We start from the raw sequence: 113,069 nt of genomic DNA on the forward strand, positions 1-113,069 counted from the left end.
ATGCGCCGGTACATATCGAGGCCACACGCCGACTCCGGCTCGGTGCAGTCCGAAGGTATTCAAGCAGGCTCTCTGAAGGCAGTTGGCAATCGTTGTCGCCTCCCACGATGAGCGTGTCGTACGTCGAGTCCCGGAGTCGATCCGTGTTGACCGAAAAGCTCTGAGACGTCATCACGGGACCACCCTCTTCCGACACCAGGCGGAACTGATACGCGAGCTCTCCGCGTAAGCGATTGGCATATTCAAAAACGGCCCCAACGGCGAGTCCCAGCGCCTGGAAATTTGGAAAGACGACGAGCCCGACCGTATGCATGACCACTCCGTAAGCATTGACGCATTTCGTTGAATATAGCCGAAAAAGGATAATTCGATGCCGATAAAACGGCCTTCTAGTGTCCTGATTCATTGTATCTATGTCATTGAGGATATCGAAGGTGGAAGCCAGAATTAGTCGCAAGCCTGACACCCGTCAGGTACTCCATCTTCAAGACAATGACCATGACTACTACCAACTCATCCCCCAAAGGCGCGGCTCTGATCACCGGCGCGTCCGCCGGTATCGGCGCCATTTATGCCGACCGTCTCGCCAAGCGCGGTTATGACCTCATTCTGGTCGCCCGCAACGCCGCGCGCCTCAGTGCACTGGCCAACCGCCTGACCATCGAGACCGGACGATCGGTCAGCACCATCGCCGCCGACCTCAACAACAAAGCGGACCTCGCGAAGATCGAGGGCGTCCTGCGTGAGGACAAGAACATCACCATGCTGGTGAACAACGCCGGCGTTGGCTCCGTCGCTTCCGTGCTCGCCGACAACGTCGAGGACATGGATGCGATGATCAGCCTGAACATCACTGCCCTCACCCGCCTGACCTATGCCATCGCGCCGGTATTCGCGGCCAGGGGCTCCGGCACGATCATCAACATCAGTTCGGTCGTGGGTATCGCGGTCGAGATGCTCAATGGCGTCTACAGCGCTTCCAAATCCTACGTGCTCAGCTTTGGCCACACGCTTCAGCGTGATCTGGCGGACAAGGGCGTACGCATCCAGACCGTGCTGCCCGCGGCAACGGCCACCGAGTTCTGGGACGTAGCGGGCTACGCGAAACAGAAAGAAGCCGCCAGCACCATGACCGCCGACGACCTCGTGGATGCCGCACTGGCCGGTCTCGATCAAGGCGAACTCGTCACCATCCCGACGCTGCAGGACGACACGGACTGGGCAACGTGGGAGGCGAGCCGCCGGCTGCTGGCACCAAAGTTTGCCAATGCCAAGGCCGGTCCCCGCTATGCGGTCAAAGCTGATGTAGTCTGAACCCACACTGAAACCACTGCGCGGAGGCGATATGCCGTATCTACAACTCGACGTAAACGAACACTACTCGACTGACCAGAAACGGCTTCTCGCCGCGCGCATGAGCGAATCGTACGCGTCCATGATGTCGGTGGATATCCGGCGAATCTCGGTTGCCATTCGCGAGCTTGGCGAAGGCGGCGTATGGCGCATACCCGAAGTCGGTCAGGAACCGACTCCGGTTGCACTCATGATGCTCGACATTCGGAAAGGCCGGCCGCCGGAGCTTCGTATGGAAGTTGCCAAGGCGCTGTGCGCGCACTGCATCGAGATTCTTGGCCTGCGAGAGGACCGTCTCAACGTCGAGTTCACCCAGCATTCCGGCGACGAGATGTATCACCCCACGCTGGGTGGATATAGCCCGGACTGGCAGCCCGGCGAGCAGTAGACATTGACCGAGGGCGCCCCCCGTGCGCCCTCGCCTCTCACGCGCTCTTCAACGCTTCGACGATTTTGACAGTGTTTTTGAGCTCCCCCAGACCCGTGGCGGAGACGCGTACCACGTCGCCATCCTGCAAGAACCGCGGCGGCGAAAAGCCGATGCCGACGCCGACCGGCGTGCCGGTGGCGATAATGTCTCCCGGCAGCAAGGTCATCACGGCGGACAGCGTCTCGATTAGCTTGGGCACGCTAAAAATAAGATCCGTCAATGGCGCATCCTGTCGCATCTCATCGTTCACCCATGTCCGCAGCCTGATGGCGTCGATCGGCACCTGATCGATCGTCGCTATCCACGGGCCCAGGGGACAGAATGTGTCCAGCGATTTGCCGAGAAACCACTGACCGTGATTGCGTTGCAGATCGCGTGCGGTGACGTCGTTCAGCGCCACGAAACCGAAGACTTGGTCGAGCGCCGATTCTTGCCTGACGTTACGGCACTCCCGGCCAATGACGACGCCGACTTCGCCTTCGTAATCCACGGATGACGTGAGCGCCTCGCTATACACGATCGGGTCGGTGGGACCTGCCAGTGAAGTCGTTGCTTTCGTAAAAAACTGCGGCGCGGATGGAACGGATGCGCCGCCGCTCGTCGCGTTGAAGCCGCTTGCGTCAAACTCTCGCGCATGGTCGACATAGTTCTTTCCGACGGCAAAGACATTGCGAACCAACTCGGAAAATGGGGAAAGAAACGTGATGTCATCGAACCGCACACGCTTCGTCGCGGCGCTCAGCAACTCCGCTTCGCCCATGCGGCGCTCGATGATGGTACGTACGGGATTGAGGTCGTGAGTGAGCAAGCCGTCGATCAGGAGCACTTCGCCCTTATCTGCCTCGACCAGAGCGAGCCTGACGCGCCCCTGGTAAATGACACGCGCTAACTTCACTGGCTTACTCCTTGGGCGCGTACTGCATCTCGCCATTGCCGAACGACCAGTCTTCACGGGCTACGTCGACCAGGCTGATCCAGACATCTTCTTTCCGTATTCCAGTCTTCGCGGCGATGCCTTCCGCTACCGCTTTATAGAACGCCTTTTTCACGTCGATACTGCGGCCGGCGTTCCACGTGACCTGAATAAACACAATGCCCGGCGTGTAAGTGACACCGAGATAGCCATCCGCGGGATAGATCAGTTCGTCCTCTGCATGACGCGTGACGATCTGAAACTTGTCGTTGGCGGGGACGTTTGCGACGCCGGTCATGGCGTCATAGACCACATTGCTGATGGCGCGTACGTTTTCAGCAGAGGCGGTCTTGGCGAGATTGATGCGAACGAGTGGCATGGTGGTTTCAACGCGGATGAATGACCGCTACGCGGCCGGACGATGAAACAGTACGCGCCACCCTATGATTCCTCAAGCGAATGTTTCTCATCTTTAGTATGCTAGCTACGCATACTTTCGATCCCGCTTCCGTTGAAATCCATATGCTTGAAGAACTCAAGGCATTCGTCGCCGTCGTCGATCACACTTCGCTCACTAAAGCAGCGGAAAGGCTTTACCTAACCCAGTCGGCAGTCTCGCGTCGTGTCCAGCAGTTGGAGGAAATGCTTGGAACGACCTTGCTCGACAGATCAACCCGACCGCCAAGCGTTACCGCGGTCGGGCGACGCGTCTACCAATCGGGGGCGACGATTATTCGTGATCTCGACCGTCTCTTGAGCATCCCCAAGGATGACGAGGAGCCGAGTGGTACGTTCCGAATCGGCTTGCCGCAGGTCATTGCGGACGTCGCATTATTCGAGATCGCGTTGCGCCTGAAAACGAGCTTTCCTCGACTTGCGCTCCGGTGTCGCGCCGAATGGAGCACGACCCTGCAACAGGCCGTGTCGAACGGTGATCTCGACGCGGCGATACTGATGCTGCCGACAGGCAGTGTGCCCATTGGCGGCATGGAGGCTAAGCATATCGCCAGGTTCGACGTCCTGATCGTACAGAGCAGAGAAAAACCCCTCGTGCCGAGCCAGGCGAGCATCGCCGAGCTTGCTGAACACGAGTGGGTCTTGAATCCGCAAGGCTGCGGCTATCGAGCCTTGCTTCAACAAGCCATGGAAGCCGTCGGCAAGCAGATGAACCTCGGGATCGACGTGCATGGCACCGCGACACAACTTCGTCTGGTAGCGGCGGGAATGGGGTTAGGCCTGGCGCCTCGAAGCCTGCTGGCGGCCAGCAGCCATTTGTCAGAGCTATCGGTGGTGGATGTCAGCGACTTTTCGCTTGTGTTCGACCTGTGGCTGGCCCACGCAAAAACGCTCGGCAATCTCACCAAAGCCCTCGATGTTCTTCACGATGCGCTCATAGACCCCGTGCAGCCAGCATAGAGCGCATCGCCCCCCATCTGATCAGACCGGCAGTCCCTTGGCGCGCAGCGTCGCATCGAATCGCTCGGGGTCGGCGGTGCCCGTGCGATTGGTCTCGCGGATCTTGGCCTCGCGCTCGAGGTGCGCATGCGTGCGGCGTAGTACGTCTTCGGCCTCCGCTGCGGGCACCGCGATCACGCCATCGGCATCGCCGATGATCAGGTCACCCGGCAGGACCGCCATGCCGGCACAGGAAATCGGTATGTTGATCTCGCCGGGACCGTCCTTGCTTGGGCCACGATGCGTGTGGCCACGCGCGAAAATCGGCATGCCCTCCTCGGCCCATTCGAGCAGGTCGCGCACGGCACCGTCGATGACCAGACCGCCAAGCTGCTTCGCGATGCAGGTGGTGCGCATCAGCCCGCCCACCAGCGCCTGCGTCACGTCAGCGCCGCCGTCGATCACGAGCACATCGCCGGGCTGCACCATCATCAGCGCCTTGTGGATCATCAGGTTGTCACCGGGGCGCACGCGTACGGTAACAGCCGGGCCACACAGCACAGTATCGAGACGCGCGTGGTACTGGCGGAGTCCGTAGGTGCCGACGTTGCGGCTCATCGCGTCGCCGATGGCGGCAACGGGCATGGTGCGGAATGCGTCGACGATGTCGGCAGCGGGACCATCGGCGCGCGGATTGATGCGGTAACCCGCAGGCCACTGAACGGATTGGGTAGTCATGGCAGTTATCTCAACACTTCACAAGCCGCGCGCAGTCGCGCAATACCTGCCTCGAGCTTCTCCATCGAGGTGGCGAACGAAATCCGGAAGAATGGCGACACACCATAGGCGCCGCCCTGCAGCACCGCGAGGTTCTGCGCCTCGAGCAAATACATTACGAAGTCTTCGTCGGTTTCGATCCGCTGCCCCGTGGGCGTGACCTTGCCGATGACTTCCGCGCACGACGGAAACACGTAGAACGCGCCTTCCGGCGAATGGCAGCGGATACCCGGAATGCGGTTGAGCTGACTCACCACGGCGTCGCGACGCGTCTGGAAGATGCGCGTGCGTTCGGCGATAAAGTCCTGCGGGCCGCTGAGCGCTTCCAGCGCCGCAGCCTGGCTGATCGAGGACGGATTGGACGTGCTCTGCGACTGCAGCTTCACCATCGCCTTCACCAGCGCGGCCGGCGCGCCGCCGTAGCCGATGCGCCAGCCGGTCATCGCATACGCCTTGGAGACTCCATTGATGGTCAGCGTGCGTTCCTTGAGCGCGGGTTCCACCTGCGCGATCGTGGCGAACTTGCGGCCGTCGTACAGGATGTGCTCATAGATATCGTCGGTCATCACCCACACGTGCGGATGCCGCATCAGCACCTCTGCCAGCGCCTTCAGTTCATCGTGCGAATAGGCGGCGCCGCTCGGATTGTTCGGCGCGTTAAGCACAAGCCAGCGCGTGCGCGGCGTGATTGCGCGCTCGAGGTCTTCCGGCGCGAGCTTGAAACCGTTCCCGGGCAGGCAGTCGACGAACACAGGCTTGCCTTCGGCCAGTAGCACGATATCCGGATACGACACCCAGTACGGCGTCGGCACGATGACTTCGTCACCCTCTTCCACCGTGCACATGAAAGCGTTGAAGATAATCTGCTTGCCGCCGGTGCCAACGATCAGTTCGTTGGGCGCATAGTCGAGCTGGTTGTCGCGACGAAACTTCTCGGCGATGGCCGCGCGCAATTCAGGCGTGCCACCCACGTCGGTGTACTTGGTCTGCGATCTGGACATCGCCCGCGCGGCCGCTTCGCAGATATGCGCGGGCGTGTCGAAGTCCGGCTCCCCGGAGGTCAGGCCGATGATGTCGCGGCCGGCGGCGCGCAGTTCACGTGCGCGTTGCCCTGCCATGGAACTCGGCGACGGCTTGATGCGGTTCAGGCGTGCTGCAATGAGGCTCATGATGGTCGTCAGGGGTGAGATGTCAGGTAGGTTCGCTGAATTTGCGGTGGCGGCGCAGGTAGGGCACGAGGCCGCCGGCTTCGCGGATGGTCAGCACGATGTCCGGCACGGGCTCGCACGGAATCACGCGGCGCTCGTCGGCACCGACGCGCAACTCCGCGCTCGCGCCGAGCAGGTGGAGCGCCACGGTCTCGCCTTCGCGCACGCTTTCGCACAGGTCTTCGGTCGGGGCGGTGATCAGCAGCAGGCCGTTGTTGACCGCATTGCGCCAGTACGTACGCGCGAAGCTTCTGGCCACCACCACGCGAATGCCGGCGGCCAGCACCGTGGTGACGGCCACTTCCATCGCCGAGCCGCAGCCGAAGTTGTGGCCTGCGACAAGGATGTCGCCGTCCTGCACGGAACCGGCGAAGCCGGGGTCGAGATCCTCGAGCAGGTAGCGGCGCAGCACATCGGGGTCGAGACTGTCTTTCTTGCGGCTCGACGAGATGATGTAGTCGGTATTGATGTCATCGCCGAGCAGACGCGCGCGCCCAGGAATGACCGTGAGGCTGCCGGCGGACGAGGACAGGGAAGAATCCATGATTACTGTTTGGTCTCGCGCGGATCGGTCAAGCGGCCAGTGACGGCCGCGGTGGCGCATGCGCGGGGCGAGGCAAGATAGATCTGCGCCTGGCGATTGCCCATGCGGCCCTTGAAATTGCGATTGGCGGTGGACAGCACGCGTTCTCCGTCGGCCGGCACGCTGCCGCAGGTACCGCAGCATGAGCCGCAACCAGGGGGCTGCAGTTCGGCACCGAGCGTTTGGAATTCGGCGAGCATGCCGGACTCCTCGAGCTCGGCCTGGATGGCCGCGGAGGCCGGCGTGACGATCAGCCGCACACCCGCTGCCACGCCCCCGCCCTGCCGCAGCACGTCGAGCGCCTCGCGGTAGTCCTTGGTACGACCACCGGTGCAGGTGCCGAGGTACACCATGTCGATCTTCGTGTTGCCGGCAGCGTTGATATCGACGACGTTGTCCACGCGATGCGGCAGCGCTACCTGCGGCGCGATGGCGTCGAGGTTGAACGTCAGCGTCCGCACGTAGACCGCATCGGCATCGGCCGCCGCGGGCTCGAACGGTGCATCGGTGCGCGTGGCAAGCCATGCGCCAGTGCAGGTGTCATACGGGAACAGGCCCGCCTTGGCACCCATCTCCACCGACATGTTGGCCAGCACGATGCGATCGTCCATATCCAGCGTGGCCACACCGGGACCGGCGAACTCCAGCGCCAGATAGTTGGCACCCCCCGCGCCGAGCCGGCGCGCCATCGTCAACGCGAGATCCTTGGCCGATGCGTACGGCGGCAGCTTGCCCATCAGCACCACGCGGATCGTTCCCGGCACCTTGAGCCAGATCTGGCCGCATTGCAGGATGCCCGCGAAATCAGACGAACCGATGCCCGAGCCGAACGCGTTGAGCGCGCCATACGACACCGCATGCGAATCGGCGCCCAGCGCAAGCTGGCCCGGCAACACGCGGCCGCGTTCGAGCATCAGCTGGTGGCCGATGCCCTCCCCGACCTCATATACGCATACGCCGTGCGCCTGCGCATAGTCGCGCGCCCGGGCCTGAAGAGCCAGTGCGCGCGCGCCTGAGACTGGGCCGTAATGATCGAGCGCGAAGACGAGGCGGTCGGCATGTGCCGGCGCCGGCAGTGTGCCGTCCTCCTGCATGTCGCGGAAATAGTCGAGCGCCATCGGGATGGACCCGTCGGTACCCATTGCCGCATCGGGTTCGCAGATCGCGAGGTCGCCGGCGTACACGGTCTTGCCGGCGGCGCGCGAGAGCAGCTTCTCGGCGAGGGTCTGGCCACGCATCGAGCCAGGCTGTAAAGCAATAGACATGGGGTGCTCAGCTTGCTCAGTTCAGCTTGATATCGGCGGTCTTGATGACCGCGCCCCACTTGTCATGCTCCACCTGAATCAGCTTCGCAAAGTCTTCCGGCGTGCCGCCCACCGGCTCCACTCCCAGCTGCACGAGCTTGGACTTGACGTCGTCGGACTTGAGGATCTGATCGATGGCGCGATTGAGCTTCATCACAATCGGACGGGGCGTGCCCGCCGGTGCCACCACGCCACTCCACGAGAGCGACTCGTAACCTTTGACGCCCGCTTCGTCGAGCGTCGGGACGTTCGGCAGGCCCGGAATGCGCTTGCGGCTGGTTACCGCCAGCGCGCGCAGCTTGCCTTGCTGGACAAAGCCGATCGACGACGGCGCGTTGTCGAACAGCATCGACACATTGCCGCCGAGCAGATCGGTCAGCGCGGCGGAGCTGCCCTTGTATGGCACATGCAGCAGGTTCAGGCTGGTCATCGACTTGAACAGCTCACCGGAAAGATGCGTCGAGCTGCCGGGGCCCGACGAGGCGAAGCTCAGCGAGCCCGGCTTGCTCTTGGCAAGCGAGACCAGCGACGCAACGTCCTTTACCGGCAGGCCCGGCGCGACCACGAGAATGTTGGCGTTCTCCGTGGCATAGGCCACCGGCACGAAATCCTTCTGCGCGTTGTAGTTGAGCTTGCCGTACAGATGGTCGTTGATCGACAGGATGCCGGTGGCGCCCATCAGCAGCGTATAGCCGTCCGCCGGCGACTTGGCCACCAGCTCGGCGCCGATGTTGCCGCTGGCGCCGGCACGGTTGTCCACCACGAACGGTTGCTTGAACTGGGCCTGCAGCTTTTCGGCGAGGATACGCGCCACCACGTCGGTGGAGCCGCCTGCCGCAAACGGCACGACGATGCGTACCGCCTTGTCGGGATAGGTATCCTCGGGGCCGGCATGCGCGAGGATCGGCAGCGTGGCAAGGAGAACTGCGGCAACACCAGTGAGCGTCTTCATGGGGGTCCTGGACAAGCGGTTGGAATGATTCGGCTTCGCCACGCAGGTATGGGCAGACAGTGGCTGTGGAGCACAGTCTAGAGACGGCCATTTGTCTGGACAAACGAATTTTTCCGACCCACTATTACGAAATTCCGATAAATCCAGACCGGGCACTCCCCCTGCCCCGCTCCGCCGATGCGTCACAACGTCACCCTCAAGCAACTGCGCTGCTTTCTTGCCGTGGCCGAGACCGGCTCGTTCACGGTGGCGGCCGGCCGTCTGTGCATGACCCAATCCGCGCTGACGGCCACCATCCAGCAGATGGAAGAAGCGGTCGGCCTCAGGATGTTCGACCGCACCACGCGTCGCGTGATGCTGACCGACCACGCCGGGCGCTTTATGGCGGAGGCCGAACGCGTGGTGAATGGCTTCGATAGTGCGGTGTCGGATCTGCTGGCGCTGGCTCAGGGTGAGCGCGGCCATATCCGCATCGGGGCGGCCTCGTCGGTCATCAGCCAGTTTCTGGTGCCGGCGCTGCCCCACTTCCGCGAGGCCTATCCCGAAATCACGATCTCGCTGCGCAATCCGGCGGCGCAGCAAACGGAGCGGCTGGTGCTGGAGGGTGAGGTCGACTTCGCCATCGACAGCAAGTACCGCGGTCACGAGGATCTCGACTACACACCGCTGGTGCGCGACTGCTATGGCGTGGTGTGTCATCGCGACTCGCCGGTGGCGGCGCTGGACCGTCCGGTGACGTGGGCCGATCTGACCCGTAGTCACGATGCGCCCACCCATGCCCGCTATGTCGGCTTCTCCGCCGACACGGGCATCGGGCAGTTTCTGCGTACCAACGCCGCGCACTGGCCCGTGCTCGGCGGCGAGCATGACGAAGTGGAGAGCACCACGTATCTGTTCGCGATGCTCGCACGGGGCAACTATTACTCCGTGCTGCCCGCATTGGCCTACGAGCGCAACGAGTTCGCCAGCCTGACCTTTCGCGAACTGCACGAGCCCCGGCTATCACGCGAGCTGTGCGTGATCACGCGGCCATTGCGCTCCCTGTCCCCAAGTGCGCAGCGGCTCCTCGGCATCCTGCGCGCCACGCTGGCCGCGCAGGCGATGCCAAGCGGCGTGTCGCTGCTTGTGGCGGATGAGTGATCACGCTTTATCCGCCAACGCCTTCACCAGCCCGTCGAACACCACTCGCACGCGCTTCGGTACCGGGCCGCGTTGCGGGCGGTAGACGCACAGGTCCCACGGCTCCGGCGCAAACGCCTGCAACACCGGCACCAGCTCGCCAGCGGCAATATGCGTGTCCGCCAGAAAGCCGGCGATCTGACCGAAGGCCAGCCCTGATAACACCGCATCGCGCTCGGCTTCGGAGTCGTTACTGGTAAAGGCGGGCCGCGTCGGCGTGAAGTGCTGACCGCCCTTGAACAACCAGGGCCACGCGCGCCCGGTCGTCACGTCATGCATGATCGTCGTGGGCAGCGACTCCAGATCACGCACTTGCCCGGGCATTCCCACTCTGTCGATCAATGCCGGCGTGCCCACCACGTGGAACGCGTACTTCGCCACCTTGCGTGCGACAAAGCGGCTGTCTCGCAGCAGGCCGAAACGCACGCCGATATCGATGCGCTCGTCGATGACATGCGCGGGCACATCGCTCAGGTTCAGATCTATGCGTAGCCCTGGATGCTGCATGGCGATATCGGCCAGCACCGGCAGCATGCCAATGCGGCCCAACGCCTTGGGCGCGGTCAGGTGCACGACCCCTTCGAATTCAGAGCTTTGCCGGCTACCTTGCGGCGCGAACAGCGTATCGACCTGTCGCAGACTATCCCCGGCCCGACTGGCCAGTTGCTCTCCGAACTCGGTGATGCGGATCTTGCGGGTATTGCGGTGGAACAGCATTTCGCCCTGAAGGCGCTCCAGTTCCTGAATCGCGCGCGTCACCGCCTGCGGCGAAATGCCGAGCTGAATCGCGGCCTGCTTGAAGCTGCCGGTTTCCGCCGCGGCCACGAAGATACGGAGCATTTCGAGTCGATTGAGCATGATGAGATCGATTCCATTTTCTGGAATTATGAAATCTCAACGTTTCCATTTCAAGAAATAGTCGCGCCGCCAATACTAGGCTCCATCGCAACGATGATTCTCGAAGGAGCTGAACATGAGCAACAACATCGCAGGAAAAGTGGTCGTTATCACCGGCGCCAGCAGCGGCCTTGGCGAAGCCACCGCGCGGCATCTGTCCGCGCTCGGCGCGACCGTCGTGCTTGCCGCTCGCCGTGTGGAACGGCTGGCGAGCATCGCCGAGGAAATCCGCGCGGCCGGCGGCAAGGTCGAGGTGGTGCCGACCGATGTCACGAACCAGGCCGATGTGCGCAAGCTGATCGACACCTCCGTGCAGTCCTTCGGCAAGGTCGATGTGCTGATCAACAATGCCGGCCTGATGTCGATTGCCCCGCTGAGCGAGACTAAGGTCGACGAATGGGATCGCATGATCGACATCAATATCAAGGGCGTGCTGTACGGCATCGCCGCGGCGCTACCCGTGTTCCAGAAGCAGGGCCACGGCCACTTCATCAATATCGCCTCGGTGGCCGGCGTCAAGGTCTTCAGCCCGGGTGGCACGGTCTACAGCGGCACCAAGTTCGCGGTGCGCGCGATTTCCGAAGGCCTGCGGCATGAAGTGGGCGCATCGATTCGCACGACCACGATCGAACCCGGCGCGGTGGACTCCGAACTCCAGCATGGCAGCTCCCATGAGGAGAGCGCGAGCTTCGTGAAGGACTTCTACAAGCTCGCGATCCCGTCGGCCACCGTGGCCCGCGCCATTGCCTTTGCCATCGAGCAACCGGCCGATGTCGATATCAACGAGATCGTGCTGCGCCCGACCGCGCAAGAGTTCTAAGCGGGGTTTGCGGCCCCGGGGGAGCTCGCCTTCCCGGGGGCCGGCGTGCAATTGCTAAATCCCGCCCTGCGTCGCTTAACCCCACCGCCCACGTCGGAGCCATTCTGGCTCCTGATGAGGTGAACAGGCAGGCAACGTGAAGAATCCCAATGGGGGGTCATCTCCCGAGCGCTTCGTACGCGCGCGACTCGAACGTCTGATTGGCGCGGTCGAAGTGCTTGGCCTGGTGGTCATCGGACTGGCCACCATCCTGGCGATGTCGCAGGAAGGATGGAAGATCATTGGGCAGGGCGAGGTGTCGATCACCGACCTGCTGCTGATGTTCCTCTATCTGGAGGTGCTTGCCATGGTCGGCAGATACCTCAGGCTCGGCGAATTGCCCGTGCGCTTTCCGCTGTATATCGCGATGGTGTCATTGGCCCGGGATCTGATCCTTCGCTTCAACGAAGCCACCGAATATCACGTGCTGGCACTCTGTGCAGGCATCCTGATGCTGGCATGTGGCGTACTGGTCCTGCGATACAGCCAGACGCGCTTTCCGCTTGCGGACGACAAGGACGCCGGAAGCGCGGACCAGAGCGGGCCTTAGCCAACGCATAAAGCCGCGCCTCCGTCATTTATCGATCGACAAATAAGATCGCCATCAGGTTAACTACTGCCCCGCCGGGGCTTGGCGTTTTTGTTGCACGCCACTATATTTATCACGCGATCACTAATCGATTGATAAATTAAGGAGGCAACCATGGCGATCACCCGACTGGCCCACTATTCGATCCGCACGACCGACCTCGAGCGGTCATGCGCGTTCTACGAGCGCGTGCTTGGATTCCGGCGCGGCTACCGGCCGCCGTTCAATTTTCCCGGCGCGTGGCTCTACCTCGGGGAGGATGAAACAGACTTCGGCACGGTCCACATCATTGGCGTGGACGCCAATGACAGCACGGGATTGGCTGAGTACCTCGGCGACCGTGGCATGCCCGCGTCCGGCACCGGCACGCTCGACCACATTGCGTTCCTCGCCACGGGCGTGGAGAGCATGTGGGCACGCCTGCGGGCGGAAGGCGTCGCGTGGCGCGATCGGACGGTGCCGAGCCTTGGCCTGCATCAGGTCTTTATCGAAGACCCGTCGGGCGTGACGATCGAACTGAATTACCCTGCCGCCGAAGTAGCGGGGCTCACGCCGCCGAATGTCGCTGGAGCCGCAGCATGACCACGACCACCCGACCCACCACTCCCGGTCGCGCAATCGTCGTCGGCGGCTCGCTCGGCGGTCTGTTTGCCGCCAATATGCTGGCGCGCGACGGCTGGGACGTCGAAGTCTTCGAGCGCACGCCCGAGGCCCTGACCGGCCGGGGTGCCGGCATCGTGACCCATCCCGAACTGTTCGAGGCGCTCGCCGCGGCGGGCATCACCGTCGATGACAGCATCGGCGTACAGGTGGATGCGCGCGTCACGCTGTCGCGCGACGGCGCCCTGCTCTCGTCGCGCCAGCTGCCACAAACGCTGACCGCGTGGGGCAAGATGTATGACGTGCTGCGCCGTGGCTACCACGGCGGCTATCGTACCGGCGCCGTGGTTGCACGCGTTGATAGCGATGCCGCGCGCGCCACGGTGACGCTGCAGGACGGCACCCAGCACCACGCCGACATGGTGATCGCCGCCGACGGCTTTCGCTCATGCGTGCGTGCGCAGCTGCTACCCGAGGTCGGGCTTCAATATGCGGGGTATATCGCCTGGCGCGGCCTGGTTGAAGAAGCCCGGCTCTCACCACGCACGCATGCCGATATTTTCGACAAATTCGCGTTCTGCCTGCCGCCGCGCGAGCAGATTCTTGGCTATCCGGTCGCGGGCGAAGGCAACAGCGTCGTGCCGGGCCAAAGACGCTATAACTTCGTGTGGTACCGCGCCACGCGCGAGGCAGACCAATTGCCCGATCTGCTGACCGATGCCACGGGCATTCATTGGGCGCACGGCATTCCGCCGGGCCTGATCCGCCGTGACGTACTCGCCGATATGGAGGACGCGGCCACCGCGTTGCTCGCGCCGCAGTTTGCCGAGGTGGTCGCATGCGCCGCGCAGCCGCTGTTTCAGCCTATCTACGACCTTGCCGTGCCGCGCATGGCCTTTGGCCGCGTGGCGCTGCTCGGCGATGCCGCGTTTGTCGCGCGTCCGCATTGCGGCATGGGCGTGACCAAGGCCGCCGGCGACGCGCTGGCGCTCGTTCATGCCCTGCGCGAAGCCGGCACCGTCGCCGACGGGCTTGCCGTCTATGACGCGGCGCGCGTCCCAAGCGGCCACGCGATCGTCGAACATGCGCGCCATCTTGGCGCCTATATGCAGGCGCAGCTCAAGAGCGATACCGACCGCGAGATGGCGGAGCGCTATCGCACGCCAGAAGCCGTGATGCGCGAGACCGCGATCTCGCGCCGCTTCTGACCCGCCCAGCTTTTGATCCACGTTACATGGACGGAGACAAACCATGACCCATACCGCCCCCACGCTATCGGCGCACGCGTCGCATGCGCGCGATGCCGCGCCGCTCCCGCTGACGCCGCACCCGATGCTCGGCCAGCCCGCGTTCGAACGCCTGCATCGCGCGCGACGCCGCTTCTCGTGGGCACTCACGGCCGCGATGCTGACGATCTACTTCGGCTACATCCTCACCCTCGCCTTCCGTCCCGCGTGGCTGGCGATTCCGGTCGCGCCCGGCCATCCCACCACGATCGGCATCCCGATCGGCTTTGGCATGTTCGTCATCACGTTCGCGCTCGTGGCGCTCTACGTGCACCGCACCAATACCGTATACGACCGCGAGATCGCGGCCATTCGCGCAGGAGCGCAATCATGAACCGCTTCGTCAGACTCGCCGCCGTGCTCGCAGCCGGCGCCGCCGTACCCACGTTCGCGCTCGCCGCCAATGCGCCCGTGGGCCAGGGTCTCAATGGCATCGCCATCGGCATGTTTCTGGTGTTCGTGATCGCCACGCTCGGCATCACGCGCTGGGCCGCGCGTCGCAATCACAGCGTGGCCGATCACTACGCGGCCGGCGGCAAGATCACGGCGATGCAGAACGGCTGGGCGATTGCTGGCGACTATATGTCGGCCGCCTCCCTGCTTGGCATCTCCGCGCTGGTGTTCACCAGCGGCTACGATGGCCTGATCTACTCGATCGGCTTTCTGGCGAGTTGGCCAATCATCCTGTTCCTGATTGCCGAACCGTTACGCAACCTCGGGCGCTACACGCTTGCGGATGTGCTGTCATACCGGTTGCGTCAACGCCCGATCCGCGCGTTCTCCGCCTCCAGTTCGATCGTGATCGTGCTGCTATACCTGGTCTCTCAAATGGTGGGCGCGGGCAAGCTGGTCGAGTTGCTGTTCGGCTTCAGCTACACGTCCGCGGTACTGATCGTCGGCGTGCTGATGGTGGTGTACGTGTTCTTTGGCGGCATGCTCGCCACCACGTGGATCCAGATCATCAAGGCGGTAATGCTGCTGGCCGGCGCCGCGTTTATGGCGTTTATGGTGCTGAGCCGCTTCGGCTTCAGCCTGGACAACCTGTTCTCGCAAGCCATCGCCGCGCATGCCAGGGCGGACGCGATCATGCGGCCCGGTGGTTTGGTCTCCGACCCGGTCTCGGCTGTCTCTCTCGGCCTCGCGCTGATCTTCGGTACCGCCGGCCTGCCCCATATCCTGATGCGCTTCTTTACGGTGCGCGACGTCAAGGCCGCACGCAAGAGCGTGCTGTACGCCACCGGCATCGTCGGCACCGGCTATGCGCTGATTATCGTGATCGGCTTCGGCACGATCGCGCTGGTCGCCAACGATCCGCTGTATCACGATGGGGCGGGCAAGGTGATTGGCGGCGTGAACATGGTCGCAGTGCATCTTGCGCATGCGGTGGGCGGCAATGTGTTCCTCGGCTTTATCTGCGCGGTCGCGTTTTCGACGATCCTCGCCGTGGTCGCGGGACTGACGCTGGCCGGTGCCTCGGCGGTGTCGCACGATCTGTATGCCACCGTGCTGCGCGGCGGTCAGGCGAGCGATCGCGATGAGATGCGGGTATCCCGCATGACCACGCTGGTGCTCGGCGTGCTGTCGATCCTGCTGGGCATCCTGTTCGAAAAGCAGACCATTGCGTTTATCGTGAGCCTGACGTTCTCGATCGCGGCCAGCTCCAATTTCCCGGTGCTGTTGCTGTCGATCTACTGGCGTGGCCTGACGACGCGCGGCGCCGTGGCCGGCGGCACGCTGGGACTGGTCACGGCCGTGGTGCTGACCGTGCTGAGCCCGACCGTCTGGGTGCAGGTGCTGGGCCACGCTTCGGCCATCTATCCGTACGAATATCCGGCGCTGTTCTCGATGGCGGTCGCGTTCATCGGCATCTACGTGTTCTCGGTCACGGATCGCTCGGCGCGTGGCGCATGGGAGCGCCAGGCATTCCAGAACCAGCGCGTGGATTGCGAACTCGGCAAGCTCGTGACCCCGGGCAATGAGGGACTGTAGAATCCGGTCATTCGCTTCCCATCGCCAGAGGTCATACCCCATGGAGTCCAGCAACACGTCCGCCAGCGATGATGGCACCGCCAAGACCACGCGGCGGTTGCTTCCCGAGGAGCGCGAGCAGCAGATCGTGGAAAAGGCGATCGAGCATTTCACGCGCAACGGGTTTGCGGGCAGCACCCGCGAGCTCGCCCGCCAGATCGGCGTGACGCAGCCGCTGCTGTATCGCTACTTCGAGAGCAAGGAGGCGCTGATCGAGCGCGTCTACAACGAGGTGTTCCAGTGGCGTCCGGTGTGGGAGCGGCAGATTGCGGACCGCTCGGTGCCGTTGACCGAGCGGCTCCATGCGTTCTACGTGGACTATTCCACGGTGATCCTGCGCGAGGAATGGATCCGCCTGTTTATCTTCGCGGGGCTGACGCACGAGGGGATCAACAACAAGTATCTGAGCAAGCTGCGCAACAAGGTGTTCCTGCCGGTGCTGGCGGAGGTGCGCGAAGCCTACGATATCGGCGCGCCGCGCAACACTGCGGAGACCGATGCCGAGATCGAGATGATCTGGAGCCTGCACGCCGCCATCTTCTATATCGGCGTACGCAAATGGATCTACGGGCTCAAGGTGCCCACCGATCTGGATGCCGTGATTCGCCAGAAGGTGGACATGTTCCTGCACGGCGCGCCGGCCGCGATGCGCAAGCTGCGCGACAGCGGGAAATAACTCGATGGACAAGCTGCTCGCGCTGAAGATGTTTGTCGAGACCGTCGACGCGAAGGGCTTCTCCGCGGCCGCGCGCCGTCTGCAGCTGGCCACGTCATCGGTCACGCGCGCGCTCGACGGGCTCGAGGACTCGCTCGGGGCGGTGCTGCTCAATCGATCGACGCGTCAGGTCACCGTGACCGAGGCCGGCGCCGCTTATTACCAGCATGCGCGCGATATCCTGGAAGCGGTGGAGGAAGCCGACGCGATGATCGCCGATCGCGGCGACTTGCCCGTGGGTCAGTTGCGCGTGTCGCTGCCGGTGTCGTTTGGCCGCTCCTGCATTGCGCCGCATCTGGGCCCCTGGCTAGCCCTGCATCCGCAACTCGAACTCGAGGTCACGCTGACCGACGATATCGTCGATCTGCTCGCCGAGCGCATCGACGTGTCGGTGCGGTTGGGCAGCGCGGGCGCGTATGACAACGTGGTGGCGCGCGAGATCGGCCGTTTCCGCCGCCGCGTGGTGGCCACGCCCGGCTATCTGGCGCGCCACGGCACGCCGGCGGTGCCGATGGACCTGATCGATCATCGGTGCCTGCGCTTCAGTTACGGGCACCGCGATCAGGTCTGGACCTTCCGACGCAGTGAGGACGACGTGCAAACGGTGCCGATCGGCGGCCATCTGCGCAGCAACAACGCCGACATCCTGCTTGAAGTGCTTCGCGCGGACGGCGGTATTGCGTTGTTACCGGACTGGATTGTCGACGCGGAAATCGCCAGCGGTCGGGTGACGGCATTGTTCGACGACTGGGACACCAACCCGGACCAGACCGTGGCGACCGTTTCCGCGCTGTATCTGCCGAATCAGCGCGGCTCGCGCCGTGTGGCGGCGTTTCTCGCGTTCTTGCAGTCACTGCCGGCGCTTGCCCCGGGTTAGCGCATTGCTCCCCACGCAACGCTGATTTGTCCGGCTTTGCGATTCCCGACGCACAACCTTGCGTCTATGCTGCGGACATACTGTTTTCAGCCCAGCCCCATGTCAACTACCTCCACTACCTCCGGCCACGCCACGGCCTCCGCGGGTATGTCCGCCCCGATGGTCGCGCTGTTCGCGCTCTGCGCGGGCGTGCTCGTCGCCAACCTGTATTACGCGCAGCCGATCATCGAAGCGATCGCGCCGGCCGTCGGCCTCTCGGTGCCCAGCGCGAGCTTTATCGTCTCGCTCACACAGATCGGCTACGCGATCGGCCTGTTCTTTCTGGTGCCGCTTGCCGACCTGCTCGAAAACCGTCGGCTGTTGATGATCAGCGGTATTGCCACCGCAGCCAGCCTGGTGGGCGCGGCAATGTCCGCACATCCAGGCCCATTCCTGCTTGTGTCACTGCTGCTCGGCCTGAGTTCGGTGAGCGTGCAGATCCTGATTCCGCTCGCCGCGCACCTGACGCCGGAAGCGCAGCGCGGCCGTACAGTCGGCACGATCATGGGTGGGCTGCTCACGGGCATTCTGCTGGCGCGTCCGTTGTCGAGCGTGCTGGCGCAATACTTCGGCTGGCGTGCCGTGTTCCTGATCGCTGCGGTCATGACGCTCGTCACGGTGGCGATCATCGTGCTCGCACTGCCGCGCCGCGTACCGGACCATCGCGCGAGCTACTTCCAGCTGATTGCCTCGCTGTGGCACTTGTTCACGCGTTACTCGGTGCTACGCCAACGCGCGTTGTATCAGGCGCTGCTGTTCGCGGCGTTCAGCCTGTTCTGGACTGCCGTGCCGCTGGAATTGATCGCGCACTATGGGCTCTCGCAATCGCAGATCGGCATCTTTGCGCTGGTCGGCGCGCTCGGCGCGGTGGCCGCCCCAATCGCGGGCCGGCTGGCCGATGCGGGGCATACGCGCATCGCCTCGTACGTGGCGATGACGCTCGCCATCGTGAGCTTCCTGCCCGGTCTGGCCGATGGCGCCGTAGGGCTCTACGCGTTGGCACTGACCGGCATCGTGCTCGACTTCGCGGTGCAGATGAATATGGTGCTCGGCCAGCGCGCAATCTACGCGCTCGATCCAGCCAGCCGCGGCCGGCTCAATGCGCTGTACATGACCGCAATCTTCGCCGGTGGCGCCTTCGGTTCAGCGGTGGCCAGCGCGCTCTATGCACGCGCCGGCTGGCACGGGATTGTGGCGACGGGCGGCGGGTTGGCGCTGCTGTGCCTGTTGGCGTTAGTGTCGCGACGCAACTAGCGCGGCGCTATTGCTGTGACATGGCCGCGACGACCTCCTTGGTGCTGACGACCGCATGCGCCAGAAAGGCGTAGTTGACCATCGCGGCTTTGTAGCCGTCGCCCCAGACCGGGTGTCGCGGGCCCGCGGTGGCGTCGGCAACGACCGACACCTCGAACCCTTGCTCGACCAGGTCACGCAGATGGGACTCGACACACATGTTGGCGAGCATTCCGCCAAGCACAATCTTCTGTACGTTGCGTTTGCGAAGCTGCAGCGTCAGGTCGTTCGTCTGTGGACCGAAGACTTTGTGCGGACTCACGACCACCGTCTCGCCGTCATTGATATACGGTTTGAACTCCTCGAGCCAGTCCGCGCCGGATTTCTCGAACCGACTCAGGTCCAGTGCGCCAGCGCGCGAAAACGTGCTGCTGGCGAACTCGGCTGCCTCCAGCGGACCATTGAACTTCCACTTGCTGTCGGTCGGATAGAAGTAATGTGGTGAGATGAAGACCCCGAACTTAGCCGCTTTCGCCGCCTTGAAGATCTCGAGCATGTTTTCGACGGTGCGGTTCTCCGTCACGCTCGCGCCCACAGCGTCCCAGTTCTTCCCCAACGGGCTGAGCACATCGACCTGTGGGTCGATGAATACCACCGCCGTCGTTGCAGGGTCGTATTTCATGATTCAACCTCCTTTTAGAGAATGCACGTCGGCCGCGCGAGCCGGCGATTGCCTGCTGAAGCTGACGAGTTTCATCACCAATGGAAGATAGACGGCGGGGTCGGTCAGCGCCAGATTCTCAGAGAAAGCCGAAATCAAGTGGCCGATCGATCGAAGATGACGACCATCGCGTACGCATACAGGGCTACCGCCACAAACAGCGCCATCCGTACCGCGAAAGCCGTCCAGACATCCTTGCCCAGAACGCTGTCTTCCACGGACTGGCCCAGCAGGATGATGAGCGTCACCATGGTGTTGAGCCAGAACGCCGGGGACTGCCTCCCGACGTGCAGGCCATAGAGCTTGCGCCCGGTCCACAGGCCGAACAGCAGCATCCAGAGGCAGTACATCCACAGGTTGACGAACGCGCCGAGCGCGCACCAGAACAGCATGGCCATGACGCCGCCGAGCAATGTGGAGCCGATCAACTCGCGCGCGGCACTGCGCGCCGTGGTGGTGCAGCTTTGCCGGCCAATGCTGACGGCCTTCATCATCACCGGCAGATAGCCCATGGGATCGGTGAGCGTCAGCAGGAAGGCTGGCATCACCACCAGCGTGGCGCGCAGCGCGAGCCGCGCGGCATCGGTTTTCCGCAGCACGGGCGGAGGCGGCGGAGCAGGCGCGGTCATCGGATCCGGAAAGAGCCAGTGGCAGACCGCCAGCACCGGCATCGCCACCAGCAGGCCCTGTACCAGCGCCGAGATGACCAGTGCGCCGAGCGAGAAATCCACGGTGCTGGCCGCGGAGATCATGGTCAGGCCGGCTGCGAGGAATGTCGCGACGAGGTTGTTGCCGCCAAGCATGGCGCGCCGAAACGCGAGGAAGAGGCATAGCCCCACGATCGCGACACCGCTCAGCGCGAAATAGTGAAGCACGGGCCCAAGCAACAGCCCGATCCCCGTCGTCACCGCTACGACCATGGTCAGGCCGAGCCCCTCCTTGAACGACAGGGGACGGTTGCGCATGACCAGTAGAAACGCCGCAAGTACCGGCGCCATCATCGGAATGGGAAGCGCCATGCCATAGCTAACCGCCACGGACAGCGCCGTGCCAGCTCCCATGCGCAGCGCACGCTGGGGCCGGGGATCGCTCGCGGCAAGGGCCCGCTGTTCAGTAGGCATAGGAGAGCCAACTCATCAGCCAGAGGAACACACGCCCCGCGACATTCAGCGGATTGCCCTCTGATGGAAATGCCATGATTTCCGCCTGCCCGCCAACGCGAATACCTCTTAGCGATGCGAGCTCGCCCGGCGTGAATTCGATGGTGACCGGAAACCGCTGCGCGGGACGCAGCCAGTCCCGGCTGTTCTGCACCGTTGGCAGGCTTCCAGCGGGCGTCGGGGTGCCGACGCTCACGCCGTAGCCCACGCTGCGCACCCTGCCTTCGAAAATCGAGCCGGGAAGCGCGTCCAACACGATCCCCACCGGCGTGCCCGGTCCGACGCGGCCGAGATTGTTCTCCGTCATATCGGCGCTGATCCACACATCGTGGATGGCAATCAACGTCATCACCGGATGACCTGCAGCGGCAAATTGGCCGACATCGATACGCAGATCGGTCACCAGTCCATCCGAGCTAGCGCGTATCGCCGTGTTCGCAAGATCGAGCTCGGCCTTTTCTACCGCTGCCGCGGCGCTACGCAGCTTGGCGTTGTCTTCCTCACCGCCGCCCTGCGTCTCTTTGGCGCGTTCTACCTCGGCCTCCGCGGCGACGACCTGACTGCGCGCCTGCTCGCTGTTGGCCCGTGCCACTTCCAGCCGGCGCAGGGACACCGTACCCTCATCCTCCCGATACAACCGTTCGAGTCGATCCTTGTCCTGATCGGCCTTCAGTGCATTGGCACGCGCCGCGCGCAGCGATGCGCGCGCGGAAGCAATGCCGGCAGTACTGGCGCCGAGCGAGCGCCGCGCGGACTCCAAATCCGCGCGGGCGCGATCGAGTGCAATGCGGTAGTGGCCGGGGTCGACCTCGAACAGCAACGCGCCTTTCTTGACATCCTGATTGTTGCGGACCACCACTCGCGTGACGCGCCCCGACACTTCCGCGGCCACCGGCACGACGAACGCCTGCACCCTCGCCTGCTGGGTATAAGGCGTGAACCGATCCGCGAGCAGATACCAGAGCAGGCTGACGACGATCACTAACAACGTCCAGCGGATGCCCTTTTTCGACGGGTCCGCGGCCAGGGGCGGCGGAGGCACCGGGGGTACCTTAGGCGGCGGATCGGGCGGGCTCGGCGCCTGCTGCGGAGCATCACTCATCGCGATCCCCCTTTGCCGGACGAGTTTGCTCGTCGAGCAGGTTGCCCCAGTTGGTACGCTGCTCCATCTGGCGGCGCGTGGCCGTATCGACGAGCGGCCGATCGCTGTACCACCCACCGCCAAGCGCTTTGTAGAGCGCGATGAGGTTGCTGACTGCATTGCTACGGTTGACCAGATAGGCGTCCTGTTGCGCAAACAATGCCCGCTGGGCATCGAGCACACGCTGGAAGTCGGTGAACCCCTCGCGATACAAGGTGCTCGCGAGCGTGAACGAACGCGCCGCGCTGGCTTGTGCATCGCGCAGGATGACTTCGCGCTCGAGCGCCTTGACGAGCCCGGTGGCGGCATCATCCGCTTCGCGCGCCGCCTGACGGACGGCATCCTCGTACGACACGATCAATTGCTGCAGCCGGGCATCCTCGACGCGCACCGCATTGCGGATGCGGCCATGGTCGAAGACATTCCATCGCAAGCTGGGCCCGCCGAGCATGATGAAACTGTTTGGCGTGCCGGCAAACGACGTCGCCGACCATCCGATGCTGCCGAGCAAACTCAACGATGGGTAGAGATCGGCCATCGCCACGCCGATGCGGGCGGACTGTGCCGCCACCTGAAGTTCGGCCGCGCGGATGTCGGGCCGGCGCAGCAGCAGGTTGGCCGGCACGTCTTGCAGCACGACGCGATCGATCAGCGGGATCACGCCTTCCGTGCCGGGCGGATCCAGATCGTATGGCGCCGCGGGCGAAGGCGGACGCCCCGTCAACGTCGCGATGGCATTGCGCGCCCGGACGATTTGCGCTTCGATTTCGGGAATGCTGCTGGCCGTGCCGAGATACTGCGTGCGCGCCTGCTGCACGTCGAGCTCGTCCGTCTCTCCCCCCTTGAATAGACGCTCGGTAATCTCGTAGCTGCGTCGCTGCAGTTTGGCGTTGTCGCGGGCAATGCGGAGCCTGGCCTCGGCCGTACGCATTGCAAAATAGGTATCGGCTACCTGCGCGCGCACCAGCACCATGGCGTCGTCATGATTGGCCACCGCTGCGAAGTAGGCGGCATCGGCGGATTCGATAGCGCGACTGAAGCGGCCCCAGAAGTCGAGTTCCCAACCGATATCGAAGCCGGCACTGTATTGCCAGAACTGGCTGTTCTCCGGGTTGCGGCCGCCGGCCTGCCTGCGGTCCACGCGCAGGGCGTCGGCACTGACCTGCTGCAACTGCGGATAGCGCCCGCTTTGCGCGATACCGAGTTGCGCGCGGGCTTCCATCACGCGCAAGCCGGCGATCTTCAGACTGGCGTTATGGGCATCGGCATCGGCAATCAGCCGCTCGAGCGTCGGATCGGCGAAGACCTTCCACCACTGCGCCGCGCGCTCGGCGTCGCCCTGCCCGTCCACTCGCGCGCTCAACTGTTCGATGGCCGGGCTGTTCCAGTGTTCGACCCAGTCCTCGTGCGAGGCGTGAAAGTCCGGCCCCAGTCGCGCGCACGCGCTCAGGCAAAGGCTACCTGCCGCCAGCACGCGCCTTGCGCCGGCCGCGATGCGCATCGACCGTGCCTCCTCGCGTCAGGGTTGGAGAGACTGCGAATCGGTCAGGGGTGGAGGGTCTCTCACCCACGCCCAGAACAACTGATAGCCCACTGCCAGCATCACCGGACCAATGAACAACCCAATGATGCCGCCGGACACCATGCCGCCCAGGGCACCAATCAGGATGACCGGCATCGGTACCTCGACGCCCCGCCCTAGCATGATGGGCTTCAGCACGTTGTCGGCCAGTCCGGCGATAAACGTGTAGATGGCGAAGATAACCGTGGCAGTGCCAGCGCCCTCGGTGGCGAACACATAGATGATGACTGGGACCGTGATGATCGTGGCCGGCAATTGCATGATGCCGAGCAGCAGCACGATCAGCGCCAGAATGCCGCCCGCCGGAACGCCCTTGATAACGAAGCCGATACCCACAAGCAGCATCTGGATAAACGCGATGCCCACCACACCGATGGCCACCGCGCGCACGGTGGATGTGCATAAGGCCGTGATACGCGGGCCCTTCTCCGGGCCGGCAATACGAGACAGGATGTCTATCGCACTGCGATGGCCAAGCTCGCCATAAGCCATCACGATACCCGCGATGATCAGCGCGAACAGAAACATCAGCAGGCCCTTGGTCACCATGGCTGCCGCCGCCAGCAAGGTGAGACCCGTCGACTTGATCTCGGGCCCGAATCGTTGCAGGAGACTGGTGATGTCAGTGGCCGCCTGCAGCCAGATGTCGTACAGCGGCTTGCCAATCAGCGGCCATCCCGCCACCGCTTCCGGTGGAGTCGGAAGGTGGAGCTGCCCGCCCTTGACAATGGCCGCCGCCTCTTCGACCGAGTGGATGATGGCGGCGCCCATCAGATAAGTTGGCACCACGATGAGGGCGAGCGCCACGATGACCATCAGCGTCGCGGCGCGGCCATCCTTGCCACCCATTCGATTGCGCAGCCCGACGTGGAGCGGGTAAAGGCTGATGGCAAGAATCACCGACCAGATCATGAGATCGAGGAAGGGATTGAAAACACGGAAGCAAAAATACACAAGGGCCGCAATGAGGCCCGCGCGGATCAACACGTCAAGCATTCCGCGTGACAAAGCTTTTCCTGACGTCGGCGTGGTCAGCATCCCAACCTCCCTCTATGCTGAATACATTATCGATCCGGCATCTCTTTAAAGTGGCGTCCGGCGTCGAAAGCGAAATCTTTCATCACAGAATCGATAATGCTTAATGTCATGAGACGACTGCTTTCCGCTGCCTGGCCGATCGTTGCATCGCTGCTTCTGCTCGGCGGTTGTGCCAGCCGGCCCGTCAATCCGCCCATTCTCCACGCCGATCCCGGGGCCGGATACCGATACTTGACGCGTCCACAGTATTCCGCGGAGAACGAGAACCTCGTGGTCCTGGCTTTCTCCGGTGGCGGCACGCGTGCCGCCACTTTCTCTTATGGCGTTCTCGAATTTCTGCGTAATACCGAAGTTGTTGGCCCAAAGGGCAACAAGTCCCGGTTGCTGGACCATGTCGGGGTGATCACGGGCGTTTCGGGAGGAAGCTTCACCGCACTCGCGTACGGACTGTACGGAGATCGGCTGTTCGACGACTATGAACAGCGATTTCTCAAGCGCAATGTCCAAGGGGCGATTACATCGCGCACGCTGAATCCGGCTTACTGGCCGTCACTGTGGTCGAGTGGGTGGGGCCGCTCTGAGCTTGCGGCGGATCTTTACGACGAGATCCTGTTTGAGGGCGCGACATTCGGCGATTTGAACCGCGGCAATGGCCCATTCATCGTTGCCGCGGCGACGGACATCACCACCGGGGCACGTTTGCCGTTCACGCAGGCGACGTTTGACCTGCTCTGCTCGGACCTCAGCGCCGTGCGCCTGTCCCGCGCCGCAGCCGCATCGTCCGCCGTGCCGGTGGTGCTGACGCCGATCACCCTCAACAACTACGGTGGCACGTGTGGCTACGCCGTGCCTGACTGGATCAAACCGTTTATCGGTAGCGGCGATCCGCCTCGTCCCGCCGCGCGCGTGACGCGTCATCTCAGAGAAGAGGCCGAGCTCGCCGATGGCGTCGACCGACCCTATATTCACACTGTTGACGGCGGGATTTCTGACAATCTGGGCATGCGCAGCGTGCTCGATGCGCTGGAATTGATGGAAGCGCTTCATCTCGCCAACATGCCCTCACCCCTTGACCGGCTCAAAAGAATTGTCGTGTTTGTCGTCAATTCACTGTCGGTGCCGAAAACGGCGTGGGACAAGTCGGAAGCCCCGCCGGGAACCCTGGAGATCCTCGTCAAGGCGACGGGCGTGCCCATCGACCATTACTCGTATGAGGCAACGGAACTGCTGAAGGACATGCAGGCACGGTGGCAATCCATGGCCCGCGTACGGGCTTCGAACGCCTTTTCCGCGAACAAGGACGCCGACGTGGCGACGATGCTGCGCACGCCGGATGCCACGATCTACGCCATCGACGTTTCCTTCGATCAATTGACCGACAAGGAAGAGCTGGCTTACCTGAACGAGCTGCCGACGTCGTTCTCTCTGCCTCCGGAGGCGGTCGACCGCCTGCGCGCCGCAGCCGGGAAGATCGTGCTGAGCTCGCCCGAGTTCCAACGACTTCTGAAAGACGTGGGCGCTCGGATCGTCTCCGACCCGACCGTGACGGAAGAGCGCGCCAAATAGCGCTACGCCGCCCCCCTTTCGACACGCCGTGCGGCAAGATCAGTGCGGGGTCGAGGCATTCCACTTCGCGGGGATGCGAGTGGCCGGGCCGCGCGGGACATCGAACGTCGTCGTGGCGCGATGGCGCACTGCCTCGTACGCGACGCCCTTGAACTCACCCGTTGCCTTTTCCAGCTTCACGACATGCAGGATGTACTGGCCGCGCCAGGGCAATTCGAAATGCACCTTGCCGTCCTTGTCCGCGCTGGCCTCACGGGTCCATGCATTGGCGGCGATGATGCGAACGTCGACGCCCGTGAGGGGCGCACCGCGAAAGACCACCTGAAACTCGCCAGCCTTGCCGGTGGGCAAGATGTCGAGGGTCATGGCTTCCGCGGCGCTGATCGGCACGCTACCGATCAGACGCGCATAGAACATCGGCTTGACGATGCCGAGGCCCGACTTGGTCCAATCCTTGACTTCGTAGCCGGTCTCCGTCGCGATCACGTCGCCGCCGCGCGGCAGCCCTCCCAACGCGAAGCCGCCGGCTTCGCGCCTGGGCTGCACCGTCATCGCCTCGCCCGTTGTCGTTTTGACCCGAATCTCGGGCCCCGGCATCTCATCGAGCCGGCCCGGCGAGCGTTCCCGCAACAGCTCCTCGTATTCGCCGAAATAGAGATGGCCGCCAGATTTGTCCTGCTCCAGCCAGAGATAATGCGCCTGAGCAACAGACGGGGCGACGCTCACGACGAGCGACAGTACGAGCGCCTTCAGAAAAGAATGGGATGTCATGAGGATCCTCAGTTGAAGCGATAACGCGCGGTCACCATGGCGCTACGCTTGTCGCCAGGCAGCGCGCCGGAGAACGTCGGCGAGATGTAGTAGGTCTTGTCGGTCAAGTTGCGCAGGTTGAGCGTGACGTCGAATTTCTTCTGCCGATAATAGATCGCGGCGTCCAGCACCACGTAGGAAGGCACCTGGTACAGATTCAGGGTATCGGCGTAGCTGTCGCCCTTGTACGTCAGGCCCATGCCGACGCCCCATCCATGCAGGCTCTGCTGCTGGAAGTCGTAGGTGGTCCAGATGCGGCCGCCCGTGCGGGACACGCCAGCCGGGCGGGTGCCCGCAATGCTGCGATTGTTCACACCCATGATCGCGTTCGAGGCGAGCGCGTTCGACTCGACTTCCACGTTCTGCAGCACGAAGTTGGCCAGGATCGTCCAGCCCGGAAGCGGCAGCGCCGACAGTTCGAACTCCACCCCGCGGCTCTTGTCGCGGCCATCGGGCGTCGGGCTCAGGGCGCCCGGCAGCGTGATGTAGTAGTTCTTGCGTTCGGTCTCGAACAGCGACACGTTCGTGTTCAGCTTGCCTTCGAAGAAGTCGGCCTTGACGCCAATCTCCTTCTGCAGCGCGCTTTCCGGATCGGCGGACAGCGCCGACGGCTCGGTCGAGACGTTGATGAACTTGCTGCTCGACACACCCGCATAGAACGACAGCGACCGCGTCGGCTGCCAGACGCCGCCCAGCGAGCCGGACGTCAGGTTCGGGGAATTGCCGATCGAGCGAAACGCGCCCCCCTGCGTGCCCACGTCGCTGAACTTGACGTGATCGGTCCGCACGGCGCCGCGGAGCTTGAAGTGTTCGCCAAAGGCCAGCTGATCCTGCAGGTAGACGCCAAAATCCTCCTGCTTCAGTACCCGATTGAACCCTTGCGCGGGCACCGAGGGAATACCGGCCAGGGTCGTCTCCGGCACGACCGGCGCGTTGATATTGAGGATATTCGGCAGGTTATAGCCGGTACGGGCCGTATTGATATGCGTGTCCGAATATTCGAGGCCGAACAGCACGGTGTGGTCGACGGGTCCGGTCCGCGTCTTCCAGACCAGTTCGTTCTGAGCGAGGATGAAGTGCCCGTCGTCCGACTGCGTGCGTGCATTCCGGCCAGTCATCTGGTTCGCCGCATTGCCGCCATTGCCGCCGGCGTTGCGGGTCATGTCGAGCGAGCGCTCGTCATAGATAAACGCCGTGCGCATGGTCAGCGACGGGTCGATGCGCCAGTCGTGGCTGACGGTAACCCGGTCGATCAACTGACGTGTGTCGTTGAACGGGCTGTAGTAGCGGGCATCGCGCGGGGCGCCGGCGATCTTGCCCTGATTGTTGAAAATGATGCCGTAGTTGTCGGGGACGATATTGATGTCCCGATGGTCGTACTTGATCGTCAGCGACTTGTTGGTGTCATACGCCCAGTTGAACGACGGCGAGACCTCTCGGATATCGCGACCCAGCCCGCGGTAGCCGTCGCTCTTCTCGTAGTCGGCAATCAGGCGCGCGTTGACCTCGGACGTAACCGGCCCGCCCACATCGACGTAGGTACCCCAGGTGCCAAAGCTGCCACCGAACGCGCCCACCTCGGCGCTGAACTTGGACAGCGGCGGCTTGGTGGCGATATTGACCGTACCGCCGGGCTGACCCGAACCATAGAGCGCCGAGCCGGGGCCCTTGAGGACCTCGATGCGATCGACGTCGTACATGGTTCGGTAATAGCCATTCTGGCTCGGGCCGTCGGGATAGCCATCCCGCAGAAAGCGCATGGCCAGGCCACGGATCGTGTAGTTGTTGGCAAAGCCATAGCCGCCGGCCAGCTGCGGCTGCACGCCTGCCGAGTTCTGCAGCGCGTAATTCATGTCGATCGCACCCTGCTCCCGCAGGATCTCTTCCGGAATCACGGTGACCGCGGCGGGAATATCCCGCAGCGGGGTGTCCGTCTTCGTGCCGGTGGTTACCACTTCATTCGGATTGCCGGGCAGCGATTTCGCGCCAGACACCGTCACGGCCGGCAGCGCTTGCTCCGATGAATTCGACTGCGCCAGGCCCACCGACGGCATACCTGCAATGATGGAGGAAATCAGGGTGGCAATAATGCGCGGACGAGGGGCGTGAACTGGGCAAGCGGAAGAGGACATGAGTTAAGCCGGTCAGTGAGTCTGAAACCTGAAAACTAATAGGAATCATTCTCGCTAACAATCGGCAAAACTGGATGTCGGGACATTTGCCGGAGCGAAATCAGGCCTATGTCCTGGAAAGTCCTGTGAACTTTTACAACACAGGACATTTGCCACCCAGATGGTGACCATCCTCTCTGAAGGCCCGCCAGGCCTTGGTTTCCGGCTACCGGGACATCTGTCCCGGATGCTCAGCGAACCGCCGGCGCCCCCACCAACAAATCCTCGAGAAAATAGGCTGCCAACTGGTGACGGCCCTCGAGTTTTGCCTTGGCATAAACATTTGTTGCATGCTGACGCACGGTTTTTGACCCGCTTTCGCGCAACCGGGCTATCTCGTCAAGAGATAATCCTTTCACGAGCATCAGCGCGACGTCCTTTTCTGAGGGTGTTAGCTTCCACGCATCGAATTGCTTCTGCATCGATAGCAGAAAGTCCCGGGTCGTCTGCCGCGCATCGTCATTCCGCTCCTGCGACGCGCGCTCGGTGACTTTGGCCGATGACGCGAGCTCATCGAACTCGCGTGCCGCACGACGGCGATCGCGAATGACGAGATAGAGAACGGCCAGAAATGCGACGGTCGCCGCAGCTTCCGTCAACACATGGTACGTCGCGCCATTGGCCACGAGTTGATAGAGATCCCACGCCTGATAGGCGGGAAAAATGGTCAGCAGCAATGGGAGTCTGGCAGTCATAGTGGCGTCATCTTCGTTCGGGTGGGAATGTAACTCATTCTCACTGCGAGGAAAAGACGGCCTGCCTCGATCGCTGCTAACGTCCCAAGCCGCTCACCCCTCCCACTTCGAACTGAGGATGACGCGGCAAAGGTCAACGCGCTCGAACGTGGGGTCCTTGAATGCGAGGAAATCGTCGTTGAAGGTGCCGAAGGTGCTGGCGGGCCGGTGCGCCATGCCTTCGTAGAACGTGTCGATCATGCGCGTGCCGAATGTCCTGCCGCGCGGATAGGCCGATATCACTGCCTCGCGCTGCGCCTGAGTGAAGTCGTCGAAGCCCCGGCCCGCCACGTCCATGCCCGCGCCGCTCTGCACCAGCGCGATCTCGGGGTGCATATGCTCGGGAATGCCAGGGGTCGTGTGTAGCGCGATGGCCAGCCACACACGGTCGACCTCGGCTTCGGCGATGCCGTGGCTGCGCAGGAAATCGCGCGCCGCATTGGCGCCGTCAACCTCAAAGCGGAGCTGGCTGTCCTTGTACTGCGGCGTCAGACCGAGATCGTGAAACATCGCGGCGATGTACAGCAACTCCGGGTCGAACCGCAGGCCGCGGCGCTTGCCCGACATCGCGGCCCAGAGGTATACGCGCACCGAATGCGCGAACAGCATATCGCTTTCGGTATCCCGAATCAGCTCAGTGGCGGCACGCGCAAGCGCGCTCTTGGGAATCGCGTTGGTGACCATGATGACTTCAGGCTAGACACGGGTCGTCCAGCCTAGCACTGACGCCTGGCCTTGCGTTGCGCGATAGCGCGGCAGAATCGGACACATGGCGCAGTTACGGCCGGAATCAGGTTACCTGCAGGTGACGGGCGAGATGATCGATCAATACGCGCACCTTCGATGGCAAGAAACGATTGGGCGGATACAGCAACCAGACCGCCCCATATAGGCATGCGCCTCGAACTCCCAGTCGCCAAGCACCTGAACCAGATCGCCATCGCGCAACGCTTCGGCCACGGCAAAATCGGGCAGACTCGCAATGCCGATAGCATGCCGCGCGGCATCCAGACGCGCGCTCACATCGTTGGCGATATAGCGCCCTCGCACGTCGAGCGATTGCGTCTCCGCGCCACGCCTGAAATTCCAGCGGTTATCGTCAACCGTCTCTCCGAGATACAGGCATTGATGACGCACCAGATCGCGTGGTTCGGCCGGCATGCCGTGCGTGGCGAGATACGCGGGCGACGCGCATAGCAGCCACCGTGCGTTACCCAGTGGTCTAGCCGCGAGCCCCAGTGGCGGCGATCGCGTCAATCGGATCACGAGGTCGACGTCGTCGCGCAGCGGATCCATCTCGCGGTCCGCGAAGATCAGTTGCACGTCGATCTCCGGCCAATCGCGCAGAAACTCAGCGACCAGGGGATGTATCACCGACCGCGCGTACGAGATCGGCGCGCTGAGGCTGACCCGGCCCTGCGGCTGCGTGACCAGATTCCCGGCGATATCGACCGCGCCGGACGCCGCGCCCACCATGTCGCGGCAATGACGATAGACCTGCGCGCCCGAATCGGTGAGTCGGACACTGCGGGTGGAACGTTCCAGTAATCGCGTGCCTAGCGCCTGCTCCAGACGCTTGATCTGCCGGCTGATCGTCGACGGCGTGCTGCCAAGCTGCCGCGCCGCTTCGGAAAAATTGCCCGCATCGACCACGCGCGAGAACACGGCCATATCCGGCAATAACGCAAAAAGCGTAGTGGAGTTCATTGAGAGGCACCCGTATGGCCGTTATTTGTGCATCCGCGACATAAAAGCTGTGCGGCGCGACCGCATTATAGTTTTCAACGCAATGAGCGACCATACGGCTCAATCGAACCCGCGGGAAGCTCACGTGCCAAAACCCACTCACTTGCTCTGGATATCCGATCTGATGCTGCTCGCCGTGGCGATGGTCTGGGGCACCAGTTATGGGGTGGTCAAGATCGCCCTGGAGTTCTATCCCGTACTCGGACTGCTGGCACTGCGCTTTGGCCTGACGTTTATCGTGCTGTCACCCGCATTGCGCGGACTACGTGGCGTCAGCCCCGGCGCACTGGCGGGCGCGTTGGGCTCGAGTGTGCTGCTGCTTGGCATCTTTCTCGCCGAGACCTTCGGCGTCGCGCAGACGCATGCCTCGCATGCCGCGTTCCTTATCAGCCTGTGCATCGTGCTGACACCGCTGGTCGAATGGGTGCTGTTGCGCAGAAGGCCGCTGCCGCTCGAATGGCTGGCCGTGGCGTTGTCGCTGGCGGGTGCCATCATGGTGACCGGAGGCGCGTTCTCACTGACGGGCGGCGACGCGCTGATCCTGCTGGCCGCGCTGTTGCGCGCGCTGATGGTCTGCGTGACCAAACGCGTGATGCGCGATAACAAGCTCACAGCGTTGTCGATCACCGCGATTCAGGCAGGCACGGTCGCGCTCGGCAGCCTTATCGTCGCGCTGCTGATCGCGCCATCATCGTGGTCCGCGCTCCCATCGCTCCCGTCGTTCTCCGCGCACGGCACCTTCTGGTTGAGCGTCGGTTATCTGGTGCTGGCCTGCACGCTGTTTGCATTCTTTGCGCAGAATTTTGCGGTCAAGCGCAGCAGTCCGACGCGCGTGGCGCTGCTGATGGGGAGCGAGCCAGCGTTCGGCGCGCTGTTCGCGTACGCATGGCTGGGCGAGCAACTGTCGATCTGGGCATGGTTAGGCGGTGGCCTGATGGTGTTCGCATCGTTGCTCGCCACCGTCCCGTGGGCGATGCTCAGTGCGCGAGTGCCGCGCCGGCGCCCGGCGTGACCATCTCGGGCAATTCTGCAACGGCTTGTTGCACGATTGCCTATAGGGCCGTAGGACGACGACGGATATCTGTTTCGATCAGGCTGGGAAATCATGAACGGGTGAACGCTGCACCCGTCAGGAGATCCCAATTGATGTTCCATCGCTTTCTTGTCGGCTCCCTGACTTCCGAGGATGTCGAAGCCGTCCATCTGATTCGAGCACTGCCAACGGACTGGGCAATTCTGGTGCGGATCGAGGCCGGCATTCGTACGTTGCGCGAGACGCGCCGGGACATTCCGCCCTATCTGCTGATCCACGATCGCGCGTGGCAGCAGGCGGCGACGCAGCCCGAACTACTGATCAAGGGCGCGAAGAAGTTCTCCTACGATTCGCTAGCCGAGTTTCTCGATCAGCATCTGCACGGCACGTTCCACGAGCATGCGCTGCGCGTGTTGGCAACCGCATGGGGCGCCACCATCGCGGCGCCGCGCATGCCGAGCACGGCGCCACGCGAGCGCAAGCCCAGGAATACCCGCCGACGCGCTTCCGCCGCGGCGGCCGCATCGGCCCCGTCGACGATCACTCCGGCGGCGGCCTAGCCCACGTTCCCGCCGCGAAGTCGATCCCGGTCAAGATCGTCAGGTCTGCACGTACTCCGCCAGATACCGCGCGGTCTGACTTGCCTTGACCTTGACGATCTTCGCCGGCGGGCCGCAGGCGACAATCTTGCCGCCCGCGTCGCCGGCGCCGGGGCCCATGTCGATAATCCAGTCGGCCTGCGCGGCCACGCGCATATCGTGCTCCACCACCACGACCGTGTTGCCCTGCTCCACCAGCCCTTGCAGTTGCACCAGCAATCGGTCGACATCTGAAGGGTGTAGCCCATTGGTCGGCTCGTCGAGCACGTATAGCGTGTCGCCACGGTGCGCGCGTTGCAGCTCGGTGGCGAGCTTGATGCGCTGGGCCTCGCCGCCAGAGAGCTCCGTCGCCGGTTGACCGAGCCGCAGATACCCCAGACCGATATCGCGCAGCACGGTCAGCGACTTCATTGCTTGCGCCTCCCCGGCAAACACATCACACGCGGCATCGACCGTCAGGTCGAGCACCTCGGCAATATTCCGGCCCTGCCATTGCACCTCGAGCGTCTGCGGCTTGTAACGTGTGCCATGGCACGTCGAACATGGCGCATAGACGCTCGGCAGAAATAACAGCTCAACGCTGACAAAGCCCTCGCCTTCGCAGGTCGGGCAGCGCCCCTGCGCCACGTTGAACGAGAAGCGGCCGGGCGTATAGCGCCGCTTGCGCGCCGCGGGCGTATCGGCGAATAGCTTGCGCACGACATCGAACAGCCCGGTATAGGTCGCGAGGTTGGAGCGCGGGGTACGCCCGATCGGCTTCTGATCGACGCGCACCAGACGACGAATGGCGTCCATGCCGCCCGCGATATGGCCATGGGTGGGGGTCTCCGATGCGGGCAGTAGCCCATCGCCGGCGCCCTGCTCATCCTCATCGGCGTCTTCGATTGCCTTGCCAAGATGACGCGCCACCAGTTCGGGCAGCGCCTGGCTGATCAGGCTCGATTTACCGGAACCCGAGAGCCCCGTGACCGCAGTGAAGCAGCCGAGCGGAATCGCCGCGTCGAGCGCGTGCAGGTTATTGCGCGTGACGCCGGTCAACTTGAGCCATGACTGCGCCGCGCGCGGTGCTCGCATGGGCGGCGCTACCTCTGCATCGAACAGATAGCGCGCCGTGCTCGATGCCGCGACGTTGGCCAGCCCCTCGGGCGGACCGCTATACAGCACGCATCCGCCGCCCTCGCCCGCAGCCGGCCCGACGTCGACGATCCAGTCCGCGCTGCGCACGGTCTGCATATCGTGCTCGACCACGAACAGCGAATTGCCGCTGGTCTTGAGCCGCTGCAACGCGCGCAGCAACGCCTCGCCATCGGCCGGGTGCAGGCCCGCCGAGGGCTCGTCGAGTACATACACCACGCCGAACAACTGCGACGACAGTTGCGTCGCCAGCCGCAGGCGCTGCAACTCGCCCGACGACAGCGTCGGCGTGCTGCGGTCGAGCGACAGATAGCCGAGCCCGAGATCGGTCAGCGCGGACAGCCGTTCGAGCAACTCCGCCGCAATGCGCTGCGCGGCCAGACGTCGCTCCTGCTTCTCGTCAACTTTTCCGGCGGCGCTCTGGCCAGCCGCCACCGGCCCCATGATTTCCGCAACGCGGGCCAGCGGCAAATGCGCAAACTCGGCGATATCCAGCCCGGCAAACTTGACCGTCAACGCCGCTTTATTGAGCCGCTTGCCGTGGCACAACGGGCAATCGCTGCCAGCCATGTACCGCGCCACACGCTTTTTCATCAACGCGCTTTGCGTATTGGCGAAGGTCTGCAACACATAGCGGCGCGCGCCGGTGAAGGTGCCCTGATAGCTCGGCTCCATCTTCTGCTTGAGCGCGGCGCGCACTTCCTTGGCCGTAAAGCCCGCATAGACCGGTACGGTTGGCTGCTCGTCGGTAAAAAGTATCCAGTCGCGATCCTTCTTTGGCAGATCACGCCAGGGCTTGTCGATGTCGTAGCCGAGCGTCACCAGGATGTCGCGCAGGTTCTGGCCATGCCATGCCGGCGGCCATGCGGCGACGGCGCGGTCCCGGATCGACAGCGAGTCGTCAGGCACCATCGACTGTTCGGTCACGTCGTAGACGCGGCCCAGGCCATGGCATTGCGGGCAGGCACCTTGCGGCGTGTTCGGGGAGAAATCCTCCGCGTACAGCATCGGCTGCTTTGCGGGATAGGTGCCGGCACGCGAATACAGCATGCGGATCAGGTTGGAGAGCGTGGTGATGCTGCCGACGGTGGAACGCGCATTGGGCGTGCCGCGTTGCTGCTGCAAGGCCACAGCGGGCGGCAGACCTTCGATGGCATCGACATCGGGCACGCCAACCTGATCGATCAGGCGGCGCGCGTAGGGCGCGACGGATTCGAAGTAGCGCCGCTGCGCTTCCGCGTACAACGTGCCAAACGCCAGCGACGACTTGCCCGAACCCGAAACGCCGGTGAACACCACCAGCGCATCGCGCGGGATATCGACGTCGACGTTCTTGAGATTGTGCTCGCGCGCACCGCGTACGCGTACCAACGAAGATTTGCTCATGATTCGGCCTTGGCCTTGCGGGCCTCGATCATCCCCCGGATATTCAGGGCCGCCAACGCAAACTGAAGTGTCACTAGCGCATATGCGGCCGTATGGATCCCCCACATGACCCACATTAGGTTACTTGCAATAAATACCCAGAATCCGATCTTGCGGCGCCGCGGGCTGCGCGAACCCACCAGCCAGGTGGCCAGCACGGTTACGGCCATCGCGGGCCACTGCATTGCATCGAGCCAGTTCACCGCGTCTCCCGTCGCATGTAGAGGAAGTTCAGAGCAATCTCCGTTCCAAGGCTTCCGTTATGTCACCGCTTTCAGCGATACTTCCGCTTTCGCATGAAGAGTACACGCCGGGCAGCAGATGGAAGACAGTGGTTCGAGCTTGCAGCATTCCGGACACATGCCGGCGGACGTCACGCAGACGATCATCAGCCGGGCGCTGCCCTACGCGCCGATTGGTATCTCGCGCGTCCGCAGCACGCGCCGCAATTCGGGACGGACCGACCCCTACGAGCGCGAGCCTTCGTACCTCGTGGTCCTGCAACTGCGCCCGTTCGGCGAGCAGAACCTGTGGGTCGGCGGCCGCACCGCGCCGCATGTTCCCTTTGATCGCGGCTCGCTGGCGATCTACGATCTGGAACGCAACTGGGTGGCCGACCTGATTGGCGAGTACGACTGCATGCAGTTCTACATCCCGCATTCCGCGCTCGACGAGACCGCGAACGATCTGGGCATCCGCACCGTGCAGCGCCTGCACTGCCCGCCCCACCTGGCCGTGCCCGATCCGATGGTTCACCATCTGAGCCAGGCTTTGCTTCCCGCACTCGCGCATCCGGAACAGGCGTCGACCCTGTTCGTCGACCATATGGCGCTGGCATTGCGCGCGCACCTGGTGCAGTCGTATGGCGGCGTCCAAGTCCCCGCGCGGCGCGTTCAGCAAGGGTTGGCGCCATGGCAGGAGCGGCGCGCGAAGGAACTGATCCTGACCCACCTCGATGGCGAGATCTCGCTCGAGACGCTCGCGCGCGAATGCCAGTTGTCGCGCGCGCATTTTGCCAAAGCCTTCCGCGTCTCGATGGGCATGCCACCGCATCGCTGGATGGTGCTGCAGCGGGTGGAACTGGCCAAGCGTTATCTCGTCGGGGGCGCCATGGCGCTCGGGGCTATCGCGCTGGCATGCGGATTTGCCGACCAGAGTCACTTCGCCCGGACGTTTGGACGCGTGGTCGGCATTGCGCCTTCAATCTGGCGGCGACTTAATCACTAAAAAGTCAAAGACAAATAAAGTCGCAAAAACCCTAATTGTTTGAACGGCCCTGTCACGTTGTAACCACGCCCGGCGTTACCGAAACGCCACTAAATATGCCGTTCTCGGCCCATCCCGGCCCGTTTTGTGGACCTTAGCGCATAACACAACGGCGCGATTTGTGATATTTCCACCAGCATTTTTGCCACAGTAACAACATTTTCGGGATTGGCCCGGTGTCGTTTGAGTAAAATGGCGCGCCAAGTTCCCACGAATATCCCTTGTCCCGCCGTTACCCCCCTGCCAATACGCCAACGACGCTGCGTTTTGCCGTGCGCGCATGGTCGGCATGGGCCGGCGGTCTCGATAGCCAGGAAGCGTGGCGCGCGTGGAGCAAAGCTCCGTATTTGCCCCCCGCCGCGCCCCCGGTACCGCCGCTTGCCGAGATGGCCGCGATGCTGCGCAGACGCCTGCCGCCGCTTGGGCGCGTGGCACTCGCACCCGTGTATGCCTGCGAGCGCGACCATGCATCCTCGGCAACCATGCCGGCGGTGTTCAGCTCCCGGCATGGCGATACCGCGCGACTGGTAACGATGCTCGCCGATCTGGCTGCCAGCGAACCGCTATCGCCGACGGCGTTCGGGCTCTCTGTGCACAATGCCATTGGCGCGGTACGTGCGATCGACCTGAGCCATCGCGCGAACCTGCAGGCGTTGTCGGCAGGCCGGGACACGGTGGAGACGGCAGTCCTCGAGGCCTGCAGCCTGCTGGCCGAGGGCGCGCCCGAAGTGCTGCTGGTTTACTACGAGGCGCCGCTGGCCGCGCCATATGCATCGTTCGTGGACGAGCCGGAAGCGATGTACAGTTGGTGCTGGCGCCTCGCCCTGCCCGGCGAGGACGAGCCTTGTTATACGCTGACGCTGGCAGACGAAGACGCCGTGGCGGCAGCCAATAATGTGGCGGAGCTCCCCCATGGGCTCGATGTGCTCCGGTTCGTGCTAACCGGAGAGGAGTCGTTGACCTATCGCGGCGAAGTTGCCGCGTGGCATTGGAAATACCATGGTTGAGCATTGGATGCCGATTGAACGGGCGTGGCGGGTATGTGCCACGGGCCTGTGTTTCTCCGGGTTCGGTCTGGGTGGACTCGTACTGCGGATGCTCGTATTTCCCACGCTCGCACTGCTGCCCTGGCGTGCCGAACAGCGCGCTCGCATCTGCAAGGATGTCGTGCATCACGCGTTCCGGCTGTTCGTCTGGCTGATGTGCGCGTCCGGCGTCATTCGCTACGAAGTGCGCCACGCCGAGCGGCTGCGGCGCAAGGGCCTGCTGATCGTGGCGAACCATCCGTCGCTGGTCGACGTGATACTCATCATCTCCCTGACCCGCCGGGCAGACTGCGTGGTCAAGGCCACGCTGGCGCGCAACCCGTTCACGCGGGGTCCGGTCCGCGCCACCGGCTATGTGTTGAACGACTCCGGCATGGCCATGATGCAGGGCTGCATCGATTCGCTGCGCGCGGGCAACAACCTCGTGATCTTTCCCGAGGGCACGCGCACGCCGGCCAACGGACAGATCAAACTCCAGCGCGGCGCCGCGAATATCGCGGTGCGCGGTGGCTTTGCGCTGACGCCGGTGGTGATCCGCTGCGAAACGCCTTTCCTGCAGAAGGGCGACAAGTGGTATCGCGTACCGCTGCGCCGGCCCCGTTTCGTGATCGATGTGCAGGAAGATCTCGATCCGCTTCAGTTTGTCAGTGCCGGTGCCGATGATGCGATGGCAGTGCGCGCCGTCACGCACGGACTGACAGAATATTTTTCCCGGGAGGTGCGCCATGCAGGCGCTTGAGCAAGAAATCAAGGAACTGATCGTGACATCGCTGGCGCTCGAAGAGGTGGCGCCGGCGGACATCGACACCGATGCCCCGCTGTTTATCGAAGGGCTCGGACTCGATTCGATCGATGCGCTGGAACTGGGACTGGCCCTGCAGAAGCGGTTTGGCGTGACGATGAGCGGCGACAAGGAAGAGGTTCGCGCGCGCTTTGCCAGCGTGGCAGCGCTGGCATCCTTTGTGGCGGCACAACGCGCCGCGGGCGGCGCCGGTAGCGACTCGGTTAGCGACATTCGGGCGGCCTGACCCCGTCCGGCACCATCGATATTATTCAGCTGGCAGGCATGGCCATGACTCACGACGAAATCTTCGCGCGGATCTCCGCTGTTTTGCAGGACTCCTTCGAGATCGACGCAGACCGTATCCGACCCGATGCGCGCCTGTATGAGGACCTCGACATCGACAGCATCGACGCAGTGGACCTGCTGGTGAAGCTGAAGCCGATGCTCGACAAGCCCCTGAAGCCCGAGCAGTTCAAGTCCGTGCGCACCATCCAGGACGTGGTGGAAGCGCTGGCGCTGCTGATCGACTCCGATTCCTCCGCGACGGCCTGATGTCGTGGCGCAAGTTCGGCCTGGTGGCGCTGACGCTGTGCTACCCGGTGGTCGTCTATGTGGGACTGCAGTACTGGCCACCGCGCATCGTGGCCCTGTTTCTGATCGCCCTGCTGGTGCTGCGACTGGCTGCCGGCAAGCAGGCGGGTGCGCGCGCGATGGCGCTGGTCGCCGCAGCCGTGGCGGCCGTGGTGATGGCATCGGGCGATGCGATGCCCCTCAAGCTCTATCCCGTCTTTATCAATGCGCTGATGCTGGGGCTATTCGGCTGGAGCCTGCGCTATCCGCCGACCGTGGTCGAACGCATCGCGCGCATGCGCGAGCCCGATCTGCCTCCCGCCGGCGTGGCCTATACCCGCAAGGTCACGATCGCATGGTGCGTGTTCTTCTGCTGCAACGGCGCCGTGGCGCTGGGCACGGCACTATTTGCCGATGACGCGACGTGGGCCCTCTATAACGGTGCGATCGCCTACGTGCTGATCGGTACGATGTTCGCCGCCGAATGGCTGGTGCGCCGACGTGTGATGGCAGGACATCGCCATGTCTGAGCGAAACGCCGACTGGTATGGCGTGCGCGGCGCGATGGCCGGACTCGCGCGCCGGGCAGCCCACGACGATGCGGAGGCAAGCGCCCTGCTCGCCCGCGCCGCGGCATGGCGCACGGCGTTTGCGGCGGCGCCGGGCCAACGTTGGGCGATCTATGTCGAATCGCCGCGCGAGTTTGCCGCGGCACTGTTTGGCGCCTGGCATGCCGGCAAGCATGTCGTATTGCCCGGCGATCTGCGCACCGATACGCTGGACGCGCTACGCGCGCATACCGACGGCTGGGCCGGAGAGATGACCGGCGGCCTTGTACCGGCCGCCACCGCGCCGGACCCCGACGCGCCGTGGCCGCAGTTGCCCGCCAATGCGCGCATTACCTTGTTTACCTCGGGCTCCACCGGTGCGCCGACGGCGATCGACAAGCGTCTGTCGCAACTCGATGCCGAGACCGCGACGTTGCAGGCGGCATTCGGCGCCCGTGTGGCCGCCGATGTAGTCGCCAATACGCGGTTGCTCACGACGGTCTCGCATCAGCATATCTACGGCCTGCTGTTCTGCGTGTTGTGGCCGCTCGCCGCCGGCCGCTCATTGCCAGCCGGCCGGCTCGCCTTCAATGAAGAACTCGTGTCCGGTTGCGCGGGGCTGCCTGCCGCGTCGGCCGTGCTGATCACGAGCCCCGCGCATCTGCGTCGCCTGCCGGAAGGGCTGGACTGGACCGCAGTGCGTCAGGCACTGAGCGCGGTATTCTCGTCGGGCGGCCCGCTGCCGCCCGCGGCTGCCGACGACGCGCTGCGTCAGCTCGGGCAGTCGCCGATCGAAGTCTTTGGTAGTTCGGAAACCGGCGGCATTGCCTGGCGTCAGCGCGCGTCCGATGGCGAGCGCTGGACACCGCTGCCGGGCGTGACGTGGCGCATCGAGGACCGCTTTCTCGCGGTGCGCTCGCCGCATCTGCCCGATGACGACTGGTATGTGTGCGCCGATCTGGCCCACGCGGATGCGCAGCATGGATTCGTGCTGCAGGGACGCGCCGATCGCGTTGCCAAGATCGAAGAGAAGCGCGTCTCGCTGACCGCGATCGAACAGGCGCTAACGGCATTGCCGTGGGTACTCGAGGCACGGGTGCTGCTGGTGGATCTGGATATCGGTACGCGCGTCGCCGCGGCGCTTGTACTGTCCGAAGCGGGCAACGCGCGGCTTGCCGAAAGCGGGCGCGCTGCGTTTGTCGCGGCGCTCAAGGCGTCGTTGACGGGTAGCGTCGATCCGCTCGCACTGCCGCGCCGCTGGCATCTGGCGCAGGACGCCTTGCCCGTCAACGCGCAGGGCAAGACCACCGAGGCGGCATTGCGCGACCTGTTCCGCCAGACCGTGCCGCGCGCGGTATGGATCGAACGCGGTGAAGGTGGTGAAAAACACAGCGCCGCCGCGATGCTCGATATTCACGAGCATCTCGCCATCTTCGACGGTCATTTTCCCGGTACGCCGATCGTGCCCGGTGTGGCTCAGATCGACTGGGTCATGACGCTGGCACCGCAAGCGCTCCCGATACCGCCGCGCGCGGCGTTCCTGCGTCTGGATGTGCTGAAGTTCCAGGGCATCATCCGCCCGGGCATGCAGGTGCGCATGGATCTCGAATGGCTCGTGGAGAAGCACGCGCTGTCGTTCCGACTGACTTCCGCGGCAGGCCCGCATGCCAGTGGCCGCATTGCGTTTCGGAGCGAGGCATGACTGATATGGCCGAGACCTTCCGCCCCGTGGTGCTGGTGCCGGTGTTCGACCACGAACGCGCCATCGGCGCCATGGTCGACGCCATCCTGAAGCATCCGTTCCCTTGCCTGCTGGTCGATGACGGCAGCAGCGCCACGTGCGCACAGGTGCTGCGCGACCTCGCCGCGCGCGCCGATGGCCGCGTGACACTGCTGCGCCTGCCGCACAACCAGGGCAAGGGTGGCGCCGTGATGGCGGGTTTCGATGCCGCCTGGCAGGCGGGCTACACGCATGCCCTGCAGATCGATGCGGACGGCCAGCACGACGCCGGCTGTATTCCCGCGTTTCTCGAGATGGCACGGCGCAGTCCGGCCGCGATCATCTGCGGCGTGCCGCAATACGATGCTTCGGTGCCGCGCGCGCGGCTGATCGGACGCTATCTGACGCATGTCTGGGTGTGGGTGCATACGCTGTCCTTCGCGATTCGCGATTCGATGTGCGGGCTGCGGGTATATCCGCTTGCTGCGGTGGTCCCGGTCACGCGTGCCACACATATCGGCCGGCGCATGGAGTTCGACACCGAGGTGCTGGTCCATCTGGTCTGGCGTGGTGTGCCGGTACTGAACCTGCCGACGCCGGTCACGTATCCAAGCGACGGTGTGTCGCACTTCCACATGTGGCGCGACAACGTGCGCATCTCGTGGATGCACACACGCCTGTTCTTCGGCATGCTCAGACGACTGCCGACGCTGCTCGGCCGTCGCCTGGCCTGATGTCGACCGCGCAGAAGATCAACGCCATGCGTGCATCCGCTACCCACCCCGCGCCACGCCACTGGAGCCGCATTGGCGAGTCCACGTGCGCCTGGGGCATCTGGTGCCTGTACGCGATACATCGCCTGCTGGGCCGCGCGGCGTTCCGCGTGGTGCTATGGCCCGTGGTCGCCTATTACTGGCTGGCACGCCCCGCGGCACGGCACGCTTCGCTCGATTACCTGCGTCGTCTGCATCGGGCTACGGACAGCACGGGCCATGCGCCCGGCGCAAGGCATACGCTGCGGCATCTCTACGCGTTTGCCGAGACGCTGCTCGACAAGTTGCTGGCCCTCAGCGGCCACTATGCGTTCGACAACGTCACGCGCGAAGGTGTCGACGCGCTGCATCGCCAGCTCGATAGCGGTCGCGGCGGCATTATCGTCACGGCCCATATGGGCTGCCTCGAACTGTGCCGCGTGCTGGCTCATCAGCGCGCGGGGCTGCGCCTGACCGTACTCGTCCACACCGCGCATGCCGAGCGATTCAACCGGCTGATGTCGCGGCTCGATCCGGACGCCGCGCTGCAGCTCTATCAGATCGACGATATTTCCCCCGCCACCGCGCAGGAGCTGGCCGATCGCATCAATGCCGGCGAGTTCGTCGCGATTGCCGGCGATCGGGTGCCGGTGCATGGTGGCCGCACGGTCAGCGTGCCGTTTCTCGGCGCGCCGGCACGTTTCCCGGTGGGACCGTATGTACTGGCCGCGCTGCTGGACTGCCCGCTGTTCGCGATGGGCTGCATTCGTCAGCGCAACGGCCATCTGCTGCGCTTTACCGAACTCGCGCGCGAGGTGAAGCTGCCGCGCGCGCAACGCAACGAAGCGTTGACCGCGTACGCGGGCGCCTTTGCCGCATGGCTCGAAGGCCTGCTGCCGCAATCGCCCTACGACTGGTTCAACTTTTACGACTTCTGGGCCGATCCGGACGCCAACGCTGCAATGACTCGCCATGTCCCAGACGCTTAGCCACGAAATCACCCTGACCCCAGCCTTCCACGACCTCGATCCCATGAACGTGGTGTGGCACGGCAACTACGCGCGCTACGTCGAGCTCGCACGCACCGCGCTGCTGCAAAAGTACGACTACGACTATCCGGCCATGCGCGATTCGGGCTATGCGTGGCCGGTGGTCGACCTGCGCCTGCGCTATGTGCGGCCGGTGGTCTACGGTCAGACCGTGAGCGTGCGCGCCACCATCGTCGAGTGGGAGCATCGGCTCAAGATCGACTATCTGCTGCGCGATGCCACGACCGGCGAGCGGTTGACCAAGGGGTATTCGGTACAGGTGGCCGTGGATATGCAGACGGGCGAGATGTGCTACGAATGCCCGCCGGTGTTGTGGGAACGGCTGGGAGTCAAACCATGACGCGCCGGTCATTCCTGCTGTCCTCGGTTTCCCTCATCGCGCTTGTCGGCATCGGCGCATCGCGCCTTGCGCTGGCGGCGGACAAGAGGGCGGAAAAGCGGACGGACAAAGGTTCGGACAAAGGTTCGGACACGCTGCACGAGATTGCCGCGCGCCTCTCCGACGCGCCCGTCATCCGTGGCCGCTTCGAGCAGCGACGCCAACTGGCCGGCTTTGCCACGCCACTGATCTCGCGCGGCGAATTTCTGCTGGCGCGAGAGCACGGCCTGGCGTGGACGACCAGGGAGCCCGTTGCTTCGAGCCTCGTGGTCACGCCCACGCAACTGGTGGTGCGCGGCGCCGATGGTCAGGTACAGCAACGCATGGGCGCCGACGGCCAGCCCGCAATGCGCATCCTCGGCGAGTCGATGGTGGCGCTGCTGCGCGGCGACTTCTCGTCGCTGCTGCCCCGTTTTTCGGTGGATGCGCGCATGACCGGCAAGGACGGCTGGGCGCTGACGTTGACGCCCACCGACGCCGGCATCCGGCGTGCCTTTGCGCGTATCGATCTGTCGGGCGATCGTTTTGTCCGCAGTATCCGCATGGATGAGGCCGGCGGCGATGTCACGCAGATCCGCTTGATCGACCCGTCGACGTCGCCGCAGTTGTCCGCGGCGGAGGCGCAGCGTTTTGAGTAAGCCGGACCGCCTGTCCCCGCTCGCGCGCGTGCTGGCCATGATCTGGCTGGTGCTCGTGCTGCTGCTCGCCTGGCATCAGGCGGGCTTCTGGCGTGGCAATCGTATCGACACCGACATCATGGCGCTGCTGCCATCGAGCGAACGGACCGCCACGGCCGACCGCGTGCTGCGCCAGCTGGCCGAGGATGTCTCGCGCGAGGTGATGGTGCTGGTCGGTGCGCCGGACTGGCAGGCGGCAAGTACCGCGGCGGATGGAATACAGGCGGTGACGGCCCGGCATCCCGAGTTGCTGAAGCCCGTGGACAAGATCGGCGCGTTCGACTTCGATGCGGCACTGGCGTTCTATCGTCCGTGGCGCGGCAGCATGCTGACCGATGCGCAACGCGCGCAACTGACCCACGCCGACCCCGCCGCGCTCGCGCAACAGGCGCTGGCACGCCTCTATCAAATCTCCTCCGGCTCGGCACTCACCGGCTGGAGCACCGATCCGCTCGGCCTCTGGCAGGACTGGTGGCTCGCGCGCGCGGACGTGACGCGCGTGCGCGAACGCGATGGCCTGGCGTCGTTCTCCGCCGACGGCATGCAGTGGATCCTGCTGACGTATCACATCGGCAAGCCGGCCTTCTCGGTCAGCGGCGATACCGACTACAGCGATCTGCTTACCGCGGCCGAGGCCAGCGCGCGTCGCGCCAATGACAAGGTGCGCGTGGTATCGGCAGGCATTCCGCTCCATGCCGAAGCCGCCGCCGCGCGCGCGAGTGTCGAGATCAATGTGATCGGCCTTGGCTCGCTCGCTGCCGTGTTGCTGCTCGTGTGGCTGGCGTTTCGTTCGCTGCGCCCGATCGTGCTGGTGGCACTGTCGCTGGCCATCGGCACCGCGGCGGCGATCTCCGTCACCGCAGTCGTCTTCGATCGCGTGCACCTGATCACGCTCGTGTTCGGCGCCAGTCTGGTGGGCGTGGCCGAGGACTATGGCATCCACTATTTCGTGACCCGGCAGGCGGACAGCACACGCTCGCCGGCGCATACCATGCGTTTTCTGTTGCCCGGCATGGCGCTGGCATTGTCTACCAGCGTGGTGGCGTATCTGGCGTTGGGCGTGGCACCGTTCCCCGGCCTGCGGCAGATGGCACTGTTCTCCGCGGTGGGACTCGCCGCCGCCTTCCTCACCGTGGTGCTGTGGTTTCCGTTGCTCGACCGCGGCAGCCTGCGTCCGACCCGCATGTCGGCATGGCTGGCACGTGGCCTCGCGCGCTGGCCGCGCGCGCGTCTCGATCGGCCATCGGTGCTGGTCGCGGCGGGGCTGGCCGTGTTTATCGTCGGTGGCTTGCTGCAGGTGCGCGTGGTCGACGATGTGCGCCAGTTGCAGAACTCACCCGCGCCGCTCGTGGAAGCGCAACGCACGGCCGGTCGTTTGCTCGGTAGCCCGAGCCCGACGCAGTTCCTGCTGGTGCGCGGCGACACCCCCGATCAGGTCCTCGCGCGCGAGGAAACGGCCAAGGCCGCGTTGAAGGGATTGATCGCGCAAGGCCGGCTCGATGGCGTGATCGCGCTCTCCGAATGGGTGCCGTCCGCCGCGCGGCAGCGCGCGGATGCGACGCTGACCGCGGGGCTCGAAGATCAGGTGCGCGAGCGGGTGGCCAAGGCCCTGCATGCGACGCGCGCGCCGGTGCCAGTCGGCAACGCCAGCACCGACCACGTCCTGACGTTGTCGACCTGGCTGGCGCAGCCGGTGTCCGCGGCACTGCGGCACCTCTGGCTTGGCCGTGAAGGCGGCCAGTCGGGCCCTTATGCCAGTGTCGTGCTACTGCGTGGCCTCGCCGATCCCGCTGCCGCGCGCGCGGTGCATGCCGCGGTCGCATCGTCCCCGGGCGTCGAATGGGTCGATCGTGTGGAGGATCTCACCGGCCTCCTCCACCACTATCGCGTGCTTATGAGCTGGCTGTTGCTCGCGGGCGCGGTCGCTGTGGCCGCGTTGTTGGCGTGGCGCTATGGCGTCGCATCGTGGCGTGCCCTGGTGCCGACGCTGCTGGCGGGCCTGTGCAGCGTGGCGCTGCTCGGCTGGCTGCATGTGCCGGTGCAACTGTTCCCCGTGCTGGCACTGGCGTTGCTGCTGGGCGTGGGCGTCGACTATGGCATCTTCCTGCTCGAGCATCCCGGCGATGGGGTGTCGTGGAGTGCGATCGTGCTGGGCGCCGCCAGTACCTTGCTTGCGTTTGGCCTGCTGGCGTTGTCCTCCACGCCTGCGCTGCACGCGTTCGGCATCACGATGCTGGCTGGTGTCGGCGCGGTGTGGGTGCTGTCACCGTGGTTTCGTCCATGATGCGCCGCACGCTTTCCGCTCTCGTCATCGCCACAGTCCTCATCGCGGGATGTGCTGCCCCCGCAAAGCGGTCAGAGATGCCCACCACCGCGCACGATACGGTGCTTCTGCGCCTGCCGCCCGCGTCGCTACAGCGAACGCTATCGCTACAGCAATCGATTGAAGTCGACTATGGTGTGGGTGGACGCCGCGAGCATCGCGAACTGCAGGTGCTGCTGGAGGCCGATGCCGCGCATACGCGCCTTGCCGCCATCGGCGGTGGGCAGGTGCTGGCCCGTCTGGACTGGGACGGCAACGATCTGAAGATCACGCGTGCGCCGTGGGCGCCCGATGTGGTGCAACCCGAGCGCATCCTCAGCGATCTGCAGTTGTCGCTGTGGCCGGCCGAGGCGATTCGCCAGGCCTTGCCGCAGGGCTGGCGTCTTGACGATGCGCCCACCAAAAGGCGCCTGCGTCAGGGCGACGAGGTTGTCATGGAAATCCGTTATCCCGACCCTGCTACCACTTTGATCGAGCAACGCCGCGACGGTTATCGCCTGACCATTCGTACGTTGCCCGCTGCCACTACCGGAGCTGGCGACCAATGACCGCATTCCTCAATACCGTTGGCATGACGTGCGCGCTGGGACGCGGGCACGACGCCGTGCGCGCCGCACTGTGGGAAGCCGGTGCCCCCAACGCCGGCGAGGTCACGGACCACTACAGCCCCGGGCGCGACCTTCTGCTCGGCACGGTGCGTGACCTGCCCGAAGACCCCGCGCTCTCGGCAACGCTTCCCGCGCCGCATCGGAGTCGCAATAACCTCGTGCTGCTGGACGCCCTCGCGCAGATTCGCGCCGACGTGGACGCCGCGATCGCCCGTGTGGGTCCCGCGCGCGTGGCGGTGATCATCGGCACCAGTACCTCCGGTATCCACGAGGGCGAACTCGCGATCCGGCATCTGTCGCGCGATGGCGCCCTGCCTCCTTCCTATCACTACGGCCAGCAGGAGCTCGGATCACCGGCACTGTTGCTCGCGCAGGTGCTTGGCACGCGCGGCCCGGCTTATGCCATCTCTACCGCCTGCTCGTCGGGTGCGAAGGCGATGGCAGCGGGTGCCCGGCTTCTGCGCCATGGCCTGGCCGATGTGGTGCTGGCCGGCGGCGTCGATACGTTGTGCGCATTCACCGTGGCGGGCTTCTCGTCGCTCGCGTCAGTCAGCGTCGCGCGCTGCAATCCGCTCTCGGCGAATCGCAATGGCATCAATCTCGGAGAAGGTGCGGCGCTGTTTCTGATGTCGCGCGAAGAAGGCCCGGTGCGCCTTGCCGGCTGGGGGGAATCGACGGATGCCCACCATATGTCCGCGCCCGATCCACGCGGCGAAGGGGCGCGGCTTGCGATGCAGCAGGCCATCGCCACCGCGGGCATCGATGCGCGTGCGCTCGATTACGTGAATCTGCACGGCACCGCCACGCCCGCCAACGACGTTATGGAAGCGCACGCGGTGGCGGACCTGCTCGGCACCGACGTGCCGGTGAGCTCGACCAAACCGCTGACCGGCCACACGCTGGCCGCGGCAGGCGCGATCGAGGCGGCATTGATGTGGCTGACGCTCGCGGACAATCCACAAGGACAATTGCCACCGCACTGGTGGGATGGCGTGGCCGATCCCGCGCTGCCCTCGTTGCATATCGCGGGCCCCGGCAGCGCGCTCGGCCGCGCGCCGAAACTGGTGCTGAGCAACTCGTTCGCATTCGGCGGCAGCAACTGCGCGCTGGTGTTGGGGGCCGCATGACCATGACCTTCGATACGCTGCCGCCGGTGGCGGAAGTCGTACCGCATGGCGGCGCCATGCTGCTGCTGGACGCGTTGGTGCACGCCGATGACGACCATTGCGTCGCCCGCGCGACCGTGCGCGCCACCCAGCTGTTTGTCGACGCGGCGGGCATGCCGGCCTGGGTTGGCATCGAGTACATGGCGCAGACCATCGCGGCATGGGCGGGCGTGCGCAACCGCCGTGACGGTCAGCCACCCGCGGTTGGCTTCCTGCTCGGCTCGCGGCGCTATGAATGCGACCTGTCGCATTTCCCGCTCGACGCGGCTTTGATAATCAGTGTGCGCCCCGAGATGATCGGCGACAACGGGCTCGGCCAGTTCGCCTGCCGCATCGAACTGGACGGCCGCGAAGTGGCGCGCGCCAACGTTTCCGTTTTTCAGCCTGCGGATGCGCAGGTCTATCTGCAAGGACAAGAGGTATGAGCAATCCCACGGTTCTGGTCACGGGATCGTCGCGCGGTATCGGCCGCGCCATCGCCTTGCGCCTGGCGCGCGAAGGCTACGACATGGCGATTCATTGCCGCTCGCGCCGCGACGAAGCCGAGTCGGTGGCCGATGCGGCGCGTGCCTGCGGCCGCCGCGCGCGCGTGTTGTGCTTCGATGTGTCCAAACGCGAGGAAGCGGCCCGCGCGCTGGCAGCCGATATCGAGGCGCATGGCGCCTACTACGGCGTGGTGTGCAATGCCGGCATCGCGCGCGATGCCGCATTCCCCGCGATGACCGGCGAGGAATGGGACGAGGTGGTCCACACCAACCTCGATGCATTCTATAACGTGCTCAATCCCGTGGTCATGCCGATGGTCCAGCGTCGCCAACCGGGCCGCATCGTCACGCTGTCATCGGTGTCCGGGCTCGTCGGCAATCGTGGCCAGACCAATTACAGCGCGGCCAAGGCCGGCATCATCGGTGCCACCAAGGCGCTGGCCATCGAACTGGCCAAGCGCGACATCACCGTGAACTGCGTCGCACCGGGACTGATCGACACCGACATGGTCGAGGCCCACGTGCGCGAGGAAGCGTTGCGGATGATTCCCGCGCGGCGTCTGGGCACGCCCGACGAAGTCGCCGCCACCGTGGCGTTTCTGCTGTCGCGCGACGCGGGCTACATCACGCGTCAGGTGATCTCGGTCAACGGGGGGATGTTCGGATGAAGCGCGTCGTCGTAACAGGTGCCGGCGCCATCTCCGCGCTGGGCAATGACTGGGCTACGGTACGCGCGTCGCTGGCGGCGGGCCGCAATACCGTCGTGCATATGGCCGAGTGGGATGACATCAAAGGCTTGAACACCCGCCTTGGCGCACCGGTGCCACCGCTGGTGCTGCCGCCGCACTTCACGCGCAAGGTCATGCGCGGCATGGGCAAGGTGGCGCTGATGTCCGTGCTGGCCAGCGAGGTGGCGTTGCAGGATGCCGGGCTTACCGGCGATCCGCTGGTATCGGGTGGCAAGCTTGGCATCGCATACGGATCCTCGGCGGGCTCGCCCGAGGCCGTGGCGGATTTCGGTCGCATGCGTAGCGAGCGCACCACCGAGGACATCAGCGCGACCACGTATATCCGCATGATGCCGCACACCACGGCGGTCAATATCGGTGTGTTCTTCGGCATTACGGGCCGCATCGTGACGACGTCGAGCGCCTGCACTTCCGGCAGTCAGGGCATTGGTTATGCGTACGAAGCCATTCGCAGTGGCCGCCAGGTGGCGATGCTCGCGGGTGGCGCCGAAGAACTCGATGCTACCGAGGCGGCCGTGTTCGATACGCTGTTCGCGACCAGCACCCGCAACGATGCCCCGCAGACCACGCCGCGCCCGTTCGACAGCGAGCGTGATGGCCTCGTGCTTGGCGAGGGCGCGGGTACGCTGATACTGGAAGAACTCGAGCATGCGCGTGCGCGTGGCGCGCGCATCCTCGCGGAGATTGTCGGCTTTGGCACCAACAGCGATGGCGCTCACGTGACGCAGCCCAAGGCCGAGACCATGGCCGTGGCCATGCGGCTGGCGCTCGAGGATGCCGCGCTCGCACCCGAGCAGATTGGCTATATCAATGCGCACGGCACCGCCACCGATCACGGCGATATCGCCGAGTCCCATGCCACGCATGCGGTGTTCGGCGATAGCGTGCCGATCAGCTCGCTCAAGAGCTATATCGGCCATACGCTCGGCGCTTGCGGTGCGCTCGAGGCGTGGATGACCATCGAGATGATGCGCGATCGATGGTTCGCGCCCAACCTCAACCTGAGCACGCCGGACCCGCGTTGCGCGGCGCTCGACTACATCGTGGATGCGCCACGAGAGCTGGACGTGGACTACATGATGAGCAACAACTTCGCGTTCGGCGGCATCAACACCTCGCTGATCTTCCGGCGCTGGCACGACGGTGAGCCTGCATGAACACTGCCGGCGCGCGCGCGTGGATACGCCATGGTTGGGTGACGGAGGTCGCCGCGCTGGCGGCGCCCTGCGCCACGTGGATGTCCGATAGCGAGCGCGCACGGCTGGACGCGCTGCCGCTGCCCGCGCGCCGCGCGCAGTTCGTCGCCGGACGCTGGCTGGCGCGCGCGCTATTGGCAGAGGCCATGGGCGGGCAGTGGCATGACTGGAGCCTGAGCGCGGAAGCGGATGCGCCGCCGGTGGTGTCGGGTCCGGTACCGGCCGCGCTGTCGATCTCGCACAGCACCGATCGGGTGGCCTGTGCGGTGGGCACGGTGGCGTTGGGTCTCGATATCGAAGCCTGCCGGCCGCGCAAGGGACTCGATGCGTTGATCGCCGCCGTCACGACGGATGACGAGCGTCGTACCCTCGCCTCGCATCTCGATACGGACGCGCTGACGTGCTTTACGCATGCGTGGACGCTCAAGGAAGCCAGTATCAAGCGCGATGGTGGTGGCCTGTTCCAGACCATGCTGGGCGGCAGCGTGCGGATTGAAGCAGCAACGTCGATGCACGACGCCAACGCCTGCACGTGGCAGCTCGACGATCATGTGCTCGCCCTTTGCATCGACGCGCCCGATGCGCTCTCTCTCAATGGGTTACCGCTGCCACGCTACTGGAAGCTGGTGCCTGCAACGCTTTCCTGCTGACGTATGTCTGATATTCATCGCCCTGCCCCCCACCCGGCCCCCGCCACGCCACTCATGCCGGTCATTTTCGACGGCACGCCGCTGACGATAGAAGCCGTGGTCGCGCTGGCGCGACGCGATGCAACCGCGGTGCTGTCCGACGCGCCCGCGTTTCAGGCGCGCATCACGCGCGGCATGGCCTTCCTCGATCAGTTGCTCGAGGAGGACGGACGCATCTATGGTGTGACCACCGGCTATGGCGACTCATGCGAGATCACGGTGCCGGTGGAGCGCGCATGGGAATTGCCGGTCCATCTGTATACGTTCCACGGCGTGGGACTCGGGCGGTTGCTCGATGCCGATGAAACGCGCGCGGTGCTGGCCGCGCGGCTGGCGTCGCTCTGTCAGGGCTACTCCGCCGTCAGCCCGGCCCTGCTCGCGCAGCTGACCGCTTTCCTCGAGCACGATGTGCTGCCTTGCATTCCGGCCGAAGGGTCGGTCGGCGCCAGCGGCGATCTGACGCCGTTGTCCTATGTGGCCGCCGCGCTGTGTGGCGAGCGCGATGTGGTCTATGGCGGGCGACGTCAGCCAGCCGCCGAGGCGCTCGCCGCAATCGGACGCGCGCCGCTACGGCTGCGCCCGAAAGAAGCACTGGCCATCATGAACGGCACCGCCGTGATGACCGGACTCGCATGCCTGGCCTGGACGCGCGCGGCCAATCTTGCGCGCCTGGCGGCAACGCTGACGGCGGGTGCTGTAGCGGCGGTCGATGGCAACCCGTATCACTATGACGAAGCGCTGTTCCGCGCCAAGCCGCATCCGGGGCAACTGCGCGCCGCCGAGCGGATTCGTCAGCTGCTCGGCGATTCGCGCGCACCGCGACATGCGAGCCGCCTGCAGGATCGCTACTCGCTGCGCTGCGCGCCGCATGTGATTGGCGTACTGGAAGACGCGCTCGACTGGTCGCGCGGCTGGATCGAAACCGAACTCAACAGTGCCAACGACAACCCACTGGTCGATCCGGACGAGAGCCGCCTGCTGCATGGCGGGCATTTCTACGGCGGCCATATCGCGCTGGCCATGGATGCATTGAAGACCGCGGTGGCAAGCGTGGCGGACCTGCTGGACCGTCAGCTCGCGACGCTGGTCGATACGCGCTACAACAACGGGCTGCCGGCCAATCTGTCAGGTGCGACGGGTAGCGAAGCGCCATTGAATCATGGCCTGAAGGCGTTGCAGATCGGCGCCTCGGCATGGACCGCCGAAGCGCTGAAGCAAACCATGCCGGCTACCGCGTTCTCGCGCTCGACGGAATGCCACAACCAGGACAAGGTGAGCATGGGGACGATCGCCAGCCGCGATTGCCTGCGTGTGCTGGAACTGTCGGAACAGGTGGCGGTGGCGATGCTGGTGGCGGTGCGTCAGGGCATTGCCTTGCGCCAGCGCACGGGTCACGTCGTGCCCCAGCCGTTGCAACCGTTCTTCGCCCGGCTCGAGGACGCCATGCCGCTGCTGACGCGCGATCGCGCGCTCGAGCCCGAACTGCGCACGCTGCTGGCGCAGGTGCGTGAGGGTCAGTGGTAGCGATCAGGGCACGTTAGAAAGCCGGCAGGATCGCGCCCTTGAACTGCTTGTCGAGGAAGTCCTTCACTTCCTGCGACTGGTACGCGGCCACCAGCGGCTTGACCCACGGCTTGTCCTTGTCCTGCGCGCGCACGGCAATCAGGTTGGCGTACGGGCCGCGCAGGTCTTCGATCGCGATCGCGTCACGGGTCGGCGACAGGTTGGCCTTCACCGCGTAGTCGGTATTGATCGACGCGGCCGCGAGATCGCCGAGCGAACGCGGCAGGATCGCGGAGTCGAGCTCGACGAACTTGAGCTTCTTCGGATTCGTGGCGATATCCAGCGGCGTGGCGTTCTTGCCCGCTGCGGTCTTGAGCGTGATGAGGCCCTTGGCCTGCAGCAGACGCAGCGCGCGATTGCCATTCGACGGATCGTTCTGGATACCGATCTTGGCGCCTTCCGGCAGATCATTGAGCGACTTGTACCTGGTCGAGTAGAACCCCATCGGCGCCACATAGGTCAGGCCGACGTTGACGATCTTGTAGCGACGCGCCTCGATCTGGCTGTCGAGGAACGGCTGATGCTGGAAGCCATTGGCATCGAGGTCGCCCGCGTCGAGCGCGGCGTTCGGCTGCGCGTAGTCGTTGAATTCGACGATGCGGATGTCCAACCCGTTGCGCTTGGCCACCGTGCGCACGACCTCCCAGATCTGGGCGTCCGGCCCGCTCATCGTGCCGAGACGGATGACCTGATCGGCGGCGAATGCCTGGGCGGTGGTCAGCGCCGCCAGCGCGGTAACAGCGGTGGCGGTGAACAGTTGGAACAACTTACGGCGATGCATGATGGCTCCTGTAGGGCATGTTAGTCCGTGGCCTTCGCGCGGGTGGCGCGAGGCGTCACGGATGGTAAGGACACAGCCGCCAACAGGGAATGAATAAGATCGGCTATCGATATGCGCCAGCCATCGGAAGGACTGTCTAATCCACCGCAGCGGTACGCGCGTCGCGTCGCAGTGCCTGCGGTGACAGGCCGAAGCTGCGCTGAAAGGCCTCGCGCAGGTGACGCCGATCGCGGAAGCCCGTCTCGCGGGCGATGACTTCGAGCGAATGCCGGCCGCGCTCCACCAGATTGCGCGCGGTCTCCAGGCGGATACGTTCGATCGCCTTCGACGGCGACTCGCCGGTCTCCGACTGGAACACACGCTGGAACTGCCGGGTACTCAGATGCGCGGCATGCGCGAGGTCCGCGATGCGCAGCGGGCTGGACAGGTTCTGCCGCACGAACTCGAGCGCGGTCTGCACCTTGTCCGATCTCGGCGCGAGCTTCAGCATTTCCGTGTGTTGCGATTGCCCGCCTGTCCGGCGGTGATGCATCACCAGAACATGGGCGACGCGACTGGCGACCTCGGGCCCCAGGTCCTTCTCGACCATGCCGAGCGCGAGGTCCATCGCGGCGGTCAGGCCAGCAGAGGTCCAGATCGAACCATCGACGATATAGATCCGATCGGCATCCACCTTAGCGAGCGGACAGCGCTGCTTGAGCGCATCGGCGAATGCCCAGTGAGTGGTGACGCGACGGTTATCGAGCAATCCTGCGTCGCCAAGCGCGAATGCGCCTGTGCACAGGCCAACGACGCGACGCGCTCGTGCCGACGCATCATGAATAAAGGCAACTTCGTCCGCGTTGGTGGACCGGCCAGTGGGATCGACCACGCCGCTGATCATCCACGTGTCGGCGTCGTCCACGCTGGCTGGCAGCGACGACACGGACGCGCCCACCGACGAGCGCACTTCGCCGCCCACGATCGAATAGTTGGTGACCTGATAGATCTGTTCGCGCGCGACCACATTGGCAAACTCGAACACTGTCTGCGTGCCCAGGGCCATGACCTGAAAGCCCTGCGTAAGCAAATAACCAATCCGATGCATCGTCCTTCACCGCGCGCTTCATGTCCGAGAAGCGGATTATAAATGTCGCTTTGAATCTCTGCTTTTCATCGATCATGAAACCTCGACATGCCCACAAGGCGTGCAGCGTCAGTTTTCTTGTTGAGGTAGTTACCGATGACAGATCCGATCGATCTTGCCCCTTTTTCCCTTCGCGCGAGGCACCACGAATGAGCAACCGAACTACCTATCGCGCCGCTGTCGTGATCGCCCCCGGCAAACTGAAGATCGTCGAGCGCCCGCTGCCGGAGCCTGCGGATGGACAGGTACGCATTCGTGTGGAAGCCTGTGGTGTCTGCCACTCCGACAGTGCCACGGTCGAGCAGCCGGTACCTGCTGGCGCGCCGCAGCGCGTGCCGGGGCACGAGGTCGTGGGCCGCATCGAGGCCGTCGGCCACGGTGTGGAGGGCTGGCAAATCGGGCAGCGCGTGGGTGTGGGCTTTCTGGCTGGCGAGGATCGCACGTGTCCATCATGCCGTCAGGGCGATATCGTGAACTGCCAGAACCCGGTCATCACCGGCATGACCACCGACGGCGGTTACGCCGAGGTCATGCTGGCAGAAGCGCGCGGGCTGGTGCGTGTGCCGGAGGACTTCGACGCCGCGGAAGCAGCGCCGCTGCTGTGCGCGGGATTGACGACGTTCAACGCGCTACGCAATGCCGGAGCGCGTGCCGGCGATCTCGTGGCGGTGCAGGGTCTTGGCGGCCTCGGTCATCTGGCGGTGCAGTTCGCCAACCGGATGGGCTTTCGTACCGCCGCCATCGCACGCGGTAGCGACAAGGCCGACTTTGCACGGCAACTGGGTGCGCATCACTACATCGATGCCGACGCTGGCAGCGTGGCGCAGGCGCTGCAAGACCTCGGCGGGGCCAAGGTGGTGCTCGGCACCGCGCCGAGCGGCAAAGGCATGTCGGAAGCAGTGCGCGGTCTGGGCGCGCGCGGCAAGCTCGTGGTGATTGCGGTCCCCGGCGATCCGATTTCGTTTCAGGCCACCGACCTCGTGTTCGGCGCACGCTCGGTGACGGGCACACTGACCGGCACCGTGTACGACAACGAGCAGACCCTTGCATTTGCGCGCCTGCAGGACGTACGGCCACTGGTCGAGACATTCGCACTCGAGGAAGCGCAAACCGCATACGACCGCATGATGCGCGCGGACGTGCGCTTTCGCGCCGTACTCGTGATGAACCCGGTCCAATCCTGACGGCATGCCTCGCGCGGGCTCGTAACGAGGCCCGCCAATGCCGTGCGCCAGCGTTCCGCGCACGCACGGCCACTGAAAGTCCATATGTCGGTTAGTGCCGAAGACCTTGTCGCAGAAATTTTCTCGCCCTCGCCCACGTCCATCGCGGAACTTGGCCTGTCGCTCGTGCATGACACCACCGCCCCCTTGACGTCACTCTCGTTGCTGGCCGCAGCCGGCCAGCGCTGGCTCGATGGCAACCCGCCGGCGATTGGCGAGGCCAAGCAATGCCTTGCCGAGATCGCCGCGCACACACGCGCGCTCGGCGAACTGATGCGCACGCTGGCCCGTCTGGCCATGTCGCCTGTACCGCCAACGCAGTTCGATCTGGGCGCGCTACTGGCAGACGTTGTAGGCGAACTGAAGTCGGCACCTGGTCAAGCCTGCGCCCCGCTCTGGCTGGACCTGCCCGACGACCCCATAGAGATCCGCGGCAATGCCTGGCAGTTGCGGCAGGTGTTGTTGCACGGCATGCGCCAGATCGTGCCCAACCTGTTCAGGCAGGACGCCGGCGACGCCGTGCATATCCGGCTTGCCGCCACGGACATGCACGCGATCATCGAGGTTCGCACCGTCGCCCGACGGGGCATCCGCCAGTACGCGGCATCGGCGAAAACCTCGCCCGGTGCGCTCGATATCGCCGTGCTGGACACGGTGATGCGCATCCATGGCGCATCCCTGTGCCGCGGCGAGCCGGGCACCGATCAGGCGCTGCTGACATTTACGTGGAATCGCGGCGCCACCGACGTGGCCGCATCCGTCGCTGCCACCTCGTCCGACCTTGCTCACAATGCACCATCCTCCGGAGGACATCCATGAAAGCCATTGTCTATACACAAGCTGGCCTGCCGATCGGTGATCCGCAGTCGTTGCATGAGATCGACGTGCCTGTGCCGCAGCCTGGGCTGCGCGACCTGCTCGTCAGAATCGACGCCATTGCGGTGAACCCGGTCGACAGCAAGCTGCGGCTGGGCGTGGCGCCCACCGGACCGCGCATTCTCGGTTGGGATGCGGTGGGTATCGTGGAAGCCGTAGGAGCGAACGTGGAATTCTTCCAGGTCGGCGATCCGGTCTGGTATGCAGGCGATATCACGCGCCCTGGCTGCTATGCCGAGTATGGCGTGGTCGACGAGCGCATCGCCGGCCGGCCTCCGAAGTCCTTGCCCGCTGCGAGCGCGGCCGCCCTGCCGCTGACGGCGATCACGGCCTGGGAGTTGCTGTTCGATCGTCTGAGAGTGCCCGAGCACGGCGGACAGGGACAGAGCCTGCTCATCATTGGCGCGGCCGGCGGCGTTGGCTCGATTCTCGTGCAGCTGGCCCGCAAGCTGACGGGACTCACCGTCATCGGCACGGCGTCCCGCGCCGATACGCAGGCGTGGGTGCAATCGCTTGGCGCGCATCACGTCATCGACCATGGCAAGCCGTTGAAGGCACAGCTGACTGAAGCCGGTCTCAATCAAGTGGATCATGTCATCAGCCTGAACCATACCGAGACCTACTTCGAGCAGATCGTCGACCTGCTCAAGCCGCAGGGCCAGCTCGCGTTGATCGATGATCCGGCCCGCCTCGACGCGATGCCATTGAAGCGCAAGTCGATCTCGTTGCACTGGGAGTTCATGTTCACCCGGTCGATGTACCAGGCCAGCGACATGCGCGCCCAGCACGATCTGCTCGATCGCGTGGCCGCGCTGGTCGACGAAGGGATTCTGGTATCGACATCGCGCCAGAATCTGGGGGCGATCAGCGCGGAGAACCTGCGGCACGCGCACGCACTGATCGAAAGCAACAAGACGCTTGGCAAGATCGTGCTGGAAGGCTTCCGGCACTAATCCACGTGGATATTCGCCTGCTTCACGATCTCGCCGTACATGCGCAGATCGGCCTCCACCTGCTTGCGGAACTCGGCGGGCGTATTGCCGGAGGGCACGATGCCCAGCGTGGCCAGACGTTCGCGCGTCTCGGGTTCGCTGACCACGGCATTGAGCGCTTTCTGTAGCTTGTCGATGATCGGGGCGGGAGTCCTGGCCGGCGCGAACAGCCCCGTCCATGAGTTGACCTCGATATTGGCGAGACCGGACTCGTTCATCGTCGGCACGTCCGGCACCGACGGTACGCGCGCGGCCGACGAGACCGCGATGCCCGTGGCCTTGCCGTTTTTGACGAACTGATGCGCACCGGCCACGGCCGTATAGAGCACCGGAAGATTGCCGCCGACGAGGTCGCCCATCGCCTGCCCGCCGCCCTTGTACGGCACGTGCGTCATCTTGATGCCGGTCTTCGCCTTGAGCAGTTCGCCCGCGAGGTGCGGCGTGCTGCCGGTGCCCGCGCTGCCATACGACAGGCCGTCGGGTAGCGTCTTGGAATAGGCGACCAGATCGCGCAGGTTCTTCGCGGGCACGTTCGGGTTGGCGACAAGGATCAGCGCCGCGTCACCGATCTTGCTGATCGGCGCGAAATCCTTGAGCGTGTCGAACGGTACCTTCGCATAGACATGCGGATTGATCACCATGGTGCCGTCGAAGCCGAGCAGCAGCGTGTAGCCATCGGGCTCCGACTGCGCCACCTGCTGCGTGCCGATGTTGCCCGACGCGCCCGGCTTGTTCTCGACCACGACCGACTGGCCGAGGCGTTGCCCCATCCGGTCCGCCACCGCGCGCGCGCTCGTGTCGGCGACCCCACCTGGCGCGAACGGTACGATCAGCCGGATCGGCCGCGTGGGATAGCTCTGCGCGTGCGCGGGCACGCTCGTCGCGAAAGCGGCCGCGAGTGTCGTCAATGCCGCCATTGCCATCATCATCTGACGTCGTTGCATCATGTCTCCCCTTTATTGTTGTAGGCGTACCTTATTCCGGCTGAATGCCGCCGCGCTGGGCCACTGCCGCCCACTTGCGCGTTTCCGCCGTCAGAAACTGGCCGAACTGCGCCGGCGGCGTGAGCACCACGCTCGCGCCCTGATCCTGCATCTGCTTGGCCACCGCCGGGTCCGACGTCACACGGCGCAGATCCGCGTTGATCTGGCTGACGACCTGCGGCGAGAGGCCGGCCGGCCCGAACAGGCCATACCAGTTCAGCGATTCCACGCCGCCAAGCCCGGCTTCCTTGAACGTCATCGCATCGGGGAAGATCGACATGCGCTCGTCCGCCGCCACACCGATCACGCGCAGATTGCCGCCCACCACGTGCGGCATCGCGGTCAGCACGCTGGTAAAGCCCATATCGAGATGGCCACCAATGACGTCGACCATGATCTGGGAGCCACCCTTGTACGGCACCGACACGGTCTGCAACTGACCGATCTGGCGGAACAGCTCGCCGGTCAGGCGCGTCTGCCCTTCCGAATAGCCAACGCCGAGCGGTTGCTTGCGCGCTGCCTGCACGAGGTCTGACAGCGTCTTGTACGGACTCTTCTTCGACACCACGAGCACCATCGGCGAGATGGCCAGCCGCGTAATCGGCGTGAAGGCGGCGTTGGTGTCGTACGGCATGCTCTTCATCAGCACGGGATTGATCGCGTGCGAGCCCACCACCATCATCAGCGTGTAGCCATCGGCGGAGGACTTGGCGACGTGGCTGGTGCCGATCACGCCGTTGGCGCCGGGCCGGTTTTCCACGACCACCGACTGCCCCCATAGCTCGGACAGCTTCTGCGCGACCAGGCGACTGACGATATCGGTGCCGCCACCGGGGGCGTACGGCACGATCAGCGTCACCGGTTTGTCCGGCCATTTGCCGGGCGCGGCGTGTGCAGGCAAGGCGCCGCCGAGCAACGCCAGCGACAATACGAAAAGGGCAATACGAATCCAACTGCGATGCAGCATGTCTGTCTCCGACGTTTTGTATTTGTGTTGGGGTGATTCAGGTACCGCTGGGGTTCAGGTTGCGCGTTATGCCGCCTCCCGCTTGCGTTCCGCTTCCTTCGCGTAGTGTCGGCGCAGCCAGGCAATCGACCTGCCGCCGAGCTGACGTCCGAGTACCGATTCGGCAAACGCCACCGCGTCGAGCAGGCCGGCGAGATCGATGCCGGTGGCAAAGCCGCTGCGCTCGGCCATCAGCACCAGATCCTCGGTAGCAAGATTGCCGGCCGCGCCCGGCGCAAACGGGCAGCCGCCGATGCCGCCGACGCTCGCATCGAAATGCCGCACGCCCGCTTCCAGTGCGGCCCATGCGTTCGCGGCGCCGAGGCCGCGCGTATCGTGGAAATGCACGGCCAGCAGATCCGCGCCCAGCAGCGCCACCAGTTCGTGCATCCGTGTCTTGACCTCGCCGGGTGCCGCGGCACCAATGGTGTCGGCAATCACGATCCGGTCGGCACCGGCATCACGCATACGCGCGGACAGCCGCAGCACGGGCTCGAGCGGCACCTTGCCCTCGAACGGACATTCGAACGCCACGGCCACATACGCGCGCGTGCGTAGCCCCAGGCGACGCGCCTCGAGCAACGTGCGTTCGCTGACGGCGGTGGCCTCGTCGAGGTCCATATTGATATTGCGTTCGTTCATCGTGCGCGTGGCGGACAGCACCACGGCAATCTCCCGCGCGCCCGCTGCATGCGCGCGCTCGAGCCCCTTGAGGTTGGGCACCAGCGCCGAGGTCTGCAACGTGGGCAGCGCCGCGTTCACGCGCTGCACGAGATCGGCCGCGTCGGCCATTTGCGGCACGGCCTTGGGCGAAACAAAGCTGGTGACCTCGACGCTCGGCACACCGGCCGTGGCGAGGCGACGCACGAGCTCGAGCTTGTCGTCGGTGGAAACGTTGACGGCCTGATTCTGCAGACCATCTCGTGGCGAAACATCGGTAATGACGATGCGATCCATGTCGTCCCCTCAGCCGATGGCGCCGTCGGCACGCAGTGCGGCGACCTGACTTGCGTCGTAGCCGAGCAGATCGCGCAGCACGTTATCGGTATGCTCGCCCAGCGACGGCGGACACGTATAGGCCGGCTCTTCGACCGCCGACAGCTTGACCGGATTGCCCGGCATGCCAATGGTCTCGCCGGTCTTCAGCGTGACCTCGCGCACCATGTCGCGCGCGCGCACCTGACGATCGTTGAGCGCCTGCGCAAAGTCGTTGACGGGGCTGCACGGAATGCGCGCCTGACGCAGTTTGTCCAGCCAATAGGCGGATGTTTCCTGCTGCATTTCTTCGGCAATGATGCCGTCGATATGCGCCTTGTCGGCATAGCGGCCCGGCTGCCGCGCGTACTCGGGGCGACGCAGATCCGGATGCTCGAGCACGCTCAGGAAGCGCTCGAAGAACGCATCGCCGATGCACGCGATGACGATATAGCCGTCGCGCGTCGGGTACGTGTTGTACGGCACGTGCACGAAATGGCTGTTGCCGATGCGGTCCGGCACATGGCCCGACATCAGATGCATCGTCGCCATGTAGTTCAGCATCGAAATCTGCGCGTCGAGCATCGAGATATCGACGTGCTGGCCGCGGCCGGTCTGCTCGCGCGCGGTCAGCGCGGCCAGCACGCCGATCGCACCGAAAATGCCGCCGCCCAGATCGCCGATCGGAATGCCGCTTCGCACGGGCGAGCCGTCGCCCATGCCGGTAATCGACATGCCGCCGCCCATGGCCTGCACCACCTGGTCGAACGCGGGATGTTGCGTGTCGGGGCCGGTCTGGCCAAAGCCCGTTACCGAGCACGTGATGATGCGGGGATTGATCTCCGACAGCGTGGCGTAGTCGATACCGAGCCGCGTGGTCACGCCCGCGCTGAAGTTGTCGAACACGACGTCGGCGCGGCGCACCAGATCGAGGAAGACCGCGCGGCCCGCCTCGCTTTTCAGATCCACGCAGACGCTTTCCTTGTTGCGGTTCAGCGTGAGGAAGTACGCGCCCATGCCATCGCGCGCGTAGTCGTTGCTGTCCGCGAGCAGCTTGCGCGTGCCCTCGCCCGCGCCCGGCGGCTCGACCTTGATGGTGCGTGCGCCCAGATCGGCAAGCAGCATGGTTCCGTAGGGGCCGGACAGCATATGGGTCAGGTCCAGTACGGTGATGTGTTCGAGCGCCTGCATCGTCTTCTCCATGTTTGGTCGAGGGCTATAACGCAACCGGCGTGCCATGGCGAAGATCGTTGATTTATAAGGATTTATTTACAACATTGCAGTCATGCTGTGTTGCATGCAACGTTTCATGAAACAATGGCGCAACATCTCTGCGACGCTTCCGCGACATCCAACGCGCCATGACCACCGCCCTTGCCGACCGCCCATTCCGGCCTCGCCTCTGCTTTATCAGCTACCGGCATCTGAGCAATTTCGCGATGAGCGTGCTCGACGAGTACGCGGACCGCGCCGATATCGAGGTGGTCAACGGGTCGTTCGATGCGGCGCTTACGTTCGCGCGCGAACGCATCCGGCTCGGCACGGCCGACGCGTTCATCAGCGCGGGCGCCAATGCCACGATCCTGCGCGGCGCGTTGCGCGTGCCGGTGGCCACGATCAAGCTGAGCGGGTTCGATCTGCTGCTGGCACTGATGAACGCCCGACGCGTCTCCAGTCGCGTGGGCGTGGTGATGTACGGCGCGCCGATTCCGGAGCTCGATGCGATCAAGGACCTGCTCAAGATCGAGGTGGCGCAATACGCGTATCGCACGCCCGACGAGGCGCGGCACTGCTTCGCGCTGCTGGCGCGCGATCGCTACGAGGTGGTGGTGGGGTCGAGCCTGGTGCTCGAGTTCGCCGAGCAGTACGGCATGCAGGGGCATCTGGCGTATTCGCTGGCGGCGGTGCGCCAGGGCATCGAAGATGCGATCGAACTCGCGCGCGCGGCGCGGTTGGAGGCCAGCCGCTATGAACAGCTGAATGGCGTGGTGCATAACCTGCAGGAAGCAGTGCTGGCGGTCGATCGCGAGCATCGAATCGTTGCGCTCAATCCGCCGATGGAAAAGCTGCTGGGGCGGCCACAGGCGCAGTTGCTGCGGCAGTCGCTCGAGACCATCGAACCGGCGCTGTCGCTCGCGCATACGCTCGAGACCGGCGCGCAGGATCGCGCGGCGGTGTTGCGGCTGGCGCAGCGTGACTGGATCGTCAACCGCACGCCGATCCGCGAGCATGGACAGATCGTCGGCGCGGCCATCACGCTCTACGATGCGCGCACGATTCACGATGCCGATGCCAGTCTGCGTAGCCAGCAGCGACATCGCCAGCCCACCGCGCGCCACAACTTCGACAGCCTGATCGGCCGCAGCGAGCCGTTTCGGCGCGCATGCGCCACCGCGCAGCGATTCGCGCGCACGGATATGACGATCCTGCTGTCCGGCGAGAGCGGCGTGGGCAAGGAGTTGTTTGCGCAGGCCATTCACAACGCGAGCGCGCGCGCCGCGCGGCCGTTTGTGGCCCTCAATTGCGCGGCGTTTCCCGAATCGTTGCTCGAGAGCGAGCTGTTTGGCTACGACGAAGGGGCGTTCACGGGCTCGCGGCGCGGCGGCAAGCGCGGGCTGTTCGAGGCTGCCCATACGGGCACGTTGTTTCTCGACGAGATCGGCGACATGCCGGTGTCTTTGCAGACGCGGCTGTTACGCGTGTTGCAGGAACGCGAGATCGTGCGGCTGGGCGGTGCGCTGCCGATTCCGGTCAACGTGCGCGTGATCGCCGCCACCCATCAGCCGTTACGCGCGCTGATCGCCAGCAAGCAATTTCGGCAGGATCTGTATTACCGCATCAATACGCTTCACTTGCCCCTGCCCGCGCTGCGCGAGCGGCCGGAGGACATCGCACCGCTGGCCGAGGCGTTATTGCGGCGCAGCCTCGGGCGGCTCGGCTCGAATCTCGATGCGACGCGCCTGCTTGCGCGCGTATTGCCGCGACTGGAGGCGTTTCCGTGGCCGGGTAATGTGCGCGAGCTCGAGAATATCTGCGACCGCATGGCGGTGTTCTTCTCGCAATGGCGGCATGAGGACGAGGTCGACTTTGCCGAGCTGCGGCACGATTGCGCGGAACTGTATGAGCAAGCCGATGCGCCTGGGCGTGCGCGCACCGAGGTGACGGCGAGCCTGACGCAGGCTCCGATACAACGCGAACATGCACGCGATGTGCTCGACGCCTGCGGCGGCAACCGGCAGGAAGCCGCGCGGCAACTCGGCATCAGCCGCGCCACGCTCTGGCGCTGGCTGCGCGACGACGCCGCCGCGCAACCCTGACCCATCATTACGTGCTTACTGCACCGTGATGCCGACCGACTTCACCAGCTTCTCGATATTCACGCTGTCGTTGCGAATCAGCGTGGCAAACTCCGGCGCATCGGCGTAGTTCACTTCGGTGCCGCTCTCGGTCAGGCGCCGGCGCAGCTCGGGGTCGGCCAGGCTGGTCGCGAGCGCGGTACGAAGCTTCTGCTGAACGTCCTTCGGCGTGGCCTTGAGCACCGTTACGCCGTACCACGGGTACATCTCGAAGCCCGGATATCCCTGCTCGGCGATGGTCGCCAGCGACGGCATCGCCGACGAGCGTTTCGGCGTAGTCACGCCCAGCGCGCGGAACTTGCCACTCTTGATATGCGGCAGGCTCGAGACGATGGTGTCGAAGTACGCATCGACGCTGCCAGCCATCAGCGCGGGAATTGCTTCGGCGGCGCCCTTGAACGGCACGTGGACCATATCGATGCCGGCGGTCTGCTTGAACATCTCGCCGGCCAGATGCGACGTGGTGCCCTGCCCGAACGACGCGTAATTGACCTTGCCCGGATGCGCCTTGGCATAGGCGACAAACTCGGCGAGCGAGTTCACCGGCATCGAACTGTTGACGACGAGCACCAGCGACTGCACACCCACCTCGCCGATCGGCTCGAAATTATCGGGGTTGTACGGCAGCTTGGAGTAGAGGAATCGATTGCTGACCAGCGTGCTGTTGGAACCGAGCAGCACCGTATAACCATCGGCCGGCGCATTCGCGGCGGTCTGCGCGCCAATGATGCCGCCCGCACCAGGACGGTTCTCGATCAGCACCGAGGTCTTGAGCTCCAATGCCATGCGCTCGCCCAGAAAGCGGGCAATGCTGTCGGTACCGCCACCGGCCGGAAACGGCACCACAATCCTCACCGGCCGCGTCGGCCATTTCTCGGGCGCCTGCGCATGCGCGAGCGAGAACAACGAAAGAAGCACTGCACCCACTGCGGAAAGCTGTCTGAGTGTTCGGTTCATTCCACGCACCATAGAGTAGTCGGCGCCAGTCAGTCAGCAACTTGCATGCCATGAAAGATGGACGTGGTTTCCCCGTTAAGGGGCGTTGCATCAACCTTCTCAAGATTTCTCATCGATTCTGATACTTCTCAAAAGTCGTGAGAAGTCCTGAGACAAACCTACTCTCCCACCGACGCCTGTGGCCCGATATGCCTGCCGAAATCGCGCTCCAGCTCTGAGCGCTTCTGCATGCCGCGACTCACCAGCGCGCCCAGACGCTTGCGGCCATCCTCTGACATCACGCCTTTGCGGAACGCGTCAAGCGCAGGTGGGAAGACGCTGTCGTGCGGAAGCGTGACGTCATTGACGAGCGACTTGGCTGCGGCCAGCGCGGTCTTGTCGAAGCTGGCGACGCGCTCGGCGAAGCGTTGCACGAACGCGTCCAGCTCGGCGTCGGGGACGGCGCGGTTGATATAGCCGTAGCGCTCGGCCAGATCGGCATCGAAGTCATCGCCGCCCAGCACAACCTCCAGCGTGCGGCCGCGGCCCATGAGTTCCGCCATGCGGACCATGGGGTTGCCGCCCGGTGGCGCCGAAATGCCGATTTCCGGCTGGCCGAGAATCGCTTTCTCGCGGCTGGCAAAGCGCATGTCGCAGGCCAGCACGAACTCGCTGCCGGCCCCGCGCGCGCGCCCGCGGATGGCGGCGATGGTCACCACCGGCACACGGCTCAGGCGGGCCAGCACGTCGATCCACGGCGCCATGCCGGTCCGCGTCGGCAGCAACCGTGCCGCGCGGGCCGGGTCGCCGAGCACGTCAAAATGCGCGAAAAAGTACTCGGGGTCGGCGCTGTCGAACACGATCGTGCGCACATCGGCGTCACTCTCGAGTTCGGTAACCAGATCGCTCAACTCCGCGATAGTGTCGTAGTCGATCAGGTTGATCGGCGGATTGTCGAAGGTCGCCGTCCACAACGCGGGGCTGTGCTTCGTGATCTTGACTTGCGAATCGCTCATGGCAGGCGTCTCCTTGTTGGCCGGGTAGCTCTATGTATATGCCCAATCCGAAGCGCGCGCTTCCCGAACGAAGCGTCCTTGCGCACGCGCACTGTCACGGGTCTACGCTGCGAGAGCGTCCAAGGCATCGTGCGGCGGACGTCGTGGCGGCCATGGCGCGCCGCTCCCGAACAGCGAGGCCCGCGCATGCCCTTCGGTATCCATCATCCCGTCAGTACATTCTCGCCGGTGGAGGATCTTGGCGATCAGATCGCGCGCCGTCTGCCGGGGCCGCTGAGGGGGGTGGCGCGCAAGCTCGTGCGGAGCTATGCCAACGAGGTCTACAACAGTGCCGGCATCTCGATCGCGAAGCCGGTGCACGTGGTGCAGGTACCCCCGCCGCCGCAGGGCCGGCGGCTGCGCAAGCCGCCGCCGCAGATGACGGGCCAGCGCTTCCATCCCTATGCGCAGGGCATGGCCGCATTCCAGCCATATCAGTCCCCCGCGCCACAACCCCGGCAGAACCCGTGGCAGACGCGCCGCGAGGAGACCTACGATCCGCCGCCGGCCTATGTCAGCGATCCCGCGCGCGACCCCGCACACCACCCGCAGCCGCAATTCGCACCGCCGCCGGGACCGCCGCCACATTGGACGCCACCGACGGCGCCGATGTCGACTTTCCAGCGACCGCCGGCCCCTTCGTACGACACGCGTCCGTGGCATCACCAACCGCCGCCTGTCAACGATCCGATCGGTGCCGAGCTACATGCGCAGCTAAACCGGATCGAAGGCGAATACCACGCGACGATGCGCGAGATCGAGGAAGAGCGGCAGTTCAACCAGGCGCTGGCGAACAGCATGACGGAGGACTACGCTCCCACCGACATGCGAGGCATCGATCCGGCGCTGATCCACGACGAACAGCGCACCATCGCATCCACGCTCAAGGTCTTGCGGGACATCCCGTTTGCCGCGCCAGATGTCCCGCCGTGGCACACCCTTCCTCCGGAAATCAGTAGCGTGTACAAGGACGAACGGGCCTACCTGCTGGAGGCATCGGCTGGCGCGACGCGCACCGACCGGATCCACACCGTCCTGACCGCCGAGGGCATGGCGCTGGTGCCGAACTCCGGCACGACGCAAATGGGCGACAGAGATGCGAAGGTGTCCGACGAGACCAGGTGGGCCACCAACAATTGCCTGTTGATCTCGCTGATGCAGCACGCCACCGGCGACTACGACAGCCAACACGCGCCACTCGTAAACCAGTTTCGCGAGATCCTCGAACAGGACCCCTCGCTGGACATCAAGCCCGGCGACAAGCTGCCGGCCAAGGGCAAGATCGCCAATTCAATCATGGCACTGATCAACGACACACTGGGGCTGGAGCGGCCGCTGCGCATGATCACGGTCTCCGATGCCTCCGGTCACGTCGTGACCGAGGCCACCGGCTCCGAAGCCAAGAACCGGCGCGACGTCATGGTCATCGATATGGGCGGCCATTTCGAGGCTGCGGCCCCCATCGAAGTCATCGAAGCACGACGCAGACACATGGAGCCAACATGAGCCCTCCTCCACTGAATGGCGTGCGCACGCCTGCCACAAGCGTCACGGATCTCAACGATACGCGCGAGATCGGGCCGAACGAGCGCGGCCGAACGCTCGGCCGGTCGCGCTCGCTGGGCGCGCAACCGTTGCGCGAGGGCCTGCCGCCGCTCGAGAGCCGGCGGCGCCGCGAGCGCACGCCCTCGCCCGCGCGCGTGCCCGCGTCCTCATCCGGACCGCTGCCCGAACCCGAACGAGAGGAGCCACCTGAACCGCATCCGCTCTCGATGATGCCGCCGGGCATGGACGGTATGCAATCGGTCGCGGAGGCGCAGATGCGCAGCACATGGATTCAGCAGGCTCAGCAGGTTGCCAACACGACGACGCAGGCGGGCAAAGCGTTGGTCGATCTGACCAAGTCGTAACCGTCACGCGCCGCATTCGGTCTATGATCGCGATCCGACCTCATTCGATGCCGATCGCGAGCGCCCATGCATATCCGCTGGCTGGAAGACTTTATCTGCCTCGCGCAGGCTGGCAGCCTTGCGCGCGCCGCCGAGTTGCGCAACGTGACGCCGCCCGCGTTCGGCAGGCGCATCCAGGCACTCGAAGTCTGGGCCGGCGCGCCGCTGATCGACCGTAGCGCGTATCCGGTACGGCTCACCGCGGAAGGCCGGCAGTTTCTTGAAGCGGCCGAATCGGCCCTGCGCACGCTCGATGAGACGCGCCTGGCGCTGCGCGCCGCGCATCGCGCGGATGCCAGCACGCTGACCATCGCCACCGGCAAGACGCTCGCGCGCTCGATGGTGCCGGCGTGGCTTGCCGGGCTGCGGCAGGCACTGCGCGGCGATCCGGTTGGCGACGGCTTTCGCACGCGCCTGTCGACGCATGCCACGCACGATGCGCTGGAACGCTTTACCGAAGGCCATGCGGATTTCCTGCTGTGCTACAGCCCGCATGATCTGCCCGTCATGCTCGACGATGCCAGCTACACGTTCCATGCCATCGGGGTCGAGCGGCTGGTTTGCGTGGCGGCCGCGGATGCCAACGGACGGCCGACATTTCAGATACCACGCGCGAAAGCCGTCGCGGCCGCGCCCAAGGGTTCCAAGGGCACGGCTGCCACAGCAGCGCGTGGCAAGCCTGCACCGTTCATCGCCTATGCGGAAACGCTGACCATGGGCCGCATGGTCAATCAGGAGATTGCGCGCCGCAAGCTCGCAAACCAGCTCGATACCGTGGCCATCAGCGATTTCGCCGAATCGGTGCATGAGATGGTGCGTCAGCAGATGGGACTGGCCTGGCTGCCCGCGCGGCTGATCGCCGACGACCTGCATGCCGGGCGCCTGGTACGGGCCGATCTGCATGGCGGCAACTCGGCCGATCTTGCGCTCGAGATCCGCCTGTATCGGCCGCGTGCGCCAATGCGGCCGCTGGCCGAAACGTTCTGGCGTGCCGCCACGACGACTTAGTCAGGTCATGCACCATTCCGTCTCATTGCCGAAACGGCAAGTGCCATTGCCAAAGCCGCATCATGCGGGCCGCGCCGCTCACTACCATCGCCGTGCATTGACCACGACATCCCTGCCGGAGAGATCATGAAAACCCTGCTGCGTGCGGCATGTACCGCTACCCTCGTCGCGACCCTGAGCGCAAGCGCGCTTGCCGCGACCGCGACGTATCCCACCAAGCCGATCACGCTCGTGGTTGGTTACACCGCCGGCGGTAGCGTCGACCTCGTGGCGCGCTCCATTGCGCCCGAACTCGGCAAGCGGCTCGGCCAGAGCGTGGTGATCGAGAACCTCGGCGGCGCGGGCGGCACCATTGGCGCGCAGAAGGTCGTCAAGGCGGAGGCCGATGGTTACACGCTACTGCTCGGCTCAGGCAGCGAAGTGTCGATCGCGCGACTGACCAACCCCGCCGTGCGCTACGACGGCGAGAAGGACCTCGCGCCCATCACGTTCGTCGGCACGCAGCCGATGGTGCTGGTGGGCAAGCTGCAACTACCCGCGAAGGATGCGAAAGAGCTCATCGCGCTTGCGCAGAAGCAGCCCGGCCAGTTGTCGTACGCATCGTCGGGTGTTGGCACGCCGCTGAACCTCGCTGGCGAACTGATCAAGCAGCAAGGCGGCGTGAATATCACGCATGTGCCGTACAAGGGCGCGTCGGCGATGTCGACCGATCTGCTCGGTGGCCAGATCGATCTGGCCGTGATGGTGCTGTCGTCCGCACTGCCGCATATCCAGGCCGGTCGCGTGCGTGCCTATGGCGTGACCGAAGCCAAGCGTTCGAGCGTCGCGCCCAATGTGCCGGCGCTGGCGGAAACGCCCGCGCTCAAGGGCGTGGACATGGGTGTATGGTTTGGCCTGATGGCGCCCGCCAGCACGCCGAAGCCGGTGGTCGACCGACTCAACACCGAGATGCAGGCGGTGCTGGCCATGCCTGAGGTGCGTCGCAAGCTCGCGGAAGCCGGCGTCGATGTGACGCCCGGCACGCCGACCGAATTCGCCGCGTTCGTGCGCCGCGAAACGGGCCGCTACCGCACCATCGTGCAGACCGCCAATATCCGCGAATAAGAACGAGACAGGATTCCCCTATGACGTCCACTCCAGCCTTCGAAGCCTATCCGGTAGAAGTTGAGTTTCCCGATATCCGCCCGTATGCGGCTGGCAATGCCGGTATCCCGTACGTGTACACGTTCGACAGCGGTGTGCCCGGGCCGCACGTGATGGTGAACGCGTTGACGCATGGCAACGAGGTGTGCGGCGCGATTACGGTCGCGGGCCTGCTGGCGCATGGCTTGCGGCCGCGCCGCGGGTATCTGACGCTGGCGTTTGCCAATGTTGACGCGTATGCCCGGTTCGATGCCGCGCAGCCGGATGCGTCGCGTTACGTTGATCAGGATTTCAACCGCGTATGGACCTCGGCTGTGCTCGACGACCTGTCGCGCGATTCGTCCGAACTGCGGCGTGCGCGCGCCATGCGGCCGGTGCTCGATACGGTGGATTTGCTGCTGGACCTGCATTCGATGCATGAGAAGAGCCGGCCGCTGATCGTCTCGGGTCCGCTCGACAAGGGCATCGCGCTGGCACGCGCGGTGGGTGCGCCGGCCGATGTGATCGTCGATGAAGGGCATCCGGAAGGCCGCCGCATGCGTGATTATGCGGACTTTGGCGATGCCGCTAGTGCGCGCAATGCAATCCTCGTGGAGTGCGGGCAGCACTGGGAAACCAGCGCCGTCACCGTGGCGCGCGACAGCACCGCGCGCTTCCTGCTTCAGTCGGGCATCGTCGAGGCGTCCGATCTGCCATCGGGCTGGCTGCAGCCGGCCGCACCGGCGCAGCGCGTGATCCGCGTGACCGAACCTGTGGTTGCCACCACCATGGACTTCCGCTTTGCGGGGGCCTACACGGGCCTTGAAACCTTCGCCAAGGCTGGCGAGATCATCGCGTGGCGCGATGGCCAGCCAGTGGTCACGCCTTATGACGATTGCGTACTGGTCATGCCGTCGCTGCGCCAGTTGCGGCCGGGCGTGACGGTGGTGCGGTTAGGGCAGCTGGAGCGCTGAGTCAGGTACCGGCGCATTACGTCCCCGGAATGGTCCACCCAAGCCCCCTCACATTCCGCACCAACGTACTTCCGAACTTGCGTCGGATGCCATAGATGATGGCATCCACCGCATTGCTCTCCACCTCCTCGCCCCACCCGTATAGCCGCTCCTCCAGCTGCGCGCGCGACAAAATCGCGCCGGGCCGTTCGAGCAACGCCAGCACCAGCGCATACTCGCGCGCGCTCAATGCTTCGGCATGCCCGTCGTAGTTCAACTGCCGCAGGTTGATATCGAGCGTCGCCTTGCCATGCGTCATCGTCGATGACGCCGAGCCCGACTTGCGGCGAATCACCGCCCGAATGCGCGCCAGCAACTCGCGTGCCTCGAACGGCTTGATCACGTAATCGTCAGCACCAAAGTCGAGACCATCGATGCGCGTGTCCACGTCGTCACGCGCGGTGATGATCAGCAGCGGCGTCTCGTCGTGCTTGGTGCGCAGCCACTTGAGAATCTCCAGCCCATCTATATCAGGCAGACCAAGGTCAAGCAGGATCGCCGAATAGGAGCCGTCATCGATCGCCGAGCGCGCGAGGTCGCCCGTGCGGGCCCAATCGACGCTGCATTGCGCGTCCTTGAGCGCGCGCACCAGACTCTGCCCGATCTGCGGATCGTCCTCGACCAACAGGATTCTCATGTCGAATGTCCTCGCAATATCGCCAGCGGCAGCACGATGCGCGCCACCAGTCCATGCCCACCATCGGCGCGGCCGGACAGCACCACGCTGCCGCCCAGATTATCGACCACGGTCTGCACGATCGCCAGCCCCAGTCCACTGCCCTCCTCATCCTTCGCGCCCCCGCGATAGAAGCGATCAAACACGCGCTCACGTTCGGACTCCGGAATGCCGGGCCCGTCGTCAGCCACCTCGATCTCCGCATGACCGTCGAGACGACGCACGCTGACGTCCACCCGGCATCCTTCACCCCCGTAGCGAATCGCGTTGTCGATCAGGTTCTTCACGAGCATGCGCAAATCGGTCTCCTGCGCCCGCACGACCGCATCGTCCATCCGCTCCACACCGAGGTCCACGCCGCGATCGAGCGCGAGCGGCAGCAGATCGGTCACCACGTCGGTCACCACCTGTGTGAGCGGAACCTCCGCCGGCGATGCGCGCGCGCCGATCTCCGCGCGCGCCAGGCCAAGCAGCTGCGTCACCAGCGTCGACGTGCGGCGAATCCCCCGCTGCAGTTCGTCGATGCGATCCTCCAGCGCTTCCGGCGGCGCGTGCCGCAGGTTATCGACCTGCAGCTGCAACGCGGTAATCGGCGAGCGCAACTCGTGCGCGGCATCGGCAATAAACGTGCGCTCCGCATCGATCAGCGATGACAAACGCAGCATCATGCGATTGATCGAATCCAGAAATGGCCGCAGTTCTTCGGGCGCGGCATGCGTCTCCACGGGCTGCAGATGGTTGAGGTCGACCTTGGCCACGCGCTCGCCAATCTCGCCCAGTGGCCGCAACGACAGCCGCACGCTCGCGCGCACCACCCACACCAGCAGCGGCAACAGCAGCAGCACCGGAATCAACGCCCACAGCGCCACGCGTGCCGCATTGTCATTGCGCACCGCGCGCTGCTCGGCCATCTGCACATAGGCCGTACCGGCCTGCATCGCGAACACATCCCACAGCCGGCCATTGGCACCATGGACTTCCGAGAAGCCCGGATGCACGCGCGGCACCAGCACGGTCGGATCGCTGGTATGCCCGGGCAACTCACCGTCGCCGGGGCGCCAGGTCTGGATCACGATATGTGGCGTGGGGTGATCGGCTGCAGGGGGCACCGGCATCACCGCCGGCGAAGGCTGCATGGTCGAGCCGGCGTGCGCGAGGTCCGCATTGAACTGGGCCGCGAGCTGCCGCACCACGACCCACGCGCCAAACGCACCGAGCAACCCGATCACCAGCGCCAGGCTACCAAGGGACAGGCTCAGGCGACGATGCAGCGAACGGACGGCGGTCTGACTGGGCATGACGGCTCCGGAATGATGAACGCGCGGGGTAGTGCGACATCGGCAATTTTGGCGTTTCCGTGATCGTCTGCCAACTGGCCTGTACCCGCAACCCGACTTTCTGTCGCCGCGGGCGCTCTCATTTTCGGCTCATTCTGGCGCACCACAATGTAGTCAATACGGTTTTGGCTACTGGCACCGACCCTCCCCGGTCGGTAGCTTCACACCCAGTAGCCAGGGCAGCTCCCCGCTGCCCTTTTTTATGTAGAGTCGCTCAGCTCGCCGAACCCAGCTCGCCCAAAATCGTGGGAATCAGTTCCGCCACGGTCGGGTGGATCGCCATGGTCCGCGCGAGCAGCGCGGATGGCGCGTCCGCGGCCATGATCGACAGGATCGAATGCACCGCTTCGTCCCCGCCGACGCCAAGAATGGCGGCGCCGAGGATGCGATCGGTGTCGGCATCGACGACCACGCGCATCGACCCCTGGCTTTCGCCCCGCTCCACCGTCCGCATCACGCGCGTCATCGGCCGCTTGCCGACCCGCACGCGATGCCCCGCCTGTCGCGCCTGCGCCTCCGTCATGCCCACGCGCCCGAGCGGCGGATCGGTGAACAACCCATAGACGGGAATACGCTCGGTCACCAGCCGATGCTCGCCGTCGAGCAGATTGGCGGCGACGATCTCGAAGTCGTTGTAGGCGGTATGCGTGAAGGCGCCGCGCCCATTGCAATCGCCCAGCGCCCAGATGCCATCCACGCTGGTGCGCAGCGTGTCATCGACCACCACATATCCATGCGCGTCGGTCTTCACCCCGGCCTTGTCGAGGCCGAGGTCGTCGGTATTGGGTCGTCGCCCCACCGCCACCAGCACGTGGCTGCCCACCACCGCTGGCTCGCCGGATTCGCAATCGACGCCGACTTCCACGCCTTCCGCATGCGCTGCCACCGTGATGCAGTTGGCATCGGTGCGAATGTGGATGCCTTCGGCCTCGAGTATCTCGCGCACCTGCGCCGATACTTCCACGTCCTCCCGCGAGATCAGCCGCTCGCCGCGCTCGACCACGGTCACCTGCGCACCAAAGCGGCGGAACACCTGCGCAAACTCGAGCCCCACGTAGCTACCGCCGATCACCACCAGATGCCGCGGCACGATATCCAGCGCGAGCGCTTCGACGTTGGTCAGATGCGGCACCGTGCTCAGTCCGCGAATCGCGTCGGGCACCAGCGCACGCCCACCGACGTTCAGAAAAATCTTGTCGGCGGTCAGCAGCCGGTCGCCCACGCGCACCGTGCGCGCATCCTCGAAGCGCGCATGGCCGCGAATCAGCTGCGCGCGCGCCATGCTTTCGATCCAGCGCGTCACGCCGTTGCGGCTCTTCAGCACGATGCCCTGCGTGCGGGCATGAACCTTCTCCATATCCACGCCGAGCTTGCCTTCCAGCACCACGCCGTATTCGGCAGCCCGTGCGGCCATGCGGGCCGCATAGGCACTGGCCACCATCGCCTTGGTCGGGGTGCAACCGACGTTCACGCAGGTGCCACCCACGTCGCCGCGCTCGATCACGGCCACCGCCATGCCTGCCGCCGATAACCGGTTGGCCAGCGCCGGCGCGGCCTGTCCGGTACCGATCAGGATGGCGTCGAAACGTTCCGGTGCTGTCATTGCGGCTCCTTCAGGGGTCTGATTGTGCGAACGATTATAGGTAGCTGCCGCGTTTTACATCCCCGTGAAAGTGCGCTTTTGTGCCGATTGGCAAGGAGCCAGGGCCGCTGCCACCGCACTGGCCCCCTCGTCTGCAAGATTTTTCAAGCGCTGCTAGTATCCACAGACTTTCATTTTGAAACTATCAACGTCATGACAACCCTGTTCGACCCCATCCAGATCGGTGCCCTGCAACTGCCCAACCGTATCGTCATGGCACCGCTGACGCGCCTGCGCGCGGCCCGGCCCGTGCACGTGCCCAACGCGTTGATGGCGCAGTACTACACTCAGCGCGCCTCGGCTGGCCTGATCGTCTCCGAAGGCGTGCCGGTGTCGCCAGACGCGGTCGGCTACCAGAATGTCCCGGGGCTGTGGGCCGACGAGCAGGTGGAGGGATGGCAAATCGTGACCAAGGCCGTGCATGAGGCCGGCGGCCGCATCGTCGCGCAGCTCTGGCACGTGGGCCGCATTTCGCACCCCGATCTGCTGGATGGCCGCCTGCCGGTGGCGCCGAGCCCGATTGCCGCGCAAGGCAATGTGAGCCTGCTGCGGCCGCAACGCGAATTCGTGGTGCCGCGCGAGCTGAATATCGAGGAAATCCAGGAAGTGGTGGCCGCGTTCGCGCGGGGCGCCGCCAATGCCAAGGCGGCCGGCTTCGACGGCGTGACGATTCACGCCGCCAACGGCTACCTGCTCGATCAGTTCCTGCAGAGCAGCACCAACCAGCGCACCGATGCCTACGGCGGTCCGATCGAGAACCGCGCGCGGCTGCTGCTGGAAGTCACCGATGCGGTGACGGCGGTCTGGGGTCCGGGCCGTGTTGGCGTGCATCTGGCGCCGCGCTCGCCGAGCCATTCGATGGCCGATGCGAACCCGGCGGAGACGTTTGGCTACGTCGCACGCGAACTCGGCAAGCGTGAGATCGGCTTCCTGTTCGTGCGTGAGACGCGCGGCGAAGGCGCGCTGCTGGCCGACCTCAAGCGTCAGTTTGGTGGTGTGGTCATCGCCAACGATGGGTTCGACCTCGACGCGGCACAAGCCGCGCTGGACGACGGCAGCGCCGACGCGGTGTCATTCGGCCGCCTGTTTATCTCGAACCCGGATCTCGTCGAACGGCTGCGTCAGCGCGCACCGCTCAACGAATTGAACGCGGCCACGATCTACGATCCCGAACACGGCAGCGCCACGGGCTATACCGACTACCCGCTGCTGTCCGCGTCCTGATCAGAGCCCCTGATCAATCCTGCTGCCGGGCGCGGCGCGCGGACACCTTGCCGAGCGCCGCCAGGTCCAGATCGCCCTCGCCATGCGCGAGGTTATCCAGCAGGTTGTCGCGCAGCACGCTCGCGAACGGCATCGGCACCTCGCCGGTGCCGGCCGCCTCCAGCGCCAGACGCACGTCCTTGTAGCCAAGCGAGAGCTTGAATCCGGGCGGGTCGAACTGACCGTTGGCCATCGCCATGCCATACCCGCGATAGGCCGGCACCGCGAACACCGTTGACGTGACCATATCGATAAAATCGACGTTCGCCACGTCCTGGCTGCGCGCCAGCGCGGCCGCCTCGCCCATCGACTCGATAGCGCTCGCGAGCATGAAATTGGTCGCCAGCTTTACCACGGCACCCTGCTCGGGCCGGTCACCGAAGCGCCAGGTCTTCTGGCCGAGCACATCGAACAGCGGCTGCAGCCGGTCGAGCAGCGCCGTTTCTCCACCCACCAGAATATTGAGCTTGCCGTCACGCGCCACGTTGACGCGGCCAAGCACCGGCGCCGCCACGTAGCCAACGCCGCGCGCCGCGTGAAACGCGACCATTTCCTGAGTGAAGGCCAGGGACACCGTGGCCATATTGGCGTGGATCGCGCCGGGCGCCAGCGCACCCAGCACCGCGTCGTCGACGACCGCACGCGTGGCGTGATCGTCCGCCAGCATCGTAATCAGGACTTCGGCGCCGCGCGCCGCGTCCACGGCACTGGCGGCCGCATGGCCACCGGCGGCCGCGAGCGCGGCCACGGGTTCCGGTGAACGGTTCCAGCCACGCACGCGGTGGCCCGCCTTGACGAGATTCGCGGCCATGGCCGCGCCCATGGTTCCGAGACCGACAAATGCGACTTCCATCTTGAGGCTCCACTTCGACGATTAACGAAATGCGGAGTATCCTCCCGCACGGAAAATCGTGCTCAGGCCTTGTAGATGGGAATCACCGTGCGGCCGCCGCGCTCGCGCAGCAGCGAACGCAGTTCGCGAATCACCGGAAACACCTCGTTGTTCCGGTCGCCACCCTGCTTGTCGTGAGCTTCCTGCTCCATCTCGACGATGTCGCGGTCTTCCTGAAAGATACGTTCGGTAAACCAGACAAGCAGCGGCCAGGCCAGATCCATCACGAATGGGACTTTCGGCCGGCGAATCGACAGCACGCCAAACGTGCGGTTGGTACGCTGCGCGGCGTCCAGCGGCACGTACGCGATCCACAGATCCATCACGAGCGTGCCGCTCGCGGTGCGGATCTGCAGCGTCTGATACGGATAACCGGTGCGCACGGTCATCACGTCCTTGCCGCCGGTGCCGGTCTCGTTCTTCTTGCCACCACCGAACACCAGCGATTCGCCGATCGGCTGCTTGCCGGCTTCACGCGTAAACACGTAGTCGACTTCGACGAAATCTTCGCCGCGGCGGCGTCCCAGCGAACGCGCGCGCATGTTGCCCATCTGGCGCCGATGCAGAAACTGATGGTTCATGTCCATCAGGTTCTCGTGCATGAACGAGTAGTGGCATTTGACCTCGCGGCCAAGCCGGCGCGTCTTGTACTTCGGGTCGGTGACCGATGCCAGCTCGGGTACCGGCCGGCTGTCGGCCAGTGCCGGGTCGCCCGGGAACACGAAGATCAAGCCACCCTGCTCGCGGCTCGGATAGGCGCGCACGCCATTGGGCAGGCGTTCCTTGCCGAGGTATGGCACATCGATACATTTGCCGCTGCAGTCATAGGTCCAGCCGTGATAGCAGCAGCGCAGCGACTCGCCCTCCACCACGCCGGCGTGCAGCGGCACCTGGCGGTGCGCGCAACGGTCCTCGAGCGCGAACAGCTTGCCGGTTTCGGTGCGGACGAGGACGATCGGGTCGCCGGCGAAATGCACGCCATGGGCGCGCCCCTTCTTCACCTCGTGCGACCAGGCCAGCGGGTACCAATGATCGGGATGGATCGGCACGCGACGCAGGTCGCGCTCCACCTGCTGGGTCGCTTCGTTCTCGACCGGCTGGTCTACGTCGTGCTCGACCTCCGCGGGAGCATCGATGGTACGGTTCTCAAGCAAAGACTCTGCGTACATGCGGGACGACTCCTTGCGTCACTAAGTTGCGCGTCACTAGGGACTATTATTGGAAGGTATTGTTGCCAGGACAGCGTACCGCCAGCACTGGAGTCTACGCGAACGGGATGCCGATCGGGCAAACGGATGTGCAACAGACGCTTGCAAACCGCCCGGCGTCCACCGCGACCGCTCTTGCAGCGCAGCAAGGTCCGCGCCAGCCCGCCGCCCCGAAAATGCGCGGGCGCGCCGGGAACCCGAGTATCCTTGCCGAATCTCCGCACCTCTCCGCCCATGTCCCGCTCCGCTCCGCCCACCGATCGCCAGGCGTCCGCCGCCGGGGTTGCCGAGACTCCGACCGCAGCGTCGGCGCAACAGCAGACCGATGAGCGTTTCCGTACGCTGGTCGAGACGATCAGCGACTACGCCATCTTCACGCTCGACGTCACCGGCCACGTCACGAGCTGGAACGCCGGCGCGGCGCGCATCAAGGGATATGCGGCCCATGAAATCATCGGCAGCCATTTCTCGCGCTTCTACACCGAAGAAGCCAAGGCGCGCGACTGGCCGGGCATGGAGCTGCTGGCGGCCGCCGAACAGGGCCGCTTCGAGGACGAAGGCTGGCGTGTGCGCAAGGACGGCACTCAGTTCTGGGCCAACGTCATCATCACCGCGCTGCGTGACAGCGCCGGCCGCCTGACCGGTTTCGGCAAGATCACGCGCGACATGACCGACCGGCGCCTCGCGGCCGAGGCCCTGCGCCAGAGCGAGGAGACCTTCCGCATGCTGGTGGAGAGCGTCAAGGACTACGCGATCTTTATGCTTGACCCGGACGGTCACGTGATGAGCTGGAACTCGGGCGCCTCCTATATCAAGGGTTATCGGCGCGACGAGATCATCGGCCAGCATTTCTCGCGCTTCTATCCGGCGGACGACGTGCGCGTGGGCAAGCCCGAACTGGAACTCGAGATCGCGCGCCGCGAGGGTCGCGTCGAGGACGAAGGCTGGCGTGTGCGCAAGGACGGCACGCTGTTCTGGGCCAACGTGACCATCACGGCGATCTACGACGACACCAGCACGCTGCGCGGCTTTGCCAAGGTCACGCGCGACATGAGCGAGCGCAAGCGGCTCGAGGAACTCGAGCGTTCCGGCCGGCGCATGAACGAGTTTCTTGCCACGCTCTCGCACGAGTTGCGCAACCCGCTGGCACCGGTGCGCAATGCGCTCACCGTCATGCGGCTGCGCCCGGGCGACCTCACCGCGAACGAGAAAAGCCTGGGCCTGATCGATCGCCAGGTGACACATCTGACGCGGCTCGTCGATGACCTGCTCGACGTTGGCCGCATCGCGTCCGGCAAGATCGACCTGCGGCGCGAGTCCATCGACGCGTGCGAAGTGGTCGCGCTCGGGATCGAGGCCGCGCAGCCCGCGCTCGACGCCAAGTCGCAAACGGTGAGCATCAATGCCGATCCGGGCGCGCTGCCGCTGTTCGTCGACAAGACCCGGGTAGTTCAGGTGATCCAGAACCTACTGTTGAACGCGGCAAAGTTTTCTCCGCCCGCATCGCCGATTGTCATATCGATCCACGCTCAGGGACGCACGCTCGTGATCCAGATCATTGACCGCGGACGCGGTATTTCGCGCGACTCGCTCGACGACATCTTCAACCTGTTCGTGCAGGAGGATCGCCCCGGCAGCAACGCCCAGGGTGGCCTCGGCATCGGGCTGTCGCTGTGCCGCTCGCTGGTCGAGATGCATGGCGGCTCGATTACGGCGATGAGCGAAGGGGCGGGACTTGGCAGCACACTCACGGTGCGGCTGCCGATGGCAAGTTCCGCCGATTCGGCCGAGCGTGCCGACGACAGCGGTGCAACCGGCACCCGCCCGCTGCGCGTGCTGCTGGTCGACGACAACCGCGATGCCGCCGACAGCATGGCGATGCTGCTCGAGATGTCGGGGCACGAAGTGGCCCTCGCCTATGACGGCATGGAAGCCGTGCACGCGGCCGCGCGCATCCGGCCCGACGTGGCGCTGATCGACCTCGCCATGCCGGGCATGGACGGCTTCGCCGTTATACATGCGTTGCGCGACATGCCGGCACTCTCCGAGACGCGCTATATCGCGCTGACCGGTTTCGGCCAGGCTTCCGATCGGCAGCAGACGCAGGATGCCGGATTTCACGCGCATCTGGTCAAGCCCGTCGATCTCGACAAGCTGCTGGCGACGATTGCGGATCTTGGTGCCGCGGCCAAGTAACTTTTACATTGCGCCAGTAGGTTTTTCCCGCTGCCGGTCAAACTTGCACGCCGCCGCGGACTGATGGCGTCACTGGCCACACTCGGCCATCTCCAATCACATAGACACGCTCCGCAGGCGCGGCGCGCACCGTCGCGTGGCCGGTAAACGCCCCGAACGCCGGCAGGATCGCGCCCTGTTCGCCCAGCACGAAACACGGCAGCCGCACCGCGTCGGCGCCGCGGCCGCGCAATTGGAACGCCGGATGCAGGTGGCCCGCCAGCACGTAGCCGAGGTCGGAGCTCCCCGGCGCATGACATAGCGCGAATGGCCCCACTATCCACGGCTCGGGCGTAACCGCGATATGCAGTTCCGGCGGTGGATCGCCCGCGTGCAGATCGTGATTGCCGCGCACCAACGTGATCCGCAACTCGGCTGGCAACGCGCGACGCCAGTCGTGCAGTGCTACGAGCACCGCCGCGGTACGCGCCGCCCGCGCATGCAGAAAATCGCCGAGGATCACCAGTTCGCGCGCGCCATGACGCATGACCAGCGCGCGCAGCCGCGCGAGGTTGCTGGCCGTGGTACCGGGCGGCACCGGCTGGCCCAGCGCGCGGAACGATGCGGCCTTGCCGATATGGACGTCCGCCACCAGCAGCATCTGCCGCGCGGGCCACCAAATGGCGTGCTCCGGCAGCAGCCAGAGCGTTTCGCCGGCCACGTTGGCCGCTACCGCGCCGGCTGCGATAAGTTGGTTGGCGTCGTCGTTCATAGCAGCGGCAACGGTTTGGATGGCTTGCGAGCGCGCCTCGGCTTGCGCGGTGCGGCGCTGCCGGCATGATCGCTCATACCGAAGCGCGCGATCGTGGCCACCTTAGTGGCAACCTCAGTGGCCACCTCATTGGCGTCCCCGGGCGCATCGTCCGCTGGCCCCGCCGCGCGCTCGAGTTCCGCCAGCATGCGCGCGATGCGGTCCGCGAGCTTCTCCGTGCTCAGCTTCTCGCGCAGAAACTCCACCACCAGCGGAAACGCAAACGGCGAGGGACGTTTCAGTACGCGCAGATCCAAGGGCAACGCCGCCAGCCGCGCCAGCGTCGCGCCAAGCCGATGGGCATCCAGCTCCTGCATCAACACCTCACGTTCCGCCTGCCCCAGCAGCAGATTGTCGGGATCGTGCTGACGAAATACCTGATAGAACAGACTCGACGACGCCTGCAACTGCCGCGCGCTGCGCGCCTCGCCCGGATACCCCTGAAAAATCAGCCCCGCCACGCGTGCAATCTCGCGGAAGCGCCGCAGCGACAGTTCTCCCGCATTGAGACTGGCCAGCACATCGGCCGCCAGATCGCGATGGCCCTCCTCGGCCAGCACCTCCGGTAGCCAACGCCCCCAGTCGATCTCCGACGGCGTCAGCAACTCCAGCCCATAGTCGTTGACCGCCACCGAGAATGTCGCCGGCAGCTTCTGCCCGAGCCGCCATGCCAGCAGACTGCCAAGCCCGAGATGCACCGAGCGGCCGGCAAACGGATACAAAAACAGGTGCCACCCCTCGCGCGAATGCAGGGTCTCGGCCAGCAATGCATGGCGCGTCGGCACCGCCGACCAGCGCGCCTGCAGATCGACGATTGGCTCGATCAGCGGCAACTCCGGCGTCGTGCGCGGATCCAGCCGTTTTTGCGCGACGGCCTCGAGCATATCGAGCATGGTTTCCGCCAGTTCCGTCGAGAGCGGCATGCGCCCGCCATTCCAGCGCGGTACCACCGGCTTGCGGCCGCTCGCACGCCTTACGTAGGCCGTCATCTCCTGCACCCGCACAAGTTCAAGCAGCCGGCCGCTAAACAGAAAACAATCACCAGGCGCGAGCCGCGCGATAAAACCTTCTTCCACGGAGCCCAGCGATGCACCGCCCGAGCCCGCACGCGACCAATAGCGGACCTGCATGGTCGCATCGCTGACGATCGTGCCCACGCTCATGCGATGACGTCGCGCAAGGCGCGCGTCGGGCACGCGCCAGATGCCCTCCTCGTCCGGCTGCGCGCGCCGGTAGTCGGGGTAGGCCGTCAGTGTCTTGCCGCCCTGCCGCACGAAGTCCAGGCACCATTGCCACTCGTCATCGCCGAGGTCTCGATAGGCCCATGTGGTCCGCACCTCGCGCAACAATTCGTCGGCACGGAACCCGCCGCCCAGCGCGACCGTCACCAGATGCTGGACCAGTACGTCGAGCGGCTGGTCCGGGGACTCGCGCGCCTCGATGCGGCGCGCCGCCACCGCATGCCGCGCGGCCAGCGACTCGACGAGCTCCAGACTGTGGGTCGGCACCACTGTCACGCGTGACGTGCGGCCGGGTGCGTGGCCGGAGCGGCCGGCACGCTGCAACAGCCGCGCCACGCCCTTGGGCGAGCCCACCTGCAGCACGCGCTCCACGGGCAGAAAGTCCACGCCGAGGTCGAGGCTCGACGTGCAGACCACCGCGCGCAACGCGCCCTGCTTGAGGTTGAGTTCGACCCATTCGCGTGTGGCGCGGTCAAGCGAGCCGTGATGCAGGGCGATCTGCCCCGCCCATTCGGGCCGCGCATCGAGCAGCGCCTGGTACCACAGCTCCGCCTGCGAGCGCGTGTTGAGAAAAACCAGCGTGGTGCTGCTTTCATCGAGCTCGCGCACGACATGCGGCAGCATGGACAGACCCAGATGCCCGGCCCATGGAAAGCGGCCGGCATGGTCTGGCAGCAGCGTGTCGATGGTCAGCGCTTTCGGGGCGTGTCCCTGCACACGCACGCGCTTTGCCGCGGGCACGCCGGCCAGCAACACATCGCTGGCATGCTCGATGTTGCCGAGCGTGGCCGAGAGTCCCCACACACGCAGTTCGGGCTGCCACTGATGCAGGCGCGCAAGCGCGAGCTGCGTTTGCACGCCGCGCTTGTTGCCAATCAGCTCGTGCCATTCATCGACGACCACCAACCGCACGCGCCCGAGCGTCTGCCGCGCATCGGCGCGCGTGAGCATCAACGACAGGCTTTCGGGCGTGGTCACAAGCGCGCTCGGCAGCCGACGCGCCTGCGCGGCGCGCTCGCTGCTGCCGGTGTCGCCGGTGCGCAGCGCGACGGTCCAGTTCACGCCGAGCTCGGCCAGCGGCGCCTGCAGCGCGCGTGTGGTGTCGGCGGCCAATGCCCGCATGGGCGTGAGCCACAGCACCGTAAGCGGCGCGGCCTCCTTTTCGGTAGAGGCGAACGCGAGCAGCGCGCCGAGCCATGCAGCGTAGGTCTTGCCGGTGCCGGTGGTGGCATGCAGCAGGCCGCTTTGTCCGGCGCGCACGGCGTCCCAGACTTCGCGCTGGAACGGGAACGGCGTCCACCCGCGCGACGCGAACCATTCGACCAGGCGCGCTTCCAGCGCGTCCTGCGCGGGCGCGGCGCGGCTCGCACCACTCCTTGCCGCGCTCATGCGGGATCCTCTTGCGGCGTGGCGTCCGTGACACCGACGTCGGACGCGCGCAGCATGTCTTCGAGCGTCGCCAGCGTATCGGCCTCTTCGATCGGCTTGTCGGTGCGCCAGCGCAACATGCGTGGAAAGCGCACCGCAATGCCGCTCTTGTGCCGCGTGCTACGGGCAATGCCTTCAAAGCCGAGCTCGAACACCTGCGTCGGCTCCACGCTGCGCACCGGGCCGAATTTCTCGACCGTGGTACGCCGCACAATCGCGTCGACCTTGCGCATCTCCTCGTCGGTCAGCCCCGAGTAGGCCTTGGCAAACGGCACCAGCGCCCGCTCGGGCATGCCGGGCGGGCCGTTCCACACCGCAAACGTGTAATCCGTATATAGACTCGCGCGCCGACCGTGGCCGCGCTGCGCGTAGATCAGCACCGCGTCCACGGTGTACGGATCGATCTTCCATTTCCACCAGATCCCAACGTCGCGTGTGCGGCCCGCGCCGTACGCGGCATCGGCTGCCTTGAGCATAAAACCTTCCACGCCCATCTCGCGCGAGGCCTCGCGCAGCGACGCGAACGCGGCCCAGCTGTCCGCCTCCACGCGCGGACTCAGCTCCAGCGCGGGATGCACGGTGGCTTCGAGTATGCGTTCAAGTTGCGCGCGACGTTCGGCCTGCGGCCGCGCGCGCCAGTCCTCACCCTGCCATTCGAGCAGGTCGTAGGCCATCAGGATCGCGGGCGCATCGCGCAGCAGTTTCGCGCCAAGCGTCTTGCGGCCAATGCGCTGCTGCAACAGCGCAAACGGCTGTACGCGCCGGTCTTTCCAGATCACGATCTCGCCGTCGAGCACCGTACCGTCGGGCAGCAACGCGGCGGCCTCGGCCAGTTCGGGGAAGCGCTCGGTAATCAGTTCCTCGCCGCGCGACCATAGCCAGGTATCTCCTTGCCTTCGCACCAGCTGCGCGCGAATGCCATCCCATTTCCATTCGACGAGCCACCGCGCGGGGTCGCCGAGCTCCGCGTCGAATGTATCGACGGGCGCCTGCAACGGATGCGCGAGGAAGAACGGATACGGCTGGCCGCCGCGCGTGACGCTGTCATCCTCACCGGTGGAAACCAGCGCCAGAAAGCGTGCCGCATCGGGACGCGCGGACAGATCGGTATAGCCGACCATGCGCTCGGCCACGCGCTTCGGATCGATGTCGGCCACCGCGCCGAGCGCGCGCGTCACCAGCAGCCGCGATACGCCCACGCGGAAACTGCCGGTAATCAGCTTGAACAGCACCAGCCGGCCGCGTGCATCGAGCGGTCGCCACAGTGCGTCGAGCCGCTGCATCACCTCGTCGGGTGGCAGACCGCGCAATGGCAGCACGCGTTGCTCGACCCATTCGGCCAGCCCCGCCTCGTCAGCCTGAATCGGCTCCGGCAGTAGCAGCGCGATGGTTTCGGCGAGATCGCCCACGGCCTGATAGCTTTCCTCGAACAGCCACTCGGGCAATCCCGCGGCGCGCTGCGCAACCTCGCGCAACATCGCCACCGGCACGATCTGACGCGGCTTGCCGCCCGCGAGGAAGAACACCGCCCATGCCGCATCGCGGGGGGGCGCATGACGCAGATACTCGACCAGCGCGGCGAGCTTGGCGTTGCTTGACGTAGTGCCGTCGAGCGCGGCATAGAGATCGGCGAACGCCTTCATGTTGCACGCCCCTCGGGGTCGGTGTCCGCCACCGCCTGTGCGTCGGCATCTTCCTCCTCGCCATAAGCCGTCTCGAACGCCTGTGCGCGCCAGCCCCGCTCCGATAGATACCGCACCATCACCGGCACATTGCCATGCGTCACGATCACACGCTCCGCGCCGGTGGCCGAGATCGCCGACAGCAGCCCGGGCCAGTCCGCATGATCGGACAACGCAAAGCCGCGATCGACCCCACGCCGGCGCCGCGTGCCACGCAGCTGCATCCACCCACTGGCAAACGCATCGGACGCATCGCCAAAGCGCCGCAGCCACGGCGACCCCTGCGCCGATGGCGGCGCCACGATCAGCGCCCGTCGCAGCGCGGGACTACGCGCAGGCAGATCGGTCGCCAGCATAACTGGCGGCAATTCAACGCCCGCCTCACGATATGCCTGATTCAACGACGTCAACGCGCCATGCCCGACGATCGGTCCCGGCAACGCCCCCGACAGCGCCAAAGTCGCACCTGCATGCCGCATCAATCCAGACAGAATGCGCTGCGCCTTGCCAAATGCGTACGCATACACCACGCTCGCGCGCCCCGCAGCGGCATTGACGCACCACCAATCGAAGATCTCGGCCATCAGCGTGGCCTGCGTGGGCCAGCGATAGATCGGCAACCCGAACGTGCTCTCGGTAATAAACGTATCGCACCGCACCGGCTCGAACGGCGCGCATGTGCCATCGTCCTCAACCTTGTAGTCGCCCGAGGCCACCCACACGCGTCCGCCATGCTCGAGACGCACCTGCGCGGAGCCCAGCACGTGTCCAGCCGGATGCAGACTCAGCGTCACGCCGCGATGCACGATGCGCTCGCCATACGGCAACGTGTCGAGCGTGATGCCCGGCAGCCGCGCCAGCAACAAGCCGCGTCCGGGTTCCGCGCACAGGTAATGCCCATGGCCGATGCGCGCATGGTCGGAGTGGGCGTGGGTAATCACCGCGTGCGACACCGGCCGCCACGGGTCGATATAGAAATCGCCCGGCGGGCAATACAGACCCTCGGGCCGCGCCACGATCAGATCTTGCGGATCGATGCTCTGCATAGTGGCCCTCCTTGCAGTGACATTGTGGCGCCGCCCCCTGCCGGGTCCAGACGACACGATCTTTTCGTCGTGTCGGCGCATTCCCACAATATGCCGCGTAAATCACATCGAAGCGAATTACGCCGAAATCGCTTCTGCCGTCAATCAGCCGGAGGCCGATAGTGTGAACTATCAATCCCACCTAGAATGATTTTGCGAATTCCGTGGTCCCGCCCGACGCCCCGCATTCCCGCGGCGTGCGCCGGCCCTGCCCAATTCAGATCCCTACATCCAATGCGACAAGAAAACCAGCGACTCGCCGACCTGCTACGCGACGACCAGGACGCCATCCTCAAGAGCTGGACCGCCGAATATCACGCCAGCGCGGGCGGCCGCGGCATCAGCCAGGCATTGGCCGCCGAACAGGCCGCCATTCTCAAGGGCCTGGAGGCGGGTGTACGCGCCGATGGCAGCGCCGCCGACTTCGACAGCACACGATGGACGGCCTTGCGCGACACGCTCGGCCAGCTATCACAATCGCGCGCCGCGCAAGGCGAAACCGCCGATGTGACCAGCGCCTTCGTGCTGGCCATCAAGCGCCCGATCTTCGATGGACTGCAGCGCCATCGCGGCGATGTGGACGCGCAGATCGAAGTGCTGTGGGCCGCGTCGGCGATCGTCGATCGCATGGCGCAGTGGACCCTGTCTGTCTACCAGCGCACGCGCGAGGACATCATCTCGCGCCAGCAGCATGAACTGCTGGAACTGTCCACGCCGGTCATCAAGCTGTGGGAAGGCGTGCTCGCGGTGCCCGTGATCGGCACGCTCGACAGCAGCCGCGCGCAGATCGTCATGGAGACGTTGCTCGAGCGTCTGGTGGAAACCGGCTCCGAGCTCGCGATTATCGACATCACCGGCGTGCCGACCGTCGACACACTGGTGGCACAGCATCTGATGAAGACTGTCACCGCGATCCGCCTGATGGGCGCGGAATCCATCATCAGCGGTATTCGTCCGCAGATCGCGCAGACCATCGTGCATCTGGGCATCGATCTGCAGGGCATTCAGACCAAGGCCACGCTGGCCGACGCCCTCGCCGACGCGATGCGCCGGACCGGCCATGTGGTCACGCGCCGCACCAGCTAAGCGAGAACCGTCATGGAACGTATTCCAATCCTGCGCATGGGCAAGTTCCTGCTGGTCACGATCCAGATCGACATGCAGGATCAGACCGCGCTGCAGTTGCAGGAAGACCTTGCCGGCAAGATCGAGAAGACCGGCGCGCACGGCGTGCTGATCGACGTCTCCGCGCTCGAGATGGTGGACTCGTTTATCGGCCGCATGCTGGTCAGCATCTCGGGTATCGCACGCATTCTCGGCGCGGATACCGTGGTGGTGGGCATTCAGCCCGCAGTGGCCATCACACTGGTGGAGCTCGGGCTGTCGCTTACCGGTGTGCGCACCGCCCTCAATGTGGAGCGCGGCATGGTCATGCTAGAGGCCGCGCGGGATCAATTGCCATGAGCCTACAACCGAGCGCAACGCTGGCGCCAACGGGCAGCACGCCGCTACGCGACGAGCGCGACATCGTGCAGGCACGCGCGATCGTGCGCACCCTGTCGGTAGGCCTCAAGTTCTCGCTGGTCGAGCAGACCAAGATGATCACCGCCGCCAGCGAGCTCGCGCGCAACACCGTGGTCTACGGGCGCGGTGGCGAGATGCGATGGCTGGTCATCGACGACGTGGGGCGCCGGGGCCTGCGTCTGGATTTCGAGGATAAGGGGCCCGGCATTCCCGATGTCGAGCAGGCGCTGGTCGATGGCTGGACCACCGGCAGTGGGCTAGGCATGGGGCTGTCGGGCAGCAAGCGATTGGTGAATGAGTTCGCCATCCGTACCAACGTTGGCGAGGGAACCTGTGTCAGCATCACTCGGTGGAAATAGCACCCACGGGCCGCATATCGCGATTCCGATGGGAGATCCCAGCCGCGTCGGCGAAGCGCGTCGGTTGGCTGCGGACGTGGCCGCGCGGCTTGGATTCGACGCGATCCAGTCCGGTCGGCTCGCCGTGGTGGTCAACGAACTGGGCAACAACCTGCTGCGCCACGCGGTAGGCGGACGTCTGCTGATTGGCGCGCGCACGATCGGCGACGGCGTGGCCATCGAACTGATTTCGATGGACCAGGGGCCCGGCATCGCCGATATCCAGACCAGCATGCGCGACGGCCATTCCACCGCCGGCAGCGCGGGTCAGGGGCTTGGCGCGATGCAGCGCATGGCCGACGATTTCGATATCCATTCGCGGGCGGGTGAAGGCACCCTGATCCTCGCCCGCTTCTATCGCGAACGCGACAGCCGCGGCGGCGCGCGGCGCCTCCCCGGCTTTGCGGTCGGTGCGATCTGCCTGGCCGCACCGGGCGAGCGCGTCAGCGGCGATGGCTGGAGCGTGTCCATCAATGGCGGCACGGCCGAGGTCATGGTCGCCGACGGCCTGGGTCACGGGCCGGACGCCGCCGCCGCCGCGGATGCCGCACTGCATGCCTTCGACCAACCGCGACCGCCCGGTGCCGACCGCTTTATCGAACATGCGCACAAAGCCCTGCGCGGCACGCGCGGCGCCGCCATCGCGATGGCCCGGCTCGACGCGGAGGCCGGTCGCATCCGATTTGCCGGCGCGGGCAACGTGATCGGGCGTATTCTCTCCGGTGTAACCGATCGCACGCTGCTGACCCAGAACGGCACCGCTGGCGTGCAGTTGCGCACCAACGTGCAGGAGCAGGAGATCGAGTGGCCGGCGCATGCGCTGCTGCTGCTTTTCTCGGACGGCGTGCAGTCGCGCTGGCAGCTCGATGAACCCAGTCTGCTGCAACGGGATCCGGCCCTCGTGGCCGCCTTCGTCATCTGGAAATTCTGCCGCGGCCGCGACGATGCCACCGTGGTGGTAATCCGCCGCGCGGAGACCTGAACATGGCCGAACACGACAACGACGACGTCGCCACTCTCCGAGCTACACTCGAGGCGCGCACGCTGGAACTGGAGTCCTTGCGCGCGGAGCTCGAAGAGACCAATCGCGGTGTACTCGCGCTGTACTCGGAACTCGATGTGCAGGCCGAACAGCTGCGTCAGGCCACCGAGCTCAAGAGCCGGTTCCTGGCCTATATGAGCCACGAGTTTCGCACGCCGATCGTAGCGATCCAGAGCATTACGCGCCTGCTGATCGACCGCGTGGACGGCCCGCTCACCTCGGAGCAGGAACGCCAGGTCACGTTCGTGCGCGATACCGCCGCCGAGTTCGCCGAGATGGTCAACGACCTGCTCGACCTCGCACGGCTGGAAGCAGGCCGCGTGGACGTGTCGCCGGCATGGTTCGATATGGTCGCGCTGTTCGATGCGCTGCGCGGCATGTTCAAGCCGGTGCTGACCAATCCCGAACTGTCGCTGATTTTCGAAGAACCGCACGACATCCCGAAGCTGTTCAGCGACGACCGCAAGGTGTCGCACATCCTGCGCAACTTTATCTCCAACGCGCTCAAGTTCACGCCGGGCGGCGAGGTTCGCGTGTCCGCCCACAGCGACGATCCCGCGACCATCACGTTCTCGGTGCGCGACACCGGCATTGGTATCCCCGCCGAGGCGCACGACGCGGTGTTTCAGGACTTCGTGCAGATCGATTCCCCGCTGCAACGGCGCTATCGTGGCTCGGGCCTCGGGCTGGCGCTCAGCAAGCGGCTGGCCGAAGTGCTGGGTGGCAGCGTCGGCTTCGAAAGCGAAGTCGGCGTCGGCTCGCGTTTCTACGTCACCCTGCCGGTCACATATGGCGCCCCTCCCAATGTCTCGTCTGCTGGCGCCCCGGATAGCAAAGCCGGCAGTACCGTAAATGGAAACGGCCATGGACAATGATCCGGTGCTCCCGCTGACCGCGGGCGGTATGCCACCGCTGGTGCTGGTCGTCGACGACAATCCCGTGACGCGCTATGCCACGGTCCGCACGTTGTCGGCCGCGGGCTTCCGCACCATCGAGGCCGAAAGCGGCCAGGAAGCGCTGCAGCGCGCCGACGTGACGGTCTCCGCGATCGTGCTCGATGTCAACCTGCCTGATATCGATGGCTTCCAGGTTTGCCGCACACTACGCGGCCGGCCGGATACCTCGACCGTGCCCGTGGTGCATCTGTCAGCGACGTACGTGCAGGACTACGACAAGGTGCGCGGCCTCGATGCTGGCGCCAGCGCCTACCTGATCCACCCCGCCGAGCCCGCCGTGCTGGTCGCCACGATCTCGTCGCTGCTGCGCGCGAGCGCCGCGGAACGCTCGATGCGCGAGTCCGAGTCGCGCTTCCGCGCGATCTATCACCAGGCCATCGGCGGCATCTGCACGATCGACCTCGATGGCCGCTTCGTCGATGTCAATCCGGCCATGCAGCGCGTGCTGCGCCGGCCGCCCGAGGAATTGATCGGGCAACCGCTCGCATCGTTCGCGCCGCCAGCCTGGCACGACCGCGTGGAAGAAGCCACCGGCCCCCATGCCATCGACGGCTGGCAAGGCGCGTTCCCGCTGCTCGATGCCGAAGGCGAGCTGACGTTCTTCGAGTGGAGCATCTCGGCGGTACTCGAGACCGGCGTCAAGGTTGCCGTCGCCTCCAATATCACCGATCGCGTCAACCTCGAACAGCAGCGCGAGCAGTTGATCGAACGCGAGCAGGCCGCGCGGGCCGCGGTCGAGCGGCTCAATCGCATGAAGGACGACTTTATCGCGATCCTCTCGCACGAACTGCGCAATCCGCTCAACGTCATCTCGGTGTGGACCCACGTGCTCGGCCGCCATATCGACTCCGACGAAGGCCGCCGCGGACTGGCGGCGGTGGAGCGCAATATCGCCATTCAACGGCGTCTGGTGGCGGATCTCGTCGATGTGTCGATGCTCAACGTCGGCAAGATGAAGCTCGAACGCGAGCGGACCAATCCCGCGGAAGTCGTCCGCAATGCGCTGGAAAGCATGCAAGCCGCCGCGCTGGAACGCCGCGTGACGATCGAGCTCGACTTCTCCCCTAGCCTTGCCACCGAGGCGTGGATCGATGCCGCGCGCTTCCAGCAGATCCTCTGGAACCTGCTGTCCAACGCCATCAAATTCTCGCCCGAGGGCGGCATCGTGCGTATCGTCGCGCGCTCCGATGCCGACGCGCTGCAGATCGCCGTCGTCGATCAGGGTCGCGGCATCTCGGCCGAATTCCTGCCGCTACTGTTCGACCGCTTCACGCAGAGCGATGACACCAATCGCCGCAAGCATGGTGGCCTCGGGCTCGGCCTGGCCATCGTCAAGCATCTGGCCGAAATGCATGGTGGCTCGGTGCTGGCCCGCAGCGCTGGCGAGAATCAGGGCTCGACATTCGAGGTCTCGATCCCGCTCCGGGACACCGCGGCGGACGGCGACGCCGCACGCGGCCAGCCCGCGGTCACGCAGCAGTCGGTCCCGCTCAATGCGCTCGATATCCTCGTGGTCGAGGACGATGCCGATGCCGCCGGGGCGCTATCGGCGATTCTCGCCGGCTACGGTGCACGCGTGCGATGCGCGCGCGACTGCGACGAAGCGCTGGCGCAGATGCAACAGGCCACGCCCGATCTCGTCATCAGTGATATCGGATTACCGGGTCGTGACGGTAACGACCTCATCCGCGATATCCGCATCCGCGAAACCATGGAGTCGCTCGCGCGCGTGCCGGCCATCGCGCTGACCGCCTTCACGCGCCAGCAGGACCGCCGCGTAGCGCTGGAGTCTGGCTTTGACGCGGTTTGCGGCAAACCGCTGCGGTTGCAGGACCTCCTGAACGCGATAGAGGCGACGCTCGGCACTGGCCGTTAATTGCCAATTAACCCGTGGCTGAGCAGAAGACTCCGACTGCTTAAAGAGAAATATCCGAGAAATTGACGTTATTTGAGCGAAATCTGACAACGAATTAGCGTATTTACGCGATAAATTTCGTAGATCTCTTATTTCGCTGCGGTAGCTGGATGGGCACCATTTGTTGGTTCTTAAACGCGAATCATTCGCATGAGCCAACGAAACATGACATCCAGCTTGCCAACCCAACCCGCACAACCCGCGCCAGGCAGCCGCCTGCGCCCACTCGCCGCACTGGCCCGCCTTGCCGTGGTGACCGGCTTCCCGCTATGCGGCACCGCCCTCGCCCAGACACCCGCCGCGCTACCCCATACCGGCACGCTCTCCCCAGTCACCATCACCGGTGCGTCGCTCGCCGCGGCCGACCCCAGAGGCCAGCAACTGGAGAAGCCCTTCGCCAACGGTGCGCTCGGCGCCCGCGCGCAGCTCGACACACCGTATTCGACAACGATCGTCAGCGGTGAAGATCTCGCCGATCGTCAGGTCACCAAGCTCGGCGATATTTTCGCGCTCGATGCCTCGGTCACCGACAACAGCAACGCCAACAGCGCATGGAACGCGTACCTGACCGTGCGCGGCGTGCCGCTCGACTGGCAGCGTTCGTTCAAGATCAACGGCATGCCGTATGTCGGATATGGCAACACGCTGCCCTACGAGCAACTCGAGCAGGTGGAGCTGCTCAAGGGGCCGTCGGCATTCATGTACGGCTTTGCCACGCCGGGTGGCACTCTCAACTACGTCACGAAGAAGCCGCCGGAACAGTTTTTCGCCAGCATCGACCTCGGCTATCGCAGCGGGCATGCGTGGGGCGAGCACATCGATATCGGCGGACGCGCGGGTCGCGACGGCATGTTCGGCTATCGGCTGAACCTCACGCACGAGGAAGGCAAACCCTCCAACGCCGTTGGCCTGAACCGCAACGCGGTGTCGCTCGGCCTCGAGGCGCGCCTCACGCGCGCGCTTACCTGGACGTTCGATGGCATCTATCAGGATCGCAATGCATGGGGGCAGACGCCGACGTTCGCCACCTACGCCATCAAGGGCAAGCAGTTGCCGGGTTTCGTCAGCGGCCGCGCCGGTGTGTTTGCCGGACCGGACCAGCATCTCTACACCAACCTGCAGCTATATACGACCGGTCTGCGCTATGCGCTGAATCCGGACTGGACCGTCAGCGCGCGCTACAGCTTTGCCAAGCAATGGCGCAATCGCAATGAGACCACGTACGTACTGCAGGACGCCGCCGGCAACTACGACGACTATCGCTACTACGGCATTCAGGGCCATCAGTTCAACTATGTCGACGCGATGGTCGAAGGCAAGTTCCGTACGGGCCCATTCGCGCACCAGTTCGTGGCGGGCGTGTCCGGCCAGAAGCAGCTCAACCGCTATAGCCGCGGCACCGGTCGCTGGTTTCTGCTCGGCACCGGCAATATCTTCCAGCCGAGTACCAATGTCTTCTACACGCCCGGCGGCCTCTCGACGTTCCGCGCGAGCGATATCGTGCAGAAGGCCGCCTTTGCCTCCGACACGGTACACCTGACCGAACGCTGGTCGGTCCTGGCCGGCGTGCGCTACACCAACTTCTCGCAGCACAGCTACAACCGCGGCGGCACGGTCAAAAGCGTCTACAGCAAGAGCGGTGTGATCTCCCCCACCGCCGCGCTGATGTTCAAGCCGACCCCGCTCGCCACGCTCTACGCCAGCTACGTCGAATCGCTCGAGCCCGGCACCCAGGTGACGGACCCGAGCCTCGCCAACTTCGGCCAGCAACTCAACCCGGTCCGCAGCAGACAGTACGAGGTCGGCGCCAAGACGGAACAGGGCAACTGGACCGGCACCGCCGCGTTGTTCCGGCTCGAGCGCGGCGCGCAGTACCGCCAGGGCAACTATATGGCGCAGGACGGTCTGGAGGTCTATCAGGGCGTGGAACTCGATGGCTACACGCGCATCGGCCAATGGGACGTCAAGGGCAGCGCGATGGCGCTCCGTACACGCTACGCGCGCGGGGCTCAGAACGACGGCAACCGCGTGGCCGGCGCACCGAGCTTCGTGCTGGCAGGCGCGGTGGGCTATCGCCTGCCATTTGTGCCGGGCCTGCGTATCGGCGTGGATGCCAAGTACACCGGCAGCGTCAAGCTGCGCCCGGCCGGGGATATCGCACTGGGCGGCTATACGGTGTTCAACGCTGGCGCGAGCTACACCACGCGTCTGGCGGGCCGCGACATTACGCTGCGCGCGGTGCTCTCCAACCTGACCAACAAACGCTATTGGGGCTTCCAGTACGCCGATTACATGCAACCGGCCGATCCGCGTGCGATCAGCCTCAATGCAAAAATCTCGTATTGATGCGATCTCGATGATGTGAGGGCCTCTCCGTGAGCGGAGAGGTCTGTCAGACGAATCCGACTGGCAAACCCGACGATCGCTGCCTACATTGATGGCATCGCCACTGCATCGAGGGGCTTGCCATGCTCGGGTTGCCCATCTCTTCTTCCATCCGGCCGCTGGCCTTGTCCCTGCTGCTGCTCGCCACGGCCAACGTGGCGCATGCCGTCACCAAATGCCAGGGTCCGAACGGCATCCTCTACCAGAATGGCAGCTGCCCGGCGGGATACACCAACGTCACCGCCAGCATGCGATCCAATATCACGACGGTGCCACGCCCAACACCCGCCACCCGGCAGCAGGACGCGGTCGTAGCACGCACGGTTGCCGCCGTGGCGCGCGAGCGTGACCAGCAGTGGACGCTCGATCAGCAACGGTATCGCATCGCGCAGAACAACTTCTGGGCCGAGTGTCAGTTGCTCGAGTTCCAGCTGCGCGCCAGTGAACGCGCGATCGTCGAATCTCCCACCTACGAAGGCTCGCGTCGTTACCGCGAAAGTCATCACGCGCTGCGCGCGCAGCAATACGATTTCGGGTGTTACGGATAATTCCGACTCGAACGGGTGGCGATTTTCTTTCAACCCGCTTACAACGGCGTCGAACATTCGCGCGATATTAGTCGCGCTTAGATCGGCTTGTAAAAAGATTCAGACGCCAAGCGTGACAGCGTTCCCTACAATCCGGGTCACATTCCGGCCCGCCCGTATTCAATATCGAATGACTGCGCGGTCGCAACCCTCATACTCATCCGTGAAGACCCATGATGACTCTGACCGCGATCGTTGCGTATATGCTGGCCTGCATCGTTGCATTGGCCTACGGCGCCCGCTGGGTGCTCAAGAATGATCCGCTGCTGCGGCAGCACGTGCTGAAGCCTGGCACGCGTACGCAGGGCGAGGACCGTCGATAGCGTGAGGTAGCGCAAGCGCATCACGCGGTTCGACATCACCGCTTCCCTTGTTAGCCCGGTCTGTGTTTCTGCCGGGCTTTTTTCTTTTCTGGCGAGCCGCTGTCCTACAGGCGCAGGCGTGACGCGCCGACAGCGCGCCGCATCCGGTTGGCTATCGTGTTAGCAGAGGCTTCGTGCCTGTTTGCTTCGACTCTCTAACGCGCCCCCATGTCAGCCGTCGTGCCGCCCGCACCCTCCTCACCTTCGCCTGCGGCGCCCTCGCCGCAGGTGCCGCCCATCGAACCGGTTACGGTTACGGCATCCGGTGACGATGCGCAATTGCCCATCGCACAGCCGTTCATCGCCTCCGAAGACTCTCCGTCGGCACGCGCACTGCGGCGCTCCAGCATTGCACTGGTCATACTGGCCACCCTCGCGTCGCTTTATGCGCTGCACGTGTCGCGCACGTTCCTCGTGCCCGTTGTCATGTCGGTCGTCATCGCCTATCTGCTCGACCCCGCCGTGGAGGCTTTGCAACGGTATCGTGTGCCGCGCAGCATTGGCGCCACACTCGTGCTGTTGGCGGCAGTCACCCTACTGGGGGGCATCGCCTATCTGCTGCAGGGTCAGGTTGAATCGATCGTCGACCGGTTGCCGGCCATCGCCAGCAAGCTGTCACGCTCGCTGGGCGAGTTGATGACCGGCAACGAGTCGATGGTGCAGAAGGTCCGCCGCGCCGCCACCGTGCTCAGCGGCGCGGGGCAGCCGGTGCCGGCACGCGCGCCGCAGGTGGTCGTCGAGCGCTCTAGCGACGGTCTCAGCAATGTGCTGTGGCTGGGGTCGGCGGGCGTCTTCTCGATCGTCGCGCAGGCCACCGCGATTCTGTTCCTGACCTGGTTCCTGCTGCTTGCGGGCGACATGTTCAAGCGCAAGTTCATCAAGATGGCGGGCAAGACCATCAGCCAGAAGAAGATCAGCGTGCATATGCTGGCGGAGATCAACCGCTCGATCCAGCGCTACATGGTGATGCTGGTCGTCACCAATGCGGCGCTCGGCGCCTGCACCTGGCTGCTGCTCAAATGGCTGGGGGTCAACAATGCCGGCACGTGGGCCGTGGCCGCCGCCGCGCTGCATCTGGTGCCGTACTTCGGCGCGGTGCTGATCTCGGCCTGCCTTGGCGTGGCCGCGTTCATGCAGTTCGGCACGATCGGCATGGTGGCCGCCGCTGCGGGCGGTTCGTTGGCTATCGCCACACTGATCGGCTCCGTGGTCACCACCTGGATGACGGGCCGCATGGCGCGTATGAACGCCGTGGCCGTGTTCGTCGCGCTGCTGCTGTTCACGTTCCTCTGGGGCACGTGGGGCATGCTGCTGGCGATTCCGCTTGCCGTTATCGCCAAGGTCATCGCCGATCACGTCGAAGGTCTGGAAGTCCTTGCCGAGTTTCTTGGCGAATAGGCCTGGCGAATAGGTCTGGCGAATAGGTCTGGCGAATCCTCCCTCCTGAGTTTCATCCCGCAAAACTTTGACGCAGCGCAGAATGACCTGCGTCATCGCTTCGCCTATAAAGTGGCAACAATACGCCACGGAAGCCGCCTCGCGAGTTTCACGTGGCGAAATTCCAATAATCGGAGACCTTGCGTGACAACACCCAGCACATCCCTGCAGAAGGCCTGCCGGCTGTTGCGCGCCCTTTCGGATACGCGCCACACCCGCCTGACCGACGTGGCCGCGGCGGCCGGCGTCGACAAGGCGTCGGCGCTGCGCCTGCTCGAGACGCTCGTGGCGGAAGGTCTGGTCGAGCGCGACCCCGACACCAAGGCCTTCTCGCCGGGACCCGAATGGCTGACGCTGCAGTCGGCCGCGCAGCGCCGCTTCGACCTGCGACCCGTGGTGCGGCCAGCGCTGATCCGCCTGGCCAACGCTTTCGAGGACTCGGCGATCCTGTCGGTGCCCAGCGGCTGGGAGTCGGTCTGCATCGAACTGCGCCTGGGCACCTTCCCGATCCGCGCGAATTACCTCGATATCGGCAGCCGCCGCCCGCTTGGCGTCGGCGCCGGCAGCCTGGCGCTGCTGGCTGCCCTGCCCGACAACGAGCTCGAGACCGTACTCGGCTGCATCGCCCCCTCGCTACGCCGCTATCCGCGCCTCAACGCCGACGTGCTGCGCCGCCATGTGGAGGCCACGCGCGAACGCGGCTATGCGGTGCTGCTCGACGTCGTGGTGGAGCGCATGGGCGGCATTGCGATCGCGCTACCCGATGCCAACGGGTATCCGCTCGGCGCCATCAGCATGGCCGCGCTCAACGAACGCATTCTCGAGCGCGAGGCGACCATCGCGCGCGCACTGCACCGCGAGGCCGATGCGATCTGCGCCACGTGGCGCGGCCGCGCGCCCGTCCCGACGAGGACAGCCCCGGCACCCCGCACCGCGGCGACAGACAAGGCGGCATGACGGGGCGCATGAGCGATGCGCACCTGAACCACCACGACACCTGAACCGCCCGCATCTGAACCCAAATCACCGAGGAGGCTTGACCGCATGCGCTGGAAGCAACGTCCGGAAGGTTCCAACTGGGGTGACTTCGGCCCCGACGATCAATTGGGTCGAGTCAATCTGCTAGGGCCCGAGCAGGTGGTCAGGGGTGCGCGCGAGATTCAGGCCGGCCTCAGTTTCTGCCTGTCGCTGCCGCTCGACTATCCGGGCGGCAACAAGCTCAATCCGCGCCGGCATCCGCCCGTGCTGCGGCCCACATATCGCGTGGACCAGCCCGGCGAAGCCATCCCCTACGTGAACTTCCCGCTGGCCAAGGTGAATCCGGCCGCGACCGACGTGATCAGCGACGACCAGGTCCTGCTGTCGTTGCAGTATTCGACGCAATGGGATTCGCTGGCCCACGTCGGCGCGCTGTTCGACGCGGATGGCGACGGCCGCGCCGAACGCGTGTACTACAACGGCTATCGCGCCAACACGGACATCGTGGGCCCGATGGAGTACGCCGAGGACGATCACTTTGCCGCGCACCCGTGCGGGCACGAGCACAGCCACGCCGACGCACTCGGCATCGAGAACTTCGCGGTCAAGGGCATGCAGGGGCGCGGCGTACTGATCGACCTCGCGCACGTGTTCGGCACCGACTTCCGCAATATCGGCTACGACGACCTGATGCGCGCGATGGAGGCCAATCGCGTCGAAGTGGAAGCCGGCGACATGCTGCTGCTGCGCACGGGCTTTGCCGAGGTCGTGCTGTCGATGGCGCGCGACCCCGACGAACAGGTGCTGCATCACAGCTGCTGCGCGCTCGATGGTCGCGATGAACGGCTGCTGCAATGGATTACCGACGCGGGCATCGCCGCGCTTATCGCCGACAACTACGCGGTGGAGCGCTTTCCGGCCCGTCCCGCGCCCGCCGATCAGGCCTATCACCCGCTGCTACCGCTGCACCATCACTGTCTGTTCAAGCTGGGCCTGCCGCTTGGCGAACTCTGGTATCTCAGGGAACTGGCGGACTGGCTGCGCGCGCATCGGCGCACCCGCTTCATGCTGACCGCCCCGCCGCTGCGACTACCCGGCGCGGTGGGCTCGCCGGTCACGCCGATCGCCACGGTGTAGCCCGCTCGGTGTAGCCCGCTCGGTGTAGTCCGATTTCCGCTGTACCTCTCGCAGTGCCAACAACAAGACCTCAGGAGACAACCATGCGTATTCCCTTTGGCCGCCAAGCCAGCGGCGCGCTCGTGCTGATCGGCGCGCTCGCCGCACTCGGCGCGCTGCCGGTCGGCCCCGCCGCCGCGCAGTCCAAACCCGGCATTTCCGACGATGTCGTCAAAATGGGCCTGCTGCTCGATATGAGCGGGCTGTATGCCGATGTAACCGGCCGCGGCAGCGCGGCCGCGGCGCAGATGGCCATCGACGACTTCGGTGGCAAGGTGCTCGGCAAGAAGATCGAGCTCGTGGTCGTCGATCACCAGAACAAGGCCGATATCGCCGCCAACAAGGCGCGTGAATGGTTCGATACCGATCATGTGGACGCGATCCTCGACGTGGCCGCCTCCGCGCCCGCGCTCGCGGTGCTCGACGTGGCCAAGCAGAAGAACCGTATCGTCGTGTTCTCCGGCCCGGGCACCGAACGCATTACCAATGACCTGTGCACGCCGGTCTCGGTCCATTACGCCTATGACACCTACGCGCTGGCCAACAGCACGGCCAAGGCGATGGTCCAGCGCGGCGGCAAGACGTGGTACTTCCTGACGGCCGACTACGCGTTCGGCCACACACTGCAGCAGTCGGCCACCACGGTCGTGCAGGAAGCCGGCGGCACCGTGCTCGGCGCCGCCCGGCATCCGACCGGCGCCAGCGACTTCGCCTCGTACCTGCTGCAGGCGCAGGCCAGCAAGGCCCAGGTCGTGGGCCTTGCCAATGCCGGTGGCGATACCGTCAATGCGATCAAGGCCGCGTCGGAATTCGGCCTCACGCGCAACAACGCGCAGCGCATGGCGGGCCTGCTGCTGTACATCAACGACATCCACGCGATCGGCCTCAAGACCGCGCAGGGCCTCGTGCTGACCGAGGCGTTCTACTGGGACATGAACGACCAGACCCGCGCATGGTCACGCCGCTATTTCGACAAGGTCAAGAAGATGCCCAATATGAGCCAGGCGGGCGTGTATTCGTCGGTGACTCATTACCTCAAGTCGGTGCAGGCCGCCGGCACCGATGAAACGGCAGCAGTGATGAAACAGATGAAGTCGCTGCCGATCAATGACTTCTTCGCCAGGAACGGCCGCATCCGCGAGGACGGCCGCATGATCCACGACATGTACCTGTTCGAGGTCAAGGCGCCGTCCGAGTCCAAGTACCCGTGGGACTACTACAAGGTGCTGGCCACCGTTCCCGGCGACCAGGCCTTTATGCCGGCCTCGAAATCGCAATGTCCCCTGCTGAAAAAATAGACCGATGACACTCAGTTACGTACGCGGCGTGGGCAACACGCCTTTCGGCAGACTCCCCGGCAGCACGCCGCTCACGCTGATGGCCGAGGCCGCCTCCGCCGCGCTGGAGCAGGCCGGCCTGCAACGCGAAGACGTGGATGGCGTGCTGTGCGGCTATGCCACCACGTTGCCGCATCTGATGCTCGCCGATCTGTTCTGCGAGACCGCCTCGCTGTCGCCGGCCTATGCCCACGGCATGGCCGGCGGCGGTGCCACGGGCGGGTTGATGGCGATGCTCGCGCACGACCTCGTGCGCGGCGGCCGCTGTCGCAATGTGCTCGTGGTGGCCGGCGAGAACCGCCTCTCCGGCCAGAGTCGCGACCAGTCGATGCAGACGCTCGCGCAGGTTGGAGAGCCCGCGATCGAGGTGCCCAACGGCGCGTCGGTGCCCGCGTACTACGCGCTGCTGGCCTCGCGCTATCTGCACGAGACCGGGCTCGATGCCGACGCGCTGGCCGAGTTCGCGGTGCTGATGCGCGCGCACGCGGGCGGTCATCCCGACGCCCATCTGCGCGATCCGATGACCCTGGCGGACGCTCTCGCCGCCAAATGGATCGCGGCCCCGCTGCGGCTCTCCGATTGCTGCCCGATCTCCGACGGCGCCGTGGCCGTGGTGGTGTCCGCGGAGCCCGGCGCGGGCGTGCCGGTGCGCATCGCGGGCGCGGGTCAGGCCCATCGGCACCAGCACCTGAGCGCGATAGAGAGCGTGATGGACTCGGGCGCCGCCGATGCCGCCGCACGCGCGTTCGCGGAGGCACGCTGCACAGTGGCCGATATCGATCTGCTGGCGATCTACGACTCGTTCACGATCACGCTCGTGATGCTGCTCGAAGAACTGGGCATCGCCCCGCGCGGCCGCGCCATCGAACGGTTGCGTGCCGGCGACTTCGGCGTCGACGGCGCGTTGCCGCTCAATACGCATGGCGGCCTGCTCGCGTTCGGCCACTCGGGCGTGGCCGGTGGCCTGATGCATCTGGCCGAAGCCAGCCGCCAGCTCGCGGGCCGCGCCGGCGCGCGGCAGATTGCGCCCAAACGACGGGCATTGTTCCACGCGGACGGCGGCGTGCTGTCTTCCCACGTCAGCCTGATTCTGGAGACCGCATGACGCATCCCTACACCGAAGGTCTGGCCGCCGGCGTGGTGCGCTATCAATGCTGCGCGGCGTGCGACGCCTGGCAACCGCTGACGCGGCTGGCGTGTCGCGCCTGCGGCAGCACGGATCTGCACTGGCGCGATGCCAGCGGCCGCGCCACCGTTTTTGCGGTGACCGAGGTCTCGCGCGCGCCGACTGAAGCGTTCCGCGCGCTGGCCCCCTACACGCTCGTGCTCGCCACGCTCGACGAAGGCCCGCGCGTGATGGGCCATGCGGCCCCCGGCGCCCGCATTGGCGACCGCGTGCGCGCGTCGTTCATGGCATTTGGCGACAGCACGCTGCTGCGCTTCGATTGACCCGATATCCGACTTCTCCCGTACATGTCCACTCAGCTCGACTCCCTGCTCTCGCCCGCCTCGATCGCCGTGATCGGCGCTTCAGACAACATCCACAAGATCGGCGGCCGTCCGATCCACTACATGAAGCAACACGGCTACGCGGGCACGATCTATCCGGTCAACCCGCAACGCGAAACGATTCAGGGCATTCCGTCGTTCCCCTCGCTCGACGCGCTACCCGCGGTGCCCGACCTCGCCATCATCGTGATCGGCGGCGACGCCGCGGTGCAGGCGGTGCGTGACTGCGCGCGACTCGGCGTGGCGTCGGCCATCGTTATCGCATCGGGGTTCGGCGAGGCAGGCGAGGAAGGCAAGCGCCAGCAGGACGAGATGGTGCGCATCGCGCGCGCGGCCAACTTGCGTATCGTGGGGCCCAACAGTCAGGGCCTCGCGAACTTTGGCAATGGCGCGGTAGCCAGCTTCTCAACGATGTTTATCGAGGTGCCGCCCAAGGATGGCCCAGTGGCCGTGGTCAGCCAGAGCGGCGGTATGGCGGCGATGGTGTACGGCCTGCTGCGCGGGCAAGGCATCGGCGTGCGACACGTGCATGCCACCGGCAATCAGGCCGACGTCACGGTGAGCGAGTTGGCCCTTGCCGTGGCCCACGATCCCGACGTCAAGCTGCTGCTGCTCTATCTGGAAAGCCTGTCGGACCCCGACATGCTGGCGCAGGCCGCCGCAGTGGCCCGCGCGCGCGGCGTGCCGGTGGTCGCCGTCAAGGCCGGCCGCACCGGCGCGGGCCAGCGCGCAGCCGCTTCCCATACCGGCGCGATGGCCAGTGAGGACCGTGCCGTGGACGCGTTTCTGGCGCGGCACGGCATCTGGCGCGCGGACGACGCGCATGCGCTTGCACGCTGCGCATCGCTGTATCTGCGCGGCTGGCAACCATCGGGACGCAACCTCGTCGTCGTCAGCAATTCGGGCGCGAGCTGCGTGATGGCGGCCGATGCCGCCGACACGCTGAGCCTGCCGATCGCCCCGCTCTCGGACGCGACGCAGACCGCGCTGGCCGCGCGTCTGCCCGGCTTTGCCGCCACCGCCAATCCGGTGGACGTCACCGCCGCGTTGCTGACCAACAGCGCGCTGTTCGGCGACGTACTGCCGGTCGTGGCTGAAGATCCTTCCGCGGATCTGTTCCTGCTCGATATTCCGGTGGCCGGCATGGGCTACGACGTCCCGCGCTTTGCCCGCGACGCCGCGCACTTTGCCGACCATGCTGGCAAGCCGATTGCCGTGGCCGCATGGCAGGAATCGGTCGCCAGCGTATTCCGCGAAGCCGGCGTGCCGACCTTCGAGAATGCGGCTGATGCCCTTGCCGCATTCCATCAACTGGCCGGTCACCAGGCGCTGCTGCGTATCGTGGCCGAGGAACCCCCGCTGCCGGCCGCGGTGGCGACGCACCCGCAAGCTGGCAAGACCCACACGCTATCCGAGGCCGCCAGCCTCGCCCGGCTGGCCGAGGCCGGCGTCAACGTGGTCGAGCACGTACTGTGCCGCACGGCCGACGAAGCGGTGGCCGCATGGCAGAAGATCGGCGCGCCGGTCGCCGTCAAGGCCAGTTCGCCACAGGTACCGCACAAGAGCGAGCACGGTCTGGTCATGCTGCATTGCAACGACGCCGATACCATCCGGCGCGCGTTCGATGGGCAAACCCGCACGTTGGCATCGATGCAGGCGAACTGCGAAGGCGTACTGGTCGCGCGCATGACGCGTGGGCAGCGTGAACTGATGGTCGGCGCGCATTGGGATCCGACCTTCGGCGCAGTGTTGCTTGTAGGCGACGGTGGCAAGTACGTCGAAGTGCTGCGCGACACCGCGCTGCTGCTGGCTCCGGCCACGCCCGCAGCGGTGAAACGGGCGCTGTCGACACTGCGCATCGCGCCGCTGCTGGGCGGCGTGCGCGGGGATCAGCCCATCGATCTGGACGCGTTGTGCACGCTGGCGGCCAGCGTTGGCCGCATGGTTCACGAGGCGCGCGGCGCCATTGCCTCGGTGGATCTCAACCCGGTGATGGCTGGCCCCGAGGGCGCGGTCGTCGTCGATGCGCTGATCGAGGTCGCCACGGGAGACGTCGCAGGGCGTTGAGTCGGCGGCAGGCATATGGGGATGGTGGCAGTCCCGCGCAAGGGCTCCTATTGTTCATGGGCAGGAATACAGTGTCGGCAATACTGGCCTATGACATCAGGAATACATGCCGTTACATTGGGCAGCCCGCGTGCCGCGAGCCCTTCGGATGCGCACGCGCGGCTGCCACAATAAGGACTCATAGAATGAAAGCCCATCATGCCTGCCTGGCGGCACTGTCCATGCTGCCAGCCATCGCTTCCGCCCAGGGGAGCGGGATCACCCTCTATGGTGTCGTCGACGACGGCATCGAATACATCAACCACCTGCCGCGCGCCGGCAACAGCAGCGCCGCCACCGTACGCATGTCGGCCGGCAATCTGTCGACCTCCCGCTGGGGCCTGCGTGGCCGCGAAGAGCTTGGCGACGGCCTGGCCGCGGTGTTCCTGCTCGAGAACGGCTTCGACTCCGACACGGGCGTCGCCAACCAGGGTGGCCGCCTGTTCGGCCGCCAGGCCTACGTCGGCCTGCAGCAACGCTTTGGCACGCTGACGCTGGGACGCCATCAGAATCTGGTCTACGACTTCTCCAATGCGTTCGACCCGATGGCGATCGCCACGCGTTATTCGCTGCTGATGCACGATCGCTGGATGTCGAGCCGCTCCGACAACTCGGTCAAATTCTCGGGCCAGACCGGCAGCATTTACTACGGCCTGCTCTATAGCACCGGCTACGACAGCACGGCGGGTGGAGAAATTCCGGGCGATTACAAGGCTGGTCGCGAGATGAGCGCGTCGGTCGGCTATGCCGCCGGTCCGCTGGCATTGCGCGTCGTCTATGACGACCTTCACGGCAGCACGCTGACCACCGACGACAACCGCGAACGCCGCGCCGCAATCGCCGGCACCTACACGTTCGGCCCAGCCAAGGCGTTCGTGGGCTATCGCTGGTACTACGGCGACTTCACCACCAGCTCGCTGCGCACCAACCTGTACTGGGCCGGCGTGCAATACCAGCTGACCCCGGTCATCGCGGTAACTGGCGTCGCCTATTACACCGACGTGCGCAACAGCGGCGGCGACCCGTACAGCTTTGTGCTGTCCGGCTCGTATGCATTCTCCAAACGCACGGATCTGTACACGGTGTTCGGCTTTACGCGCAATCGCGAGAACTCCAACCTGAGCCTGAGCGGCTTCGGCCCCTCGCTGAACCGGTCCGCGACCACGCTGGTGAACACGACGGAACAGGTTGGCGCAGGCCAGAACCAGTTCGGCGCGGTCATCGGTATCCGCCACCGGTTCTGATCGCTTCGGACGCATCCGATGTGGCAACGCAACATCGGACGCAACATCCGGCCTTGAAATTTCCCGATCACTGTATATATTTACAGTAACTGTATGAATCCACAGTATCGGGAAATTTCCGGAGTCCGTGATGGAACAGCTGATTCGGGTGCAGAACGAATACGACCGTCAGGTATTGGGCTGGCTGCGCGTACGCGTAGGCGACGCGGCGCTGCAAAGCGCCGCGCGCAAAGCGGCCACCGAAGGTGAAAAGCCTTATCTTTCAACAGTTTGCCGCACCCTCGGGTTGCGTCCGCCGACCCGCCGTGCGTTTCGCGACGAAGCCGCGCGGATGCACCGTGCGGTGGGCGAACGCCATCTGGCGAGGATTCGCCAGATTCTGGGAGCCGCCGCCCAAACCAGCACTGTGGGCGCCTCTCACCCCGTGCAGACGCGTAGCGGCATGAATCATCGCCTGCCGTCGCGCCTGCAGGGCTCCCTGTTCTGATATCCGCGTCGAGCGGGTTGGAACTCAGGCCGGCAGGTCGGTCACGCGCATGGCCGGCGTAATCTGCAGCGGATCGGTCACGAGCTCGATCAGCGCCGGTTGATTGGCGGCACGCGCCCTTGCCAGCGCGGCCGGAAAGTCCGCGGTCTTCTCCACCCGCTCCGCCAGCGCGCCGCACGCGCGCGCCATGCCGATAAAGTCCGGCGACGGAATCGTCGTGCCGCTCTGACGTCCCGGATAACGGCGCTCCTGATGCATCCGGATCGTGCCGTACATGCCGTTGTTCACCACGATGATGATCAGATTGGCGCCATGCGCGGCCGCCGTCGCGATCTCCTGCGGGTACATCAGAAAGCAGCCATCGCCGGCCAGTGCGATCACCGTCTTTTCGGGCGAACGCAGCTTGGCCGCGATCGCCGCCGGCAGGCCATATCCCATCGCGCCACAGGTCGGCGCGAGTTCGGTACGCGGTTGCTTGTACGCATAGAAGCGATGCAGCCAGACCGTATAGTTGCCCGCGCCATTGGTCAGGATCGAGTCGGCTGGCAGCACCTCGTTGAGGTGCGCCATCGCGGCGGCCATATCGACGCCAGTCAACTCGGCATGCGGCTTGGGCACGGTCACAAACGCCTCGTGCTCGGCACGCGCGCCCGCGGTCCACTCACCCCAGACCGGCGTGGCCGTGGGTTGCAGCGAGGCCAGCATCGCGGCACCGGGCGCCACGCCCGCATGAATCGGCAGATCGGCCTGATAGACACGACCCAGCTCCGCGTTGTCCGCATGGATATGCACGAGCTTCTGCACGGGGCGCGGCACCTGCAGCAGCGTGTAGCTGTCTGTGGCGATATCGCCGAGGCGCGTGCCAAACGCGATGATCAGATCCGCGCCCTTGACGCGTTCCGCAAGCTTCGGGCTCACGCCGAGGCTCAGGTGGCCCACGTAATGCGGATCGCGATTGTCGAACGTATCCTGACGACGGAACACGCACGCCACCGGCAGGTTCCACGTTTTCACAAACGTGGCGAAATCGCGCGCGGCCGCCTCGGTCCAGTTGGCGCCACCGGCAATCACCACCGGGCGCTTCGCCTCGGCCAGTGCCTGGGCCAGCGCGGCCGTGTCCTCGGGACGCGGCGCGGCGGCCACCACACGATACGGTGCCGCATCGGTGCATTCGCACAGGTTGTCCAGCACGTCCTCCGGCAGCGCGATCACGACGGGACCGGGACGGCCCGATGTGGCCACCTGAAACGCGCGCGCGACGACCTCGGGAATGCGCTTCGGATCGTCGATCTCCACCGCCCACTTGGCCAGCGTCCCAAACACCGCCGCGTAGTCGACCTCCTGGAAGGCCTCCCGCCCCTTGTGCTCGCGCGCGATCTGGCCGACGAACATGATCATCGGCGTCGAGTCCTGCTGGGCGATATGCACGCCGATGCTGGCATGCGTGGCGCCGGGCCCGCGCGTCACAAAGCAGATGCCGGGCGCGCCGGTCAGTTTGCCATCGGCCTCGGCCATATTGGCGGCAGCGCCCTCGTGCTTGCATACCACGAGGTCGATCGCGGGCTCGTCATGCAGCGCGTCCAGGACGTCGAGAAAGCTTTCGCCGGGCACGCAGAAGATGCGCTCGGTGCCGTGAATGCGCAATTGATCGACAAGGACGCGGCCACCGGTGCGGGCCTTGGGGGAAGCGGAGGACAAAGAATCCGAAGCGGTCATGACGAAGCGTGAAGATGTGGGGGTGGACGACAAAAACCTATTGTCTGCGATTGTTCCGTTTGACGATACGCATCGCGCGGTCTATCGTGCATTTCTGTTATGCAAATTCTGCAAGACGGCATCGCACATGGGCGTGTAGATTTGCTGACGGCGCAGATCCACAGAAGATCATTTACGACGCCCTGAAAACTACACAGCAACAGGAGACCACGCAATGCCCTTTTCCCACCGCATGCCGCGCGGGTTGCGGCCGCTGTTGGCCGCGCTCTGCCTTGGCTGCATGATTGGCTGCATGACCGTGGCGCCGCAGGCTCAGGCGCAATCGACCGACAAATACCCCTCCAAGCCGATCAATTACGTCGTGCCGTTCGCCGCGGGTGGCACCACCGATCTGCTGGGTCGCCTGATCGGCCAGCGCCTGTCGCAGGTGCTCGGTCAATCGATCGTCGTGGAAAACCGCCCCGGCGCCGGCGGCAACATCGGCTCCGACTACGTGGCCAAGGCCGCGCCCGATGGCTACACGCTGGTCGGCGGCACTATCAGCTCGCATTCGATCAATGTGAGCCTGTATCCGAAAATGCCGTACGACCCGGTGAAGAACTTCCAGCCGGTCGCGCTGATCGGCACGCTGCCCAATGTACTGGTGGTCAATGCCAGCAGCCCGTGGAAATCGGTGGAGGACGTGATCGCCGCCGCCAAGGCCAAACCGGGTGCGATCAACTTCGGCTCGTCGGGCAATGGCACCTCGCAGCATCTGTCGGCCGAGTTGTTTGCCAACATGGCCGGCCTCAAGCTGACCCACGTGCCTTACAAGGGCAGCAGCCAGGCCGTGCAGGCCCTGCTCGGCAATCAGGTAGACCTCGTGTTCGAGAACAGCGTGGCCGCGGTGCCGATGATCCAGTCCGGCAAGTTCCGCGCCTTGGCCACCACCGGTCCGAAGCGCGCGGCCGAGCTACCCGATGTGCCGACCGTTGCCGAAGCCGGACTCAAGGGTTACGAGATCGTGTCGTGGCAGGCCATCTTCGCGCCCGCCGGCACGCCGGCTCCGATCGTCAACAAGCTGGCAACCGAGATCGGCAAGATCATCCGCGAACCCGATATGCGCCAGCGCCTGGCCGCGCTCGGCGTGGAGCCGTCCGGCGCGGGCCCGGCCGAACTGGGCGCGTTCCAGAAAAGCGAAGTCGCCAAATGGGCGCAGCTGATCAAGGTAGCCAACATCCGACTGGAGTAATCGACAGCATGAGCGAACATCGCATTCCCGCCGCCGCCCTGCACCAGTGGGTACAGGACCTGTGGCTTGCCGCTGGCTCGGACGCGCGCGAAGCGCGGCTGACCGCCGATCACCTCGTGCTCGCCAATCAGTCTGGGCACGACTCGCACGGCGTGGGCATGATTCCCAAGTACGTGCTGTCCTGGCAGGCGGATCAGCTGCAACTGAACCAGCGCGTGAGCGTGGTGCATGAATCGGGCGGCATTGTCAGCCTCGATGCCAATCGCGGCATGGGCCAGGCCTTGACCGAGGAAGCGATGCGCATCGGCATCGCACGCGCGAAAGAGCACGGCGTCTGCGTCATGGGGCTGCGCCGCGCGCACCATCTGGGCCGTGTCGGGCACTGGGCCGAGCAGGCCGCGGCAGCGGGCCTGATCTCGATCCACTTCGTCAACGTGCTGTCCAAGCCGATCGTCGCACCGCACGGCGGCTACGACGCGCGCTTCGGCACCAATCCGTTCACGATCGCCGTGCCAATTCCCGGCCGCCCGCCGCTGATCCTCGACTTTGCCACCAGCGCGATCGCGCTCGGCAAGGTGCGCGTGGCCAACAACAAGGGCGTGCCGGTGCCCCCGGGCTGCCTGATCGACGATCACGGCAACCCGACCAACGATCCGGCGATCATGTTTCCCGGCCCCGGCGGCCCACACGGCGCGCTGCGCACGTTCGGCGAGCACAAGGGTTATGTGCTCGCGATGATGTGCGAACTGCTGGGCGCCGCCGTCACTGGTGGCCACACCATCCGGCCGGAAACGCTCACGCACGAGCATGCGGTCTGGAACAACATGCTCGCGATCGTGTTCGACCCCGCGCGGCTTGGCACCAGCACCACCTTTGGCCACGAGGTGGAAGCCTTTGTCGAGTGGGTCAAGGCTTCGCGCCTGCAACCGGGTACCGAGGACATTCTGTTCCCGGGCGACCCCGAGCGCCAATGGCGCCAGCTGCGCGCCGAAACGATTCCGATCGATGCGGGCACGCTGTCGCAGCTCGACGATGCCGCGGCAAGGGTGCTGCAGTCGCGCGGCAAATCGCCGGGCCCGCTCACGCACCTCGCGCTGGACTGAAAAAAACCGCTGGACGCTGTACACCAGGAGACACTCATGAGCACTACCCAACCGAACGAACCCGCCCACCTGCCCCATCTGTCGCCACTGCCAAACAAGTTCCGCGCGGACATCCTCGCGCGCAAGCGTCTGATCGGCTGCTGGAGTTCGCTCGGCCATCCGATCACCACCGAGATCGTCGGTCTGGCTGGTTTCGACTGGATTCTGCTCGACGGCGAGCATTCGCCCAACGATGTGCTGACCTTCGTGCCGCAACTGATGGCACTCAAGGACAGCGTCAGCGCACCCGTGGTCCGCCCGCCGTGGAATGACCCGGTCATGCTCAAGCGCCTGCTCGACATCGGCTTCTACAACTTCCTGGTGCCGTTCGTCGAATCGGCCGAGGAAGCACGGCGCGCGGTGCGCGCCACGCGCTATCCGCCCGACGGCATTCGCGGCGTGTCCGGCATTCAGCGCCAGAACCGCTATGGCACGCTGCCGGACTTCTTCAAGACCATTAACGAGAACATCTGTGTGCTGGTGCAGGTGGAAAGCCGCAAGGGCGTGGAAGCGATCGACGAGATCTGCGCGGAACCCGGCGTGGATGGCATCTTTATCGGCCCGAACGACCTTGCCGCTGCGTACGGACACCTCGGCAACACCAATCACCCCGAAGTCCAGGAAGCGGTGCAGCGCATCTACGATGCGGCCAATCGCGCGGGCAAGGCCATCGGCACGCTGACGCCGGTCGAGGCCGACGCGCGCCGCTATCTGGACATGGGCGCGCATTTCGTTGCGGTGGGCCTCGACCATGGCCTGCTCCGCGACGCCACGCGCGCGCTGCGCCAGAAATTTGCGGATTAACTGCGCGGCTTAACTGCGCGGATTAGACTCGCGGCTTCACAGACAACTGACTGGAATGTGACATGAGCAAGATCGGATTTATCGGACTCGGCGTCATGGGCAAGCCCATGGCACTCCATCTGCAGCAAGGCGGCCATACCGTATTCGCGCACACACGCAGCGGCGTGCCGCAGGATCTGCTGGACGCGGGCATGCAGTCGCGCGACAGCGCGGCCGACGTCGCGCGCGAGGCGGACGTCATCGTGCTGATGCTGCCGGACACGCCCGACGTGGCACGCGTGCTGTTTGGCGAGCGCGGCGTGGCCGAAGGCCTCTCCAGGGGCAAGACGGTGATCGACATGAGCTCGATCTCGCCGATCGAGACGCGCGAGTTCGCCGCGCGCGTCGAACAGCTCGGCGCCGAATATGTCGATGCGCCGGTGTCCGGTGGCGAGGTTGGCGCCAAGGCCGCCACACTGTCGATCATGTGCGGCGGCAAGCAAGAGGTGTTCGATCGCGTGCTGCCGCTGCTGCAACTGATGGGCAAGAACATCACGCTGGTGGGCAATGTCGGCGACGGTCAGGTGGCCAAGGTGGCCAACCAGGTCATCGTGGCGCTGACCATCGAGGCCGTTGGCGAGGCGCTGGTGCTCGCGGCCAAGGCCGGTGCCGATCCGGCCCGCGTGCGGCAGGCGCTGATGGGCGGCTTTGCCAGCTCGCGCATCCTCGAGGTGCACGGCGAACGCATGATCAAGCGCACGTTCGATCCGGGTTTCCGCATCGAACTGCACCAGAAGGATCTGAACCTCGCGCTGTCCACCGCCAAGGCGCTCGGCATGGCGCTACCGAACACCGCGTCCGCGCAGCAGCTGTTCAGCGTGTGCGTGGCGCAAGGCGGCGGGGCATGGGATCACTCGGGCATGGTGCGCGCGCTCGAACATATGGCATCGTTCCAGATCGGCGACAAGCCGAAGGCCGCCAAGGCCTGATGTTCAACGTCTGATGTTCAACGTCTGATGTTCAATGCCTGAAAGGCCGCGCGCATGTCGACACTGAACTCGGACGATCTCGCGTGTTTTGTCTGCGTGGCCAACACGCAGAGCATCTCGCGCGCCGCGCTCGAGCTCGGCGCCGACCAGTCCACGGTCAGCCGGCAGATCGCCCGGCTCGAAGCCGCGCTCGATGCGCGGTTGTTCCATCGCAGCGGTCGCGGCGTGGTGCTGACCGAAGCCGGCAACACGCTGCTGACCTATGCGCGCCAGGTGG

107 protein-coding genes and 1 pseudogene (2 of these 108 cut by a window edge) are annotated in these 113,069 nt (G+C 65.1%); 69 read left to right on the top strand and 39 right to left on the bottom strand.

The features are described 5' to 3' along the window. Window positions 1-313, bottom strand: partial view of a GlxA family transcriptional regulator gene (locus tag LDO41_RS22690; protein ID WP_223992293.1) — the 5' portion only. It extends 635 nt beyond the left edge of the window; only the first 313 of its 948 coding nucleotides appear in the window; it begins with the start codon at window positions 311-313; the stop codon falls past the left edge of the window. A 185-nt stretch (window positions 314-498) separates the two neighbouring features. On the opposite strand from LDO41_RS22690, the gene LDO41_RS22695 reads away from it, so the two are divergent. Continuing rightward, the gene (locus LDO41_RS22695; protein ID WP_223992295.1) at window positions 499-1,314 is read left to right on the top strand and encodes an SDR family NAD(P)-dependent oxidoreductase; all 816 of its coding nucleotides are present in this window, start codon (window positions 499-501) and stop codon (window positions 1,312-1,314) included. A 31-nt stretch (window positions 1,315-1,345) separates the two neighbouring features. Continuing rightward, on the top strand, window positions 1,346-1,741 hold the full coding sequence (locus LDO41_RS22700) for a tautomerase family protein (RefSeq protein ID WP_223992296.1): 396 nt from the start codon (window positions 1,346-1,348) through the stop codon (window positions 1,739-1,741). A 37-nt stretch (window positions 1,742-1,778) separates the two neighbouring features. On the opposite strand, the gene LDO41_RS22705 is transcribed toward LDO41_RS22700, so the two are convergent. Together LDO41_RS22705 and LDO41_RS22710 are read right to left on the bottom strand one after the other, a co-directional pair. Continuing rightward, window positions 1,779-2,678, bottom strand: coding sequence for a fumarylacetoacetate hydrolase family protein (locus tag LDO41_RS22705; RefSeq protein ID WP_223992297.1), 900 nt, complete (start codon window positions 2,676-2,678; stop codon window positions 1,779-1,781). Window positions 2,679-2,682: 4 nt separating this feature from the next. Further along, window positions 2,683-3,075: a tautomerase family protein gene (locus LDO41_RS22710; protein ID WP_223992298.1), complete on the bottom strand. Its 393-nt coding sequence runs from the start codon at window positions 3,073-3,075 to the stop codon at window positions 2,683-2,685. Between the two features lie 143 nt (window positions 3,076-3,218). Here LDO41_RS22710 and LDO41_RS22715 point away from each other — a divergent pair, with 143 nt between their 5' ends. Further along, window positions 3,219-4,112 carry a LysR family transcriptional regulator gene (locus LDO41_RS22715; RefSeq protein ID WP_223992299.1) on the top strand — a complete coding sequence of 298 codons (894 nt, stop codon included), beginning with the start codon at window positions 3,219-3,221 and terminating at the stop codon, window positions 4,110-4,112. 21 nt (window positions 4,113-4,133) lie between these two features. Here the strand turns inward: LDO41_RS22715 and LDO41_RS22720 are convergent, their stop codons facing one another. The 5 genes from LDO41_RS22720 to LDO41_RS22740 are packed head-to-tail and all read right to left on the bottom strand — an operon-like array spanning window position 4,134 to window position 8,915. Next, on the bottom strand, window positions 4,134-4,829 hold the full coding sequence (locus LDO41_RS22720; RefSeq protein ID WP_223992300.1) for an RraA family protein: 696 nt from the start codon (window positions 4,827-4,829) through the stop codon (window positions 4,134-4,136). Between the two features lie 5 nt (window positions 4,830-4,834). Next, a complete protein-coding gene (locus LDO41_RS22725; RefSeq protein WP_223992302.1) occupies window positions 4,835-6,037 on the bottom strand; it encodes an aspartate transaminase in 1,203 nt (400 codons plus the stop codon). A gap of 22 nt (window positions 6,038-6,059) precedes the next feature. Next, a complete protein-coding gene (locus tag LDO41_RS22730; protein WP_223992304.1) occupies window positions 6,060-6,620 on the bottom strand; it encodes a LeuD/DmdB family oxidoreductase small subunit in 561 nt (186 codons plus the stop codon). A 2-nt stretch (window positions 6,621-6,622) separates the two neighbouring features. Continuing rightward, complete coding sequence (locus tag LDO41_RS22735; RefSeq protein WP_223992306.1) at window positions 6,623-7,924, bottom strand: 3-isopropylmalate dehydratase large subunit; 1,302 nt, start codon at window positions 7,922-7,924, stop codon at window positions 6,623-6,625. A gap of 16 nt (window positions 7,925-7,940) precedes the next feature. Then, a complete protein-coding gene (locus tag LDO41_RS22740) occupies window positions 7,941-8,915 on the bottom strand; it encodes a Bug family tripartite tricarboxylate transporter substrate binding protein (protein WP_223992307.1) in 975 nt (324 codons plus the stop codon). A gap of 177 nt (window positions 8,916-9,092) precedes the next feature. Between LDO41_RS22740 and LDO41_RS22745 the strand changes: the two genes are divergently transcribed. After that, window positions 9,093-10,055, top strand: coding sequence for a LysR family transcriptional regulator (locus LDO41_RS22745; protein WP_223992312.1), 963 nt, complete (start codon window positions 9,093-9,095; stop codon window positions 10,053-10,055). Here LDO41_RS22745 and LDO41_RS22750 read toward each other — a convergent pair whose 3' ends face one another. Beyond that, window positions 10,056-10,952: a LysR family transcriptional regulator gene (locus LDO41_RS22750; RefSeq protein ID WP_223992313.1), complete on the bottom strand. Its 897-nt coding sequence runs from the start codon at window positions 10,950-10,952 to the stop codon at window positions 10,056-10,058. 115 nt (window positions 10,953-11,067) lie between these two features. Here LDO41_RS22750 and LDO41_RS22755 point away from each other — a divergent pair, with 115 nt between their 5' ends. From LDO41_RS22755 to LDO41_RS22795, 9 genes are all read left to right on the top strand, one after another. Then, window positions 11,068-11,811 carry an SDR family oxidoreductase gene (locus LDO41_RS22755; protein WP_223992314.1) on the top strand — a complete coding sequence of 248 codons (744 nt, stop codon included), beginning with the start codon at window positions 11,068-11,070 and terminating at the stop codon, window positions 11,809-11,811. Window positions 11,812-11,947: 136 nt separating this feature from the next. Further along, window positions 11,948-12,400 carry a phosphate-starvation-inducible protein PsiE gene (locus LDO41_RS22760; RefSeq protein WP_223992316.1) on the top strand — a complete coding sequence of 151 codons (453 nt, stop codon included), beginning with the start codon at window positions 11,948-11,950 and terminating at the stop codon, window positions 12,398-12,400. A 153-nt stretch (window positions 12,401-12,553) separates the two neighbouring features. Beyond that, a complete protein-coding gene (locus LDO41_RS22765) occupies window positions 12,554-13,021 on the top strand; it encodes a VOC family protein (RefSeq protein WP_223992317.1) in 468 nt (155 codons plus the stop codon). Beyond that, entirely contained in the window at window positions 13,018-14,247 is a 1,230-nt protein-coding gene (locus tag LDO41_RS22770; protein WP_223992318.1) for an FAD binding domain-containing protein, read from the top strand. Before LDO41_RS22765 ends, LDO41_RS22770 begins: the two co-directional genes overlap by 4 nt. 43 nt (window positions 14,248-14,290) lie before the next feature. Continuing rightward, a complete protein-coding gene (locus LDO41_RS22775; protein ID WP_223992319.1) occupies window positions 14,291-14,659 on the top strand; it encodes a DUF485 domain-containing protein in 369 nt (122 codons plus the stop codon). After that, on the top strand, window positions 14,656-16,314 hold the full coding sequence (locus LDO41_RS22780; RefSeq protein WP_223992320.1) for a cation acetate symporter: 1,659 nt from the start codon (window positions 14,656-14,658) through the stop codon (window positions 16,312-16,314). The genes LDO41_RS22775 and LDO41_RS22780 overlap by 4 nt, the downstream gene beginning before the upstream one ends. Before the next feature lie 127 nt (window positions 16,315-16,441). After that, window positions 16,442-17,029 (top strand): TetR/AcrR family transcriptional regulator, encoded by a 588-nt coding sequence (locus LDO41_RS22785; protein ID WP_318036301.1) that lies wholly within the window; start codon window positions 16,442-16,444, stop codon window positions 17,027-17,029. Between the two features lie 4 nt (window positions 17,030-17,033). Then, window positions 17,034-17,945: a LysR family transcriptional regulator gene (locus tag LDO41_RS22790; protein WP_223992323.1), complete on the top strand. Its 912-nt coding sequence runs from the start codon at window positions 17,034-17,036 to the stop codon at window positions 17,943-17,945. A 99-nt stretch (window positions 17,946-18,044) separates the two neighbouring features. Further along, entirely contained in the window at window positions 18,045-19,238 is a 1,194-nt protein-coding gene (locus tag LDO41_RS22795; RefSeq protein ID WP_223992324.1) for an MFS transporter, read from the top strand. A 7-nt stretch (window positions 19,239-19,245) separates the two neighbouring features. On the opposite strand, the gene LDO41_RS22800 is transcribed toward LDO41_RS22795, so the two are convergent. From LDO41_RS22800 to LDO41_RS22820, 5 genes are all read right to left on the bottom strand, one after another. After that, window positions 19,246-19,899, bottom strand: coding sequence for an isochorismatase family protein (locus LDO41_RS22800; RefSeq protein WP_223992325.1), 654 nt, complete (start codon window positions 19,897-19,899; stop codon window positions 19,246-19,248). A 134-nt stretch (window positions 19,900-20,033) separates the two neighbouring features. After that, a complete protein-coding gene (locus LDO41_RS22805; RefSeq protein ID WP_223992326.1) occupies window positions 20,034-21,059 on the bottom strand; it encodes a DUF2955 domain-containing protein in 1,026 nt (341 codons plus the stop codon). Next, window positions 21,049-22,200 carry an HlyD family secretion protein gene (locus LDO41_RS22810; RefSeq protein WP_223992327.1) on the bottom strand — a complete coding sequence of 384 codons (1,152 nt, stop codon included), beginning with the start codon at window positions 22,198-22,200 and terminating at the stop codon, window positions 21,049-21,051. Before LDO41_RS22810 ends, LDO41_RS22805 begins: the two co-directional genes overlap by 11 nt. Further along, a complete protein-coding gene (locus tag LDO41_RS22815; protein WP_223992328.1) occupies window positions 22,193-23,740 on the bottom strand; it encodes an efflux transporter outer membrane subunit in 1,548 nt (515 codons plus the stop codon). Before LDO41_RS22815 ends, LDO41_RS22810 begins: the two co-directional genes overlap by 8 nt. Before the next feature lie 18 nt (window positions 23,741-23,758). After that, a complete protein-coding gene (locus tag LDO41_RS22820) occupies window positions 23,759-24,859 on the bottom strand; it encodes an AI-2E family transporter (RefSeq protein WP_223992329.1) in 1,101 nt (366 codons plus the stop codon). 108 nt (window positions 24,860-24,967) lie between these two features. On the opposite strand from LDO41_RS22820, the gene LDO41_RS22825 reads away from it, so the two are divergent. Further along, window positions 24,968-26,425 (top strand): patatin-like phospholipase family protein, encoded by a 1,458-nt coding sequence (locus LDO41_RS22825; RefSeq protein WP_223992330.1) that lies wholly within the window; start codon window positions 24,968-24,970, stop codon window positions 26,423-26,425. Between the two features lie 39 nt (window positions 26,426-26,464). Here LDO41_RS22825 and LDO41_RS22830 read toward each other — a convergent pair whose 3' ends face one another. The 5 genes and pseudogenes from LDO41_RS22830 to LDO41_RS22850 all read right to left on the bottom strand — a co-directional run bounded on the left by LDO41_RS22830 (window position 26,465) and on the right by LDO41_RS22850 (window position 31,847). Then, window positions 26,465-27,196, bottom strand: a complete 732-nt coding sequence (locus LDO41_RS22830) for a DUF4198 domain-containing protein (protein WP_223992331.1) — start codon at window positions 27,194-27,196, stop codon at window positions 26,465-26,467. An 8-nt stretch (window positions 27,197-27,204) separates the two neighbouring features. Continuing rightward, window positions 27,205-29,367, bottom strand: a complete 2,163-nt coding sequence (locus LDO41_RS22835) for a TonB-dependent receptor (RefSeq protein WP_223992332.1) — start codon at window positions 29,365-29,367, stop codon at window positions 27,205-27,207. A 230-nt stretch (window positions 29,368-29,597) separates the two neighbouring features. Then, entirely contained in the window at window positions 29,598-30,083 is a 486-nt protein-coding gene (locus tag LDO41_RS22840; protein WP_223992334.1) for a helix-turn-helix transcriptional regulator, read from the bottom strand. A gap of 111 nt (window positions 30,084-30,194) precedes the next feature. Further along, the gene (locus LDO41_RS22845) at window positions 30,195-30,824 is read right to left on the bottom strand and encodes an HD domain-containing protein (RefSeq protein WP_223992342.1); all 630 of its coding nucleotides are present in this window, start codon (window positions 30,822-30,824) and stop codon (window positions 30,195-30,197) included. A 106-nt stretch (window positions 30,825-30,930) separates the two neighbouring features. Next, window positions 30,931-31,847 (bottom strand): annotated as a pseudogene (locus LDO41_RS22850) (LysR family transcriptional regulator). A gap of 163 nt (window positions 31,848-32,010) precedes the next feature. Between LDO41_RS22850 and LDO41_RS22855 the strand changes: the two are divergent. Then, on the top strand, window positions 32,011-32,898 hold the full coding sequence (locus tag LDO41_RS22855) for a DMT family transporter (protein WP_223992344.1): 888 nt from the start codon (window positions 32,011-32,013) through the stop codon (window positions 32,896-32,898). Window positions 32,899-33,032: 134 nt separating this feature from the next. Then, a complete protein-coding gene (locus LDO41_RS22860; RefSeq protein ID WP_223992346.1) occupies window positions 33,033-33,479 on the top strand; it encodes a hypothetical protein in 447 nt (148 codons plus the stop codon). 39 nt (window positions 33,480-33,518) lie between these two features. On the opposite strand, the gene LDO41_RS22865 is transcribed toward LDO41_RS22860, so the two are convergent. Continuing rightward, window positions 33,519-36,038: an excinuclease ABC subunit UvrA gene (locus LDO41_RS22865; protein ID WP_223992353.1), complete on the bottom strand. Its 2,520-nt coding sequence runs from the start codon at window positions 36,036-36,038 to the stop codon at window positions 33,519-33,521. Continuing rightward, on the bottom strand, window positions 36,035-36,280 hold the full coding sequence (locus LDO41_RS22870; RefSeq protein WP_223992355.1) for a hypothetical protein: 246 nt from the start codon (window positions 36,278-36,280) through the stop codon (window positions 36,035-36,037). The genes LDO41_RS22865 and LDO41_RS22870 overlap by 4 nt, the downstream gene beginning before the upstream one ends. 157 nt (window positions 36,281-36,437) lie before the next feature. Here LDO41_RS22870 and LDO41_RS22875 point away from each other — a divergent pair, with 157 nt between their 5' ends. The 19 genes from LDO41_RS22875 to LDO41_RS22965 all read left to right on the top strand — a co-directional run bounded on the left by LDO41_RS22875 (window position 36,438) and on the right by LDO41_RS22965 (window position 53,608). Then, complete coding sequence (locus LDO41_RS22875) at window positions 36,438-37,304, top strand: helix-turn-helix domain-containing protein (RefSeq protein WP_223992356.1); 867 nt, start codon at window positions 36,438-36,440, stop codon at window positions 37,302-37,304. Window positions 37,305-37,564: 260 nt separating this feature from the next. After that, a complete protein-coding gene (locus tag LDO41_RS22880) occupies window positions 37,565-38,350 on the top strand; it encodes a beta-ketoacyl synthase chain length factor (RefSeq protein WP_223992357.1) in 786 nt (261 codons plus the stop codon). Window positions 38,351-38,357: 7 nt separating this feature from the next. Then, window positions 38,358-39,128, top strand: a complete 771-nt coding sequence (locus LDO41_RS22885) for a lysophospholipid acyltransferase family protein (RefSeq protein ID WP_377742550.1) — start codon at window positions 38,358-38,360, stop codon at window positions 39,126-39,128. Continuing rightward, window positions 39,115-39,417, top strand: coding sequence for a phosphopantetheine-binding protein (locus LDO41_RS22890; protein WP_223992359.1), 303 nt, complete (start codon window positions 39,115-39,117; stop codon window positions 39,415-39,417). The genes LDO41_RS22885 and LDO41_RS22890 overlap by 14 nt, the downstream gene beginning before the upstream one ends. 44 nt (window positions 39,418-39,461) lie before the next feature. Continuing rightward, window positions 39,462-39,725 (top strand): acyl carrier protein, encoded by a 264-nt coding sequence (locus LDO41_RS22895; RefSeq protein WP_223992360.1) that lies wholly within the window; start codon window positions 39,462-39,464, stop codon window positions 39,723-39,725. Continuing rightward, window positions 39,725-40,273, top strand: coding sequence for a COG4648 family protein (locus LDO41_RS22900; RefSeq protein ID WP_223992361.1), 549 nt, complete (start codon window positions 39,725-39,727; stop codon window positions 40,271-40,273). Before LDO41_RS22895 ends, LDO41_RS22900 begins: the two co-directional genes overlap by 1 nt. Continuing rightward, window positions 40,266-41,993 carry an AMP-binding protein gene (locus tag LDO41_RS22905; protein WP_223992362.1) on the top strand — a complete coding sequence of 576 codons (1,728 nt, stop codon included), beginning with the start codon at window positions 40,266-40,268 and terminating at the stop codon, window positions 41,991-41,993. Before LDO41_RS22900 ends, LDO41_RS22905 begins: the two co-directional genes overlap by 8 nt. A 5-nt stretch (window positions 41,994-41,998) precedes the next feature. Next, window positions 41,999-42,745, top strand: coding sequence for a glycosyltransferase family 2 protein (locus tag LDO41_RS22910; protein WP_223992811.1), 747 nt, complete (start codon window positions 41,999-42,001; stop codon window positions 42,743-42,745). Between the two features lie 26 nt (window positions 42,746-42,771). Continuing rightward, window positions 42,772-43,752 carry an LpxL/LpxP family acyltransferase gene (locus LDO41_RS22915; RefSeq protein ID WP_223992365.1) on the top strand — a complete coding sequence of 327 codons (981 nt, stop codon included), beginning with the start codon at window positions 42,772-42,774 and terminating at the stop codon, window positions 43,750-43,752. Beyond that, window positions 43,736-44,152 (top strand): acyl-CoA thioesterase, encoded by a 417-nt coding sequence (locus LDO41_RS22920; protein ID WP_223992367.1) that lies wholly within the window; start codon window positions 43,736-43,738, stop codon window positions 44,150-44,152. Before LDO41_RS22915 ends, LDO41_RS22920 begins: the two co-directional genes overlap by 17 nt. Continuing rightward, the gene (locus LDO41_RS22925; protein ID WP_223992368.1) at window positions 44,149-44,829 is read left to right on the top strand and encodes an outer membrane lipoprotein carrier protein LolA; all 681 of its coding nucleotides are present in this window, start codon (window positions 44,149-44,151) and stop codon (window positions 44,827-44,829) included. Before LDO41_RS22920 ends, LDO41_RS22925 begins: the two co-directional genes overlap by 4 nt. Then, window positions 44,822-47,152: an MMPL family transporter gene (locus LDO41_RS22930; protein WP_223992377.1), complete on the top strand. Its 2,331-nt coding sequence runs from the start codon at window positions 44,822-44,824 to the stop codon at window positions 47,150-47,152. The genes LDO41_RS22925 and LDO41_RS22930 overlap by 8 nt, the downstream gene beginning before the upstream one ends. Window positions 47,153-47,229: 77 nt before the next feature. Then, on the top strand, window positions 47,230-47,739 hold the full coding sequence (locus LDO41_RS22935) for a DUF3261 domain-containing protein (RefSeq protein WP_223992384.1): 510 nt from the start codon (window positions 47,230-47,232) through the stop codon (window positions 47,737-47,739). After that, a complete protein-coding gene (locus LDO41_RS22940; protein ID WP_223992385.1) occupies window positions 47,736-48,926 on the top strand; it encodes a beta-ketoacyl-ACP synthase in 1,191 nt (396 codons plus the stop codon). The genes LDO41_RS22935 and LDO41_RS22940 overlap by 4 nt, the downstream gene beginning before the upstream one ends. Beyond that, complete coding sequence (locus LDO41_RS22945) at window positions 48,923-49,390, top strand: hotdog family protein (protein WP_318036299.1); 468 nt, start codon at window positions 48,923-48,925, stop codon at window positions 49,388-49,390. The genes LDO41_RS22940 and LDO41_RS22945 overlap by 4 nt, the downstream gene beginning before the upstream one ends. Beyond that, window positions 49,387-50,118, top strand: a complete 732-nt coding sequence (gene fabG / locus LDO41_RS22950; RefSeq protein ID WP_223992386.1) for a 3-oxoacyl-ACP reductase FabG — start codon at window positions 49,387-49,389, stop codon at window positions 50,116-50,118. Before LDO41_RS22945 ends, fabG begins: the two co-directional genes overlap by 4 nt. Continuing rightward, window positions 50,115-51,356, top strand: coding sequence for a beta-ketoacyl-ACP synthase (locus LDO41_RS22955; RefSeq protein WP_223992387.1), 1,242 nt, complete (start codon window positions 50,115-50,117; stop codon window positions 51,354-51,356). The genes fabG and LDO41_RS22955 overlap by 4 nt, the downstream gene beginning before the upstream one ends. Then, the gene (locus LDO41_RS22960; RefSeq protein ID WP_223992388.1) at window positions 51,353-52,045 is read left to right on the top strand and encodes a 4'-phosphopantetheinyl transferase family protein; all 693 of its coding nucleotides are present in this window, start codon (window positions 51,353-51,355) and stop codon (window positions 52,043-52,045) included. The genes LDO41_RS22955 and LDO41_RS22960 overlap by 4 nt, the downstream gene beginning before the upstream one ends. 54 nt (window positions 52,046-52,099) lie before the next feature. After that, the gene (locus LDO41_RS22965) at window positions 52,100-53,608 is read left to right on the top strand and encodes an HAL/PAL/TAL family ammonia-lyase (RefSeq protein WP_223992389.1); all 1,509 of its coding nucleotides are present in this window, start codon (window positions 52,100-52,102) and stop codon (window positions 53,606-53,608) included. Between the two features lie 13 nt (window positions 53,609-53,621). Here LDO41_RS22965 and LDO41_RS22970 read toward each other — a convergent pair whose 3' ends face one another. Both LDO41_RS22970 and LDO41_RS22975 read right to left on the bottom strand, forming a co-directional pair. Continuing rightward, on the bottom strand, window positions 53,622-54,428 hold the full coding sequence (locus LDO41_RS22970; protein WP_223992390.1) for a MetQ/NlpA family ABC transporter substrate-binding protein: 807 nt from the start codon (window positions 54,426-54,428) through the stop codon (window positions 53,622-53,624). Between the two features lie 136 nt (window positions 54,429-54,564). Continuing rightward, the gene (locus LDO41_RS22975; RefSeq protein ID WP_223992392.1) at window positions 54,565-55,515 is read right to left on the bottom strand and encodes a GlxA family transcriptional regulator; all 951 of its coding nucleotides are present in this window, start codon (window positions 55,513-55,515) and stop codon (window positions 54,565-54,567) included. 188 nt (window positions 55,516-55,703) lie between these two features. Between LDO41_RS22975 and LDO41_RS22980 the strand changes: the two genes are divergently transcribed. The 3 genes from LDO41_RS22980 to LDO41_RS22990 all read left to right on the top strand — a co-directional run bounded on the left by LDO41_RS22980 (window position 55,704) and on the right by LDO41_RS22990 (window position 58,606). Beyond that, window positions 55,704-56,738: an alcohol dehydrogenase gene (locus LDO41_RS22980; RefSeq protein ID WP_223992394.1), complete on the top strand. Its 1,035-nt coding sequence runs from the start codon at window positions 55,704-55,706 to the stop codon at window positions 56,736-56,738. A gap of 84 nt (window positions 56,739-56,822) precedes the next feature. Then, the gene (locus LDO41_RS22985) at window positions 56,823-57,596 is read left to right on the top strand and encodes a hypothetical protein (protein WP_223992395.1); all 774 of its coding nucleotides are present in this window, start codon (window positions 56,823-56,825) and stop codon (window positions 57,594-57,596) included. Next, window positions 57,593-58,606, top strand: a complete 1,014-nt coding sequence (locus tag LDO41_RS22990; protein ID WP_223992398.1) for a zinc-binding alcohol dehydrogenase family protein — start codon at window positions 57,593-57,595, stop codon at window positions 58,604-58,606. The genes LDO41_RS22985 and LDO41_RS22990 overlap by 4 nt, the downstream gene beginning before the upstream one ends. On the opposite strand, the gene LDO41_RS22995 is transcribed toward LDO41_RS22990, so the two are convergent. The 4 genes from LDO41_RS22995 to LDO41_RS23010 all read right to left on the bottom strand — a co-directional run bounded on the left by LDO41_RS22995 (window position 58,603) and on the right by LDO41_RS23010 (window position 62,812). Then, window positions 58,603-59,589 (bottom strand): Bug family tripartite tricarboxylate transporter substrate binding protein, encoded by a 987-nt coding sequence (locus LDO41_RS22995; RefSeq protein ID WP_223992815.1) that lies wholly within the window; start codon window positions 59,587-59,589, stop codon window positions 58,603-58,605. The two genes, LDO41_RS22990 and LDO41_RS22995, sit on opposite strands and share 4 nt — an antisense overlap. Before the next feature lie 31 nt (window positions 59,590-59,620). Further along, on the bottom strand, window positions 59,621-60,595 hold the full coding sequence (locus tag LDO41_RS23000) for a tripartite tricarboxylate transporter substrate binding protein (protein ID WP_223992400.1): 975 nt from the start codon (window positions 60,593-60,595) through the stop codon (window positions 59,621-59,623). A 66-nt stretch (window positions 60,596-60,661) separates the two neighbouring features. Next, window positions 60,662-61,591 (bottom strand): hydroxymethylglutaryl-CoA lyase, encoded by a 930-nt coding sequence (locus LDO41_RS23005; protein ID WP_223992402.1) that lies wholly within the window; start codon window positions 61,589-61,591, stop codon window positions 60,662-60,664. A 9-nt stretch (window positions 61,592-61,600) separates the two neighbouring features. Next, a complete protein-coding gene (locus LDO41_RS23010) occupies window positions 61,601-62,812 on the bottom strand; it encodes a CaiB/BaiF CoA transferase family protein (RefSeq protein ID WP_223992404.1) in 1,212 nt (403 codons plus the stop codon). 158 nt (window positions 62,813-62,970) lie between these two features. Between LDO41_RS23010 and prpR the strand changes: the two genes are divergently transcribed. Beyond that, entirely contained in the window at window positions 62,971-64,926 is a 1,956-nt protein-coding gene (gene prpR / locus LDO41_RS23015; RefSeq protein WP_223992406.1) for a propionate catabolism operon regulatory protein PrpR, read from the top strand. A gap of 15 nt (window positions 64,927-64,941) precedes the next feature. On the opposite strand, the gene LDO41_RS23020 is transcribed toward prpR, so the two are convergent. Continuing rightward, the gene (locus LDO41_RS23020) at window positions 64,942-65,922 is read right to left on the bottom strand and encodes a Bug family tripartite tricarboxylate transporter substrate binding protein (RefSeq protein ID WP_223992408.1); all 981 of its coding nucleotides are present in this window, start codon (window positions 65,920-65,922) and stop codon (window positions 64,942-64,944) included. A 158-nt stretch (window positions 65,923-66,080) separates the two neighbouring features. Continuing rightward, window positions 66,081-66,917: an enoyl-CoA hydratase/isomerase family protein gene (locus LDO41_RS23025; protein ID WP_223992410.1), complete on the bottom strand. Its 837-nt coding sequence runs from the start codon at window positions 66,915-66,917 to the stop codon at window positions 66,081-66,083. 186 nt (window positions 66,918-67,103) lie between these two features. Between LDO41_RS23025 and LDO41_RS23030 the strand changes: the two genes are divergently transcribed. The 5 genes from LDO41_RS23030 to LDO41_RS23050 all read left to right on the top strand — a co-directional run bounded on the left by LDO41_RS23030 (window position 67,104) and on the right by LDO41_RS23050 (window position 72,009). After that, entirely contained in the window at window positions 67,104-68,462 is a 1,359-nt protein-coding gene (locus LDO41_RS23030) for a hypothetical protein (RefSeq protein ID WP_223992412.1), read from the top strand. After that, window positions 68,459-68,866 carry a hypothetical protein gene (locus LDO41_RS23035; RefSeq protein ID WP_223992415.1) on the top strand — a complete coding sequence of 136 codons (408 nt, stop codon included), beginning with the start codon at window positions 68,459-68,461 and terminating at the stop codon, window positions 68,864-68,866. Before LDO41_RS23030 ends, LDO41_RS23035 begins: the two co-directional genes overlap by 4 nt. 66 nt (window positions 68,867-68,932) lie before the next feature. Beyond that, window positions 68,933-69,913, top strand: coding sequence for a LysR family transcriptional regulator (locus tag LDO41_RS23040; protein WP_223992417.1), 981 nt, complete (start codon window positions 68,933-68,935; stop codon window positions 69,911-69,913). Between the two features lie 126 nt (window positions 69,914-70,039). Continuing rightward, on the top strand, window positions 70,040-71,017 hold the full coding sequence (locus LDO41_RS23045) for a Bug family tripartite tricarboxylate transporter substrate binding protein (RefSeq protein WP_223992419.1): 978 nt from the start codon (window positions 70,040-70,042) through the stop codon (window positions 71,015-71,017). Between the two features lie 20 nt (window positions 71,018-71,037). Further along, entirely contained in the window at window positions 71,038-72,009 is a 972-nt protein-coding gene (locus LDO41_RS23050) for a M14 family metallopeptidase (protein WP_223992421.1), read from the top strand. 16 nt (window positions 72,010-72,025) lie between these two features. Here the strand turns inward: LDO41_RS23050 and LDO41_RS23055 are convergent, their stop codons facing one another. From LDO41_RS23055 to LDO41_RS23065, 3 genes are all read right to left on the bottom strand, one after another. Continuing rightward, window positions 72,026-72,685: a response regulator gene (locus LDO41_RS23055; protein WP_223992423.1), complete on the bottom strand. Its 660-nt coding sequence runs from the start codon at window positions 72,683-72,685 to the stop codon at window positions 72,026-72,028. Next, window positions 72,682-74,022, bottom strand: coding sequence for a sensor histidine kinase (locus tag LDO41_RS23060; RefSeq protein WP_223992424.1), 1,341 nt, complete (start codon window positions 74,020-74,022; stop codon window positions 72,682-72,684). Before LDO41_RS23060 ends, LDO41_RS23055 begins: the two co-directional genes overlap by 4 nt. Window positions 74,023-74,275: 253 nt before the next feature. Further along, on the bottom strand, window positions 74,276-75,664 hold the full coding sequence (locus LDO41_RS23065) for an FAD-containing oxidoreductase (RefSeq protein ID WP_223992426.1): 1,389 nt from the start codon (window positions 75,662-75,664) through the stop codon (window positions 74,276-74,278). A 192-nt stretch (window positions 75,665-75,856) separates the two neighbouring features. On the opposite strand from LDO41_RS23065, the gene LDO41_RS23070 reads away from it, so the two are divergent. Beyond that, the gene (locus tag LDO41_RS23070) at window positions 75,857-76,927 is read left to right on the top strand and encodes an alkene reductase (RefSeq protein WP_223992428.1); all 1,071 of its coding nucleotides are present in this window, start codon (window positions 75,857-75,859) and stop codon (window positions 76,925-76,927) included. Window positions 76,928-76,940: 13 nt separating this feature from the next. On the opposite strand, the gene LDO41_RS23075 is transcribed toward LDO41_RS23070, so the two are convergent. Both LDO41_RS23075 and LDO41_RS23080 read right to left on the bottom strand, forming a co-directional pair. Next, on the bottom strand, window positions 76,941-77,819 hold the full coding sequence (locus LDO41_RS23075) for an NAD(P)-dependent oxidoreductase (protein ID WP_223992430.1): 879 nt from the start codon (window positions 77,817-77,819) through the stop codon (window positions 76,941-76,943). A gap of 62 nt (window positions 77,820-77,881) precedes the next feature. Next, a complete protein-coding gene (locus tag LDO41_RS23080; RefSeq protein ID WP_223992432.1) occupies window positions 77,882-79,027 on the bottom strand; it encodes an aromatic ring-hydroxylating oxygenase subunit alpha in 1,146 nt (381 codons plus the stop codon). A 273-nt stretch (window positions 79,028-79,300) separates the two neighbouring features. Between LDO41_RS23080 and LDO41_RS23085 the strand changes: the two genes are divergently transcribed. Next, the gene (locus LDO41_RS23085) at window positions 79,301-81,262 is read left to right on the top strand and encodes a PAS domain-containing hybrid sensor histidine kinase/response regulator (protein WP_223992438.1); all 1,962 of its coding nucleotides are present in this window, start codon (window positions 79,301-79,303) and stop codon (window positions 81,260-81,262) included. Window positions 81,263-81,299: 37 nt separating this feature from the next. On the opposite strand, the gene pdeM is transcribed toward LDO41_RS23085, so the two are convergent. Genes pdeM through LDO41_RS23105 form a run of 4 tightly spaced genes read right to left on the bottom strand, consistent with a single transcriptional unit; the run spans window position 81,300 to window position 87,449 of the window. Further along, the gene (pdeM, locus tag LDO41_RS23090) at window positions 81,300-82,013 is read right to left on the bottom strand and encodes a ligase-associated DNA damage response endonuclease PdeM (protein ID WP_223992440.1); all 714 of its coding nucleotides are present in this window, start codon (window positions 82,011-82,013) and stop codon (window positions 81,300-81,302) included. Then, window positions 82,010-84,682 carry a ligase-associated DNA damage response DEXH box helicase gene (locus LDO41_RS23095; protein WP_223992442.1) on the bottom strand — a complete coding sequence of 891 codons (2,673 nt, stop codon included), beginning with the start codon at window positions 84,680-84,682 and terminating at the stop codon, window positions 82,010-82,012. The genes pdeM and LDO41_RS23095 overlap by 4 nt, the downstream gene beginning before the upstream one ends. Continuing rightward, complete coding sequence (locus LDO41_RS23100; RefSeq protein WP_223992444.1) at window positions 84,679-86,364, bottom strand: ATP-dependent DNA ligase; 1,686 nt, start codon at window positions 86,362-86,364, stop codon at window positions 84,679-84,681. The genes LDO41_RS23095 and LDO41_RS23100 overlap by 4 nt, the downstream gene beginning before the upstream one ends. Beyond that, window positions 86,361-87,449, bottom strand: a complete 1,089-nt coding sequence (locus LDO41_RS23105; protein ID WP_223992446.1) for a ligase-associated DNA damage response exonuclease — start codon at window positions 87,447-87,449, stop codon at window positions 86,361-86,363. Before LDO41_RS23105 ends, LDO41_RS23100 begins: the two co-directional genes overlap by 4 nt. A gap of 273 nt (window positions 87,450-87,722) precedes the next feature. Here LDO41_RS23105 and LDO41_RS23110 point away from each other — a divergent pair, with 273 nt between their 5' ends. From LDO41_RS23110 to LDO41_RS23195, 18 genes are all read left to right on the top strand, one after another. Continuing rightward, entirely contained in the window at window positions 87,723-88,574 is an 852-nt protein-coding gene (locus LDO41_RS23110; protein ID WP_223992448.1) for an STAS domain-containing protein, read from the top strand. A gap of 12 nt (window positions 88,575-88,586) precedes the next feature. Further along, window positions 88,587-88,952: an STAS domain-containing protein gene (locus LDO41_RS23115; RefSeq protein WP_223992450.1), complete on the top strand. Its 366-nt coding sequence runs from the start codon at window positions 88,587-88,589 to the stop codon at window positions 88,950-88,952. Further along, window positions 88,949-89,371, top strand: a complete 423-nt coding sequence (locus LDO41_RS23120; protein WP_223992452.1) for an anti-sigma regulatory factor — start codon at window positions 88,949-88,951, stop codon at window positions 89,369-89,371. The genes LDO41_RS23115 and LDO41_RS23120 overlap by 4 nt, the downstream gene beginning before the upstream one ends. Window positions 89,372-89,399: 28 nt before the next feature. Continuing rightward, window positions 89,400-90,392, top strand: a complete 993-nt coding sequence (locus LDO41_RS23125; protein WP_223992454.1) for an ATP-binding SpoIIE family protein phosphatase — start codon at window positions 89,400-89,402, stop codon at window positions 90,390-90,392. A 2-nt stretch (window positions 90,393-90,394) separates the two neighbouring features. After that, a complete protein-coding gene (locus tag LDO41_RS23130) occupies window positions 90,395-91,327 on the top strand; it encodes a sensor histidine kinase (protein WP_223992456.1) in 933 nt (310 codons plus the stop codon). After that, entirely contained in the window at window positions 91,317-93,284 is a 1,968-nt protein-coding gene (locus LDO41_RS23135; RefSeq protein ID WP_223992458.1) for a hybrid sensor histidine kinase/response regulator, read from the top strand. Before LDO41_RS23130 ends, LDO41_RS23135 begins: the two co-directional genes overlap by 11 nt. Window positions 93,285-93,488: 204 nt before the next feature. After that, window positions 93,489-95,669 carry a TonB-dependent siderophore receptor gene (locus LDO41_RS23140; RefSeq protein ID WP_223992460.1) on the top strand — a complete coding sequence of 727 codons (2,181 nt, stop codon included), beginning with the start codon at window positions 93,489-93,491 and terminating at the stop codon, window positions 95,667-95,669. A 122-nt stretch (window positions 95,670-95,791) separates the two neighbouring features. Continuing rightward, entirely contained in the window at window positions 95,792-96,256 is a 465-nt protein-coding gene (locus tag LDO41_RS23145; protein ID WP_223992462.1) for a hypothetical protein, read from the top strand. 212 nt (window positions 96,257-96,468) lie between these two features. Continuing rightward, window positions 96,469-96,618: a hypothetical protein gene (locus LDO41_RS23150; protein ID WP_223992464.1), complete on the top strand. Its 150-nt coding sequence runs from the start codon at window positions 96,469-96,471 to the stop codon at window positions 96,616-96,618. A gap of 207 nt (window positions 96,619-96,825) precedes the next feature. Further along, window positions 96,826-98,055 (top strand): AI-2E family transporter, encoded by a 1,230-nt coding sequence (locus LDO41_RS23155; protein ID WP_223992466.1) that lies wholly within the window; start codon window positions 96,826-96,828, stop codon window positions 98,053-98,055. Window positions 98,056-98,238: 183 nt separating this feature from the next. Then, window positions 98,239-99,051 carry an IclR family transcriptional regulator gene (locus LDO41_RS23160; RefSeq protein ID WP_223992468.1) on the top strand — a complete coding sequence of 271 codons (813 nt, stop codon included), beginning with the start codon at window positions 98,239-98,241 and terminating at the stop codon, window positions 99,049-99,051. An 87-nt stretch (window positions 99,052-99,138) separates the two neighbouring features. Further along, window positions 99,139-100,209, top strand: a complete 1,071-nt coding sequence (locus tag LDO41_RS23165; RefSeq protein WP_223992470.1) for a cyclase family protein — start codon at window positions 99,139-99,141, stop codon at window positions 100,207-100,209. Window positions 100,210-100,292: 83 nt separating this feature from the next. After that, window positions 100,293-101,546: an ABC transporter substrate-binding protein gene (locus tag LDO41_RS23170; protein ID WP_223992472.1), complete on the top strand. Its 1,254-nt coding sequence runs from the start codon at window positions 100,293-100,295 to the stop codon at window positions 101,544-101,546. Window positions 101,547-101,550: 4 nt separating this feature from the next. Continuing rightward, complete coding sequence (locus LDO41_RS23175; RefSeq protein WP_223992474.1) at window positions 101,551-102,690, top strand: thiolase family protein; 1,140 nt, start codon at window positions 101,551-101,553, stop codon at window positions 102,688-102,690. Next, on the top strand, window positions 102,687-103,034 hold the full coding sequence (locus LDO41_RS23180; protein ID WP_223992476.1) for a Zn-ribbon domain-containing OB-fold protein: 348 nt from the start codon (window positions 102,687-102,689) through the stop codon (window positions 103,032-103,034). Before LDO41_RS23175 ends, LDO41_RS23180 begins: the two co-directional genes overlap by 4 nt. 24 nt (window positions 103,035-103,058) lie before the next feature. Then, complete coding sequence (locus LDO41_RS23185) at window positions 103,059-105,161, top strand: acetate--CoA ligase family protein (RefSeq protein ID WP_223992478.1); 2,103 nt, start codon at window positions 103,059-103,061, stop codon at window positions 105,159-105,161. A gap of 185 nt (window positions 105,162-105,346) precedes the next feature. Continuing rightward, a complete protein-coding gene (locus LDO41_RS23190) occupies window positions 105,347-106,444 on the top strand; it encodes a porin (protein WP_223992480.1) in 1,098 nt (365 codons plus the stop codon). A 130-nt stretch (window positions 106,445-106,574) separates the two neighbouring features. After that, on the top strand, window positions 106,575-106,931 hold the full coding sequence (locus LDO41_RS23195) for a hypothetical protein (RefSeq protein ID WP_223992482.1): 357 nt from the start codon (window positions 106,575-106,577) through the stop codon (window positions 106,929-106,931). Between the two features lie 24 nt (window positions 106,932-106,955). Here LDO41_RS23195 and LDO41_RS23200 read toward each other — a convergent pair whose 3' ends face one another. After that, window positions 106,956-108,647, bottom strand: coding sequence for a thiamine pyrophosphate-binding protein (locus LDO41_RS23200; protein WP_223992484.1), 1,692 nt, complete (start codon window positions 108,645-108,647; stop codon window positions 106,956-106,958). Window positions 108,648-108,861: 214 nt separating this feature from the next. Here LDO41_RS23200 and LDO41_RS23205 point away from each other — a divergent pair, with 214 nt between their 5' ends. The 5 genes from LDO41_RS23205 to LDO41_RS23225 all read left to right on the top strand — a co-directional run. Continuing rightward, window positions 108,862-109,878, top strand: a complete 1,017-nt coding sequence (locus LDO41_RS23205) for a Bug family tripartite tricarboxylate transporter substrate binding protein (protein ID WP_223992486.1) — start codon at window positions 108,862-108,864, stop codon at window positions 109,876-109,878. Window positions 109,879-109,886: 8 nt separating this feature from the next. Then, the gene (locus tag LDO41_RS23210; RefSeq protein WP_223992488.1) at window positions 109,887-110,981 is read left to right on the top strand and encodes a malate/lactate/ureidoglycolate dehydrogenase; all 1,095 of its coding nucleotides are present in this window, start codon (window positions 109,887-109,889) and stop codon (window positions 110,979-110,981) included. 36 nt (window positions 110,982-111,017) lie between these two features. Then, window positions 111,018-111,824: a 2-dehydro-3-deoxyglucarate aldolase gene (gene garL / locus LDO41_RS23215; RefSeq protein WP_223992490.1), complete on the top strand. Its 807-nt coding sequence runs from the start codon at window positions 111,018-111,020 to the stop codon at window positions 111,822-111,824. A gap of 62 nt (window positions 111,825-111,886) precedes the next feature. Continuing rightward, window positions 111,887-112,792, top strand: a complete 906-nt coding sequence (locus LDO41_RS23220; protein WP_223992492.1) for a 2-hydroxy-3-oxopropionate reductase — start codon at window positions 111,887-111,889, stop codon at window positions 112,790-112,792. Window positions 112,793-112,846: 54 nt separating this feature from the next. Continuing rightward, window positions 112,847-113,069, top strand: the beginning of a protein-coding gene (locus tag LDO41_RS23225; protein ID WP_223992494.1) for a LysR family transcriptional regulator. Its footprint extends 713 nt past the window's final position; the window shows 223 of its 936 coding nt (coding positions 1-223); it begins with the start codon at window positions 112,847-112,849; its stop codon lies off the right edge, out of view.

It is taken from the genome of Cupriavidus pampae, assembly GCF_914271485.1.
Lineage (GTDB): Bacteria > Pseudomonadota > Gammaproteobacteria > Burkholderiales > Burkholderiaceae > Cupriavidus > Cupriavidus pampae.

What these genes read in the sequence shown, in the direction of transcription:
- LDO41_RS23185 (WP_223992478.1), top strand. Translation starts at nt 103,059, where the DNA reads ATGTCCACTCAGCTCGACTCCCTGCTCTCGCCCGCCTCGATCGCCGTG.
- garL (WP_223992490.1), top strand. Translation starts at nt 111,018, where the DNA reads ATGAGCACTACCCAACCGAACGAACCCGCCCACCTGCCCCATCTGTCG.
- LDO41_RS23080 (WP_223992432.1), bottom strand. Translation starts at nt 79,027, where the DNA reads ATGTACGCAGAGTCTTTGCTTGAGAACCGTACCATCGATGCTCCCGCG.
- LDO41_RS22745 (WP_223992312.1), top strand. Translation starts at nt 9,093, where the DNA reads ATGCGTCACAACGTCACCCTCAAGCAACTGCGCTGCTTTCTTGCCGTG.
- LDO41_RS23095 (WP_223992442.1), bottom strand. Translation starts at nt 84,682, where the DNA reads ATGAGCGCGGCAAGGAGTGGTGCGAGCCGCGCCGCGCCCGCGCAGGAC.
- LDO41_RS22975 (WP_223992392.1), bottom strand. Translation starts at nt 55,515, where the DNA reads ATGCATCGGATTGGTTATTTGCTTACGCAGGGCTTTCAGGTCATGGCC.
- pdeM (WP_223992440.1), bottom strand. Translation starts at nt 82,013, where the DNA reads ATGAACGACGACGCCAACCAACTTATCGCAGCCGGCGCGGTAGCGGCC.
- LDO41_RS23055 (WP_223992423.1), bottom strand. Translation starts at nt 72,685, where the DNA reads ATGAGAATCCTGTTGGTCGAGGACGATCCGCAGATCGGGCAGAGTCTG.
- LDO41_RS23065 (WP_223992426.1), bottom strand. Translation starts at nt 75,664, where the DNA reads ATGACAGCACCGGAACGTTTCGACGCCATCCTGATCGGTACCGGACAG.
- LDO41_RS22815 (WP_223992328.1), bottom strand. Translation starts at nt 23,740, where the DNA reads ATGCGCATCGCGGCCGGCGCAAGGCGCGTGCTGGCGGCAGGTAGCCTT.
- LDO41_RS22730 (WP_223992304.1), bottom strand. Translation starts at nt 6,620, where the DNA reads ATGGATTCTTCCCTGTCCTCGTCCGCCGGCAGCCTCACGGTCATTCCT.
- LDO41_RS22755 (WP_223992314.1), top strand. Translation starts at nt 11,068, where the DNA reads ATGAGCAACAACATCGCAGGAAAAGTGGTCGTTATCACCGGCGCCAGC.
- LDO41_RS23020 (WP_223992408.1), bottom strand. Translation starts at nt 65,922, where the DNA reads ATGAACCGAACACTCAGACAGCTTTCCGCAGTGGGTGCAGTGCTTCTT.
- LDO41_RS23210 (WP_223992488.1), top strand. Translation starts at nt 109,887, where the DNA reads ATGAGCGAACATCGCATTCCCGCCGCCGCCCTGCACCAGTGGGTACAG.
- LDO41_RS23045 (WP_223992419.1), top strand. Translation starts at nt 70,040, where the DNA reads ATGAAAACCCTGCTGCGTGCGGCATGTACCGCTACCCTCGTCGCGACC.
- LDO41_RS22695 (WP_223992295.1), top strand. Translation starts at nt 499, where the DNA reads ATGACTACTACCAACTCATCCCCCAAAGGCGCGGCTCTGATCACCGGC.
- LDO41_RS22995 (WP_223992815.1), bottom strand. Translation starts at nt 59,589, where the DNA reads ATGCAACGACGTCAGATGATGATGGCAATGGCGGCATTGACGACACTC.
- LDO41_RS22790 (WP_223992323.1), top strand. Translation starts at nt 17,034, where the DNA reads ATGGACAAGCTGCTCGCGCTGAAGATGTTTGTCGAGACCGTCGACGCG.
- LDO41_RS22965 (WP_223992389.1), top strand. Translation starts at nt 52,100, where the DNA reads ATGCCGGTCATTTTCGACGGCACGCCGCTGACGATAGAAGCCGTGGTC.
- LDO41_RS23025 (WP_223992410.1), bottom strand. Translation starts at nt 66,917, where the DNA reads ATGAGCGATTCGCAAGTCAAGATCACGAAGCACAGCCCCGCGTTGTGG.
- LDO41_RS22735 (WP_223992306.1), bottom strand. Translation starts at nt 7,924, where the DNA reads ATGTCTATTGCTTTACAGCCTGGCTCGATGCGTGGCCAGACCCTCGCC.
- LDO41_RS22955 (WP_223992387.1), top strand. Translation starts at nt 50,115, where the DNA reads ATGAAGCGCGTCGTCGTAACAGGTGCCGGCGCCATCTCCGCGCTGGGC.
- LDO41_RS22780 (WP_223992320.1), top strand. Translation starts at nt 14,656, where the DNA reads ATGAACCGCTTCGTCAGACTCGCCGCCGTGCTCGCAGCCGGCGCCGCC.
- LDO41_RS23170 (WP_223992472.1), top strand. Translation starts at nt 100,293, where the DNA reads ATGCGTATTCCCTTTGGCCGCCAAGCCAGCGGCGCGCTCGTGCTGATC.
- LDO41_RS22900 (WP_223992361.1), top strand. Translation starts at nt 39,725, where the DNA reads ATGTCGTGGCGCAAGTTCGGCCTGGTGGCGCTGACGCTGTGCTACCCG.
- LDO41_RS23100 (WP_223992444.1), bottom strand. Translation starts at nt 86,364, where the DNA reads ATGAAGGCGTTCGCCGATCTCTATGCCGCGCTCGACGGCACTACGTCA.
- LDO41_RS22925 (WP_223992368.1), top strand. Translation starts at nt 44,149, where the DNA reads ATGACGCGCCGGTCATTCCTGCTGTCCTCGGTTTCCCTCATCGCGCTT.
- LDO41_RS23085 (WP_223992438.1), top strand. Translation starts at nt 79,301, where the DNA reads ATGTCCCGCTCCGCTCCGCCCACCGATCGCCAGGCGTCCGCCGCCGGG.
- LDO41_RS23175 (WP_223992474.1), top strand. Translation starts at nt 101,551, where the DNA reads ATGACACTCAGTTACGTACGCGGCGTGGGCAACACGCCTTTCGGCAGA.
- LDO41_RS23130 (WP_223992456.1), top strand. Translation starts at nt 90,395, where the DNA reads ATGGCCGAACACGACAACGACGACGTCGCCACTCTCCGAGCTACACTC.
- LDO41_RS23150 (WP_223992464.1), top strand. Translation starts at nt 96,469, where the DNA reads ATGATGACTCTGACCGCGATCGTTGCGTATATGCTGGCCTGCATCGTT.
- LDO41_RS22915 (WP_223992365.1), top strand. Translation starts at nt 42,772, where the DNA reads ATGCGTGCATCCGCTACCCACCCCGCGCCACGCCACTGGAGCCGCATT.
- LDO41_RS23035 (WP_223992415.1), top strand. Translation starts at nt 68,459, where the DNA reads ATGAGCCCTCCTCCACTGAATGGCGTGCGCACGCCTGCCACAAGCGTC.
- prpR (WP_223992406.1), top strand. Translation starts at nt 62,971, where the DNA reads ATGACCACCGCCCTTGCCGACCGCCCATTCCGGCCTCGCCTCTGCTTT.
- LDO41_RS23140 (WP_223992460.1), top strand. Translation starts at nt 93,489, where the DNA reads ATGACATCCAGCTTGCCAACCCAACCCGCACAACCCGCGCCAGGCAGC.
- LDO41_RS22725 (WP_223992302.1), bottom strand. Translation starts at nt 6,037, where the DNA reads ATGAGCCTCATTGCAGCACGCCTGAACCGCATCAAGCCGTCGCCGAGT.
- LDO41_RS22910 (WP_223992811.1), top strand. Translation starts at nt 41,999, where the DNA reads ATGGCCGAGACCTTCCGCCCCGTGGTGCTGGTGCCGGTGTTCGACCAC.
- LDO41_RS22810 (WP_223992327.1), bottom strand. Translation starts at nt 22,200, where the DNA reads ATGAGTGATGCTCCGCAGCAGGCGCCGAGCCCGCCCGATCCGCCGCCT.
- LDO41_RS23115 (WP_223992450.1), top strand. Translation starts at nt 88,587, where the DNA reads ATGGAACGTATTCCAATCCTGCGCATGGGCAAGTTCCTGCTGGTCACG.
- LDO41_RS23155 (WP_223992466.1), top strand. Translation starts at nt 96,826, where the DNA reads ATGTCAGCCGTCGTGCCGCCCGCACCCTCCTCACCTTCGCCTGCGGCG.
- LDO41_RS22740 (WP_223992307.1), bottom strand. Translation starts at nt 8,915, where the DNA reads ATGAAGACGCTCACTGGTGTTGCCGCAGTTCTCCTTGCCACGCTGCCG.
- LDO41_RS22830 (WP_223992331.1), bottom strand. Translation starts at nt 27,196, where the DNA reads ATGACATCCCATTCTTTTCTGAAGGCGCTCGTACTGTCGCTCGTCGTG.
- LDO41_RS23040 (WP_223992417.1), top strand. Translation starts at nt 68,933, where the DNA reads ATGCATATCCGCTGGCTGGAAGACTTTATCTGCCTCGCGCAGGCTGGC.
- LDO41_RS22960 (WP_223992388.1), top strand. Translation starts at nt 51,353, where the DNA reads ATGAACACTGCCGGCGCGCGCGCGTGGATACGCCATGGTTGGGTGACG.
- LDO41_RS22820 (WP_223992329.1), bottom strand. Translation starts at nt 24,859, where the DNA reads ATGCTGACCACGCCGACGTCAGGAAAAGCTTTGTCACGCGGAATGCTT.
- LDO41_RS23050 (WP_223992421.1), top strand. Translation starts at nt 71,038, where the DNA reads ATGACGTCCACTCCAGCCTTCGAAGCCTATCCGGTAGAAGTTGAGTTT.
- LDO41_RS22980 (WP_223992394.1), top strand. Translation starts at nt 55,704, where the DNA reads ATGAGCAACCGAACTACCTATCGCGCCGCTGTCGTGATCGCCCCCGGC.
- LDO41_RS22935 (WP_223992384.1), top strand. Translation starts at nt 47,230, where the DNA reads ATGCCCACCACCGCGCACGATACGGTGCTTCTGCGCCTGCCGCCCGCG.
- LDO41_RS23200 (WP_223992484.1), bottom strand. Translation starts at nt 108,647, where the DNA reads ATGACCGCTTCGGATTCTTTGTCCTCCGCTTCCCCCAAGGCCCGCACC.
- LDO41_RS23070 (WP_223992428.1), top strand. Translation starts at nt 75,857, where the DNA reads ATGACAACCCTGTTCGACCCCATCCAGATCGGTGCCCTGCAACTGCCC.
- LDO41_RS22805 (WP_223992326.1), bottom strand. Translation starts at nt 21,059, where the DNA reads ATGCCTACTGAACAGCGGGCCCTTGCCGCGAGCGATCCCCGGCCCCAG.
- LDO41_RS22715 (WP_223992299.1), top strand. Translation starts at nt 3,219, where the DNA reads ATGCTTGAAGAACTCAAGGCATTCGTCGCCGTCGTCGATCACACTTCG.
- LDO41_RS23190 (WP_223992480.1), top strand. Translation starts at nt 105,347, where the DNA reads ATGAAAGCCCATCATGCCTGCCTGGCGGCACTGTCCATGCTGCCAGCC.
- LDO41_RS23105 (WP_223992446.1), bottom strand. Translation starts at nt 87,449, where the DNA reads ATGCAGAGCATCGATCCGCAAGATCTGATCGTGGCGCGGCCCGAGGGT.
- LDO41_RS22795 (WP_223992324.1), top strand. Translation starts at nt 18,045, where the DNA reads ATGTCAACTACCTCCACTACCTCCGGCCACGCCACGGCCTCCGCGGGT.
- LDO41_RS23110 (WP_223992448.1), top strand. Translation starts at nt 87,723, where the DNA reads ATGCGACAAGAAAACCAGCGACTCGCCGACCTGCTACGCGACGACCAG.
- LDO41_RS23030 (WP_223992412.1), top strand. Translation starts at nt 67,104, where the DNA reads ATGCCCTTCGGTATCCATCATCCCGTCAGTACATTCTCGCCGGTGGAG.
- LDO41_RS22750 (WP_223992313.1), bottom strand. Translation starts at nt 10,952, where the DNA reads ATGCTCAATCGACTCGAAATGCTCCGTATCTTCGTGGCCGCGGCGGAA.
- LDO41_RS22905 (WP_223992362.1), top strand. Translation starts at nt 40,266, where the DNA reads ATGTCTGAGCGAAACGCCGACTGGTATGGCGTGCGCGGCGCGATGGCC.
- LDO41_RS23135 (WP_223992458.1), top strand. Translation starts at nt 91,317, where the DNA reads ATGGACAATGATCCGGTGCTCCCGCTGACCGCGGGCGGTATGCCACCG.
- LDO41_RS22890 (WP_223992359.1), top strand. Translation starts at nt 39,115, where the DNA reads ATGCAGGCGCTTGAGCAAGAAATCAAGGAACTGATCGTGACATCGCTG.
- LDO41_RS23010 (WP_223992404.1), bottom strand. Translation starts at nt 62,812, where the DNA reads ATGGAGAAGACGATGCAGGCGCTCGAACACATCACCGTACTGGACCTG.
- LDO41_RS22990 (WP_223992398.1), top strand. Translation starts at nt 57,593, where the DNA reads ATGAAAGCCATTGTCTATACACAAGCTGGCCTGCCGATCGGTGATCCG.
- LDO41_RS23180 (WP_223992476.1), top strand. Translation starts at nt 102,687, where the DNA reads ATGACGCATCCCTACACCGAAGGTCTGGCCGCCGGCGTGGTGCGCTAT.
- LDO41_RS22985 (WP_223992395.1), top strand. Translation starts at nt 56,823, where the DNA reads ATGTCGGTTAGTGCCGAAGACCTTGTCGCAGAAATTTTCTCGCCCTCG.
- LDO41_RS22710 (WP_223992298.1), bottom strand. Translation starts at nt 3,075, where the DNA reads ATGCCACTCGTTCGCATCAATCTCGCCAAGACCGCCTCTGCTGAAAAC.
- LDO41_RS23195 (WP_223992482.1), top strand. Translation starts at nt 106,575, where the DNA reads ATGGAACAGCTGATTCGGGTGCAGAACGAATACGACCGTCAGGTATTG.
- LDO41_RS22865 (WP_223992353.1), bottom strand. Translation starts at nt 36,038, where the DNA reads ATGAGCAAATCTTCGTTGGTACGCGTACGCGGTGCGCGCGAGCACAAT.
- LDO41_RS22835 (WP_223992332.1), bottom strand. Translation starts at nt 29,367, where the DNA reads ATGTCCTCTTCCGCTTGCCCAGTTCACGCCCCTCGTCCGCGCATTATT.
- LDO41_RS22895 (WP_223992360.1), top strand. Translation starts at nt 39,462, where the DNA reads ATGACTCACGACGAAATCTTCGCGCGGATCTCCGCTGTTTTGCAGGAC.
- LDO41_RS23205 (WP_223992486.1), top strand. Translation starts at nt 108,862, where the DNA reads ATGCCCTTTTCCCACCGCATGCCGCGCGGGTTGCGGCCGCTGTTGGCC.
- LDO41_RS22825 (WP_223992330.1), top strand. Translation starts at nt 24,968, where the DNA reads ATGAGACGACTGCTTTCCGCTGCCTGGCCGATCGTTGCATCGCTGCTT.
- LDO41_RS22945 (WP_318036299.1), top strand. Translation starts at nt 48,923, where the DNA reads ATGACCATGACCTTCGATACGCTGCCGCCGGTGGCGGAAGTCGTACCG.
- LDO41_RS23075 (WP_223992430.1), bottom strand. Translation starts at nt 77,819, where the DNA reads ATGGAAGTCGCATTTGTCGGTCTCGGAACCATGGGCGCGGCCATGGCC.
- LDO41_RS22885 (WP_377742550.1), top strand. Translation starts at nt 38,358, where the DNA reads ATGCCGATTGAACGGGCGTGGCGGGTATGTGCCACGGGCCTGTGTTTC.
- LDO41_RS23120 (WP_223992452.1), top strand. Translation starts at nt 88,949, where the DNA reads ATGAGCCTACAACCGAGCGCAACGCTGGCGCCAACGGGCAGCACGCCG.
- LDO41_RS22800 (WP_223992325.1), bottom strand. Translation starts at nt 19,899, where the DNA reads ATGAAATACGACCCTGCAACGACGGCGGTGGTATTCATCGACCCACAG.
- LDO41_RS22860 (WP_223992346.1), top strand. Translation starts at nt 33,033, where the DNA reads ATGTTCCATCGCTTTCTTGTCGGCTCCCTGACTTCCGAGGATGTCGAA.
- LDO41_RS22940 (WP_223992385.1), top strand. Translation starts at nt 47,736, where the DNA reads ATGACCGCATTCCTCAATACCGTTGGCATGACGTGCGCGCTGGGACGC.
- LDO41_RS23220 (WP_223992492.1), top strand. Translation starts at nt 111,887, where the DNA reads ATGAGCAAGATCGGATTTATCGGACTCGGCGTCATGGGCAAGCCCATG.
- LDO41_RS23060 (WP_223992424.1), bottom strand. Translation starts at nt 74,022, where the DNA reads ATGCCCAGTCAGACCGCCGTCCGTTCGCTGCATCGTCGCCTGAGCCTG.
- LDO41_RS22845 (WP_223992342.1), bottom strand. Translation starts at nt 30,824, where the DNA reads ATGGTCACCAACGCGATTCCCAAGAGCGCGCTTGCGCGTGCCGCCACT.
- LDO41_RS23125 (WP_223992454.1), top strand. Translation starts at nt 89,400, where the DNA reads ATGGGAGATCCCAGCCGCGTCGGCGAAGCGCGTCGGTTGGCTGCGGAC.
- LDO41_RS23000 (WP_223992400.1), bottom strand. Translation starts at nt 60,595, where the DNA reads ATGCTGCATCGCAGTTGGATTCGTATTGCCCTTTTCGTATTGTCGCTG.
- LDO41_RS23165 (WP_223992470.1), top strand. Translation starts at nt 99,139, where the DNA reads ATGCGCTGGAAGCAACGTCCGGAAGGTTCCAACTGGGGTGACTTCGGC.
- LDO41_RS22770 (WP_223992318.1), top strand. Translation starts at nt 13,018, where the DNA reads ATGACCACGACCACCCGACCCACCACTCCCGGTCGCGCAATCGTCGTC.
- LDO41_RS22970 (WP_223992390.1), bottom strand. Translation starts at nt 54,428, where the DNA reads ATGCATCGCCGTAAGTTGTTCCAACTGTTCACCGCCACCGCTGTTACC.
- LDO41_RS22875 (WP_223992356.1), top strand. Translation starts at nt 36,438, where the DNA reads ATGCCGGCGGACGTCACGCAGACGATCATCAGCCGGGCGCTGCCCTAC.
- LDO41_RS22855 (WP_223992344.1), top strand. Translation starts at nt 32,011, where the DNA reads ATGCTGCTCGCCGTGGCGATGGTCTGGGGCACCAGTTATGGGGTGGTC.
- LDO41_RS22920 (WP_223992367.1), top strand. Translation starts at nt 43,736, where the DNA reads ATGTCCCAGACGCTTAGCCACGAAATCACCCTGACCCCAGCCTTCCAC.
- LDO41_RS23145 (WP_223992462.1), top strand. Translation starts at nt 95,792, where the DNA reads ATGCTCGGGTTGCCCATCTCTTCTTCCATCCGGCCGCTGGCCTTGTCC.
- LDO41_RS22700 (WP_223992296.1), top strand. Translation starts at nt 1,346, where the DNA reads ATGCCGTATCTACAACTCGACGTAAACGAACACTACTCGACTGACCAG.
- LDO41_RS22775 (WP_223992319.1), top strand. Translation starts at nt 14,291, where the DNA reads ATGACCCATACCGCCCCCACGCTATCGGCGCACGCGTCGCATGCGCGC.
- LDO41_RS22720 (WP_223992300.1), bottom strand. Translation starts at nt 4,829, where the DNA reads ATGACTACCCAATCCGTTCAGTGGCCTGCGGGTTACCGCATCAATCCG.
- fabG (WP_223992386.1), top strand. Translation starts at nt 49,387, where the DNA reads ATGAGCAATCCCACGGTTCTGGTCACGGGATCGTCGCGCGGTATCGGC.
- LDO41_RS23005 (WP_223992402.1), bottom strand. Translation starts at nt 61,591, where the DNA reads ATGGATCGCATCGTCATTACCGATGTTTCGCCACGAGATGGTCTGCAG.
- LDO41_RS22765 (WP_223992317.1), top strand. Translation starts at nt 12,554, where the DNA reads ATGGCGATCACCCGACTGGCCCACTATTCGATCCGCACGACCGACCTC.